Source organism: Gordonia rubripertincta, from assembly GCF_038024875.1.
Classification (GTDB): domain Bacteria; phylum Actinomycetota; class Actinomycetes; order Mycobacteriales; family Mycobacteriaceae; genus Gordonia; species Gordonia rubripertincta.
This window is the reverse complement of the sequence record NZ_CP136136.1, coordinates 3,507,275-3,622,617: the sequence shown is the minus strand read 5'-3', so window position 1 is coordinate 3,622,617 and position 115,343 is coordinate 3,507,275. Positions and strand designations below refer to the sequence as shown.

The following is a 115,343-nucleotide window of genomic DNA, read 5'->3' as shown; positions in this document are numbered from 1 at the left end:
GGAGGACCAGGTGCGATTGGTGGTCGAGGTCTTCCGGATGCTTGCCGATCCGACCCGTATCCAACTGTTATGGGCGCTGGCCGACACCGAGATGTCGGTCAGCGAACTCGCAGAAGTGGTCGGCAAGCCCGGGCCTTCGGTGTCACAGCACCTCGCCAAGCTCCGGATGGCGCGGCTCGTCCGGACCCGACGCGCCGGGACCACCATCCACTACTCCCTCGAGAACGAGCACGTCCGACGGCTCGTCACCGATGCGGTCTTCAACGCCGAGCACGCCGGGCCGGGTGTGCCGACGCACCATCGTGGCGACGCCGCTCTGCGCGCCGTCGATCAGGACACCGAGCGGGAGGCCTGAGCGATGACGCATCTTCGCCGTGAACACGATTCACACGATCACTCGCATGACCATGCCCACGGCCATTCGCACGACCACGGCCACTCGCACGACCACGGCCACTCGCACCGCCGCGGACTCGCCGGAGTCGTACGCGAGATCTTCGCACCGCATTCACACGACGCGGCCGACAGTCTCGACTCCGCGCTCGAGTCGTCGCGAGCGGGCATCCGGGCCGTGAAGATCAGCCTGGTCGTCCTGGCCGTCACCGCGGTGGCGCAGGCCGGGATCGTCGCCGTGTCGGGCTCGATAGCACTGGCCGCCGACACGATCCACAACTTCTCGGATGCCCTCACCGCGGTTCCGCTCTGGGTCGCCTTCGCAATGGGCACCCGGCGTGCCACTCGCCGCTACACCTACGGGTTCGGGCGCGTCGAAGATCTGGCCGGATTGTTCGTCATCGCGATGATCGCGTTGTCCGCGATCATCGCCGGGTACGAAGCCGTGGGAAGGCTTCTGGATCCCCGCCCCATCGAGCACGTCGGGTGGGTGGCGCTGGCCGGGCTCGTCGGCTTCATCGGCAACGAGTGGGTGGCGCTGTACCGCATTCGGGTCGGCAGACGAATCGGGTCGGCCGCCCTCGTCGCCGACGGACTCCACGCGCGCACAGACGGTTTCACATCCCTCGCGGTGTTGCTCAGCGCAGCCGGCGCGGCTGCCGGGATCCCACTCGCTGATCCGATCATCGGCCTGGTGATCACGGTGGCCATCCTCGCGGTCCTGCGCACCGCGGTCCGCGACATCTTCCGTCGCCTTCTCGACGGCGTGGACCCGTCGCTCGTCGAGATCGCCGAGCAGACCCTCGCCGAGCATCCGGGAGTGCTCGCCGTCCGCAGTATCCGCATGCGCTGGATCGGCCACCGCCTTCATGCCGACGCCGAACTCGACGTCGATCCGAATCTACGGCTGACCGAGGCGCACTCCATCGCGCACGACGCCGAACACGAACTGACCCACGCCGTTCCGAAACTCGCCGGCGCTCTGATCCATGCTTATCCCGCACACGACGATCATGAGACCGCGGTCAGTACTCACCCTTGATGACGAAGTACGACCCGCGGATGGTGCCGGCAAGTTTCGACTTCTGGCGCGCGAACTTGAACTTCGATTCGAGTTCCGCGGGTACGTCCATGCCGTCGGACAGCTTGAAGCCGACGGCGCGTTTGCCGGCCGGATCGATGCTGTACATGACGTTGACCGCGAGTCCCGACTCGTAGAACACGTATGACATGTGCAAGCCGTCGACCTCGAAGTCACTGACCTCGAGTGGACGGGAACCGATCGTGATGTCGCGTTCCTCGGCCAGGATGCGAGTGACCCGCTCGAGCACCGCGGGCGCCTCGTCAGCCGCCACGACAGTGAAGTCGTGCGCGTACTTCGTCTTGTAGTAACGGGATTCGTTGGCACGCAGACCGGCGAGAGCGCCGACCACCGGCGAGGACTCTAGGCCCTGCGTGGAGACGTTCTTGAAATCGACGACGTGTCCCATGCCCACTCCCGCTTCGCTGTCGCACACCTGGTGGCTACAACACTAGAGCCCCCGACGGGCGTCGGGGGCTCTGGTGCCTGCGGGCTGCAGAAGGCTCACTCCAGGATGAAGACCGGGATCTCTCGGTCGGTCTTGGTCTGATACTCGGCGTAGGGCGGGTACGCGGCGACCGCGAGCTCCCACCAGTGTGCGCGCTCGTCGCCGCTGATCTCACGCGCAGTCAGTTCCTTGACCTCGGTGCCGTCCTGCACGGTCACCGCAGGGTTGGCCTTGACGTTGAAGTACCAGGCCGGGTGCTCGGGGGCGCCACCTTTGGAGGCGACCATCGCGTACTTGCCGTTCTCCTCCACCCGCATCAGCGGGACGTAGCGCTTCTTGCCGGACTTCGCACCGGTGGTGGTGAACAGGACGATCGGGCGGTCCATGACCTGGACACCCTCGGTGGTGCCCTGTTCCAGGATCTTCTCGGTCTGCTCGCGGACCCAGCCTTCAGGACTCAATTCAGCGTTGGCACTCATGGGCTCGACAACGCCGCAGAGTCTGCGCTTGTTCCCGCGAGCACGGCCCCGGATACCGCCATGAATGTTGGGGTGGCCGGTTACCGTGGGTCGCACGCTCGCGAAGGGCAGACTCATGACCTCACCTCGGGTAGACCGCGACCCCACGTCGACGGCCACCGTCTCGACTCCGGTCGGCCCGATCACTATCACCGGCAACGGACGAGCGATCGTTCGTGTCGCCTGGCGGGAGATACCCGGGCCAGCAGATGGGGCACCGACGGAACCACTCCTCGTCGAGGCGGTCGGTCAGCTTCACGCCTACTTCGACGGCTCGTTGACCACGTTCGATCTCCCGATCGATCTCTCCCGAGTTTCCGGAGCGGCCTGTGCGGTCCTGAACGCCCTCCACCATGACGTCCCGTATGGCGCAACCGTCACCTACGGGCAGCTCGCCACGATGAGTGGCGCCGGCATCCCGGCACGCAGCGTCGGCTCGATCATGGGCGTCAACCCGGCTCCCCTGCTGATCCCGTGCCATCGCGTCGTCGCAGGCGACGGCCTGGGCGGATTCTCCGGCGGGCGTCCCGGGGAGGGTCTGGCGACCAAACGGTGGCTTCTCGAGTTCGAAGGTGCGCTCCCTCCGACGTTGTTCTGATCCGGACGCCGCCCTCTCTCGATGAGCCCTTGACTTCGGCACCACCCCCGAGGTGGGGAGTTTCCGCCCGGAGTGCGGCGACGGGGAGGTTCAGGCGATGAGCTCCCCGGTGCCGATCGTCGGAACCGCAGCGAGCAGTTCACGCGTGTAGGGATGCTCCGGGCTACCGAAAACGCGATCGGCCTCGCCGTATTCGACGACCTCTCCCCCACGCATCACCAGGATGTCGTCGGCGACGTGGTGGATGACGCCGAGATCGTGCGAGATGAAGACCAGCGAGACGCCGGTTTCCACCTGCAACATCGCGAGCAGGTCGAGGATACGGGCCTGGATCGAGACGTCGAGTGCCGACACCGGCTCGTCGCACACGATCACCGACGGTTCCGGCGCCAGTGCACGGGCGATGGCGACTCGCTGTCGCTGCCCGCCGGACAGGTGCAGCGGGTGACGCCGGCGGAACGCATCCGAGAGTCCGACGCTGTCGAGCAACTCGGAGATGCGGTCGTCGAGCGCTGTGCCGCGCAGGTTGCGCGACCGCAGGCTGTCGCGCAGGATGCGTTCGACGTTCCACCGGGGATCGAACGAGCTGAGCGGATCCTGGTAGATCACGGAGATCTGGTGACGGTTCGCGCGTCGTTCGGCATCGGACAGCGCACTCCACGGGCGCCCGTTCAGTTCGACGGTGCCCGAGTCCGGGTCGGTGAGCCCGAGGACCATGCGGGCGGTTGTCGTCTTACCCGACCCCGATTCGCCGACGATGCCGAGCGTCTTGCCGGGCGGGACGTCGAAACTGACGCCGCGCACTGCCGGCCGTGCCGTCTTGTCCTTGCCGTCGAACGACTTCCGGAGATCCCGGACACGTAGCGCCCGCGGCGCCTCGGCACTCGACGGCAGCAGGGTTTCCGGGAGCGTCTCACCGCTCGTCAGGAGCGTGCCCTTGGAGGTGCGCGACGGCACCGATGCCAGGAGGCTCTTCGTGTAGTCATGGGCGGGCTTGCGCAGCACGTCGTCGGTGGAGCCGTACTCGACGATCTCCCCGTGCCGCATCACCGCGACGCGATCGGCGAGACGCGCGACGACCGCGAGGTCGTGGGAGATGAGGATGACGCCGTTGCCCCGGGCCTTGGCCTCGCCGAGGACGTCGAGGATCTGGGCCTGCACGGTGGCGTCGAGGGCGGTGGTCGGTTCGTCCGCGATGAGCAGTCTCGGGTCCTGCGCGAGAGCCGATGCGATCAGCGCGCGCTGACGGAGACCACCGGAGAGCTCGTGTGGTCGCTGCGCCGCGCGGACACCGGGTTCGGGAACGCCGACCAGCGTCAGTAGTTCGACGACCTTCTCCTCGCGTTCGGCGCGTCGGCGCGGTGATCGATTCCAGAAGAGACCGCCGCCACGGGAGTCCGAATGGGCGGTCAGGGCCTCCCCGATCTCGCTGCCGACGGTGCGCAGCTGATCCAGCGACACCAGGGCGTCCTGGAGGACGAATCCGATGTCCCGGCCGCGCAGACGGCGCCAGTCCCGGCCCTTGTACCCGAGCAGCGACCGACCGTCGACAGCGATTGTCTCGGCGCTGATCCGGGCCCCCTCACCGGTGAGCCCGATGAGCGTGCGCGCGGTGACCGATTTACCCGACCCGGATTCGCCGACGATCGCGAGGCATTCCCCAGCGTTCACCGAGAACGAGACGCCCTTCACCACCTCGCGGCCGCCGAAGGACACGTGCAGATCACGGATCTCGGCGAGCGGGGTCGTCGAATCGTCGGTGTCGGCGACGCTTCGGTCCTCGCGGGGAGTCGCGACTACGGTCATCGGGTGGTTCCTTCCAGACGGGCGCCGAGGTGGCGTCCCACGGTGGTGAATGCCAGGGCGGTGATCACGATGACGAGGCCTGGGAAGATCTCGAGCCACCAGGCCACGGTTATATAGGTGCGTCCGGCGTCGAGCAGGGCTCCCCACTCGGGTGACGGGGGCGCAACGCCGAGACCGAGATAGGCCAACCCCGAGGCCCAGATGATCGCCTGACCGACACCCAATGTCGCGGTGACGATCATCGGCCGTAGCGCGTTGGGAGCTATGTGCTGCACAAGGATTCGCGTCCGCGAGTGCCCGAGCGCCGTCGCCGCCTCGATGTAGGCGGCATTCCGGACGGTCAGGACCTGGCCGCGGATGATGCGGGCATAACCCGGGGCGATACCGATCCCGATCGCGAAGATCAGCGTGTACGGGCCGGGGCCGAACACCGATGTCAGCAGGAGTCCGAGCAGGATCGTCGGGAAGGCGAACAGGACGTCGATCCAGCGATTGGCCAGAGCCTGCGCGACCCGCCCCGACAGGCCGGCCGTGATTCCCAGCACCACGGCGAGCACCAGTGCCACCGCCACCGCGCCGAGACCGATCGCGAGGGACTGCTTCGTGCCGAAGATGATGCGACTCAGCAGGTCTCGACCCGACAGGTCGGTACCGAACGGATGCGCCCACGTCGGCGGTGACAGCGTCGCATCGAGATCGATGGCGAGCGGGTCGTACGGAGCGATCAGCCCCGGCACGACCGCTGCCAGGAGCAGCAGGACGAGGAAGCCGAGCGCGGCGATCAAGGTGGGTGGAAGCGCCCACGGCCGGCGCGACGGCTCCGGGAGCGCGGTGACCGTGCTTCGTGAGGTCTTGATCGACGAGGTCTTGTGGGATGACGTCGAGTCAGACGACGCCGTGTCGGGTGCCGTCCCGGCGGACGGTTTCTGGATGGTCACGGGACCTCGATCCGGGGGTCGATGACGGTGTAGAGGAAGTCGACCAGCAGGTTGGCGACGGTGTAGATCGCGGCGACGAGCACGACGATGCCGCTGACCAGTGGGACGTCGCGCGAGCTGGCGGCTGCGACGAGGGTCTGTCCGATACCAGCGCGGGCGAACACGGTCTCGGCGATGACCGCACCCGAGAGCAGCGCACCCATGGCCCAACCGGAAACGGTGACAGCGGGAATGACCGAGTGTCGCAGGACATGTCGAGCACGAACCGCCAGGTCGCCGAGACCACGGCTCCGCGCGGTAAGAACGAACGGCTGGTCAAGTGCCCGGGCGAACTCGTCGCGAGCGATGCTGCCCAGGAATCCGGCCAGCGGTATCGCCAGCGTGAGCACCGGCAGGACCAGTCCGCGCGACGAGTCACCACTCTCGACCGGGAACCAGGCGAGATTGATCGCGAAAACCACCAGCAGGATCGACCCCAGCCAGTACTGCGGCAGTCCGGCGCTCACGGTCTCGAGCAGGGCACCGAACGCTCCGCCCGGGCCGCGGCGGCCGGCAGTCAGCGTCGTGGTCACCAGGACCAGCAACCAGGCCACGATCAGGGCGCTGATGGTCAGCACGAGTGTGGGACCCAGCTGCGCGGCGATCACCTCGGTGACGGGTTCACTCAGCTGGTACGACGTCCCGAGGTCACCGCGCAGCAGACCCTGTAGGTAGTGCAGGTACTGCTGCCAGATCGAGTCGGTGAACCCGAACTGCTCGTTGACCGGCCCCAATTCGTCGGGGGTGCGCTCGCGACTCTCCCCGGACGACAGGTTCAGCAGCAGCGTCGCGCGGTCACCGGGTGCGAGCACCTGCAGGAGAAACGTGATCGTCGCAGCCGCCCACAGCACGAACACGGCCGAGCCGAGTTTGCCCAGCCACCGCAGCCACACCGCAGAACCCCCACGGCGTCGACTCCGGGCCGGATCGGTCGCCGACTCCGGGTCGATGATCCTCGTCTTGTCGACCTGAATGGTCATCGAACAAACCTCGCATCCGCGAACACCGGTTCACCTTGGGACTTCTCGACCCACACGTCGTGCAGCTTGGGGTTGGCCGCAATCGAGGTCGTCTGTGTGTACAGGCCGATCGACAGCGCCTGGTCGCCGATCAGCTTCTGGGCCTTGCTGTAGAACTCGCGCTGCTCCGCCGGGTCCGCCGAACTGTTGGCCTTCTCGATGAAGCCCTGCAGGATCGGGTCGTTGTAGTAGGCCGTGTTGTGCGGGTTGGGCGAATCCTCGAGACGCTGACGCCAGTTGATGTGGAGCAGCCCCGGGGTCGGACTCGTCCAATACCCGACGTAGGCGTCGTAGGTGGGTGCCTTTGCGTAGTTGCCGCCGAAGTACTCGCTCTGCGTCGCCGGGACGAGTTCGATGTCGAACCCGACGTCGCGCGCCTGGTAGGCGATGTTCTGCAGGATCGCCGCCCCCTCGGGTCCGACGATGGCGTCGGCCGCGTAGACGACACGTGCGATGAGACGTCGACCGTCCTTGGTGCGTATGCCGTCGGAGTCGCGCGCGGCCCAACCGGCCTGGTCGAGCAGCGCGTTCGCCTTGGCCGGATCACGGACGTAGGCGCCTGCGGCCGGGTCATAGTCGGGGGTGCTCTGGCTCAGCGCGCCGTTCGAGTTGAACGGCACGACACCGAGAAACGCGGTCTCCACGGCCTTTTCACGATCTGCCGAGTAGGCGAACGCCTGACGCACGCGGACGTCGTCGAACGGTGCGTGATCGACGTTGAGCGTGATCGCGTTTGGACGTCCCGGCGTCACATACTGCTTGGTCTGGAACCGCGTTGTCGCGTCGGCCCAGTTGATGGCCGGGACGTTGTAGATGAGATCGGACGATCCGCTGGTCAGCGAACCGTACCGCAGCACCGGGTCCTTGAGGAACTTCCAGATCACCTTGTCGACGTAGGCCGGCCCCTGGTGCTTCGCGTTGGCGGGCGCCGAGTTGTAGTCCGGGTTCCGCACAAAGGTGATGCTCCGGTTACGATCCCAGCGCTCGATGATGAACGGACCGGACCCGACGGGTTTCGAGCAGTTCTCCTTCTTCCCGCGCGCGAGAGCGGTCGGCGACTGAATCCCGAAGTACCCCTGGGTGAGAACCGTCAGCAGCGGACTGTACGGCCGCTTCAGATGCAGCGCGTAGGTATTGCGATCGAGAACCTCGCCGCCGGCGTAGTACTGTCCGATGTAGGCCATGACCGTTCCGTTGGGAGCGTCCGGATCGAGGTACTTGTCGAAGTTGGTCTTCACCGCGGCTGCGTCGAGATCGGTTCCATCGCTGAACTTCACATCGGGCTTGAGGCGGAAGGTGTAGGTCTTGCGGTCGGGAGAGATCTCCCACCTGGTCGCCAGCCACGGCACCGGTGTCCCGTTGTCGTCGAGCGAGACGAGGTTGTCGAGGTACTGCCGTGCGAGATAGGCGTTCTGGACCCAGCCGCCGTGGATGCACGGCGGTTCCTGCTCATGCCCGTATTCGATGACGCCGCCGTCGACGTAGTCACCGGCCGCCGCGGGCACGCCCGTCGACGTTCCGTCTCCGGTGGCCGGGCGCCCCCCGCACGCCGACAGCAGCGCAGCGGCCGACAGGCCGACTGCCAGTAGGGCTCGGGTCCGTCTGGACCGGACAGATCTGAACACGCCAGGTACTCCTCGATATCGAGAGTCGTGATTCGACAGTGATGGAAAGCAGAAGAACAAGCTCGGACCACGGGGGTCGGCGGGTCGGCGCCGATGTCGCGGCACGCTGAATCAGCAGTGATGACCCGCGGTCAGCTCGTACGGTAGCGATCGACGCCGTCGACGTCAGTCATTGGATTCACCCTGAGCACAAGGACGCACCGATCGAGGGGCGAAAGTACCGTCGTCCGGGTGTCAGAGCCAAAACCCTTGCGTTTCGCCGCATTTGTGATGAACACGACGTCCCACATCCTGCACGGGGCGTGGCGTGCCCCCGATGCGCGACAGACGGACTTCAACTCCCTCCAGCACTGGATCGACCTCGCAAAGACGTTGGAAGAGGCCAGATTCGATTTCATCTTCTTCGCTGACGTCGTCGGACTCTACGACGATTACCAGGGCGACTGGAAGAAGTTCGTCGACACCGGCCTGCAGATCCCGAGCAACGATCCGCTGGTTCTCGCCTCCGCGCTCGCATCACACACCGAGAACCTGGGCATCGCCATCACCAGTTCGATCCTGCAGGAACACCCCTTCGATTTCGCCCGCAAGATCTCCACGCTCGATCACGCCTCCAACGGACGCATCGCGTGGAACATCGTCACCAGCCTTTCCCAGAACGCCTGGCGCAACTTCGGATACGACGGCATCACCGCGCACGACGACCGCTACGCGTGGGCCGAGGAGTACGTCGATGTCGTCTACAAGCTCTGGGAGGGCAGTTGGGATGACGGTGCCCTCATCCAGGACAAGGTCCGTGGCATCCACGCCGATTTCGACAAGGTCCACAAGATCCATCACGTCGGCGACCGTTACCGCGTCGAGGGACCGCATCTGGTCGCACCGTCGCCGCAACGCACACCGGTGCTGTTCCAGGCCGGCTCGTCGCCCACGGGCCGTCGGTTCGCCGCACGGAATGCCGAGGCGCAGTTCATCGTGTCGCCCACACCGCAGGCGGCCAAGGGCCTCGTCGAAGACACCCGTCGTCTGGCCGCCGGGGCAGGTCGCGATCCGCAGGACATCCAATTCTTCCAGGGTCTTTCGTTCGTCATCGGGAGCACCGAGGAGGAGGCACGGCGGAAGGCAGCCGAGCTCGATGAGTACATCGACCCGAGCACGATCATCGCCCACTCGGCGGGTGGTCTCGGGTTCGATCTCGGGTTTTACGACCTCGACACCCCGATCGGCGAGATAAGGACCGAGGGCACGCAGAGCACGCTGCTGTGGCTGCGCGAGGCCGTGCCCGACCGTGAGCCGACCGTTCGCGACCTGGCCGAACTGCGCAGTCGCAGCGGACGCGTCGTCGGCACCCCGGAGCAGATCGCCGATCGCCTGGCGGAATGGCGAGACGCCGGTGTCGGCGGCATCAACGTCATCAACGCGACGATCCCGAACAGCTACATCGAGTTCGCGGAGCACGTCCTCCCGGTGCTGCGCGAACGCGGGCTGGCTCAACACGAGTACGCGCCGGGCACGAGCCGGCGCAAACTGACCGGTCGGGACACCCTTCCGGACACGCATCCCGCCGCGGCCTACCGTGGCGCGTTCGCCGGGAAGGTCGAGGTGCCTGCATGAGCGTCCTGACCCGCGTCATCTCCGATCGTTCGACGATCCTGTCCGAGATCGCGGCCGACGCCGCCGCGCGCGAACTGACCGGTATCGACCCGCATGCTCAGGTGCGACTCCTGAGTGAATCCGGTTACACCGCCCTGACTCTCGACGAAGTGTCCGGCCCCGGCGCCGGGGCTCCCGAGCTGTTCGAGTTCCTCATCGATCTCGCCCGTGCCGATCCGATCGTCGCCCACATCCTGCGCGCGCACTTCTGGTTCGTCGAGCAGATCCGCCGATTCCCCGACGGCCCCGTACGCGACCGCTGGGCCGCAGAGATCGCGGCGGGAAAGGTGTTCGGCAACGCGACCAGTGAACGCACCGGGAACGCGGGTTCGCTCTCGTTCCGGACCGAACTGCGTGCCGTCGACGGCGGGTGGTTGCTGACCGGGGCCAAGTTCTACAGCACCGGCACCGCATTCTCGGACTACGTGTCGGTCACCGCGACGGTACGCGGCGGCGAGTTCGACGGTCAGGTCGCTCGGGTCGTCCTGCCCGTCGACCGCGACGGTGTCACCATCGTCGACGACTGGGACGGGATCGGCCAGAATCGCACCGGTACCGGCACCACCACCCTGGACAACGTCCGAGTGGCGGCCGACGACGTCCTCGCCTTCACCAACCCGTCCTCGACCACCGCGGTCGCCAACGACGGACCGTTCCTTCAGCTCTACCTACAGGCACTGATCACCGGAATCCTGTTGTCGGTCAGCGACGATGCGACCGCACTTCTGCGGTCACGCACGCGAACCTTCGACCACGCCCCCGCCGGGTCACCGCGCCACGACCCCGTGCTACTCGGCACAGTCGGCGAGATCGACGCGGCCGCCCACGTCGCGCGGGCGGCAGTCCTGGACGCCGCACGGACCATCGAGGAGGCGTTCGCGCCGGCACGCAGCGGCGTGATCGAGCCGGACCTGTTCGTCAAGGCTTCCATCGCAGCAGCACGGGTCAAGGTCCACGTCGACCGCGTCGGACTGCGTGCCGCCGCCGACCTGTTCGACGTCGGCGGCGCGTCGTCGGCCAGTCGGGCCAAGAACCTGGACCGGCACTGGCGCAACATCCGTACGGTCACGCTCCACAACCCGACCTCGTACAAGGCGATCGCCCTCGGCGACCTCCTGGTCAACGACACTCCCCTGCCGGCGAACGGGTACTTCTGACCCCTCGCTGGGGTGCTACGAAAATATGAGTCACACCCCCCAGCTCCCTCAAGTGTGAAGAGCGAAAGCGACGAACCACGAAGGGCCTGGCGACATTCCGTCGTCAGGCCCTTCGTGCTGTAATCCATCCCTTCCGGATTCGGCTGTCGATCCGGTTGCGATCTGCGTCGGCGGCCGTGACAGAACACAACCTGATCGGACCCCGGTCGCGTCTCGAAACTTATGAGACCCTGTTTTGCGACAGTGTGTCGCAAAACAGGGTCAGGCTGGCGTATTTCGCGAGCGGATCTCGAATTCTCGGCGTGTCTCAGAATCTATATCGAGACTTTTGAGATAGAGTTCAGCTCGTGACGGATGAAGCGAGAGGTGGCGCACCGGGGATGTCCCTCGGATACGCGCGCGAGACCCCGGGAGCGCACGCTCTCGGGCCACAGATCGATGCACTGACCGAGGCGGGTGTGGATCCGGGTCGGATCTACACCGACGCCGCCGACCGGGCGCAGCCCGCAGACCGTCGGGCGGGGATGGTTGCCCTACTGGACTATGCGCGAGCCGGCGACACCACGGTGGTGGTGGGCATCGACCGACTGGGCCGTAACATCCGCGAGGTCATGGCCATCACACGTGAACTCGCAAAACGACGCATCGGTCTCCGCTCGTTACGCGAGGGCATCGACACCGATGATCCGACCGGCGCGATGGTCGTCGGCGTCCTGGCATCACTGGCCGAGCTCGACGACCCCTCCCCCGCACTCACCTCGGCGAGGCCGCTGACGACGACGCACCGGCGATCGCCGTCGACGGTCGGCCGACCCCGCGTCCTCGACGACGAGCAGGTCCTCCGCGCCGAGCAGATGCGAGCCGCAGGCGAATCCGTGCCACGCATCGCCCAGACGCTGGGGGTCAGCCGTGCGACGCTCTACCGCACACTCGCCGAAAGGCGCACGGTCCGTTGACGAATCACGAGAACGAACTCCCCGAACTCGACATCGTCACCGAGTACGGCGTCGTCACCCGACTGCCCACCTCCTTCCCGATCTACGACGCCGACCTCGACGAGCACCTCGATCCCGATCTGTTCCAGAAGGGCTTCGAGGATGCGGAGGCCGCGCTGTGCGCCCTCCCGGCACCGTGGGCACGTCAGCTCGCGTCGTCGACCCTCGACTGCCCGCCGGACCCGGACGACGAGGAACCCAGCTACACCCGCGGCTACCGCGCGGCCCTGTACGGGCACCTGCGGCACGCCGGCAAGTGACCATCGACAACACGGAGGACGCCATGGGCACGGGTTCGCACGGCGAGGTGCAGCAGGACGACGGACGGTTCCGGGTCACCCGGTGGACGATCGAGCCGGGTGGCGCCATCCCCATGCATCGACACGAACACGACTACGTCGTCGTGCCGCTCGTCGACGACACGATGTTTGCCGTCGCACCGGACGGTTCGGAGATCGCCGCCGAACTCCGGATCGGCGAGAGCTACACCCGGCGCGCCGGTGTCGAACACCGCGTGGAGCACCGGGGTTCGACGAACACCATCGTCTTCATCGAGGTCGAGCGGCTCTGACCGCTCTCGGCGACAAGTCCGGCACACTCCGCGCGGCACTGCGAGTCGGTCCCCGGCCCGTCGACGCCGTATTCTTCTGGCGTGGTTCAGCTGACAGTGGGAAGCCATCGCGACGACGCGACGTCCGACGTCGTCCTCTCCGCACACAAGTTCAACCGGCACACCTTCTGGTGCGGCCAGAGCGGTTCGGGAAAGACCTATGCACTCGGGGTGGTGCTGGAGCAGTTGCTGCTGAACACCCGACTGCCGCTGCTCATCCTGGACCCGAATGCCGACTTCACCCGGCTTCCGGAGACGCGGGACACCACCGACCCCGAACTCGCCGCGGCCATCGCCGCATCCGACATCCAGGTGCTGCATTCGACCCGACGTGATCTCCCGCAGTTGCGGGCACGGTTCACCGATCTGCCGCTGACCGCGAAGGCCGCCGTCCTGCAGCTGGATCCGATCGCCGACGCCGACGAGTACAACGTCCTGCTGCACGCCGACGCCGTGCTCAGCGGCGGCGGTGCCGACACACCCGATCAGAGCACCTACATCTCCGCGCTGCGCGCCTCCGACGATCCCGGCCACCAGCGGTTGGCCAAGCGGATCGAGAATCTCCAGGTCCTGGACTGGGACCTGTGGGCGCGGGGCGAGGTCGCGGCCACCGACATCATCGACGGACGCCCGCAGGCCACCGTGCTCGATCTGGGCGGATTCGCCCACCCGGCAGAACCCAAGGTGGCGGCGCTCGCCGTGCTCGAACACCTGTGGGCGCATCGCGAAGAGCGGCGGCCCGTTCTCATCGTGATCGACGAGGCCCACAACATCTGCCCACCCGTCGCCACCAGCGCGGTCGAGCAGGCCCTCATCGACCGCGTCGTGCAGATCGCCGCCGAGGGACGCAAGTTCGGACTCTGGCTCCTCCTGTCGACGCAACGGCCGACGAAGATCCACCCCAACGTGTTGTCCCAGTGCGACAACCTGTGCCTGATGCGGATGAACGCGCCGCGCGATCTGGCCGAACTCGCCGACACCTTCGGGTTCGTCGGCGAACACATGCTGGCGGAGTCGCCCGACTTCCGGCAGGGCGAGGCTCTCTTCGCGGGCGGGTTCATCACCACACCCACGTTCACCCGGATGGGTGCTCGGATCACCGAAGAGGGCGGCGCCGACGTCGGAGTGCCGCTGCTCGCCTGAGGCGTCCACAAGCCGACACGCCCCGAGCCGTGCGGATTCGGAGCCGGATCCCGGGTTGTGCCACCACCGTCGGCCCCGGTCGTCGGCCAGAAGGAACCGCCATTGAACAAGTCCGATAAAACGGACGTCCGACCATCCGATCGGATGACGGTGACGGTACGGTCGTTGGCGAATCGTGATCTCGCGGTGATGCTTACGCCCTCGTGGTGCGCATGGTCGGTGCGACCATGGACCGAGTCGGGGGTTGCGGTTCGCGAGGGCGGACCGGGCGCAGTGTCAGATCGGGCCCGCGTCGCGTATCAGCGGTTCAAGTCGGCGGGCCGCACTCCCCTTCGGACAGTGCAAGGTGGTCGAGCGGTGAACGAATCGACGGGCAACAACGGGCAGACGGTGACCGAGGGCAACCTCGGCGAACGAGAACTCGCGGACCTCCGTGCGGAACTGGACACGATCGACAATCGGCTGCTCGACGATGTCCGTGCCCGGATCGAGGTCTGCACGCGCATCGCGTACCTCAAGGAGCGCCACGCCATTCCGGTGATGCAACCGCGTCGCGTCGGCGCGGTGCACGATCACGCTCACCGTTACGCCCTGGATCACGGACTCTCCCCGCAGTTCCTGCACGATCTCTACGACCTGCTCATCTCGGAGACCTGCCGGGTGGAGGACCGCATCGTGGAGACCGCAGAACTGCGGACGCACGGCGCTCCGGTCGAGCACGCGGGGCGCGATCGCGTCCCGGCCCGGCGGACGGCCGCGGACGGCGCTACCGACACCAGCGTGGGCTGAGGTGGGCGCGGTGCGGACACTGCTGATCGACAACTACGACTCGTTCACCTACAACCTCCACGCTCTGTTGACGGAGGTGAACGGCGAAGAGCCGGTGGTCGTCGCCAATGATGCGCCATGGTCGTCGGTGAATCTGGCGGCATTCGACAACGTGGTGGTCTCCCCCGGTCCGGGGCGTCCCGACTGCGCCCGCGACTTCGGGATCAGCGGGCGGGCCCTCACCGACAGCGGACTTCCCGTGCTCGGAGTGTGCCTGGGGCACCAAGGGTTGTGTCACCTGTTCGGAAGTCCGGTGGTCTCGGCGCCGGAGCCTCGGCACGGACGGATCAGCGCGGTCCACCACGACGGTCAGGGCCTGTTCGCTGGCCTTCCGTCTCCGTTTCGGGCGGTGAGGTATCACTCGCTGGCGGTGCGGGAGGTCCCGGCCGAACTGGAGGCCCAGGCGTGGTCGGACGACGGCGTTCTGATGGCGGTGCGACATCGGGGACTCCCGTTGTGGGGGGTGCAGTTCCATCCGGAGTCGATCTGCACGGAGTACGGGCGGGAGTTGCTGGCGAATTTCGCCGCGGCCACACCGGTGCGAGCGCGGCGACCGCGACCTCCGGTGTCGAGAACCACCGCCGAGGAGCAGCCGGCACCGATGAAGCCGGCACACGACTTCCGGGTGCGGTCGGAGCGGGTGGACCGGGTCGTCGACCCGTCTGCGGTGTACGAGCGCTTGTTCGCCGACGGACCGAACAGCTTCTGGCTCGACGGGTCGGCGGCCAACGAGGCGGGAAGCCGGTTCTCTGTGATGGGTGACTGCTCGGGCCCACGCGCCGAGTACGTGACCTACCGGGTCCCGGAAATGACGGTGCGAGTGGACCATTCGGACGGTACCGGGGAAGAGATTCGCAGCACCTTCTTCGAGTATCTCGACGCCCGGTTGCGGGAGCGGTCGGTGGCGCCCCGGCCGGACTTGCCGTTCGGGTTCTGCCTCGGTTACGTCGGTTATCTCGGCTACGAACTCAAGGCGGACACCGGCGGCCAGTTGGCGCACGCTTCGGAACAGGCCGATGCGGCACTGGTGTTCGCGGACCGGGCCGTCGTGATCGATCACGAACGCGGGTTCGCCTACCTCCTCGCCCTCGAACCGGTGAACGGCGCGGCGGCCGGCACCATCGACCTGGAGACGGCGCGGTGGTTGCACGAGACGGCGTCGGCCATCCGGGAGCTGCGGGACCACGACTCCGACCCGGTCGTGACCGCTCCCCCGCTGGTCCAGGAATCGCACGAGGTGCCGATCCTGTTCCGGCACGACCACCCGACCTACCTGAGGCTCATCGAACAGTGCTTGGCAGAGATCCGGTCCGGGGAGTCCTACGAGGTGTGTCTGACGAATTCGGCGACCGTGCACCGCAGCCTCGACCCGGTGTCCGGCTACTCCTGCCTCCGCGAGATCAGCCCGATGCCCTACAGCGCGCTCCTGCAGTTCTCTGGGTTGTCAGTGCTCAGCGCGTCCCCCGAACGGTTCCTGAAGGTGGGTGCCGATCGCACGGTGGAGTCGAAGCCGATCAAGGGCACCCGGCCGCGGTCGGCGGATCCCGTGCAGGACGAAGGATTTCAGCACGACCTGCGCCACAGCGAGAAGGACCGGTCCGAGAACCTGATGATCGTGGATCTCGTCCGCAACGACTTGTCGCGGGTTTGCGAACCCGGTTCCGTGCACGTGCCCTCGCTGTTCGACGTCGAAACCTATTCGCCGGTACACCAATTGGTGTCGACGGTGCGCGGGACGCTGCGTGAGGGAGTGTCCGCGGTGGACTGTGTGCGGGCGGCGTTCCCGGGCGGGTCGATGACCGGGGCGCCGAAGATCCGCACGATGGAGATCATCGACAAACTCGAGGCCGGTCCGCGGGGGGTGTATTCGGGTGCGATCGGCTACTTCTCGCTGACCGGAACCGCCGACCTGTCGATCGTGATCCGCACCATGGTGGCCACTGAATCCGAGGTGACCTTCGGGGTCGGGGGTGCGATCGTCGCGCTGTCGGACCCGGAAGACGAGTTCGAGGAGACGATGGTGAAGGCACTGTCGATGCGACGCTGCCTGTCCGTCGCCGACGAGAGTGGACCGTGACCTCATCACCTGGTCCCGGTGCCCGGTCGGTGGTCGTGGCCGGTGGTGCGGGGGCGGTCGGCGCGATGCTCGCAGACCTGTGGCGCGGTGACGGGGACACCGTGCACGTTCTCGACGCCCGCGCCGGCGACGACATCCGATTCCCCGAGCGGGAGGCGGAGGTACGACTCCGGGAGGCCGACGTCGTCGTACTCGCGGTCCCGGAGGATGTGGCGCTCGAGGCCATGAAGTCGGTGAGCCCACTGCTGAGACCGACGGCGCTGCTGGTGGAGACGCTCTCGGTGAAGTCCCGGTTCTCCTCCGCCGTTGCCGAACTCGCCGGTGACGGCGACCGCGGCGGCCCGATTGCCGGGATCAACCCGATGTTCGCTCCGTCCCTCGGCCTTTCGGGCCGTACGGTTGCGGCCGTCGTTCATCGGGACGGCGCGGGCGCGGATCGCCTTCTCGATGACCTCGCGCGGTGGGGCGCACGGGTGAAGATCACGACCGCGGACCGGCACGACCATGTCTGTGCGGCGGTACAGACCCTCACCCATGCGACGGTCCTGGCGTTCGGGCACGCGCTCGCCGACCTCGGGGTCGACGCCGACGAGGCCGCCGCGATGGCCACCCCGCCGTTCATGACGATGTCGGCGCTACTGGCACGGATCACCGGCGGCACACCCGAGGTGTATCGGGACGTGCAGGCGTCGAACCCGTCCGCACCAGCCGCACGAGAAGCGTTGGCGCGCGCCGTGTCCCGGGTCTCCGCCGCGTCCGCAGGCGACACCGAGGATTTCGTCGAACTGCTCACCGAGGCGGGCGGCCCGTTGGGCGGTTACGCAGACGAGTACGCGCGACTGTGTGCGCGGATGTTCGGGGGGTTGTAGTCATGACCGGCCACCTGCCCGAGCACGACACGTCCGACCCGGTGGAGTCGGCGGTCATCGCGGGTCTGGTACGGAGCTGGCCGCGGCGGGCGACGGTCCGGCGCACCGAACCCGAACTCGACATCCCCACCATGGACGACCTCTACGACGACGCCCGCGACGACTATCCCGAGGTGCTGCTCCCGTTCGCGGGGCATCCGACCTGGGAGCGACTCGACGAGGACGTTCGGACCCGCGTCCGGGCATGGGCGTGGATCGCCTACAACAAGAACGTCGTCGACATCGAACAGGATGTCGTGACACCCGGTTTCGGGCTGCTGTTCCGGGACGTGTTCGGCACCGGCTTCTCCGACGCCGACCGCGCAGCGGTGGTGCAGTCGATGGTCGACGAGGAGTACCACACCCTGATGCACCTGAACGCGTCCGCGCTGACTCGGCGTCGCCGCGGCTGGGCACTGTCGGACTCGACATTGCCGGAGTCGTCGACCGCACGCCGGCACCGAGAGTCGTTCGCGCAAGCAGAGTCCCCGCGAGCAGCGGCGCTGACGACCCTGGCATACGCAACGGTCGCCGAGACCTCCATCGCCGACTACCTGAGCCTGATCGCCGGCGACCGGACGATTCAACCGGTGCACCAGGCCACCATCGCGCTCCACCGCCGCGACGAGCGGGCACACGCCTCGGTGGCCACCGAGATGATCGCTCTGGTCCATGACAAGCTGGACCCCGACGACCGGAACATCTTGGCGCGGGCACTACGTGACGGTGTCGACGCGTTCACCGCCACCGACGGCGCCGTCTGGTCGGCGATCCTGGCCGCGGAGCAGGTCCCGGGCGCAGAGCAGATGATGCGTGACGTCGCCGAGGACCCCGAACGTCGGCGATTCCTCCAGGATTGCAGCGCGATCGACGGGTTGCTCGTCCGGTTCGGTGAGCTCGAGCATCGCTGAGGCCGGAGGCACAAACAACAATGGCCAGCACAACTGTGCTGGCCATACTGTCGGGCTGACAGGATTTGAACCTGCGACCACTTGACCCCCAGTCAAGTGCGCTACCAAACTGCGCCACAGCCCGTTGTCTCTGGACCTCTCGGTCTTTCGACTGCCCACCGGAGCGGGCGGATTAAAGACTAGCCGACGAGTGCTGTTCTGTACCAATCGCCTGGTCAGAGGGGGTGTCCCCGGACTCGTCGGCTGCCGACGGTCAGTTGGTCGAGGAACGCTTCTTGAACCAGATCCAGCCGCCGGTGACGATCAGCGCTCCGACGAGCACCAGTAACCAACAAAGCCACCCTTTTTCGGTAAACGCTCCAGCCGACGAGGGGGCGGGTTTATCGAAATGGGGTGGGTTTGTGGAGACGGTCAGCGCTTGCGGCGCTGCTCCCGCTTGTCGCGGACACGCACGTTGATGCGCACCGGCGAACCGTCGAAGTTGAACTCCTCGCGCAGACGACGCTCCAGGAAGCGGCGGTAACCGGCCTCGAGGAACCCCGTGGTGAACAGCACGAACGTCGGCGGACGCACCGACGCCTGGGTCGCGAACATCACGCGCGGCTGACGACCACCACGCAGGGGCGGCGGGTTGGCCGCGATGACGTCCTTGAGCCAGCTGTTCAGCGGGCCGGTCGAGATGCGCTTGTCCCACGCCTCGAGCGCGCTCTCCATCGCGGGCACCAGTTTCTGCACCGAACGACCGGTCGACGCCGAGATGTTCACCCGACGCGCCCACGGCACGCGGGCGAGCTCCCGGTCGATCTCCTTGTCGAGCTGATAGCGGCGATCCTCGTCGACCAGGTCCCACTTGTTGAAGGCGATGACCAGGGCGCGGCCGCTCTCGATGATGAGCGAGAGCACGCGCAGATCCTGCTCGGTGATCGGCTGCGAGGCATCGATCAGCAGGATCGCCACCTCGGCGGCGTCGAGGGCCGCCCGCGTGCGCAGCGAGGCGTAGTACTCGTGGCCACTCGCGGTGCGCACCTTGCGGCGCAGACCGGCGGTGTCGACGAAGTTCCAGACCTTGCCGCCCAGTTCGACGATCTCGTCGACGGGGTCGACGGTGGTACCGGCGACGTTGTCGACCACCGAACGCTCGGTGCCGGCCAGCTTGTTCAGCAGCGAGCTCTTGCCCACGTTCGGCTTGCCGACGAGTGCCACACGACGCGGACCACCCCAGAACCGGCGCCTCACGCGGGGTGGCGGGCAGCTTCTGCAGGATGACGTCGAGCAGGTCACCGGCACCGCGGCCGTGCGCCGCCGACACCGGGTGTGGCTCACCGAGTCCCAGCGACCACAGGGCGGCGGTGTCGGCCTCCATCCGCTCGCTGTCGACCTTGTTGGCGCACAGGATCACCGGCGTCTTGGACCGGCGCAGAACGCGTGCCACGGCCTCGTCGGTAGCGGTGGCACCGACCGTTGCGTCGACGACCACGACGATCGCATCCGCGGTCCGCATCGCGAGTTCGGCCTGCGCCGCGACGGCCTGCTGCAAGCCCTTCGCATCGGGCTCCCAGCCGCCGGTGTCGACGACCGTGAAGCTGCGTCCGGACCAGCTCGCGGAATAGGACACGCGGTCACGCGTGACGCCCGGGATGTCCTCGACCACGGCCTCGCGCCGGCCGAGGATGCGGTTGACGAGAGTGGACTTGCCCACGTTGGGACGTCCGACGATTGCCAGCACCGGCATGTGCTCGACCTCGGCGGCGCCGTCCGCGCCCTCGATGTCAGCCAGTTGCCAGTCGGATTCGTCCGACCAGATGCCGTCTCCGGGCAATGCAGCCAGGTCGGTCTCGAAGTTGTCGCTCACCGTTCTGATACTCCGATCCGGGTCTCGACGAGGCCGCTCAGTTCGTCGAGCACCCCCATGAGGGTCTTGTCACTGGTGTCGACGACGATGGCGTCATCGGCGGCACGCAACGGCGACACCGCGCGCGTCGAATCCAGATGATCACGACGGTTGACGCTGTCGAGGACCGCTGCGTAATCGCTGTCGCGTCCCGCGGCCAGATTCTGCTTGTGCCTCCGGTCGGCCCGTGCCTCTGGCGTCGCGGTCAGGAAGATCTTGACGTCGGCCGCCGGGAACACCACGGTCCCGATGTCGCGACCCTCGACCACCACGAAGCGTCCCTGCGCGTTCTGTCGCTGCAGCGCAACGAGTTTGGTGCGCACCTCGGGAACCGCGGACACCGCCGACACCGCACTGGTGACGTGATCGGTCCGGATCGGGCCGGACACGTCGCGGCCGTCCAGCAGCACCGTCGACGACCCGTCGCCGTTGGGGATCAACTCGATGTCGATCGCGTCGACGACCCGGGCGATACCGGCCGGATCATCGAGCGCCACACCGGCGTCGAGAACGGCCAGGGTCACCGCGCGGTACATGGCACCGGTGTCGAGGTAACTGGCCCCGACTTTCTCGGCCAGCAGCTTCGACACCGACGACTTGCCCGTACCGGCCGGCCCGTCGATCGCGACGACGCGCGTCGTGCCAGCGGTCACAGTCCGACCGCCTTGTACAGGCCGCCGACCTCGTCGTTGCCGAGGACACGCAGGCTGCCCGGCCGCTGCTCCCCCAGCGCGACCGTACCCACATGGGTACGAACGAGTTTCGTGACCGGGAAGCCGACCTCGTCCATCATGCGGCGCACGATGCGGTTACGTCCCTCGTGCAGGGTGATGCGCACCAGCGACTGTCCCTCGTGGACCTCGATGACGGTGAACTTGTCGACCTTGACCGGGCCGTCCTCGAGTTCGATGCCCTCGCGAAGGTGACGGGCGATGCCGCGCGGCACCTCACCCTTCAGGGTCGCGAGGTAGGTCTTGGGCACCTCGAACGACGGGTGCATCAGCCGGTGGGCCAGCTCCCCGTCGTTGGTCAGGAGCAGCAGGCCCTCGGTGTCGGCGTCGAGCCGGCCGACGTGGAACAGGCGCTGTCCGGCCATCACGCGTTCGGCGACCACGTCACCGACGCACGGGCGTCCCTGGTCGTCGGCCATGGTCGACTGCCAGCCCTTGGGCTTGTTGAAGGCGAGGTACTGCTTGGTCTCGTCCATGATCACGCGCGCGTCGTCGACGTGGATGATCGCGGTGTCGGGGTTGATGCGCAGACCCTGCTCGGTGACGACCTTGCCGTCGACCTTCACGCGCCCGGCGGCGATCATCTCCTCGGCGCCGCGGCGTGACGCCACACCTGCCTGGGCGAGGACCTTCTGGAGCCGGACACCGTCTGCGACGAATTCGGGCCCGTTGCCGCTCACCTGCTCCGGAGCCACCTGGTGGCGCGCGGGCCGGGCGTTGTTGAGCCGGATCTTCCCGACGTCGGCATTGGGTTTCGACGACCCCTTGCGGTGCGTCTTCTTCGTTCGCGGTTGCTGTGCGGGGGCGCCCTTACGGCGTTTTCCCGGTGAGCCATCTCGGCCAGCGGAAGCCATTCTTCTCAATCCTGTGTTCGTCAGATCTGTGCGGATCTAGTCATCGTTCAGGTCACCGTCGGTGACCAGTACCTTCGAGTCTGACGCCTGAGGCGACAGTTTGGCGAATCGGGGATCCGACAGCAGCTCGTCGTCGAGGTCGTCGATGAGGTCGACATCGGGTAGCAGGGGCGCCAGATCGGGTAGCTCCGACAGCGATGCGAGTCCGAGTCGTTCGAGGAACAACTCGGTGGTCGCGTAGGTCGTGGCGTTGGTCTGCGGGTCCTGGCCGACCTCGTTGATCAGGCCACGGGCGACCAGCGTTCGGATCACGCCGTCGACGTTCACCCCACGGATCGCGCTGACCCGGGCGCGGGTCACCGGCTGCCGGTAGGCGATCACCGCCAGCGTCTCCAGCGCCGCACGCGTCAGCTTCGACCGTGCCCCGTCCAACAACAGGCGCTCCACGTAGGGTGCGTAGTCCGCGCGGGTGTAGAACCGCCAGCCGTCGCCGGCGAAGCGGAGGTCGATACCGCTGCGAGCAGCGGTGAGCTCGGACGACATAGCGTTGAGCAGGTCGCGCACCCGGGACCGGTCCTGGTCGACGGCGTTGGCCAGTTCTTCCGTCGTCACCGGGGTGTCGACGACGAGCAGCACGGCCTCCAGCGCCGCCCGCAGGGTCGCGTCGTCGAGAACCTCGGCCTCGTCCGCCACGGCCTCGTCGTTCACGTCGTCGGCGTCGTCGATCGGTCCGTCCGTCATCCGTAATCCTCTGCCTTGTCGATGCGCAGGTCGTCGATCGCGCGTTCACCGGTCCACATCACCGCGAGATCGCCGAGAGCCTCGGGTTGTTCGAAGGTGATGGCGGCCTCGCGGTAGAGCTCCAGCAACCCGAGGAAGCTGCCGACGATCTCGAGGCCGGTCTCACAGTCGGCGGTGAGCACGCGGAACGGAACCCATTCGCCGGTCGACGCGCTGAGCAGAGCCGCCATCCGACGCGCCTGCCCGGGCACCGACACCGACTGCACGTCGTGGAGGTGGTCGAGTCCGACGGTCGGCACCGGCCGTGGGGTCAACGCTGTCGCGGCGACCTGGACGAACCCGTCGGCATCGACGCCGAGCGTGACCTCTGGCAGCAGGTCCTCGAACCGCTGCTCCAGCGAGACCGCGCGCGGATAGCGTTGCAGTGCAGCGGCTTCCAGCTCGCCGAACAGCTGCGCCACCTGCTTGTACGCGCGGTACTGCAGCAGCCGTGCGAACAGCAGGTCGCGGGCTTCGAGGAGTGCGAGGTCCTCGGGGTCGTCGACCTCGCCCGACGGCAGCAACCGTGCCGCCTTCAAGTCGAGCAGGGTGGCTGCGACGACGAGGAACTCGGTGGTCTGATCGAGCCCCATCTCGGGACCCATTTCGCGCGTGTAGGCGATGAAGTCGTCGGTCACCTCGTGCAGTGCGACCTCGGTGACGTCGAGCCGGTGCTGGGAGATCAGGTTCAGCAGCAGGTCGAACGGGCCCTCGAAGTTGCGGAGTTTGACACGGAAGCCGGATTCGGCCGCCTCGTCGCTGTCCTCCGGGTTGTCACCGCCTCGCTCAGACGCCTCGACCGGCGCGGGCACCTCGGGTCCGTCCGCCTCAGGTCCGTCCACATCGGATGCAGACAGATCGGACACGGCCGGGTCGGTGTCGACGGTCATGCGCCCTTGAGATTGCGCGCGATCACCTCACGCGCCAGCGCCCGGTAGGCCTTCGCACCGGCCGAGCGGGGTGCCCAGGACGTGATCGGTTCACCGGCGACGCTGGTCTCCGGGAACCGGACGGTACGGGAGATGACGGTGTCGTAGACGGCGTCACCGAACACCTCGACCACACGGGCCATCACCTCGCGGGAGTGCAGCGTGCGGGCGTCGAACATGGTCACGAGGATGCCACCGAGGTCCAGGCGCGGGTTGAGACGGTCGCGCACCTTGTTGATCGTGTCGGTCAGCAGCGCGAGGCCGCGCAGCGAGAAGTATTCGCACTCCATCGGGATGAGCACGGTGTCCGCACAGGCGAGAGCGTTGACGGTGAGCAGACCCAGCGACGGCTGACAGTCGATGAGCACCACGTCGTAGCGGTCCAGGACCGGGTGCAGCGCACGGCCCAGGGACTGTTCGCGACCCACCTCGGTGACGAGCTGGATCTCCGCGGCCGAGAGGTCGATGTTGCTGGGCAGCAGGTCGAGTCCGTCCACACGGGTACGCATCAGGACCTCGTCGGTGGCGACCTGCGGCGGGACGAGGAGGTTGTAGACCGTCTGCTCGAGCTCGTGGTGCGGCACACCCCAGACCCGCGGACAACGCACCCTGCGGGTCGAGGTCGACGAGCAGGACCCGACGGCCGCACTCGGCGAGCGCGGCACCGAGGTTGATGGTCGAGGTGGTCTTGCCGACCCCGCCCTTCTGATTGCAGACAGCGATGACCGTCGCCGGACCGTGACGATCGAGGGGGCGCGGTTCGGGAACCTCGCGATAGGGCCGTCCGGTGGGGCCGATCTCGTCGGCCGCATGATGGTCGACCTCGTCGGCGTCATGTCCCGGCGACACCTGGATGCTGTACTGGTCCCCCGCGGAGGTCACGACCGCGTCCCCGAACACTCGAGGCGGGTGCCAGACCGCGGTGCGCTCGGAGTGGTCACGTGCCCGCCGCTCCCTTCACTCTTCGGTGTCCGATGCGTGTCGGCCGGGCGGCGGATGCCGGTCCCTGGTCGACGACTCGTATCAGCCTAGGACATCGCGGACGTTCTCCCGCGGTCGGCGCGCGGTCAGCGGGCACGCGGATGTGCGACGGCATAGACCTCTCGCATCGTGTTCACCGTCACGAGTGTGTAGACCTGCGTGGTGGTCACCGAAGCGTGTCCGAGGAGTTCCTGGACGACGCGGACGTCGGCTCCGCCGTCGAGCAGATGCGTCGCGAAGCTGTGCCGCAGGGTGTGCGGGGACACGGCCTTGTCCAGCCCGGCCCGTTCCGCGGCGGTGACCAGCACCTGCCACGCCGACTGCCGCGAGAGTCGCCCGCCTCGAGCATTGAGGAACAGCGCCGGGGTAGCCCGCGACACCAGCGCGGGACGACCCCGGACCAGGTAGGCGTCGATGGCGTCGATCGCCGGCCCACCGAGCGGGACGAGACGTTCCTTGCCACCCTTGCCCCGCAGACGCACCGCCCGGGTGTCGAGGTCGAGGTCGTCGATGTCGAGTGAGGTCGCCTCGGAGATGCGGGCCCCACAGCTGTAGAGGAATTCCAGCAGGGCACGGTCGCGCAGGGCACGGGGATGGTCGTCGGCACCGGCGGCCTCCAGGATCGCCAGCACCTCCTCCACCGGCAACGACTTCGGCAGACGCCGCGCCGGGCGAGGCGGACGGACCGCATGCGCGACGTCCGTCGCGACGATCCCCTCCTCGACCGCGAACTTGTGGAAACGCCTGGTGGCTACCAGGGTTCGTGCGATCGAGCTGTCGGCGAGCGGCGTGAACCCGGCGTCCGGGTCGCCGCGTCGAAGATCGACGAGGAACTCGCGGACGTCCTCCTCGGTGACGGCGTCGATCGACTCGATGTCGCGCGACTCGAGATACCGCCGGTACCGCTCGAGATCCCGGCGATACGAGGACACCGTGTTGGCCGCCGCACCCCGCTCGACGGTGAGATGGTCGAGGAAGCGCGAGATGTCGGCGGCGATCGTCACCGGCGACCCACGACTGACGAGCTCACGAGCGCCGGCGATCGCGTAGCGCGGTCGGTTCGTCGGTCCACCGCGCGTCGACGTCCCGCAACACGATGCCCGTCCGGTCCGCCGCCGAGGCGGCCAGGATGCCCGCGACGCTCGTGGCGTTCACGATCTCCCCGGCCAGCACCATCGCGACCGCATCGTCGAGGGACACCCACTCCACCGTCATGTCGGCTTCCTCGTCGACGCGCTCGGCCTCGTCGAGATGATGGAGGTCCTCGGCGAGGTACAGCCGGAGTGCTTCGTCGGAGAACCCCGGGGACGACGCCAGGTCGACCAGGACGTGCCAGGTGTCGGCCGCCAGGTCGGCCTCCTCGGCCAGTTCGCGCTGCGCCGCCGTCAGCGGCGCCTCACCGTCCTGATCGAGCAGACCGGCGGGCAACTCCAGGAGGCGACGGCCGATCGGATGCCGGTACTGACGCACCATGGCGATCCGGCCGTTCCCGTCGCGGGCGAGGATCGCCACCGCACCGAAGTGCTCGACGACCTCCCGCTCCGCGACGCGCCCGCCGGGCATCGCCACCTCGTCGACGCGCAGCGTGATGATCGCCCCGTCGTAGACGGTGCGACTGCTCCTGACGTCGAACTCGTGGCCGCCCAACCCGGTCAGCCCTCGGCGCCGGTCTGGTCGATCCCGGCGACCGGTTCGACGGTGACGTCGTTGACCGCTGCGACGGTGTCGGCCGGCGCGTCGTTCGACTCGTAGTCGTCACCGAGATCCACCGGAAGCCGTTCGGCCGCCTTGTATTTCAGTGCGGCCTCGATGAACGAGCGGAACAGCGGATGCGGGCGCGTCGGCCGGCTCTTGAGCTCCGGGTGGGCCTGGGTGGCGACGAAGAACGGATGCACCGTTTTCGGGTACTCGACGAACTCGACGAGGTGACCGTCGGGCGAGGTGCCCGAGAACACCAGACCCGAATCGGCGATCTTGTCGCGGTAGGCGTTGTTGACCTCGAAGCGGTGCCGGTGACGCTCGGACACCTCACGGGAGCCGTACGACTCAGCCACGACCGAACCCGCCTTCAGGACTGCGTCGTACGCGCCGAGGCGCATCGTGCCACCCAGGTCCGCCTCGCCGGCGACCGCGTCGGCCTGGTCGGCCATGGTCGAGATGACCGGATGCGGGGTGTCGGGATCGAACTCCGTCGAGCTGGCCTCGTCGAGACCCACCGAGCGGGCGGCCTCGATGACCACGCACTGCAGGCCCAGGCACAGACCGAGCAGCGGGATGCCCCGGCGTCGGGCGTACGAGATGGCGCCGACCTTGCCCTCGATACCGCGGATGCCGAAGCCGCCGGGGATCAGGATCGCGTCGACGTCGCCGAGGGCGGCCTGCGCACCCGCCGGGGTGTCGCAGTCATCCGACGGCACCCACTTGATCTCGGTACGCGCCTTCCAGGCGAAACCGCCGGCCCGGATGGCCTCGGTGACCGACAGGTAGGCGTCGGGCAGGTCGACGTACTTGCCGACCAGGGCGACGCGCACCGTCTCGCGCGGCTCGTGGACGCGGTGGAGCAGCTCGCCCCAGACCGTCCAGTCGACGTCGCGGAACGGCAGTCCGAGCTTGCGGACCACATAGGCGTCGAGGTGCTCGTTGTGCAGCACCTTGGGGATGTCGTAGATCGACGGGGCGTCGGGGGTGGAGATCACGCCGTCGAGCTCGACGTCGCACATCAGCGCGATCTTCTTCTTGAGCCCCTCGGGCACGTCGCGGTCGCAGCGCAGGATCAGCGCGTCGGGCTGGATACCGACGTTGCGCAGCGCGGCGACCGAGTGCTGGGTCGGCTTGGTCTTCAACTCACCAGACGGCGCGAGGTACGGGACTAGCGAGACATGAAGGAAGAAGACGTTGTCGCGGCCCACCTCGTGGCGCACCTGGCGCGCGGCCTCGATGAACGGCAGCGACTCGATGTCGCCGACCGTGCCACCGATCTCGGTGATGACGACGTCCGGGACCTCGCCGTCGGCGTCGGGCTCACCCATGGCCAGCACGCGGGCCTTGAGCTCGTCGGTGATGTGCGGGATCACCTGCACGGTCTCACCGAGGTACTCGCCGCGTCGCTCCTTCGCGATGACCGTCGAATACACCTGTCCCGTGGTCACATTCGCCGACTGCGAGAGGTTGCGGTCCAGGAAGCGCTCGTAATGTCCGACGTCGAGGTCGGTCTCGGCGCCGTCCTCGGTCACGAAGACCTCTCCGTGCTGGAACGGATTCATCGTGCCGGGATCGACGTTCAGATAGGGATCGAGCTTCTGCATCGTGACCCGGAGGCCCCGCGAAGTGAGAAGTTGACCCAGGCTCGAAGCCGTGAGGCCCTTACCCAGTGAAGAAGCGACGCCACCAGTGACGAAGATGTGCTTGGTGTCGTGAACGTGTCGCAAAGGTCGCAAAAGCGTGTCTCCCGTCGGCCGAATCGGGGCGGATGCCCTGATTACCTACGGGACTCCAGGGTAACACCACTGGGCCGCTACGCCGTACCGCCACACCGGGACGCGGCGTGGCGGTACTCACTCCGATGAAGGAATCGGCTCGATGCGCGAAGGCCCCGACGGTGTCAGGCGGCCGGCTTGCCGTCGGCCCCGACGGTCACCGCGGTGGCCCCGGCGCCGGTTCCGTAGGACCCGGTCGCCCCCTTGCCCTCGGCGGCGAGCGCCAGGACGGTGGTGATCAGACCGGTTGGCTGGTCGACGTTGTCGACGGTGGACACGGCGTTGGCCAGCGACGGATCGGCACGGACCACGGCGATCGGTGAGCCACCGTTCGCCGATCCGGTCCGACCGACGAGCACCCCGCCCACGCCACGGACAGACGCCGCAGCGGCCAGGCGTGCCACGAGCGCACCCTGGGCGCCCGAATCAGGGTTGAACTCGTCGCCGGTCACCACAACCAGCAGATCGGCGGGCGTGACGGCGTTGTCCGCGTAGTCGATGAACCCGCCGTCGCGAAGGGCGGCGAGCCCGGTCCGACGGTCCGCGGACGACGCGGGGCGGGTCGACTTCCCGGAGAGCACCAGCGTTCCGAGCAGATCACCGGCCCGGCTGCCCGTGTCGGTCAGCTCGGCGCGCAGGATCGCTCCCGGCGGGATCGTCTGGTCGACGATGGTGCGCAGCTGCTCGGCGTCCTGGTCACCGAGGAGAGACTCGGTCAACGCGATCTGACCGGCGAAGCGTGCGCCGGCGCCCGAGATGTTCTCCTTCACCGCGTCGACGTCGGCCTCGGCCGCGTTCGGTGCGGTCACCACGAGAACCGACTGGCCGCGGAGGGTGTTGGCGATGAGCCGCGGCCCGATCGCCAGGTCGAAACTGTTGGCCGCGTTCAGTTTCGCGTTCAGGTCGTCGCGCTGCTCCTCGAGATCACCGATGCGGTCCCGGCTGGTGCCGGTCATCGAGTTCACGCGATCGCCGACGAACCCCGAGCCGAGGAACAGTCCGAGCGCCAATGCCAGGAATACCGCGACCAGTGAGATCGCATGCTGTCGTAGCGAAATCATCGCCTATCGGTTCCAGACCTCTCGTGCCCAGTCGAACAAGGCATTCCACTGCGTGACGATCCAATCGGTGACGTCGGTGCCGGTGTTCGACAGCAGCAGCGCCGCGATCACCGCGACCAGTGCGGCCAGGACGACACAGGCGATCGCAGCACCGGAGACACGGCTGCGATACAGCGTCGCAACGGCTTTCGCGTCGACGAGCTTCTGACCGACCTTGAGCCGGGTCAAGAACATCGACGGGTTGCTCTCGCGACGCGAACGGTCGAAGAAGTCGTCGAGAGTGCCGGGGTAGCCGACGGTGACGATCAGGTCGGCACCGTGATAGTCGGTCAACAGCAGGGCGAGGTCCTCCGCGGAGCCGGCTGCGGGGAAGGTGGTCGCACCGATACCGAGATCCTGGATGCGCTCGAGTCCCGCCGCATGACCGTCGGTGTCGGCCGGAAGGACCAGCTGCGCACCGGATTTCAGCGTCGGGGTCTTGATGTTCTCCGGATCGCCGACGATGATCGCGGGCTTGTAGCCGGCCTTCGTCAGGGTGTCCGCACCGGTACCGACGCCGACCATCACCGGCTGGTACTCCTTGATGAACGGCTTGAGCGCGCGCAGATCCGCGGCACGGTCGGCGCCTTCGCCGACGATGATGACGTGTCGGCCGGCCAGGTCGACGTCGATGTCCGGCACGCCGACACCGTCGATCAACAGCGGGGACTCGCTGCGGATGAACTCGATCGTGTTGCCCGAGAAGGCTTCCAGGTGATCGACGAGGCCTGCCTTGGCGCCGATCATGATGTCGGCGATGTCGCGCTCGTCGAGTTCGGTGCCCAGTGCCAGGCGACGTTCACCGACAAACAGGCGGTCGTCGTGGACGCGTACCTTGGCGCCGTCCTTGACGCGCTTGAAGATCTCCGGGCCCACATCGTCGAGCAGCACGATGCCCGAGGCGACGAGCACCTCCGGACCGAGATTCGGGTAGCGGCCGGTGATCGAGCGCGAGGCGTTGACCACCGCGACGACGTTGGCCTCGACGAGGGCGTCGGCGGTGACGCGGTCGAGGTCGACCTCGTCGAGGATGGCGATGTCACCCGGGCCGACCCGACTGAGCAGCCGCTTGGTGTTCTTGTCGATCCTGGCGATACCGGTCACGCCAGGCAGTTCTTCGGTGTTACGCGCGAGCAGTGCAGGCATCTTCATGCCCGCAATGATTGACCGAACACACGACGGAGCCCGGGAGGCGCGCCGTAACACGAGAAACTTTTGTCACACAAGCAACACGGGCACCAGCCCGTCCGAGGTCAGTGCGCGGCCCGTTCGGCCTCCGCGGTGGCCAGAAGTTCCTCGGCGTGGGCACGTCCGGTGTCGGACTCCCCCAGGCCGGCGAGCATGCGTGCGAGTTCGGCGACACGCTCGTCACGGTCGAGGGTCCGCACACTGCTGGTGACCAGCGCACCCTTCTTGGACTTGCCGATCACGAGGTGGTTGTCGGCAAAGGCCGCGACCTGCGGCAGATGCGTGACCACGATGACCTGATGGGCTCGGGCCAGCCGCGAGAGACGCTTGCCGATCTCCACCGCCGCACGACCGCCGACGCCGGCGTCGACCTCGTCGAACACCATGACCGAACCGGAGGTCGGAGCGGCGAGGACAACCTCCAGCGCGAGCATCACACGCGACAGTTCGCCGCCCGACGCCGACTTCGCGATCGGGAGCGGCGTGGCCCCGGGATGCGCGACAAGCGCGAACTCGACCTTGTCGGCTCCGTCGGCCCCGGCATGGGCGCGGGTCCCGGCGACCGTGATCGCGAGCCGGTCCTCGGGCGAGGCGGGTTCGGGGCTGACGGAGACCGCCAGAGCCGAGTCGCCCATGGCGAGGCCCTTCAGCTCCTTGGACACCTTGTCCGCCATCGACGACGCCGCCTTGACGCGCAGCGAGTGCAGTTTGGCCGCAGCGGCCTCGACCTTCTCCAGCGCCGTGGCGGCCGCGGACTCGAGCTCCTCGATGGATGCCCGCGGGTCCTCGATCTCGGCGAGTCGGGCCTGCGCCTTGTGCCGCCAGTCGATGACGCCGTCGACGTCGGGCGCGTACTTGCGCACGAGGGACTTGAGTTCGGCCTGGCGGGCCAGGAGTTTGTCGAGTTCGTCGGCATCCGCCGGGAGACTCGAGGTGAACGCGGTCAGTTCGGCACCGACGTCGGTGATGACGGTGAGCGCCTCGGAGACGCGTGGGACCAGTCCTCGCAGGGTGTCGTCGGCGGCGCCCTCGAGGAGTGTGCGGACGGAGCCCAATCCCTCGATGACCGATGATCCCGAGTCGCCGGCGACGATGTGGTGTGCCTGATCGGCGGCCCCGCGGATGGACTCGAGGTCGGACAGACGCCGGATCGTGGCGGTCAGATCCTCGTCCTCGCCCGGGAGCGGATCGACCGCGGCAATCTCGTCGATGCCGAAGCGGAGCCGGTCGGCTTCCTGTGCGAGCTCGCGGTAGTTGGCGCGACGGGCATCGAGCTCATCGAGGATGTCGACCCACGCGGTCCGCGCCTTGCGGTAGGCCTCAAGCGCAGATGATGCCTTCGATCCGCCGAACGTGTCGAGAGCTGCACGCTGATGCTCCGGACGAAGCAGACGCAACTGATCGTTCTGTCCGTGGATGGCCAGGACCGCGGTGGTGAGCTGACCCATCACGCCGACGGGGACCGAACGGCCACCGAGATGAGCGCGGGAGCGCCCGTCGGCGCTCACCGAGCGCACCGCGATCACGGTGTCGTCGTCGTCGAGTTCGGCTCCGGTGGAGTCGAGGATGTCGGCGACCACCGGATCCTTCTGCACGCCCTCGGCGTTCGCCAGCCGGAAACGACCCTCGACGATCGCCTTGGCGCTACCCGTCCGGACGCGGGTCGCGTCAGCACGAGCACCCGACAGCAGGTGCAGGCTGGTGACGATCATCGTCTTGCCCGCGCCGGTCTCGCCGGTCAGCACCGTGAAGCCCGGATGGAAGCGCGCCTGCGCCTCCTCGATGACACCGAGTCCGGTGATCGACAGTTCTTCGAGCACCCCTATGCCTGCCTCCCTCGCCATCCCGTGACCGGGAGGGCGAACTTGGTGACGAGCCGGTCGGCGAACGGATCGGAGTCGATCCGGATCCAGTTCACCGAACGATCGCTGCGTACGACCTCGACGCGGGCGCCGGCCGGCACGTCGAGTGCTCGACGGCCGTCACACAGCGCCACCGCCGAGCGTCCGTTCTTGTCGACTTCCACCGCGATGCGCGACCGCGGGCTCGTCACCATGGGCCGCGCGAACAGCGCGTGTGCGTTGTTGGGCACCACGAGGATCGCCTCGAGGTCGGGCCACATCACCGGGCCGCCCGCCGAGAAGGCGTAGGCCGTCGACCCGGTCGGGGTCGCGACCAGCACGCCGTCGGCGCCGAATGCCGACACCGGCCGCCCGTCGACCTCGGTGACGAGTTCGAGTACACCGTTCTTGCTGGTGTTGAGGATCGCGACCTCGTTGAGCGCCCAACTGCTCGCCGTAGGCGGGTCGGGGTCGGCCGGGTCCACGATGTCGATCTCGAGGGTCATCCGCGGTTCGATGCGGTAGTCGCGGGCGATGAGCTGGTTCATCACCTCGTCGACCTTGTGCGCCTCCGACTCGGCGAGGAAGCCGATGTGCCCGAGGTTGATGCCCAGGACGGGCACCCCCGCCGGGCACGCCAACTCGGCGGCACGGAGGAAGGTGCCGTCACCACCGAGGACGATCACGAGCTCACATCCCTCGGCCGATGCGGACTCGGCGGTGGTCACCTCGACGACGGCGCCCAGGGACCGGAGGTAGTCGGGATCGACGGGCACGTTCCCGGGTCGCGACTGCTGGTCGTCGCGGTTGCGGTAGATGACGTCGTGGTCGGGGGCGTCCCGGTCGAGGGTGTCGTGGTCGACGACCCGGAGGGCGACACCGGCGGCACCGCAGTGGCGGGCGATGGCCTCGATCGTCTCGAGGACGTTCTCGCGTCCGGTGTGGGCGACCACCAAGAACTCGCGGGCACCGGCGGACTCGGCTACCGAATCGTCGGTCACTGGTGGTTCCCTCCCAGAGAAGTGTGGTCGGACGTGTGTCGTCGAGCAGAAACGTTTGAGCGGGCCCCGGCCGATCCGCCGATCAGCTCGGACCCTCCGCGACCGCACGCTCGACCATGGAGCGGAGCTCGTCGGACGAGGCCGACGGGTCGACCCTATCGCTCTCCCCCGACTCCTCGCCCGCCCGGCCACCGGGCTCCTTGCGCAGCCAGAGGAAGAACTCGACGTTGCCCGACGGGCCCGGCAGCGGACTGGCCACCACACCACGGGTCTCGAGCCCGAGAGCGGCCGCCTCGGTCGCCACGGCAAGCACGGCCTCGGCACGCAGTGCGGGATCGCGCACGACGCCACCCGAGCCGACGCGGTCCTTCCCCACCTCGAACTGCGGCTTGACCATGGGCAGCAGATCGGCACCCGGCACCGCACAACGAGCGAACGCAGGTAGGACGAGTCCCAGCGAGATGAACGACAGGTCGGCGACCACGACGTCCACCGGACCGCCGATCGCCTCCGGTTCGAGATGCCGGACGTTGGTGCGGTCGTGGACGTGCACGCGGTCGTCGTTCTGCAGGCGCCAGATGAGTTGTCCGTAACCGACGTCCACGGCGACGACCTCTCGGACGTCGCGACGCAGCAGAACATCGGTGAAGCCGCCGGTCGAGGCACCCGCGTCGAGGCACCGGCGACCTGCCAGGGTCAGACCCTGGGGTTCAAACGCTTCGAGAGCCCCGAGGAGCTTGTGGGCGCCGCGCGACGCCCAGTCGTCCTTCGGCGCCTCCACCACGACGATCGGGGTGTCCCGGGTGACGCCGGTCGCAGCCTTGGCCGCCACCGTTCCGTTGACCTTCACGACGCCGGCATCGACGAGTTCGCGCGCCTGCTCCCGCGAGCGGGCCAGGCCACGCCGGACGAGTTCCGCATCGAGTCGTGCTCTGGTTGCCATCGTCAGTGCCGCGTCGGGGGTCGGATCATCGGCGGTCCACCGCGTCGAGCGCCGCGGTGAGGGCGTCGTGAGCCTGCTCGAGGAGGTTTGCCTGGCGCTCGAGCGCAGCGAGCGAGAAGGTGTCTCCGACGGACTCCCGCAGCTCGTCGACCTGCGCCAGGAGCTCCGAGACCGTGGCCTCGACGTCGGGTAGGTCGAGCTCGGTGTCCGCACCCGACGACGCCGCGTCGTGCAGCGCTGCCATCGGGTCGTACTGGCGACGCGGCATGGCGCCCGGACCGGGTCGGGGCGCCATGCTGTTCGGTGTCGGACCGCTGCTCGGGTCCGAACGCCTGCTCTCGTCACTCGGGAAAGTCATCGTGGACCACGCTAGCCGACGAGGGTGACACCCAGCGACGCCAGCTTGTCCCGCGTCGGGCCCTCGGCACGGAACCGCAGTTCTTCCGGATCGGCGGTGCCCGCATCGACCGCGGCCCAGGTGGCAGCTGCCAGAGCGGGGACGAGAGCGATCTCGTCACCCGAGCCGGAGATAGTCACGGTGGATGCGTCCACGGTCACGGTCCAGCCCGGCTGGTCGCTCACGCGGACCGCGTCGACGTCGTCGAACACGCCGGCCAGATCGTCGATGACGTAGGTGGGCCGCTGCTTCGGCGGTGCGGCCAGCAGGTCGGTGACCGTGCTGACGCCGGTGAGGACCAGCGCACTCTCGATCCCGACGGCATGTGCGCCCTCGATGTCGGTGTCGAGACGGTCGCCCACGACGAGCGGCAAACTCGACGCGGCACGGGCGATGGCGTCCGCCATCAGCGGGGCGGCAGGCTTGCCCGCGACGAGGGGCTCCTTGCCGGTGGCGCTGCGCAGTGCGGCGACCATCGAGCCGTTGCCGACCAGTAGACCGCGCTCGGACGGCAGGGTGGCGTCGACGTTGGTCGCCACCCAGAGGGCACCGGCCCGGATCGCCAGTGCGGCCTCGGACAGCTGCGCCCAGCCGGTCTCGGTCGAGTGGCCCTGGATTACGGCTGCGGGACGGTCGTCGGCGCTGCGCGTCACCCCGATGCCTACCTCACGGACCTCCTGTGCCAGGCCGTCGGTGCCGATGACCAGCGCCCGCGAACCCGGAGGGAGATGCTCGGACAGCAGCCGCGCCCCCGACTGCGCACTGGTGACGACGAGATCGTCCGTGGCGTCGAAGCCGAGCTCACGAAGGTGTGCGGCGACCTCGGCCGGACGACGACTCGCGTTGTTCGTCACGAAGAAACGAGGGATGTCGAGCCGGTCGAGGGTGTCGACCGCATTCGGCAGCGCCTGATGGCCCGCGAAGACGGTCCCGTCGAGGTCCAGCAGCAGCGCGTCGTACCGGTCGACGAGGGCTTGCGACCCCGCGCTGTCCTCGTCGACGTAGCTCGACGCCGCCGAGAGGTCGGCGGTCCCTTCCAGGTTGTCGATCGTGTCGGTGTCGGCGGGTTCCGATGCCGTAGCGGGCTCTGGAGTGACCGGTTCAGGTGCGGTAACCGGCTCAGGCGTCACCGGCTCAGGTGCAGCGACCGGTTCCGGTTCGGCAACCGGCTCGGGTGCCGCTGTCGGCTCCGGAGTCGCGATCGACTCGGCCGGCGCGGGCTCTGCGCGCACGGGCTCTGCAGTCGCCGGCTCAGCAGTCGCTGGTTCAGGGCTCGCCTGTCCGGTGGCCGACACCGCGCTGTCAGCCAGAACATCGACGCCGTCGACCCCGGGCTCGTCGTCTCCCCCCGGTGCGTCGTCGTTCGCGAGCTCGGTCAGGCGGAACTCGGCGTCGGTGACATCGTCGATGTCGGCGGCGGCCGCGTTCATGAACCAGGTGATGGCCTCGTCGCGGCGACCGGACGCGTACAGCGCCGATGCGTAGGCGTAGAAGAGGCGTGCCGGCCCGGTTCCCACCTGACCCGGTTTGAGGTTCTCGGCCTGCAGCGTGACGACCGCTTTCTCCGGCTCACCGAGGTCGATGCGTGCACCGGCTTCGACGATCCGCATCTCGGTGGCTTCCTCACCGGTGAGCGCACGGCCCTCGTCGCCACGGGCGATCTCGACAGCACGTTCCGGACGTCCGAGACCACGCTCGCAGTCGGCGATGAGCGGCAGCAGAGCGTTGTTCCCGGTGATACGACGGGCAGCACGGAGCTCGGTGGCGGACTCCTGCCATTCGCCGGCGTTGTACGCGGCGATACCGGTGGTCTCTCGGACGACGCCCACACGTGACGCACGGCCTCGTGCGGCGCGAGCATGTTCGAGCGCGACGGCCGGCTCTTCGAGGAGCAGGCGCGCAACCATGACCAGGTGTTTGGCCACGATCTCGGCATTCGCCTTGTCGAGGGTCAGGAGGTCACGTCGAACTTCCGGATCGAGATCCGACGCGTTGACGTCATCGGGCAGCGGCGGGCCCTGCTGCCGGCGACCACCGTCGCCGCGCTCGCGGCCCGGACGGTCGGGGCGACGGCCCCGACTCGAATCACCACGGCTGGAGTTGCCCTGCACGCGGGAACCCCGCTGACCTCGGGGGCCGCCCTGCCCCCGTGACTCCTGCTGATCTCGCGTATCACGTTCACCGCGTCCGTCACGACGCGGACGATCACGATCACTCATAGCTGCCAATCTATGCCCTTGAACCTTGATGGGAAGCATCGCCGGCCACGTCGATACGACGTGCGCGAACAAGAAAAGCCCCGTATCCGACGAAAGAAATCATCGAATACGGGGCCCTTCTGAAATTGTGTTCGGCGGTGTCCTACTCTCCCACACTGATTAAGGTGCAGTACCATTGGCGCTGGAGGGCTTAGCTTCCGGGTTCGGAATGGGGCCGGGCGTTTCCCCTCCGCTATGGCCGCCGTAACTCTATGAAACAACCAACAAACCGGTTATTTGTTTGTTTGTGTGTTGTCTCAGAAGATGCATAGTGGATGCGAACACACCAAAAAGAGTGTTTTGGTGATGTTGTGGGTGTTGTTGGTAAGTCCTCGGCCGATTAGTACCAGTCACCTGAACACATTGCTGTGCGTACAGTTCTGGCCTATCAACCCCATGGTCTGTAGGGGGCCTTAACCCCGCAAGGGGGTGAGAAACCTCATCTTGGAACAGGCTTCCCGCTTAGATGCTTTCAGCGGTTATCCCTTCCGAACGTAGCTAACCAGCGGTGCCCCTGGCGGGACAACTGGCACACCAGAGGTTCGTCCGTCCCGGTCCTCTCGTACTAGGGACAGGTTTCCTCAAGTTTCTTACGCGCGCGGCGGATAGAGACCGAACTGTCTCACGACGTTCTAAACCCAGCTCGCGTGCCGCTTTAATGGGCGAACAGCCCAACCCTTGGGACCTACTCCAGCCCCAGGATGCGACGAGCCGACATCGAGGTGCCAAACCATCCCGTCGATATGGACTCTTGGGGAAGATCAGCCTGTTATCCCCGGGGTACCTTTTATCCGTTGAGCGACACCGCTTCCACTTGCCGGTGCCGGATCACTAGTCCCGACTTTCGTCCCTGCTCGACATGTACGTCTCACAGTCAAGCTCCCTTGTGCACTTACACTCAACACCTGATTGCCAACCAGGCTGAGGGAACCTTTGGGCGCCTCCGTTACTTTTTGGGAGGCAACCGCCCCAGTTAAACTACCCACCAGGCACTGTCCCTGAACCCGATCAGGGTCCGAGGTTAGAAGTCCAATACGATCAGAGTGGTATTTCAACAACGACTCCATGAACACTGGCGTGCCCACTTCACAGTCTCCCACCTATCCTACACAAACCGAACCGAACACCAATACCAAGCTATAGTGAAGGTCCCGGGGTCTTTTCGTCCTGCCGCGCGTAACGAGCATCTTTACTCGTACTGCAATTTCGCCGAGTCTGTGGTTGAGACAGCAGAGAAGTCGTTACGCCATTCGTGCAGGTCGGAACTTACCCGACAAGGAATTTCGCTACCTTAGGATGGTTATAGTTACCACCGCCGTTTACTGGGGCTTAAATTCTCAGCTTCACCACCGAAGTGATTAACCGGTCCTCTTAACCTTCCAGCACCGGGCAGGCGTCAGTCCGTATACATCGTCTTACGACTTCGCACGGACCTGTGTTTTTAGTAAACAGTCGCTTCTCTCTGGTCTCTGCGACCCACACCAGCTCAAGGAGTAAATCCCGTCACCAGGATGGGTCCCCCTTCTCCCGAAGTTACGGGGGCATTTTGCCGAGTTCCTTAACCACAGTTCTCTCGATCGCCTTAGTATTCTCTACCTGACCACCTGTGTTGGTTTGGGGTACGGGCCGTGTACCAACTCACTAGAGGCTTTTCTCGGCAGCATAGGATCATGGAATTCACCGCAACGGCTACGCATCACCTCTCAGGCTGCATGTGTTCCGGATTTGCCTAGAACACGCCCTACAGGCTTACACCAGTACAACCACTGACTGGCCCCACTACCTTCCTGCGTCACCCCATCGCTTGCCTACTACCAGCCAAGGTCCCATGCATCACCCCACCCGGCACCCGAAGGTGCTCCTGGGGGATCTGGATGGTTAGTACAACTGATTCAGCATGGGCGCGGATACACGGGTACGGGAATATCAACCCGTTGTCCATCGACTACGCCTGTCGGCCTCGCCTTAGGTCCCGACTCACCCTGGGCGGATTAGCCTGGCCCAGGAACCCTTGGTCATTCGGCGGAAGAGTTTCTCACTCTTCTTTCGCTACTCATGCCTGCATTCTCACTCCCACACCCTCCACCACTAGATCACTCTGTGGCTTCCACGGATGCAGGACGCTCCCCTACCCACCCACACACCTGGTTGACACTCCGTAGAACATCAACGGGCTAACGTGTGAGTGCCGCGGCTTCGGCGGTGTACTTGAGCCCCGCTACATTGTCGGCGCAGGATCACTTGACCAGTGAGCTATTACGCACTCTTTCAAGGGTGGCTGCTTCTAAGCCAACCTCCTGGTTGTCTTCGCGACCCCACATCCTTTTCCACTTAGTACACGCTTAGGGGCCTTAGCCGGCGATCTGGGCTGTTTCCCTCTCGACTACGAACCTTATCGCCCGCAGTCTCACTGCCACACTCTCACTTACCGGCATTCGGAGTTTGGCTGACGTCAGTAACCCTGTGGGGCCCATCGGCCATCCAGTAGCTCTACCTCCGGTAAGAAACATGTGACGCTGCACCTAAATGCATTTCGGGGAGAACCAGCTATCACGGAGTTTGATTGGCCTTTCACCCCTACCCACAGCTCATCCCCTCCATTTTCAACTGAAGTGGGTTCGGGCCTCCACGACGTCTTACCGTCGCTTCACCCTGGCCATGGGTAGATCACTCCGCTTCGGGTCTAGACCCGGCGACTCTTTCGCCCTATTCAGACTCGCTTTCGCTACGGCTACCCCACACGGGTTAACCTCGCCACCGAGCACTAACTCGCAGGCTCATTCTTCAAAAGGCACGCCATCACCCACCCCGAAGGCGCAGGCTCTGACGGATTGTAAGCGTCCGGTTTCAGGTACTATTTCACTCCCCTCCCGGGGTACTTTTCACCTTTCCCTCACGGTACTTGTCCGCTATCGGTCACCAGGAAGTATTCAGGCTTACCGGGTGGTCCCGGCAGATTCACAGCAGATTCCACGAGCCCGCTGCTACTTGGGCACCCATCACGCAAGACCATGTGTTTTCAGCTACCGGACTCTCACCGTCTACGGCAGACCATTCCAGGCCACTTCACCTAACACACGATTTTCTCACTCACGCTTCCACAGGTAGATGGAAGAAGATGAACCCCACAACACCACACACACAACCCCTACCCGGTATCACATGCGCATGGTTTAGCCTCATCCGCTTTCGCTCGCCACTACTCACGGAATCACTTTTGTTTTCTCTTCCTATGGGTACTGAGATGTTTCACTTCCCCACGTTCCCTCCACACCCCCTATACATTCAGAGGTGGGTAACACGACATCACTCGTGCTGGGTTTCCCCATTCGGACACCCTCGGATCACAGCTCGTTTGACAACTCCCCGAGGACTATCGCGGCCTACCACGTCCTTCATCGGCTCCTGGTACCAAGGCATCCACCGAACGCCCTTACACACTTACAACAACACCTACAAACCACCCCCACCCCACACAACCCAAAAAGCTGCGCTTCCAGCGGGGATCGAATGTAGACATCACAAAAACATTTTCTGCTAAATCACAGACCAACATAAACGTTGATTTGAAATAAAGATGCTCGCATCCACTATGCACTTCTCAAACAACACACACCATGAGATCGTTGGCATCTCCGCACCCCATCACAGGACACCTCAACAACACCGCCAACCACACAGCTAGGTCAGAGCAAACACACACACCCGAAGGCATGCCGCGTGTTCTCTCAGAACCCCGATAGTGTGACGTGAACCCGCCGGCCTCACAGCCAAACGGTAACCCGACCTCGACATCATCTGACATCGCGATCATGTGGGTTTGTCTGATGTTTCACCCTCGAACACACACACGCAGTCTCCACAGTTGAGAGACATGAACGTGTGATGTTGTGTGCTCCTTAGAAAGGAGGTGATCCAGCCGCACCTTCCGGTACGGCTACCTTGTTACGACTTCGTCCCAATCGCCGATCCCACCTTCGACAGCTCCCTCCACAAGGGTTAGGCCACCGGCTTCGGGTGTTACCGACTTTCATGACGTGACGGGCGGTGTGTACAAGGCCCGGGAACGTATTCACCGCAGCGTTGCTGATCTGCGATTACTAGCGACTCCGACTTCATGGGGTCGAGTTGCAGACCCCAATCCGAACTGAGACTGGCTTTAAGGGATTCGCTCCACCTCACGGTATCGCAGCCCTCTGTACCAGCCATTGTAGCATGTGTGAAGCCCTGGACATAAGGGGCATGATGACTTGACGTCATCCCCACCTTCCTCCGAGTTGACCCCGGCAGTCTCCTGCAAGTCCCCGGCATAACCCGCTGGCAATACAGGACAAGGGTTGCGCTCGTTGCGGGACTTAACCCAACATCTCACGACACGAGCTGACGACAGCCATGCACCACCTGTACACCAACCACAAGGGAACATGTATCTCTACATGCGTCTGGTGTATGTCAAACCCAGGTAAGGTTCTTCGCGTTGCATCGAATTAATCCACATGCTCCGCCGCTTGTGCGGGCCCCCGTCAATTCCTTTGAGTTTTAGCCTTGCGGCCGTACTCCCCAGGCGGGGTACTTAATGCGTTAGCTACGGCACGGAACTCGTGAAATGAGCCCCACACCTAGTACCCACCGTTTACGGCGTGGACTACCAGGGTATCTAATCCTGTTCGCTACCCACGCTTTCGCTCCTCAGCGTCAGTTACTACCCAGAGACCCGCCTTCGCCACCGGTGTTCCTCCTGATATCTGCGCATTTCACCGCTACACCAGGAATTCCAGTCTCCCCTGTAGTACTCAAGTCTGCCCGTATCGCCTGCACGCCTACAATTGAGTTGCAGAATTTCACAGACGACGCGACAAACCGCCTACGAGCTCTTTACGCCCAGTAATTCCGGACAACGCTCGCACCCTACGTATTACCGCGGCTGCTGGCACGTAGTTGGCCGGTGCTTCTTCTCCAGGTACCGTCACTCACGCTTCGTCCCTGGTGAAAGAGGTTTACAACCCGAAGGCCGTCATCCCTCACGCGGCGTCGCTGCATCAGGCTTGCGCCCATTGTGCAATATTCCCCACTGCTGCCTCCCGTAGGAGTCTGGGCCGTGTCTCAGTCCCAGTGTGGCCGATCACCCTCTCAGGTCGGCTACCCGTCGTCGCCTTGGTAGGCCATTACCCCACCAACAAGCTGATAGGCCGCGGGCCCATCCTGAACCGCAAAAGCTTTCCACCAAACACCATGCGATGTAAGGTCATATCCGGTATTAGACCCAGTTTCCCAGGCTTATCCCAGAGTCCAGGGCAGATCACCCACGTGTTACTCACCCGTTCGCCACTCGAGTACCCAGCAAGCTGGGCCTTTCCGTTCGACTTGCATGTGTTAAGCACGCCGCCAGCGTTCGTCCTGAGCCAGGATCAAACTCTCCATGAAAAAATAGTGAAACAAAACCAGCACCCACAAGCGCCAGCGTTTCAACACAATCAGGAAAGCAAACCTGACCAATCCAAAACTAGCAAATGTGACACCCAGACGGGGCCGAGCGCCACACAAAAAAACAAACATCCACATCAATAAAGATGCTCGATGCCAAAAAATGGCATCAGACAATTCATCATCACACTATCGAGTTCTCAAAGAACACACACCCACCGGACGTCCTCATGATGAGTTCGGCTCCGATGAGCTCTCCCAGAGCACGAGATTTACTCGCGATCTTGTTCTTGGGAGTGGCCCCGCACAGGCGGCCCGAGCGAATGGCCCGGGCACTTTTGCTTCCCCGGGGCTTGCGGCTCCGGGGGCGTTGCTCTCTGCGGTGCGTCGATTAAGTTACACAGCTGCGAACAACGCGTCAAATCCCCTGGTCAGAGGCTCAACTTCGCGCCGGCAAAACTCTTCTTTCCTCGTCGCACGACCAACCAACGGCCATGGAGCAGGTCAGCGTCCGCCGGCTGCCACTCCGGATCGGTGATCTTGGTGTTGTTCACGTAGGCGCCGCCTTCGGACACCGCACGACGCGCGGCCTTGTTGCTGTCGGACAGCTTGGTGTCGACGAGTAACGCGATGATGGTGGGCCGCTCCTCCGAGTACTCGGCGATGACCGTCTCCCCTACGGCTGCGGACAGGGTGGCCTCGTCGAGTTCGTCGAGCTCGGCGCGTCCGAACAGTGCCTGGCTGGCGAGCTCGACGGCGCGCGTGTTCTCTTCCCCGTGGATCAGGGTGGTCATCTCGGCGGCGAGCTTCTTCTGAGCGAGACGCAGGTGCGGCTTCTCTTCCGTCGCCTGCTCGAGCTCGGCGATCTCTTCACGTCCGAGGAAGGTGAACCAGCGCAGGTAACGGATGACGTCCGCGTCGGCGGTGTTCACGAAGTACTGGTACCAGGCATAAGGGCTGGTGAGCTCGGGGTCGAGCCAAAGACTGCCGCCACCGGTGGACTTGCCGAACTTCTTGCCGTCCGACGAGGTGACGAGTGGCACGGTCAGGGCATGCAGCGACAACCCGTCGAGACGACGTCCCAGGTCGACACCGCCGATGATGTTCCCCCACTGATCCGAGCCACCGATCTGCAGCTGGCAGCCGTACCGGCGGTTGAGCTCGACGAAGTCGTTGGACTGCAGGAGCAGGTAGCTGAACTCGGCGTAGCTGATGCCGTCACCCTCGAGACGCCGCTTCACGGTGTCCCGAGCGAGCATGACGTTGACCGAGAAGTGCTTACCGAGGTCGCGGAGGAACTCGATGGCGGAGAGCTGTCCGGTCCAGTCGAGGTTGTTGACGACGAGTGCACCGGTCGGGGATTCGTCGATGTCGACGAAGCGGCGCAGCTGCGCGTCGATCCGGTCGGCCCATTCGGCGACCGTGTCGGGAGCGTTCATGGTGCGCTCGCCCACCTCACGGGGATCACCGATGAGCCCGGTGGCGCCACCTGCGAGAACGATCGGGCGATGGCCGGCCAGCTGGAAACGCTTGAGCGTCAGCAGCGGCACGAGGTGGCCGGCGTGGAGGCTCGCCGCCGTCGGATCGAAGCCCGCGTACAACGTGATGGGCCCGTCCGCCAGGGCCTCGCGCAGAGCGTCGAGGTCGGTGGACTGCGCGATCAGACCTCGCCAGCCGAGTTCGTCCAGGATGTCAACGGGAGCGTTCCCGGTCCGGACGGTTCCCTCGGTCGAGTTGGCGGTTCCCTCAGTCTCAGCACTCACCCCTCGATCTTGTCATCCATCGAGATCGGGGCTCGGACGAGGTGACGCCTGCGGGCGCCGGACGCTGCGTAGGGCTACTGGCCGGAGATCAGGCGCTCGTGCTCGGCGTCGTCGACCTTGCGTGCCTCGTCGATGAGCATCACGGGAATCCCGTCGGCATCGATACGGTACGCGACGTGGAGTCGCGGGTTGTAGAGCTCGTCGCCGGCGTCGATCAGCGGGCCATGGTCCTGCGGGCAGGCCAGCCGCTCGCGCACGATCGGGTCGATGGCCTCAGCGCGTGTCGTCACGCCGCTCAGCCTAGGGCATCGTCGACCGACGACCCGCTCCAGTCCAGCTTGTCGGCGATCGTCTTGGTGTATCGCCGGTAGCGACCCTCCTCGTCGCGATACCAGGTCCGCGGTCCGGGCTTGGGCAGCCCTTCGGCCGCGAAAACGGTGCTCAACGGGCGGTAGGACGCGGAGTGCGGGATCTCGTCGACCACGCGGATGAGGTGCGGCCGGATCTCGGCGGGGAACTCCCCGAGTGCGATACGCAGCTGGGTGACGGTGAGCGACTCGGGCTTGGCATCCGGGCACAGGGTCAGTGCGGCGACCAGCAGCTGGTGTCCCGGCTCCCCCACTCCGTAGGCGACGACCCGATCGACGCCCTGCATCCGTGACAGCGCGTGCGTGATCGGCGGGATGAACGCGGGTCCGGCCTCGGTTCGGACCACGCGATCAGTGGCACCGAGGAAGTACAGGTCGCCGTCGGCATCGCGGACGAACAGGTGCCCCGACACCTCCCATCGGTCACGGCTGGTGAAGACATCACGCAGCACCGTGCCGTTGGTGTCGAACTTGTGCCGGGCCTTGGCCAGCAGCAAACCGGGTTCGCCCACCTCGGCACGCCGGACGAATCCGGAATCGTCGATCAGGAGACGATCGTTCGCGATGTCGTAGGCCGCGACCTCGACCGGGTTGGTCTCCGGCAGCGGCCGCCCGACGGAGGACAGTTTGTCGCCGGAGACGTTCGCCAGGATCGCCGAGCCGTCGGCGGTCGCGAAGAACTCGAGGATCCGGGCCCGGGGGAAGCTGGCGCACACGTCTTCCCAAAGACCCGCCGACATCCCGGAACCCATGAACAGCCGGATCGGGTTGTGCTGGTTGATACGGAAGCGGGGATCACGGACGACGTCGCCCAGCATCGACCAGGTGTAGGACACCACGGTGACGCCGTAGCGCTGCACCTCGGTCGCGAAGGTCTCCGGGTCGATGCCGTTGGACAGGGCGATCCGGGACCGGCCGACCACCGTCGCGCCGAGGGTCGTCAGCAGGCCGGAAGCGTGATGCAGAGGGGGCAGGCAGTACACGGTGTCACGGTCGGAGAGCGCCGCCGCCGAGGCCGCACCGAACGCCGACATGGCGAAGCGGTGATTGGTCACCGGCCACGGGACGAGCTTTCCCCGTGCACGACTGAACAGGATGAACGCGAGATCTCCCGCGAGACCGGGATCGGGCCGGTACCAGGTCGGCAGGTCGACCTCGTCGGGGTCGATCTGTTCCATGTCGATGATCGTCCGGCCGTCGACACCGTCGATGGCACGGGAGTCGCCGCTGCCACCGCCGAGCACGAGCACCCGGTCCGACGCCGCGCCGGCGAGGTCCAGGTTGGTCGGGTCGGTCACGATGACCGAGCTGTCGGCCAGGCGCATCATCTCCCGCACGTCGGCGTCTGCGGCCAGCAGCACCGAGACGGCGCCGAGACGCGCCAGTGCCGCGACCACGACCAGGGCGCTCGGGCGGGTGTCCATCAGGACGCCGATGTGCTGCCCCGGTCGCACGCCGCAGTAGATGAGGCCGGCGACGACGTTGTTGATGCGGGCGTCGACCTGCGCGTGGGTGAGCACGCGGTTCTCGAAGAGAAAGAGTTCGTTGTCGCCGTGCTTCTTGGTGTTCTCGGCCATCAGCTTGGACAGCGAGATCCGGGTGCCGCTCTGGATCTGGCCCAGTCGCAGGAGGCGGGGCACCGTGCGCACCGACTCCGACGCGACGGCTCGCGATGTCCGCTGGACCGAGTTGACCAGCGTGAGCAGTTCCCGGGAGGCCGCGGTGCCGGCGTCGGCGACCGACCCCACGCCGTGGGTGATGCGCGAGGACAGGCTGACACCGCCGCCGTGCCCCGGCTCCACCAGCGACATCTCGCTGATGAGTTCAGGGCGGGTACCGTTGTCCGACAACCAGTTCACCCAGTCGGCCGTGGTGGGCCAGGTGTGCTGACCCGCCGTGGAACCGACCACGAGACCGAAATGCCCGACCGGCAGGGTGGACTCGTAGACCTCGGCGTCGGGTGCGGCGCGCACGATCCCGCGGACCGCGGCGGGCTGACCGATGTCGTCGGCATCGCCGACGAACGCCAGTACCGGGCAGGTGATCTCGGTGAGCGACACGAGGTCGCCGTTGATGACGAAGCCACCGGACACCATGCGGTTGTGGGCGACGAACTGGCGCAGCAGTTCGGCGATCGCGGGACCGGACCAGGCGACCCAGCCGTCGGCCTCGAGGAACCGTCGCTGATCCTCGCGCGGGAGCAGCGCCTCGCGGTCGTGGAGACGGCGGAGGAAGTCGATGCGGCTGCGCACGGTCTTGACCGGGTCGAGTAGCTGGAAGCCGGTGCGCGCCATCCAATCCCGAACCCAGAGGTTGCGCACGAAGGACCGCTCGGCAAGGAACTCGGCGGCCGGCGCCACCAGGCCGGCAGGCAATCCGAGGGGCAGGGCCGCCAGGACGTCGACCGGGCTGCCGAAGGTGATGACGCTGGCGATCCCCTTCGACCGCCGGTACGCCGCGGTCTGGTAGGCGAACATGCCGCCCTGGGAGTAACCGGCGAGGTGGATGTCGCGGCCGGTGGCCTCGACGATCAGGTCGATCGCGCGGCTGATGGCCACCACGTGGTCGGCGAGATTACGCTCCATCCCGCCCTCTTCGGTGTCCGGGGACCCGAAGTCGATCACCCAGGGGGTGATGCCGTTGCGGTGGAGGATCGACACCGCGCCGTTGTGTTCGGTCACGTCATAGACGTTCGCGGACACCATCATCGGCGGCACGAGCACGATGTTCGGGCCGGTGGACGGCTCGTTGGGGAAGTACCGCCGCAGCCGGAACATCTTGTGCGTCTCGACGATCGCGAAGGGGGCCGGTTCGGTCCCGGTCTCGAGACCGCCGAAGCGGAGCACCTCGAGTCCGTTCTGAGCAGTCGCCACCACTCGGCTGACCACACCGCCCAGATCCGGGAGTCGGTCCAAACCCACCATCGCGTCGATTCCTCCCCGTTGTCAGCGAGACGTCCACCACCGACACATCGGTGACAGACGTCACTCTACCCACTCAGCAGTGGTTCTACTCTCGTCCTCCCGGGCCGGCGTCCCAGCGTGTCCGCAGGTCGGCCGACTGCGCCGACACCACGTCTATCTGACGTCGTACCTGATCGGGCGCGGTGCCGCCATGTGCGTTGCGTGATTCGACCGAACCGCGCACCGTCAGCACCTCGCGCACCGCGGGGGTGAGCGACGGGTTGATGCCGGTCAGCGTCTCGTCGTCGAGCTCGTCGAGACCGATGCCCCGCGATTCGGCCTCGCGGACACAGGCTCCGGCGACCTCGTGGGCGACGCGGAAGGGCACTCCCTGCCGGACCATCCACTCGGCGATGTCGGTGGCGAGGGTGAAGCCGGCCGGAGCCAGCTCCTCCATGCGGTCGGTGTGGAACTCGAGCGTGGCGACCAGACCGGTGACGGCCGGGAGCAACATCTCGAGCTGGGCCACCGCGTCGAAGACGGGTTCCTTGTCCTCCTGGAGGTCCCGGTTGTACGCCAAGGGCTGCGCCTTGAGCGTCGCGAGCAGACCGGTCAGGTCGCCGATCAGCCGGCCGGCCTTGCCGCGCATCAGCTCGGCGACGTCCGGGTTCTTCTTCTGCGGCATGATCGAGCTGCCCGTCGACCAGGCGTCGGCCAGTGTCACATAGCCGAATTCCGGTGTGCTCCAGATGATCACCTCTTCGGACAACCGAGAGAGGTCGACCGCGATCATGGCGAACACGAACGCCGCCTCGGCCGCGAAGTCGCGGGACGAGGTGGCGTCGATGGAGTTCTCGGCCGGCGCGTCGAACCCGAGGTCGGCCGCGATGGCGGCCGGATCGAGTCCCAGCGACGAACCGGCGAGGGCGCCGGAACCGTACGGCGAGACCGCGGTCCGACGGTCGGCGTCGGCGAGGCGGTCGATGTCGCGGAGCAACGGCTGGGCATGTGCGAGCAGGTGGTGGCCGAGCAACACCGGCTGGGCCGCCTGCAGGTGCGTCTTCCCGGGCATGATCGCGTCGGGATGCGCGGCCGCCTGAGCGGTCAGCGCGTCGACGACGTCGAGCACTCCGAGGGCGACGCGTCGCATGGCGGCGCGCAGCCACATCCGGAACAGCGTGGCGACCTGGTCGTTGCGCGACCGGCCGGCACGCAGCCGCCCGCCGAGCTCGGGGCCGACCCGCTCGATGAGTCCGCGCTCGAGCGCACCGTGGACGTCCTCGTCGGACTCCGCGGGACCGAACGTCCCGTCGGCGACGTCGGCGGCCAGGCGGTCGAGGCCGTCCAGCATGCCGGTCAGGTCGTCATCGGTGAGCAGGCCCGCCTTGTTGAGCACGCGGGCGTGGGCTTTCGATGCCTGGATGTCGAACGGCGCCAGGGCCCAGTCGAAGTGGGTCGACTTGCTCAGGGCGGCCATCGCCGCGGCCGGACCGCCGGCGAAACGGCCGCCCCAGAGCGAGCCCTCGTTGGTCGTCCCGCCGGTCTGCTCGCCACTCACAGATTCAGGTCCCGCTTGGCCGAGATCTTGGAGGACAGGCCGTGCAGCTCGACGAAGCCGCGGGCTGCCGACTGGTCGAAGCTGTCGCCCTCGTCGTAGGTGGCGAGGTTGAAGTCGTAGAGCGACTCGGCGCTCCGACGTCCGGTGGCGGCGATGTTGCCGCCGTGCAGGACAAGGCGGATCTCGCCGGAGACGTGCTGCTGGGTCGAGTCCACGAAGGCGTCGAGCGAACGCTTCAGCGGCGAGAACCAGAGACCGTCGTAGACCAGCTCGGCCCACTTGCGATCGGTGCCGCGCTTGTAGCGGCCGAGTTCGCGCTCGATGGTGACGTGCTCGAGCTCCTCGTGGGCGCGGATCAGCACCATGGCGCCCGGGGCCTCGTAGACCTCGCGGCTCTTGATGCCGACGAGGCGGTCCTCGACGACGTCGAGGCGTCCGACACCCTGCGCACCGGCGCGACGGTTCAGCTCCTCGATCGCCTGCAGCACCGAGACCGGCCGGCCGTCGATGCTGACCGGGCGACCCTTGTCGAAACCGATGATGACCTCGTCGGGGCTGTTCCAGTTGACGGTCGGGTCCTCGGTGTAGCTGTAGACGTCCTTGGTCGGCGCGTTCCACAGGTCCTCGAGGAAGCCGGTTTCGACGGCGCGGCCCCACACGTTCTGGTCGATGGAGAACGGCGACTTCTTGGTCACGTTGATCGGGATGTCGTTCTCTTCGGCGAAGGCGATGGCCTTCTCACGGGTCCACGCGTAGTCGCGGACGGGGGCGAGAACCTCGAGATCGGGTGCGAGGGTGGCGAAGCCGACCTCGAAGCGAACCTGGTCGTTGCCCTTGCCGGTGCAACCGTGGGCGACGACGGTGCCGCCGTGATCGCGAGCGGCGGTCACGAGGTGCTTGGCGATCAGCGGACGCGACAGCGCCGAGACCAGCGGGTAGCGGTCCATGTAGAGGGCGTTCGAGGTGATCGCCGGGAGGCAGTACTCGTCGGCGAATTCGTCACGGGCGTCGACGACGACGGCTTCGACCGCGCCGCAGTCGAGGGCGCGCTGGCGGATGACGTCCATGTCCTCGCCGCCCTGCCCGAGGTCGAGAGCCACGGCGACGACCTCCTTGCCGGTCTCCTTCTGGATCCAGCTGATCGCGACCGAGGTGTCCAGGCCGCCCGAGTATGCGAGTACGACACGTTCTGCCATGAGGTGAAGCTCCTGTTCTAAGCGATGACCCGAGTCCATCATCGGCCCCGGGGTTCCGACCACACCGTCCGGGTCTCGGTTGGCGGTGCGTGCGGTTGCGGTTCTCGTTCTGTCCGGCCGTCGGCGGGCGCGGCCGGTGGTTCTGCAGCGGGTCGGGGGCTACACGAGGCCCTCGATCCGTCGGGCGAGTTCGGCCCCGTCGAGCGGCTCGCGGGCGACGACGAAGATCGTGTCGTCACCGGCGATCGTGCCGACCACATCGGGTAGTCGGGCACGGTCGAGGGCGGCCGCCAGGTAGTGCGCGGCACCCGGCGGCGTACGCAGTACGGCGAGGTTGCCACTGCTGTCGGTGGAGACGAGCAGCTCCGACACGAGGCGGGAGAGACGATCGGTGCCGCCGGACACGCCGCGCACCGGCGAACCGTCCTCCGGCACCACGTAAACACCCGCACCGCCGTCGGCGGCCCGCAGCTTCACGGCCCCGAGTTCGTCGAGGTCGCGCGACAGCGTTGCCTGCGTGGCTTCGATCCCTTGCTGGGCCAGCAACCGCTGCAGCTCCGACTGGCTGCGCACCTGGTGGGTCGACAGGATGTCGATGATCCGCGCATGCCGCCCCGCGCGGGTCGCGGCGAGGCGGTTCTCCGTGGGTTCGGCTCCGGCGGTCACAACTCGTCCTGACTCTCTGGTGTCATCTCACTGGTGCTCCAGCAGCCAGATCAGCAGGGCCTTCTGCGCGTGCAGACGGTTCTCGGCCTCGTCGAAGACGACGCTGCGCGGACCGTCGATGACCGAGGCGGTGATCTCGTCGCCGCGGTGCGCCGGCAGGCAGTGCAGCACGATCGCAGCGTCGTCGGCGTGGGCGAGCAGTTCGTCGTTGATCTGATACGGCCGGAACGGAGCCGTGCGGTCCTTGCCGTCCTCCTCCTGGCCCATCGACACCCAGGTGTCGGTGACCAGGACGTCGGCACCGGTGACCGCTTCGACGGGATCGGTCACGAGCCGCACCGATCCGCCGGTCTCGGCGGCACGGCGCTCGGTGTCGGCGATGATCGCGGGGTCGGGCTGGAAACCCTCGGGAGCGCTGATCGTCACGTGCATCCCGGCGGTGACGCCGCCCAGTCCGAGCGAGTGGGCCATGTTGTTGGCGCCGTCGCCCAGATAGGTCATCCTCAGACCCGTGGGCGACCCCTTCTGCTCGATGATCGTCTGCAGGTCCGCGAGCACCTGACACGGGTGGAACTCGTCGGACAGGGCGTTGACGACCGGGACGGTCGCGCTCGACGCCAGGGCCTCGAGACGGTCCTGACCGAAGGTGCGCCACACGACGGCGTCGACGAAGCGCGACAGCACGCGTCCGGTGTCCTCGAGGGTCTCCTCACGGCCGAGCTGGGTGGTGCGACCGTCCACGACCACCGCGTGACCGCCGAGCTGGGCGATACCCACCTCGAACGAGAAGCGCGTGCGGGTCGAGTTCTTGTCGAAGATCACCCCGACCCCGCGGGGGCCTTCGAGCGGGCGAAAGGCGAATGGCTGCGTCTTGACCAGAGCGGCAAGTGCGAGCACCTCGGCCTGTTCGGCGGGGGTCAGGTCGTCGTCGCGCAGGAAGTGCCGCGTCATTACTTGTCTCCCTTGTCGTTCTGAGCAGCGGTGTCGAGCAGTCCCGGCAGGGCGTCGACGAAGGTCTGTGCCTGTTCCTCGGTGATGATCAGCGGCGGTGCGAGCCGCAACACGTCGGGAGCCGGTGCGTTGATGAGGAATCCGGCGTCGCGGGCCGCGGCCTCGACGCGTCCGGAAAGCGCCTCGGTCAGTTCGACGCCGAGCAGCAGACCGGCGCCTCGGACACCGGCGATCAGCGGGTGGTGGAGGTCCTCGATTCCGGTGGCGATCGTCTTGCCTACGGCGGCAACGTGATCGGTGAGTCCCTCGGACTCGATGACCCCGAGCACGGCGAGTGCGGCGGCCGCGGCGACCGGATTGCCGCCGAAAGTGGTGCCGTGCTGACCGGGTTCGAACAGCTCGGCGGCCGGGCCGGTGGCGATGCACGCTCCGATCGGCAGTCCGCCGCCGAGTCCCTTGGCGAGCGTCATCACGTCGGGCACCACACCCACCTGCTGGTGGGCGAAGAAGGCACCGGTCCGCGCGACGCCGGTCTGCACCTCGTCGAGGATCAGCAGTGCACCGCGCTCGCTGGTGATACGGCGGGCGGCGGCCAGATAGTCGGCGGGCGGAACGATCACCCCGGCCTCGCCGAGGATCGGTTCGAGGATGACCGCGGCGGTCTGGTCGGTCACGGCGGCGTCGAGCGCCTCGGTGTCGCCGTACGGCACGAACCGCACACCCGGGGGCATCGGCTCGAAGGGTGCACGCTTCGACGGCTGTCCGGTCATGGCGAGCGCACCCATGGTGCGGCCGTGGAAGGCCTTCTCCGCGGCCACGATCTCCGGCCGTCCGGTCCGGCGCGCGAGCTTGAAGGCGGCCTCGTTGGCCTCGGTGCCGGAGTTGCAGAAGAACGCGCGGCCCGGGTGGCCGAAGCGATCGAGCAGCTTCTCCGCCAGTTCGACGACGGGCGGCGAGATGTAGAGGTTCGACACGTGTCCGAGCGTCTGCAGCTGGGTCGTGACGGCCTCGACGATCGCGGGATGCGCGTGGCCGAGGGAGTTCACCGCGATACCGCCGAGCAGGTCGAGGTATCGCTTGCCGTCGGCGTCGGTGACGTACGGTCCCGAACCACCGACCAGGGCAATCGGCGGGGTGCCGTAGTTCTTCATCAGGGACTGGCCCCAACGCTGTTGCAGCGGCGCGGTCACTGGTCCTCCTCACGCGGGTCGACGACGGTGGTGCCGGTGGAGCTCTCGGTCAGCAGTTGGGCGAGCACGGAATGGGCGACGCGGCCGTCGATCACATGGGCGCGTTCGACTCCCCCGGTCACCGCACGCAGGCAGGCCTCCATCTTCGGGACCATGCCGGAGTCCAGCGACGGCAGCAGTTCGGCCAGGGCGTCGGTGTCGATCTGGGACACCAGCGACCCGCGGTCGGGCCAATCGGTGTACAGCCCTTCGACATCGGTGAGCATGACCAGCCGCGACGCGCCGAGCGCCTCGGCGAGCGCGCCGGCCGCGGTGTCGGCGTTGATGTTGTGGACGACGCCGTCGCGGTCCGGGGCGATGGTCGAGACCACCGGGATGCGTCCCGGCGCGACGAGATCGAGCACCGCGGACGTGTTCACCGAGGAGATGTCGCCGACGAGTCCGATGTCGGTGGCGACGCCGTCGACGAGAACCGTCCGCCGGGTCGCGGTGAACAGGTGGGCGTCCTCGCCGGTGATGCCGACGGCGTAGGGGCCGTGCGCGTTGATGAGACCGACCAGCTCACGACCGACCTGACCGAAGAGAACCATCCGGGCGACGTCCATCACCTCGGGGGTGGTGACCCGGAAGCCTCCCTTGAATTCTCCTTGCAGGCCCAGCTTCTTCAGCATCGCCGAGATCTGCGGGCCGCCGCCGTGGACGACGACGGGGTGCATGCCGCAGGCACGGAGGAACACCATATCCGCGGCGAACGCCTTCTTCAGTTCCTCGTCGACCATGGCGTTGCCGCCGTACTTGACGACGATCGTGGCGCCGGCGAGTTCCTGGAGTGCGGGAAGCGCTTCGGCGAGGACCTTCGCCTTCGCGAGGCCCGCGGCCGGGTCGATCCGGGGTGCACCGGATTCCGGTGTGGTGGCACTCATGACGAGTACGCCGAATTCTCTTCGACATAGGCGTGCGAGAGGTCCGTGGTCCGGACGGACGCCGAGGCGTCGCCGAGCTTCAGGTCGACGAGCACGTCGATGTCGGCACCGGAGAGGTCCACGTCGCGCGCCCCGTCGACGCCGCAACCGTTCTCGCACACGGGGGATCCGTTGAACGACACGGCGATCACGTCCGGGTCGATCCGGACCGGCGACGCACCGACCGTGGCCAGCACCCGGCCCCAGTTGGGGTCGGAGCCGAACAGTGCGGTCTTCACCAGCGAGTCGCGGGCCACGAACCGAGCGACGACCACGGCATCGTCTTCGGTCTGTGCCCCGGTGACGGTGATGGTGACCCGCTTGGTGACGCCCTCGGCGTCGGCCTGCATCTGGGCGGCCAGGTCGTCACAGACCGCGAACACGGCCTCGTCGAGATCGGCCTGGTCGACCGGGATCTGGCTGGCACCCGAACTCAGCAGCAGCACGGTGTCGTTGGTGGACATGGAGCCGTCGATGTCGAGCCGGTCGAATGTCCGCGTGGTCGCGCGACGCAGTGCGGTGTCGAGCTGTTCGGTGGTGGCCGCGGCGTCGGTGGTGAGCACCACGAGCATCGTCGCGAGCGAGGGCGCCATCATCCCGGCGCCCTTGCCCATGCCGCCGACGTTCCATCCCTGGGGATGGTGCAGCGCAGCCTGTTTCGGCACGGTGTCGGTGGTCATGATGGCGTGTGCCGCGTCGGTACCGCCGGTGAGTCCGCCGCCCATCTCCTGGACGATCTCGGTGACGCCGGCGAGGACCTTGTCCATCGGCAGTCGGTCGCCGATGAGGCCGGTCGAGCAGACGGCCACCTCGACGGCGCCGGTGCTGGTCCCCCAGTTGCTCAACGCCTCCGCGACGGCCTCGGCCGTCTTGTGGGTGTCCTGGAAGCCGCCGGGCCCGGTGCACGCGTTGGCGCCGCCCGAGTTGAGGATCACCGCGCGCAGCTTGCCCGTGGTGAGAACCTGCTGCGACCACAGCACGGGTGCGGCCTTGACCTGGTTGCTGGTGAAGACGCCGGCGGCCGAGTAATCCGGGCCCTCGTTGAACACGAGGGCGAGGTCGGGGTTACCGGACACCTTGATGCCGGCCGCGATTCCCGCGGCACGGAAACCCAGCGGCGCGGTGACGCCCTGTTCGCGGACGAGCCGCGGGGTGTCGCCGGGGGCGCCGCCCTCGATGCGGTCCGGATCTGGTTGTGCGTCCCGGATTCCGGTTCCTTTGCCCCCGGTCATGGTGCGACTCCCACAGTGCTCAGTCCCTCGTTCTCGGTCCAGCCAAGCGCCAGGTTCATCGACTGGACCGCGGCGCCGCCGGTCCCCTTGGTCAGGTTGTCCACGGCGCCGACGACCACGAGGGTCTGGGCGCGCTCGTCGACCGTCACACCGAGCTGGACGGCGTTGGAACCGATGACCGAACCGGTGGCCGGCAGGCGACCTTCCGGCAGGACGTGAATGAATTCCTCGTCGGCATAGGCCTTTTCGTAGACCGCGCGCACCTCGTCGCCGGTCGCGGTGGTCCGTGCGGTGCACGTCGCGAGGATGCCCCGGGCCATCGGCGCCAGGATCGGGGTGAACGAGACGGTGACGGGCTGCTGCGCCGCCTCCGACAACGCCTGCGAGATCTCCGGGGTGTGCCGGTGGACGCCGCCGACGCCATACGCCCGGGCCGACCCGATGACCTCGGACGCGAGCAGGTCGACCTTCGGCGAACGACCGGCCCCCGACGCACCGCTGACCGCGACGACGGTCACGTGCGGCTCGGCCAGCCCCGCGGCGATCGCCGGGAGCAACGACAGGATCGACACCGTCGGGTAGCAACCCGGCACGGCGATCCGGCTGGCATCCCTGAGGACCTCGCGATTGCCGGGCAGCTCGGGCAGGCCGTACGGCCAGGTGCCTGCATGATCGCCGCCGTAGTACGAGGTCCAGTCCCCTGCGTCGCGCAGCCGGAAGTCGGCGCCGCAGTCGATGATCAGCGTGGTCGGCGGCAGGGCATCGGCGATGACCGCCGATGCACCGTGCGGCAGGCCGAGGAAGACCACGTCGTGGCCACTCAGGATCTCCGGAGTGGTCTCTTCGAGAACCCGGTCTGCCAGTGGCAACAGGTGTGGATGGTGGGATCCGAGCGTGGTGCCGGCGTTGCCGCCGGCAGTCAGCGCACCGATCTCGAGCTCACCGCATCGCAGCCGGGGATGCCCGCACAGCAGACGGAGGATCTCGCCGCCCGCGTAGCCGCTCGCGCCGGCCACTGCCACTTTGATCGTCATGCAATCATTATGCACCGGCGTGCAAATCAATACATCGACGGGGTGGTGTCGGTGGTCGTCCACTTCACGGTGTCAGCGGAGGCGGGCACCAACCCGTTCGGCGGCGGCGTCGACCGCCGCCATCTTCGCCGCGTTGGCCTCGTCCTCGGTCAGCGTGCGATCGCTTGCGCGGAAGCGCAGCGAGAACGTCAGCGACTTGTTGCCCTCGCCGACCTGCGCACCGGTGAAGACGTCGAACAAGGCGATGTCCTCGAGCAGCTCACCCGCGCCGTCGCGCAGCGCCGACCGGACCTCGGCGGCCGGCACCTCGGCGGCGACCACCACGTTGACGTCCTGCAGCACGGCCGGGAACACCGACACCGCCGGAGCGGGCAGCACCTCGCGGAGCGGCAGAGCGTCGATGTCGATCTCGACCGCGCACGCACGCTTGGGCAGGTGGGCGCGTTCGAGCACCGCCGGATGAAGCTCGCCTGCGTAGCCGACCGTGCGTCCGTCGACGGTCAGTCGGGCGCAGCGGCCCGGATGCCACGGCCGGTGATCGGCGGCGGAGAGTTCGACCTCCACGCCCGCGGCACGCGCGATGGTGCGCGCCGCCTCGAAGGCGTCGAGGTAGTCGGCGGCACGTCCCGGACCCCACGGCCCCGCGGGGTCGCGGAGACCGGTCAGGACGACGCCGACGTGCAGCGGCTGATGCGGCAGTGAGGCGTCGAGCGCCGCGATGTCCTCGTCGGTGGGTCGCTGCGTCACGTCGAGTGCGGGGACGGGCGCGACATGGTCACCGGCGATGACGACCTGGCCGATCGTGAACAGCGACAGGTCACGCTGGCCACGGGCGATGTTGCGCGCGGCCATCTCGAGCAGGCCCGGCAGCAGCGTCGTGTTGAGCTCGGGCCGGTCCGACTCGAGCGGGTTGAGGACCTTGACGGTGCGCCGGCGCTCGTCGTCGGCGGGCAGGTCCCAGAGGTCGAAGACCCCGGACGGCATGAACGGGTACGGGAGGACCTCGACGTATCCGTCGAGGGCGAGGGTGCGGCCGACGCTGCGCCGACGACGCTGTTCCGGAGTGAGGCCGGTGCCGCCGGGTGCGCGCGGCACGACGGCCGGGATGTCCTCGAGGCCTTCGAGACGCAGCACCTCTTCGACCAGGTCGGCGCGCTGCTTGAGGTCGGGACGCCACGACGGCGGGACGACGTCGAGGGTGTCGGTGCCGGTGACCACGCAGCCCACCTCGACGAGACGCGCTGCGGTGGTGCCGGCCGGGTAGCCGATGCCGGCGACGCGGTCGGGCTCGTCCGCGGCGATGGAGATCGCCGACGGGAGCGGGGTCGCGACGCGCGCCTCGGACAGCGGCGACGAGATGGTGCCACCGGCGATGTCGACGATGAGCTGGGCGGCGCGATCGGAGGCGACCGCGGTGATCTCCGGGTCGACGATGCGCTCGAAGCGCTTGCTGGCCTCGGAGGTCAGCTTGTGTCGCTTGCCGGTGCGGAAGACGCGGACGGGGTCGAAGGTCGCCGACTCGAGCAGCACCGTGGTGGTCTCATCGCCCACCTCGGTGGCGCCGCCGCCCATGACGCCGGCGAGGGCGATCGGACCGGTCTCGTCGGCGATGACGACGTCCTCCGGATCGAGCACGCGGTCGACCTCGTCGAGGGTCCGCAGCTTCTCCCCCGGCTTCGCCGAGCGCACGGTGACGGTGCCGGTGATGCGGTCGGCGTCGAAGGCGTGCAGCGGCTGGCCGAGCTCGATCATCACATAGTTGGTGACATCGACGATCGCGGAGATCGGCCGGATACCCGCGACCATGAGTCGCTTCTGCATCCACCACGGCGAGATCGCCTTCGGGTCGACGCCGGTGATCACGCGCGCGGTGTAGCGGGTGGCGCCGGAGCCGTCCTCGATGGCGACGGGCCACGGGGTTCCCTCGGTGGTGACGTCGGCTTCGACGACGCCCGGATCCACGAAGGGCACCTCGAAGCTGCTCGCCAGCTCGCGGCCGAGACCGCGGATCGAGAAGGCGTAACCGCGGTCGGGGGTGACGTTGACGTCGATGGCGGCGTCGTCGAGTCCGAGGACTTCGCGGGCGTCGGCGCCGGGCTCGGCGGTCCCGGGGGCCAGCACCAGGATTCCGCTGTGGTCGTTGCCGATGCCGAGCTCGGAGACCGAGCAGATCATGCCGTCGGAGACGCGGCCGTAGGTCTTGCGCGAGGCGATCTCGAACGGACCGGGCAGCACGGCACCGGGCAGCGCGGCGACGATCAGGTCACCCTCGGCGAAGTTGCGGGCGCCGCAGACGATCCCGCGCGGCTCCGCCTCCCCCACCTCGACGGTGCAGAAGCGGATCGGCTTCTTGAACTCGGTGAGCTCCTCGATTGTCTTCACGCGACCGATCACCAGCGGGCCGGTGATCTCCGGGAACTTCTCGATGTCCTCGATCTCGAACCCGACGCGGACGAACCCCGCGTCGATCTCCTCGGTGGTCGCCGACCACTTCGGGTCGCCCGAGCGCAGGACCTCGGTGTACCAGGACTGTGGTGCACGCACTGTGTATCAACTACTTTCGTCGCGTCGTGGAAGTCTGAGGATGCTCGCCGAGCCGGTCAGGCGGCCGGACCGAACGGGAGGGTGAACCGGATGTCGCCCTCGACCATGTCGCGCATGTCGGAGATGTCGTTGCGGAACTGCAGGGTGCGCTCGAGGCCCATACCGAAGGCGAAGCCGGAGTAGACGTCCGGGTCGATCCCGCTGGCGCGCAGCACGTTCGGGTTGACCATGCCGCAGCCGCCCCACTCGACCCAGCCGGGTCCGCCCTTCTTGGCGGGGAACCAGACGTCGACCTCGGCCGACGGCTCGGTGAACGGGAAGTACGACGCGCGCATCCGGGTGGTGGTCTCCGGCCCGAACAGCGCCCGCGCGAAGGTCTCGAGGGTGCCGCGCAGGTTCGCCAGGGTGAGACCCTTGTCGACGGCGAGTCCCTCGATCTGGTGGAACACCGGCGTGTGGGTGGCGTCGAGCTCGTCGGTGCGGAAGGTACGACCGGGGCAGGCCACGTAGATCGGCAGGTCGCGGTTGAGCATCGAACGAACCTGAACCGGCGAGGTGTGGGTGCGCAGCACCTGACGCGAACCCTCGGGCGCGATGTAGAAGGTGTCCTGCATCGACCGAGCCGGGTGGTCCGGCAGGAAGTTGAGGGCGTCGAAGTTGTGGTGCTCGGTCTCGACCTCCGGTCCCTCGGCGATCTCCCAACCCATGGCGACGAAGACGTCGGCCACCTGCTCGGCGATGACAGTGATGGGATGGCGGGCGCCGACCGGGCGCCGACCGCTGGGCAGCGTCACGTCGACCGATTCCGCGACGAGAACCGCCGCGTCACGCTCGGCTTCGAGGGTCGCGGTCCGCAGTTCCAGCGCCGCGGTCACCCGACCCCGAACCTGGTTCACGAGCTTGCCGGCTTCCGAACGCTGGTCCTTCGGCAGACTGCCGAGGGCGCGACGGGCCAGTGCGATCGGCGAGCGGTCGCCGAGGTGCGCGGACTTCGCCGCAGACAGCTGCTCGAGATCGGCCGCCGCCTCGAAGGCCTCGACGGCCGACGCTGCCGCCGCCTCGAGGTCGTCGGGTCCGGGGAATACCGTTTCGTCGGCGGAAGTGGCCACGGTCGGCGAGCTCCTCATGCGTGGTTCGGTGGGTGGACGGCCTCGTCGTCACGCGGAGGGTTGATCGGGCGCGGGAGAACCGGCTCGAGGCAACCGTCAACGGCGGCGATGACTCCCATCGAGGGTAGTCGACCGCCGCGAGGCGCTGACCTGCAGGGAGGCGTCGTCTCCGGGAACCCGCGTCCGCTCCGCGCCGCGCGCGGGCCGAAGGGCGAGGACACGAGCCGTCACCGCACATCCGAGCATGACGATCAGCCACGTACGGCCGTCGCCGAGGAGCCCGTACCGCGACACCATCAGGACCGCGACACCGAGGCACGCCAGCACGGCCATCAGGGCCAGATCCCGAGCGCGTCCGGCACGGCGGGTGACGGCATCGTCCCACCACGGCAGCGGCCGGTTCTCCAGCGGTGACAGCATCGCGACGACGGGCGCCATGACCGTGAGGAGCAGCATCGTCTGGGCGCCGACGACGACCGGGAACGACGCAGAGTGCACGTCGGCGCGATCCAGGCCCGTGACCGCGCCCAGGAGGATGACGGCGGCGAGGACCGGGAGGTGCCAGAGGTACAGCGTCATCGCGCCGCGGTTGCCGAGGACGACCCACCACCAGATCCGCGGACGGTCGGCGATCGTCGCCAACACCCGGCGCACCGCGATGGCACCCGCGCACAGCACGATCGCGTGACCCGCGAGAAGCAGACTGGGCGGGCTCATGTTCGACAGCTGTTGCCCCGGCACCGTGACCAGCGAGATCTCATACGGCCCCCACTGCACGAGCGCGACATCGAGGATCAGGGCACCGATCGACACGGCCGCGGCGGTTCCCGGACGCAGAATGCTCCGGGCGTAGGAGACACCGAGAACGGCCGGGACCGTCCAGACGGTGAGGAAGTTCAGGTAGCCGAGCCACGACGGACCGTCGGCGAGTCGGACGGCGTCGATGAGTGCCGTACCCCCCCAGCACGTTCCGAGTGCGATCGCCGTATGGAGCTGTGTGCGGATCCGCTGCAGCAGTGGGACGACGGCCAGCACGAGCAGGTACGCACCGAGGAACCAGAGCAACTGCACCCCGAGGCGTGCGACGACGTCGGCCGCGGCGTCGAGGCCGGCGATCGTCAGTCCGGCCAGCACGACGAGCACGACACCCAGGTACCAGCCGAGCGGACGCAGAAGACGCTGGGTGCGCGTGAACAGCCAGTGTCCGGCGGACGGGGTATCGCCGCAATCCCGCGACATCCAGCCATGCGTCGACGCTGCAGCACCGGCGAAGAAGAACAGCGGCAGCACCTGGAGCAGCCAGGTGGCCGGCTGGAGAATCGGCACATCACCGAGGGTGTTCCCGAGGTGGATCGCGCCATCGGCGGTGTCGACGGTCAGCATGATCGAGTGGCCGGCGACCACCACCAGCAACGAGCAGATGCGGATGAGGTCGATGACCCGGTCCCGGTTTCCGGTGAGCGCCGCCAGTTCGAGCGGCGTCGGCAGACTTCCGGACTTCCCGGTCGGCCTGCGAGGTGACTTCGTCAGCATGCATCGAGTGTCGCCACCTGTGCGCCGCCGGGCCTGAGCAGAATTACTCGGTCGGGGTCGGCAATCCCCGCCGTGCTTGCCGAGAACCGCCCCCCGAATCGACCCTCGGACCCACCCTTCAGAGGCGGGCCGGCGACGCAGTCGGGCGGTCCCTGGAGGGCAGCTCCCAAGGGTGTTTTCCAGGTGGTCGGCGGCCTGGGCACAACCGCAACGGTCCCGGCACCACGCGTGCCGGGACCGTTGTCGGAAGAGCTACTTGCCGAAGCCGGCGCGCTTCAACGCGTCGGCCATCGCACCGCTCGGCGCGGGCCGGCGGTCGTTGCGGTTGTTGCCGCCGCCGCGGTTGCCCGGGTTGCCGCGACCCCCCTGGCCGCCCTGTCCACCGCGCTGGTCAGTGCGGCGCTGACCGCCACCCCGATTCCCGCCGTTGTCGCTGCGCGGCGCACGGGCGCCGCCCTTGCCACCGGAGTTACCGGCCCCCGGCTCGTCGTCGAGGCGCAGGGACAGTCCGATCCGCTTGCGTTCGACGTCGACGTCCATGACCTTCACCTTGACGATGTCGCCGGACTTCACGACCTCGTGCGGGTCTGAGACGAAACGGTGGGCCATGGCCGATACGTGAACCAGGCCGTCCTGGTGGACGCCCACGTCGACGAAGGCACCGAACGCCGCCACGTTGGTGACCTGACCTTCCAGCACCATGCCGGGCGTCAGGTCGGAGACCTTCTCGATGCCTGCGGCGAAGGTCGCGGTTTTGAACTCCGGGCGCGGGTCGCGACCCGGCTTGTCGAGCTCGGCGATGATGTCGATGACGGTCGGACGACCGAAGGTCTCGTCGACGAAGTCGTCGGGACGCAGCTTGGTGAGGGTCGCGGTGTCACCGATCAGCGAACGGACGTCGGTGCCGACCTTGTCGAGAATCCGGGTGACGACCGGGTAGGCCTCGGGGTGCACGCTGGACGCGTCGAGCGGGTTGTCGCCGTCGGTGATCCGGAGGAAGCCGGCGCACTGCTCGAACGCCTTGGGCCCAAGGCGCGGCACATCGGTGATCTGCTTGCGACTGCGGAACGCGCCGTTCGAGTCCCGATGCGCGACAATCGATTCCGCGAGTCCGGCGGTGATACCCGAGACGCGGGACAGCAGCGGCACCGATGCGGTGTTCACGTCCACGCCCACCGCGTTCACCGCATCCTCGACCACGGCGCCCAGCGAACGGGCGAGCAGCGTCTCGGAGACGTCGTGCTGGTACTGGCCGACGCCGATCGACTTGGGATCGATCTTCACCAGCTCGGCGAGCGGGTCCTGCAGGCGGCGGGCGATCGAGACCGCACCGCGAATCGACACGTCGAGGTCGGGCAGTTCCTTCGAGGCGTACGCCGACGCCGAGTACACCGACGCGCCCGCCTCCGACACGACGACACTGGTCGGCGGCTTCTTGCCGGAGTCCTTGATGGCCGCGATCAGCTCGCCGGCCAGTGCGTCGGTCTCCCGGGACGCGGTGCCGTTGCCGATCGCGATCAGGTCGACGCCGTGCTTCTGGACGAGCGCACCGAGCACCGCGAGGGCGCCGGCCTTGTCGCGACGCGGCTCATGCGGGTAGATGGTCGCGGTGTCGACGACCTTGCCGGTCTCGTTGACCACGGCGACCTTCACGCCGGTCCGCAGACCGGGGTCGAGTCCCATCGTGGTGCGGGCACCGGCCGGCGCGGCCAGGAGGAGGTCCTTGAGGTTGGTCGCGAAGACCGCCACCGCGTCGGCCTCGGCCGCCTGGCGCAACCGCATCCGGACGTCGAGCGAGAGTCCGACGAACAGCTTGGTGCGCCACGCCCAACGGACGGTGTCGGCGAGCCAACGGTCGGCGGGACGGCCCTGATCGGAAATCCCGAACCGGGCGGCGATGCGCTGCTCGTAGGGACCGGGCCCGGCCGGACGATCGGCCGCGTCGGGGTCGGCGTCGAGAGTGACCGAGAGGATTTCCTCGCGCTCGCCGCGCAGCACGGCGAGCACCCGGTGCGACGGGATCGAGGTGAAGGGTTCGGAGAACTCGAAGTAGTCGGCGAACTTGGCGCCGGCCGACTCCTTGCCCTCGCGGACCGCGGTCCGCAGCACGCCGGTCTGCCACATCAGTTCACGCAGTTCACCGACCAGGTCGGCGTCCTCGGCGAACCGTTCGACGGCGATCGCGCGGGCACCGTCGAGCTGCTCGGCGGTGAAGGTCGACGGATCGGTGGTCGGGTCCGACAGCAGCGCGTCGGCCACCGGCTCGTGCCCCGCCTCGCGAGCGATCTGGGCCTTCGTGCGGCGCTTGGGCTTGTAGGGCAGGTAGATGTCCTCGAGACGTGCCTTGGTGTCGGCCGCGAGGATTCGTGCGTCGAGTTCGGCGTCGAGCTTGCCCTGTGCGGCAATCGACTCGCGGACCGACTGACGCCGGGCCTCGAGGTCGCGCAGGTAACCGAGACGCTCGTCGAGGGTGCGCAGCTGGGTGTCGTCGAGACCGCCGGTGACCTCTTTGCGGTACCGGGCGACGAACGGGACCGTCGACCCGCCGTCGAGCAGTTCGATCGCGGCCCGGACCTGTCCGACGCCGACGCCGAGTTCGGTGGCGATCGCCGACGCGATGCGGGCGTTCACGACCGCGGGGTCGGGGGCGGGCACCGTCTGCGGGGTCGCGACCTCCGATGGGGCGGGAACTGCGGGAGTGGACTCGGGCTGGGGCGCGGACGCGGGTGACACGATCGCCGACCCTACCGGTCCCCTCGGACAGCTGTCAGCCGCGACCCACCGCATTGTGCACACGCGCACTCTCGTACAGACAGATCGCTGCCGCGGCGGCGACGTTGAGGCTCTCCGCGCGCCCGCGGATGGGGATCGAGACCCGATGGTCGGCGGCCGCCTGGACGTCGGCGGGCAAGCCGTGGGCCTCGTTGCCGAAGAGCCAGCCGACCCGGCCGGACAGCACCTCGGCGGCGTGATCGAGGTTCACCTCGCCATCGGCGGCGGTCGCGAGCAGCGAGATGCCGGCGCCGGAGATGGCGTCGAGACCCTCGGTCAGGGCGCGCTGTCTCACCACCGGCACGGTGAACACGCTTCCGGCGCTTGCGCGGACGCATTTGCCGTTGTGGGGATCGACGGCGTCACCGAGCAACACCACGGCGTCGGCGCCCATCGCATCGGCGCATCGGATGAGGGTGCCGGCGTTGCCGGGTTCCCGCGGCTCGACGGCGACCGCGAGCAGCCGCGGCTCGTCGGCGAGGACGGTCTCGAGCGGCACGTCGAGGAGCGGGCAGACGGCGAAGATCCCGGGCGGGGTCGAGGTCTCCGCGAGCTTCGACGCCGCACGGGCCGAGATCTCGAGAACCGGGACACCCACCGACTCGGCGGCATCGGTGATCTCCCGATGCCGGAGCCGGTCCTCGTCGGCGACCAGCACGACCTCGGCGCGGTCGACCGCGAGGGCCGAGGACACCGAGTTGGCCCCCTCGGCGAGGAAACGCCCCTGCTCGCGCCGCTCGGCAGCACGATGGAGCTTTGCATACGACACGACCCGCGAGGATCGCTCGGACAGGATCTCCGTCATCGGATCATCCCTCGGCGACTCGCGGGTCGTGTGTGGTGTGGCGCAATCAGGCAGCCGGGGCGTTGACATCGGCCGGCAGGGCCTTGCGGGCGACCTCGACCAGGCCGGTGAAGGCCTCGGGATCGGTCACCGCGATGTCGGCCAGCACCTTGCGGTCAACCTCGACACCAGCGGCCTTCAGGCCCTGGATGAAGCGGTTGTAGGTGATGTCGTTGGCGCGGGCCGCAGCGTTGATACGCGCGATCCACAGCTTCCGGAACTCACCCTTGCGGGCGCGACGGTCCCGGTAGGCGTAGGTCATCGAGTGGAGCTGCTGCTCCTTGGCCTTGCGGTAGAGGCGCGACCGCTGTCCGCGGTAGCCCTTCGAGGCCTCGAGGGTGGACCGACGCTTCTTCTGGGCGTTCACTGCCCTTTTCACGCGTGCCATGTGTTAAATCCTTTTGCTTGTCAGAGGTCAGGGTTCGCGCGCGTCAGATGTTCAGCAGGCGCTTGATGCGAGGGGTGTCGTTCTCGCTGACGACGGTGGTGCCGTCGAGACGACGGGTGCGCTTGGAGGGCTTGTGCTCCAGCAGGTGGCGGCGGTTGGCCTTCTGACGGACGATCTTGCCGCTGCCGGTCACCTTGAATCGCTTCGCGGTGCCCTTGTGGGTCTTGCTCTTAGGCATGTCTTTCCTTCTGTCGGGCGAACTCGGGCAGCCGAACCTGACCAGGTCCGGCTGGAATCCGGGTTCACGTCTCGTGATCTCGACCGGGACGGGGCATGCACCCGCGTCCGGCCGAACGGCTCAGCTCTCGTCCGGCGCGTTCTTCGGGCCGCCGGAACGTTCGCGGCTCTCTTGCGCCTTCTGGCGGGTCTTCGCGCCCTTGTGCGGGGCGAGGACCATCGTCATGTTGCGACCGTCCTGCTTGGCCGAGGTCTCGACGAAGCCGTAATCGGCGACATCGTTGCCCAGGCGCTGCAACAGGCGGTAGCCGAGCTCAGGACGGGACTGCTCGCGGCCGCGGAACATGATGGTCACCTTCACCTTCGACCCCGCCTCGAGGAACCGGACAACGTGACCCTTCTTGGTCTCGTAGTCGTGGTCGTCGATCTTGGGGCGGAGCTTCTGCTCCTTGATGACGGTCATCTGCTGATTGCGACGCGATTCGCGCTGCTTCTGGGCCGCTTCGTACTTGAACTTGCCGTAGTCCATGATCTTGCAGACCGGCGGACGGGCGTCGGGAGCCACCTCGACGAGGTCGAGGTCGGCTTCGTAAGCCAAGCGAAGCGCATCTTCAACACGCACGATGCCCACCTGCTCCGAGTTGGGTCCGACGAGTCGGACCTCCGGGACGCGGATGCGCTCGTTGATGCGGGTCTCAGTGCTGATGGGGCCTCCTAGTTCAATCCTGCAGTGGTAACCGTCGCGTCGTGGCGAGGGTCGTGTGCAGGAGAACGAGCGCAAACCTCAGCAAACGAGCCCCGGGACAGTGTCCACGGGGCTCCGATACCGACCGATTCTTCGTACTGCGCCTGGAGGGGCACAGCGCGGCCGATCTTCCCAATCACATCACGAGGATGCGATCTGCGACGATCGGCGTGAACCGGACCGTGCGACTGCGGGGAACTCGTCAGGCGAGAACTCGCGTCGAACGGTGGGAGCGGAACTCCACTTACGACCCCGGCGCATACCAGGGCGGTCGTGCTATGGGAGTCTAACAGCCATGGCCGAGAACCCCAATTCGTCACAAGCACCGACACCCCAGGGGGGTGCGACGGGCAGTGGCGCCGACACCGATGATGCGGCACGCACCGACCTCGACAACGTCCGTGACCTGGGAGATATTCCGGCCATCGAGGTCATCACCCGGTCGATCGTGATGCTCATGAGTGCCGCCGCCGAGAAGTTGGGCCTGGCCGAGGGCACCCCGGAGGACCGGATCGACCTGCCCGAGGCGCGTACCCTCATCACCGCCTTGGCCGGCCTCGTCGATGCGTCGAAGGCCGACCTCGGCATCCACGCCGCACCGATCCGCGACGGGCTCAAGGGTCTGCAGCTCGCCTTCCGTGAGGCCAGTGCCTACCCGGACGAGCCCGGCGAAGGACCCGGTGAGAAGTACACCGGCCCGGTCCGCGCACCGAAGAAGTAGTCGGGCGAGCCAACGCCGCCCTACCCTGGTTCCATGACGAATCCCGGAGAATCCGACCCGACGAGCACGCCGTCGGCAGGCACCTCGTCTGACGACGTCATCGACGCGGAGATCGTGCACACCGGTCCGGTGCCGGGAACCCTCCCCGATCCCGACTACACCGACAGCGGTGTCCCGACCTTCGACTTCGTCCGCGACAAGATCGAGAACCGGGTCACCACCGCCATCGGGTCCCAGGAACTCGCCGAGGCGAGCGCCGAGGGGCAGAGCGTCGACGAGATGATGCGCAAGCGCGACGAGGCCGCGAAGAAGCGGCTCGAGGAGATCCGCAAGTCGATGGGCCAGTAGCCCACCACCCCGACAAAATCGCCACCTCCGAGCAGCGGCGCGAGCTGAAACCAGCACTGCTGCAACGGAAGTGGCGATTCTCCTGTGACTGTCAGCCGGCCGAGGCGACCGTCTCGTCGACCTCGAGGATCTCGGCGAGGAACTTGCCGGTGTGGCTGCCCGGGGCGACCGCGATGTCCTCGGGGGTGCCCTCGGCGACGACCGTGCCGCCGCCGCTGCCGCCCTCGGGGCCCATGTCGATGACCCAGTCGGCCGTCTTGATGACGTCGAGGTTGTGCTCGATGGTGATGACCGTGTTGCCCTTGTCGACGAGGCCGTTGATGACCGCGAGGAGCTTCTTGATGTCCTCGAAGTGCAGGCCGGTGGTCGGCTCGTCGAGGATGTAGACGGTGCGCCCCATCGAGCGCTTCTGCAGCTCGGCGGCCAGCTTCACACGCTGCGCCTCACCACCCGAGAGGGTCGGCGCCGGCTGCCCGAGGCGGACATATCCGAGGCCGACGTCGTTGAGGGTCTTGAGGTAGCGATGGATCGAGGTGACCGGCTCGAAGAAATCGGCGGCCTCCTCGATCGGCATGTCGAGGACCTCGGCGATGGTCTTGCCCTTGTAATGGACCTCGAGCGTCTCCCGGTTGTAGCGGGCACCGTGGCACACCTCGCACGGGACGTAGACGTCCGGCAGGAAGTTCATCTCGATCTTGATCGTGCCCTCACCGGTGCAGGCCTCACAGCGGCCGCCCTTGACGTTGAACGAGAACCGGCCCGGCTGGTAGCCGCGCACCTTGGCCTCGGTGGTCGCCGCGAACAGGGTGCGGATCTTGTCGAAGACGCCGGTGTAGGTCGCCGGGTTGGAGCGCGGGGTGCGCCCGATCGGCGATTGGTCGACCTGGACGAGCTTGTCGAGGTTGTCGAGTCCCTTGATCCGCGTGTGGCGGCCGGGCACCTGACGTGCGCCGTTGAGCTTGTTGGCGAGGACCGTCGCGAGGATGTCGTTGACCAGCGTCGACTTGCCGGAGCCGGAGACTCCGGTCACCGCGGTCATCACGCCGAGCGGGAACGACACCTCGATCCCGCGGAGATTGTGCTCACGGGCACCCACGACGGTCAGCTGGCGTTTGCGGTCGATGGGCCGGCGGATCTCCGGGATGGGTAGCGAGTCCCGGCCGGACAGGTATGCACCGGTCAGCGACTTGCGGTTCTTCAACAGGTCCTTGTAGCTGCCGCTGTGCACGACGTGACCGCCGTGCTCACCGGCTCGCGGACCGATGTCGACGATCCAGTCGGCGGACCGGATGGTGTCCTCGTCGTGCTCGACGACGATCAGCGTGTTGCCCAGGTCGCGGAGCCGGGTGAGGGTCTCGATCAGTCGGCGGTTGTCGCGCTGGTGCAGACCGATCGACGGCTCGTCGAGGACGTAGAGGACGCCCGCGAGACCGGAGCCGATCTGCGTCGCGAGACGGATGCGCTGGGCCTCACCACCAGACAGTGATCCGGCCGCTCGCGACAGCGACAGGTACTCCAGGCCGACGTCGAGCAGGAAGCGGATTCGTGCCTGGACTTCCTTCAGGACACGTCCGGCGATCGCGGCCTGACGCTCGTCGAGGTGGAGGTTGTCGAGGAAGTTCGCGCAGTCGGCGACCGAGAGCGCACAGACCTCGGCAATCGACTTCGGACCGTACTCGGGATGGTCGAGGGTGACCGCGAGGATCTCCGGACGCAGGCGCGCACCCTGGCAGGCGGGGCACGGCACGTCGCGCATGTATCCCTCGTAGCGTTCCTTCATCTGCTCGGACTCGGTCTGGTCCATCCGCCGGGCGAGGAAGGACATGACGCCCTCGAACTCGGTGTAGTACGAGCGGGTACGTCCGTAGCGGTTCCGGAACTTCACGTGCACCTGGTGGTCGCTGCCGTTGAGCAGCGCTCGACGCGCCTTGACCGGCAGCTTCTTCCACGGGGTGTTGATGTCGAAGCCCATCTGGTCGGCCAGACCCGACATCAGGCGCAGGAAGTAGTCGGCGTTGTGGCCGGTCGACCAGGGTGCGATCGCACCCTCGGCGAGGCTCATCTCCGGGTCGGGCACGACGAGTTCCTCGTCGACCTCCTTGCGGATGCCGAGGCCGTCGCATTCAGGACAGGCACCGTAGGGCGAGTTGAACGAGAACGAGCGCGGCTCGAGGTCGTCGATCGCGATCGGGTGGGCGTTGGGGCACGCCATCTTCTCGGAGAACCGGCGCTCGCGGTCCGGGTCGTCCTCTTCGAGGTCGACGAAGTCGAGCACGATGATGCCGTCGGCGAGACGCAGACCGGTCTCGACCGAATCGGTGAGACGCTGCTTGGCGCTCGCCTTCACGACGAGGCGGTCGACGACGACCTCGATGTCGTGCTTCTCCTGCTTCTTCAGCTTCGGCGGATCGGTCAACTGGTGGACGACACCGTCGATCCGGGCGCGCGAGAAGCCCTGGGTCTGAAGTTCCGCGAAGAGGTCGACGAACTCGCCCTTGCGGGTACGGACCACCGGCGCGAGAACCTGGAAGCGGGTGCCCTCCTCCATGGCGAGCACCTGGTCGACGATCTGCTGCGGCGTCTGCTTGGCAATCGCCTCGCCACAGATCGGACAGTGCGCCTTGCCCGCGCGGGCGTAGAGCAGACGAAGGTAGTCGTAGACCTCGGTGATGGTGCCGACCGTCGACCGCGGGTTGCGGTTGGTCGACTTCTGGTCGATGGACACCGCCGGCGACAGACCTTCGATGAAGTCGACGTCGGGCTTGTCCATCTGACCGAGGAACTGCCGGGCGTAGGCCGAGAGCGACTCGACGTAACGTCGCTGGCCCTCGGCGAAGATCGTGTCGAAGGCGAGAGACGACTTGCCCGACCCCGACAACCCGGTGAACACGATGAGGCTGTCCCGAGGGAGGTCGACATTGATGCCCCGCAGATTGTGTTCGCGGGCACCTCGGACGATCAGACGATCAACCACTGCAGTCCTAACATTCTCTTCAAGTCAGAGTCTTCTCAAACTCCCCGGGGCGCACCGGTGGCGCATGGGCACCGTAACGACAGGCACCGACAATTCTGTTCCGTGAGCGTCGGCCGGATGGGATTCGAGGCCCGAGCGCCGGACGATCGGTCTCGCCATCCGCGCATACACCATCGGACCGATAGTCCACGATACCCGCGCCCCGACCACGCCCGACCGTCGCGAGCGTCACACACCGGCCGAGCGGTGTCATAGCCTTGTCGCATGACCTCAGCGACACCGATCAGCGACTCCTACACCGGCGATCTCTCGGAGTCGAAGACCCCGCAGCGACGCACCCTCGACTCGGCCACCATCGTCAAGCTGTCCGTCGGATCGATGGACAACAACGTGTACGTGGTGACCTCGAAGGCCACCGGCGACCAGCTGATCATCGACGCCGCCAACGACGCGGACACCATCATCTCCACCCTTGCCGCCATCGGCGGGAAGCCCGCACTGATCTTCACGACGCACCAGCATTTCGACCACGTGCAGGCACTCGCCGCCGTCGCCGAGCAGACCGGCGTTCCCACCGCCGCCGGCCGGTTCGACGCCCCCGAGTTGCCGGTCACCCCGGATCGTCTCGTCGATGACGGCGACGTGATCGAAGTCGGCGACCTCCGGTTCGAGGCGATCCACCTCGTCGGGCACACCCCGGGTTCCATCGCGCTCGCCCTGACCGACGGCGACACCGTCCACCTGTTCACCGGCGATTGCCTGTTCCCCGGCGGTATCGGCAAGACCTGGAAGTCCGAGGACTTCGACACCCTCATCAAGGACGTCTCCACCAAGGTGTTCGACCGCTTCGGCGACTCGACCGTGGTCTACCCCGGACACGGCAAGGACACCACCCTCGGTGCCGAGCGTCCGTCGCTGCAGGAGTGGCGCGAACGCGGCTGGTGACAACCCGCACACCCACCCCTTTTCCGTAAACGCTCCCCCTCGCGCCGGGGCGGGTTTACGGAAAAGGGGTGGGTGTACCTCAGGTTTGGGCGTGGGCCTCTCCGGATACCTGACACCCGAAACGCTCTACCGATCGCGACCTCGGCACTCCCGATGTTCCCGAACGGATCACGAAGAGTCGATTCACCTGCATGTATCCAGAGGGCGGGTAGCGTTGATCAGGCCAGAAATACGCTGTACCCCGACGGATCTCGAACCGCACTCGATCGAAGAAGGTTGTGACCGATGATTCTCCGCCGTATCGCCCGCCCGCTCCTCGCGTCAGCGTTCGTCGCCAGTGGCGTCGACGCCATCCGGAGCCCGAAACCGATCGCGCAGTCCGCGGCGCCGCTCGTCGACAAGGCGCGCACCGCCCTGCCACCGGAGGTCGCGGACAAGGTCCCGGAGAACACCGAGACGCTGGTCCAGATCAACGCCGCGGCGCAGATCGGCGGCGGCATCCTGCTGGCGACCGGCAAGTTCCCGCGTCTCGCCTCGGTGGTCCTGGCCGGAACCCTCATCCCGACGACGGCCGCCGGCACTGACTTCTGGAACGAGGCCGACCCGATCCGTAAGGAAGCCCAGCGCGACGCGTTCATCAAGAACGTCGGCCTGCTCGGCGGCGTGCTGCTCGCCGCGGTGGACACCGAGGGCAAGCCGTCCCTCGCGTGGCGCGGCAAGCAGAAGGCAAGTGCCGTCGCCGCGGCGCTCCCGATCGGCGCGGCTGCCGGCCACTCCACCTGGGACACCCTCGTCGAGCGCGGCCATGAGGGCGCCGAGATCGTCGGCGAGCGGTCGGCCGAAGCCGGCGACCTGCTGAGCAAGGGCGCACACGTGCTGTCCGAGCGTTCCGCGGAATGGACGGCCGAGGCCGCCGCCAAGTTCCGCGAGCACGCTCCCGAACTGGCCGAGTCCGCGCAGAAGCGGTCGCTCGAGATCGCGGAGCGGGCCGCCGACACCGCGGCCGAGGTCGCCGACCGTCTGCGCGATCGTGCACCTGTGCTCGCCGACGCCGCTTTGGTCCGTTCGTCGACCCTGGCCGACGCCGCACTCGATCGGTCGTCGGAACTGGCCGAGACCGCCCGCAAGCGCGGACCGAAGTTGGCCAAGCAGGCGCAGAAGCGCGCGAAGAAGGCCAAGAAGCAGGCCGCCAAGAATGCTCCGAAGTTCGCCGACGTCGCCCGCGACCGTTCGGCGGAGTTCGCCGACATCGCCCGGGATCGCTCGGCCGAGTTCGCCGAACTCGCGCGCGCCCGGTCGGCCGAGCTCGCCGAGTCCGCCCGTCATCTCGCGGCCGCCGCCGAGGAAACCGCGGCGCACACCGCGGACGAGGGCCGCAAGCGTTGGCGCAAGGCGCGCAGCTGAACGTCCTGTCCGGTAGCCGGATGCGAGTACGACGCTGAGCACCGCCGATCACCACACGGACGCGGCACACCCACCAGAGAACTATCCCTGGGTGTCCGCGTCCGTTGTGGTCGAGCAGGACCCGCGGCTTGCTCCCCCACCCGGTACGCGTCTGGTGGTGGCGGTGGGCTCGAACGCAGCGCCGAGCGTGTTGCGCCGCAAGCTCGGCCACCTCGACCCCACCGGCGGCCTGCACCTGGAGCGGGTGCGGGTCGCCAACATCACAGTCGGTCATTCCGCTCACGTCGCGGCTCGTGGGTATGTTCCCGCGGCACCCGTTCGCACAGGTCACGGGGCATTCGACGCGGTGGCCGCCTGGCTCTCACCCCCGCAGACCGAGGCGCTGGACCTCACCGAACCCAACTACGATCGACGGACAGTGAACACGCACGACCATTCCCTCATTCTCGGTGACCCCCGACTGCCCGCCGGCGGTCCCGCCGCTCCGGACGAGTTCGACATCTACGTCTCGCGTCACGGAGTCCTCGCCGACCCCGCGACCGGAAGGACGCTGACGTTCGGCAGCCAGGAACGTGTCCTCGGCTGGCTGCAGCGTCAGCTGGGCGACCCCGATCTGCACGGCCCGGCGGCCGAGGTCTGCTGTCGTCTGGCGACCGCAGATCACGCGACACGGATGACGGGACGGATCAGAGACGCCGGGTTGGCACGGTCGGCGTGGCCCGTCGACGCGCGAGGAGTTGTGGCGTGACCGCACTGTCCCCCGACACCGACCCTCGGATCAGCGAGGAACAGGATCACCTCGACCGGGTGTACGGCCGTCTCGACCGGATGCGGCAGACCACGCAGCGCCGCCTGTCCTCGACCCTGAGCGAGCGCGGCGGAACCCCGCAGGCGCTCTCGGAGCGCGAGTCGTACGAGCGGATGTACAACGAGGACCTCGCGAAATTCGATGCCGCCGAACACAATCTGTACTTCGGTCGCCTCGATCTCGACGACGGCGAGATCCGGCGGATCGGCCGTATCGGCGTCCTCGACGACGGCCTGGGCGACGACGGTACACACGACCACTCCGCGACCGACGCGACGCTGCTGCTCGACTGGCGCGCACCCCTGGCCCGTCCCTTCTATCTGGCGACCCCGGCGGCGCCCGATGACGTCGCCCGCCGTCGCCACATCCGGACCCGCAGCCGCAAGGTCCGTGGGGTCAGTGACGAATCGCTGACCGCAGGCGACGCTCTCCTCGACGACTTCGGTCACGGCGACGTCGTCAACGAATCCGCCCTCGTCGCCGCGCTGAATGCTGCGCGTACCGGCGAGATGACCGACATCGTCGAGACCATCCAGCGGGAGCAGGACCTCATCATCCGGTCGACGCACCGCGGTGTGACGGTCATCCAGGGCGGTCCGGGAACCGGCAAGACGGCCGTCGCGCTGCACCGCGCCGCCTACCTGCTCTACACCCATCGCGAGATCCTCTCGCGCAGCGGCATTCTCATCATCGGACCGAACGACGACTTCCTCAGCTACATCGGCCAGGTCCTGCCGTCACTCGGCGAGTCCGGCGTACTGCTCTCGACGATCGGCGACCTGTTCCCCGGCGTCCGGGCCCGCAGCGCCGATCCGCGTGTCACCACCGGCGTCAAGGGCGGCCTCCGGATGGTCGACGTCCTCAAACGAGCGGTGCGGGCCAAGCAGTCCTTGCCGTCCCGGCCGGAGCCGGTGGATTTCGACAGCTACCGGGTCGAGATCGACTCCGAACTGATCAAAGCCGCACGAGCCAAGGCCCGTTCGACACGTCGCGCGCACAACCAGTCGCAGAACGCCTTTCTCAAGGCCGGCCTCGCCGAACTCGCCCGACGTCACGCCTCGACCATCGGTTCGAGCTTGCTCGACGGCTCGCAGTTGCTCAGCCCCGCCGACATCGCCGACATCCGCGACGACATGAGCCAGGACCCCGACATCCGTGCGGCGCTGCTGAAGTTCTGGCCCACGCTGACGCCGCAGGACATGCTGCGCGAGTTGCTCACCGACGAACGCGCGATCCGCAAGGCCACCCCAGGATGGTCCGACGCCGACCGCGCGGCGCTGCTGCGGGAACCGCGCACCTTCTCGACCACCGGGGAGGACTTCTCCCCCGCCGACGTGCCGCTCCTCGACGAGTTGGCCGAACTCATCGGCTACGGCACCGACGACGCCGAACGCGCCGAACGTGCACGCTGGCGGCGTCAGCTCGCCGAGGCGCAGGATGCTCTCGACATCCTGACGGGTTCGGCCCCACAGGATCTCGAGGACGAGCTCGATCCCGAGATCCTGATGGCCTACGACCTGATCGACGCCGAACAACTGGCGTCGCGTCAGACCGAGACCCGGCGCGCCACCACTGCCGAACGCGCCTACGGCGACCGCACCTGGACCTTCGGTCATGTGATCGTCGACGAGGCGCAGGAGCTCTCCCCGATGGCGTGGCGAATGGTGATGCGCCGCATCCCCAACCGGTGGATGACCATCATCGGTGACACCGCCCAGACCTCCGACGAGGCGGGCACGCGGTCGTGGGGTGAGGTGCTCGAGCCATACGTCGCCAAGCGCTGGCAGTTCAAGGAACTGTCGGTGAACTACCGCACGCCCAGCGAGATCATGACCTACGCCGCCCGCGTCCTCGACGAGATCGGCAATGGGGAGACCGCGCCGACGTCATTGCGCAGCAACGGTATCGAGCCGGTGGCGATCGCCGTGGACGACGCCGGTGACGCGGAGAGCGTCGCAGCCGGCGTGCTCCGCGCCGTCGATCTCGCCGAACCGGAGGGACTCACGGCCGTCGTCGTCCCCGACCCGCTGGTCGATGTGGTGGCGACCGCCCTGGACACGGACGCGTTCGACGCGAAGGGGGTGGAGGCCCCGAAGGTCTACACGGTCCGGACCTGCAAGGGACTCGAGTTCGACACCACGATCGTGGTCGAACCGGCCGCTATCATCGCCCAGTCACCGCGGGGTCTCAGCGACCTGTACGTCGCGCTGACCCGCGCCACTCAGCGACTCGTCGTTGTTCACGACGAGCCGTTGCCCGAGGTGCTCGCGGATCTACCGTCCGTCACCGACGCCGCGACTCCGCGTCGCTGAGCGCTGCGTCGATCCGCGGTCCGAACTCCGACAGCGCCTCGCTGCCGACGATGCCCAGATGGTCTGTGTCGATGTCGATCCGGGTGATGCCGCCGCCCAGGTACGGCTCCCAGCGACTCGGGCCCGCGTCCGCCGATTCCTCGGTGTCACTGTCGGCGGCGACTATGAGCATGGTGTCGCCGTCGTACGGTCGTGGCCGGTGCGAGATCGTGCGCTCGGCAGAACTTGTCATGCGCTCGAGCATCCGGTCGAACGAATCCGCGTCGAGCAGTCCGAGTCCGGTGACCTTGTCCCGGATCGCGGTCGCGATCGTTTCCGGCGCAACCGATCCCGAATTTCCGGAGCCGACGAGCTCGTCGACGTCGATGACCTCGCGCCACCCACCGAGCAACTCCGAGGCCACTTCGCGGGCGTCGATGTCCACCGACATCTCCCCTTCGTCGGTCCAACTCGTCGCCAACTCGACGTCGTCGGCCGGATAGCTGTCGAGCAGACCCAGGAATCCGACGTCCGCGCCGCGCAATCTCAGTTCGACGGCCATCTCCTGCGCGATCAGGCCGCCGATCGACCAACCCAGCAGGTGGTACGGCCCCTCGGGGGCGATGCGCCGGATCTCGTCGACGTAGCGCACGGCGAGATCGTGCACCGTGGCGTCGGGGAGATCACCGGCCACCACGTACGGGTCCTGCAGTCCGTACACCGGCCGGTCATCGAGATGCGGTGCGAGGCCGCCGAACAACCACGCCAACCCGTCGGCGGGATGCACGCAGAACACCGGGTTCCGTGAACCCTCCCGGCGCAGCGGTACGACGACGCCGCCGTTCGTCGGGTCGGACGCATCCGCTCCCACGGGTTCCGGCTCGAGGTGCGCAGCCAGCCGCGCACCGAGGTCTCGAGGTGTCGGGCCGGCGAACACCCAGGCGACCTCGACGGGGATGCCCGTGCGGCGACGGAGCTCGGCGACGAGGCGGACCGCGGACAGTGACGTCCCACCGACGTCGAAGAAACTCTGGGCCGCGCTCGTGACCTCGACGCCGGTGACCGCGGACATGCACTCGGCGACGAGCTCCTCCCACGCCCCGGCCGGCGCCACCGGCCGCTCCGCAACGTGCGCATCGTGAGCGGACTCCCCGATCATCGTCGACATCCGCGCGCGGTCGGGGCGGCCGTCGTCTCGCACCGGGATCTCGTCGACGATCGTCAGAACCGTCGGAACACAGTGCGGTGCCAAGATTTCGACGGTAGATCGACGAAGATCGTCGGCGGTGATGTCGTCGGTGTTGACGCCTTCCGGGTCGACGCTCACCCACCCATGGATCTCGACACCGTCGTCATTCCGGACAGCGACGACGCCGCTCGCTCGTACACCGTCGAGTTCGGCGAGGGCCGTCTCGACCACATCGAGATCGACGCGCAGCCCGCCGACCCTGACCTGACGGTCGAGCCCGCCGAGAACCTCGATCCGCGGTTTCCCACCTTCGTCGAGCCACCGTGCGAGCAACCCGGTCGAGGAATCGGCGGTACGCAGTTCGCCGCGGACCCGAGACGGCAGCAGACGCCCGGCGGAGTCGACGACGACACCCGGTGCGGACGACGCGTCCAGTCGGCGATGATCGTCCTCGCTCAGCAGGTCGATCCCGGCCAGAACCGTCGCGGTCGGCGTGTCGGCGGTGATCGCATCGATCATGCGGCGGAACACGTCGCGGAACACCGCGACCGTCTCCGGGTCGAAGAGTGCTGCCGCGTAGTCGATCTCACCGACGATGACCATTCCGTCGGGGGTGCTGGTCTCGGCGAGTCCGAGGGTCAGGTCCACCTTGGCCGACGGAGGTCCGGGGTCGACGGGCTGTACCCGGAGCCCGTTCGCGACCTCCGACGGCACCGCCGCCTGGTCGGTGGGTCCGGCAGAGGTGTCGGCCAGGTAGTTGATCATGACCTGGACCAGCGGGGCGTGCGCGGTGGACCGGACGGGCGTGAGGCGTTCGACGAGCGTCTCGAACGGGATGTCCGCGTGGGCGAATGCCGCCGCGTCGGTCTCACGGACCCGTGCGAGAAGATCGGCGACGGTGTCGTCGGCTCCGAGCCTCGTGCGCAGGACGACGGTGTTGATGAACATGCCGATCATGCGCGTGGTCGCAGCCTGCCCGCGACCCGAGACCGCGGCACCGATACTCACGTCGTCGACATCGGCGAGTCTGGCGAGCGCCGCGGCGAATGCGGCGTGGCACACCATGAACGGCGTCAGCCCATGCGCCCGGGCGGTGCGGGCGACCGCGGCACTGCGTTCGGGCCCGAGGTCGATCGGCAAACGTCCGCCTCGGTGGTCGATCACCGGCGGCCGCGGACGGTCCGTCGGAAGGTCGAGTGCGGCGGGGATGCCGTCGAGCGCCGTCGACCAGTAGTCGAACTGGGCCGCCATCAGCGAGGTCGGGTCGTCGAGATCGCCGAGAGTCTCGCGCTGCCAGATCGTGTGGTCGACGTAACCCACCGGAAGTGGGTCCGGCGCGGGCAGATCCGCCCCCGCCGCTCGCATCTGGTACGCAACCAGCAGTTCCTCGGACAGGATCTGCAGGGATGCGGCGTCACCGGCGATGTGGTGGATCACCACGACGACGCGGTATCCGTCGTCGGTGGGCGAGATCGCCACCCGCACCGGAAGGTCGACGGTGACGTCGAATCCCTCCGCGCAGACGGCCATCGCGGCGTCGGGGTCGGTTGTCTCATCCCAGCGCAGGCGGCTCGCCGCACCGCTCGTGTCGAGGACGAGCTGCACCGGCGTCCCGTCGTCCGCCATCGGGAAAACGGTGCGCAGCGGCTCGTGCCGGGCGACGACGTCGAGCAAGGCCTCGCGCAGCGCAGCGAGGTCCGGGTCACCGAGGACGTCGAACGCTACCGGCATGTTGTACACCGGCGACGTGACGTCGAACTGGTTGATGAACCAGATCCGTTGCTGCGCATACGACAACGGAATCCGCGCCGGGCGCCGGCGACGACTCAACGGCTGCGCCGACAGTCGCCGCCGGGTCAGCGAACGGGCGAGCTCTCGTACGGTCGGTGCGCGGAAGATGTCGCGGATGTCGATGTCCACCCCGAGACGTTCAGCAACGCCGGCCACGACACGCATCGCGGCCAGCGAGTGCCCGCCGAGGTCGAAGAACGGCACCGTCACCGAGACCTCGTCGAGTGCCAGGACGTCGGCGAAGACCGCCGCCAGGGCTCGCTCGATCCCGTCGGCCGGCGGGACGAACTCGGCCGACACCGCGGTCGGCGCGGGCAGGGCACGACGATCGAGCTTGCCGGTGGAGGTCAGCGGGACGTCGTCGAGGATCACCCACTGCGTCGGTCGCATGTATTGCGGCAGTGTCTCGGCCACGCGCTCGCGCACTGCATCGAGATCGACGTCGCCGGCGAGGTATCCGACCAGGACCTCGCCCGTCGGTCCGCTGCGGACGGTCGCCGCGGCGTGGGTGATGCCGTCGATCCGCGCGAGGATCGACTCGATCTCCGCCAGCTCGATGCGTTGTCCGCGAAGTTTCACCTGGAAGTCGGCGCGGCCGAGGTACTCGAGCGCGCCTTCCGCATTCCATCGGACCAGGTCACCGGTCCGGTACAGTCGGGCACCCGGGCGGCCGGTGGGGTCGGCGACGAAGCGTTCGGCGGTGAGATCCGGTCGGGACGCGTATCCGCGGGCCAGCTGCCCGCCGCCGACATAGAGTTCGCCGACGACGCCGACCGGCGCGGGTTGCAGCCGGTCGTCGAGGACCCAGGTCGTGGTGTTCGCGATCGGCCGTCCGATCGGCACGGTCGCCTCGTCGGTGCCGAGGCGGTAGACGGTGACCTCGACCGCGGCCTCGGTGGGCCCGTACAGGTTGTCCATGTCCGTATCCGGGACGAGCGCGCGCATCGCATGCGCGGTGGCCGCGGGCAGCGCCTCGCCGGAGGCGTTGACGCGCCGCAACGTCGCCAGGGCCGCGCGCCGCTCGGGGTCGTCGCCCACGTATTCGGCGAATGCCGCCATCATCGACGGCACGAAGTGGATCGACGTGACCCGCCGACGTCGGACCTCGTCGAGGACGTAGGCCGGATCGATGTGCCGGCCGTCCTCGGCGATCACCAGTCTGGCACCGGCCATCAGTGGTGCGAACAGTTCCGGCACCGACACGTCGAAGGTGGCCGGGGTCTTCAGCATCACGACGTCGTCGGCGCCCAGGGGTTCCCGGATGTGCATCCAGGCGAGTCGGTTCAGGACTGCTCGGTGACTCACCGTGACGCCCTTGGGGGTTCCCGTCGACCCCGACGTGAACAGTGTGTACAGCGCGTTCTCCGGATCGACCACCCGACGGAATGCGGTGCGGGACACTGCCGCGACGTGGCCGTCGGCAACCGGGGGATCCGCGTCGACCACCAGTACGTCCGGCGTGACACCGACGAGGATCTCGGGCCGGGGCTCGGCGGCCAGGATCACCGAGATCGACGCCGCGTCGGTCATCGCCGTGAGTCGTTCCGCCGGTGTTGCCGGGTCGATGACCACGTAGGCGCCGCCGGCAGCGACCACGGCGTGGATCGCCAGGACGAGCTCGACCGAACGCGGGATGCACACGCCCACCGCGACATCCGGTCCCACGCCCTGGTCCGTCAGCCGCTGCGCCAGATCGGACACCCGGGCGGTGAACTCCGCGTACGTCAGCGTTCGGTCCCCCGCCACCAGAGCGATCGCGTCGGGTGCGCGGCGGGCCGCCGCGTCGACCGCCTCGGAGACCGTCGACCAGGGCACCGACAGGTCCGGGCCGGAGGCCAGTTCGGCGATCCGGGCGCGCTCGGCGTCGTCGGACAGGTCGATCTCGCCCACCGGCCGACGGTCGATCTCCGGGCCGGCGAGCGCGTCGAGCACACGGATCAGCCGCGTGATCATCACCTCGATGGTGGACACGTCGAACAGATCGGCCGCGTAGACGATCTCGACCGGCCACGCCCCCTCCGGATCCACGCTGACCGCGACAGTCATGTCGAGCTGAGTGGTCCTGGTGGACACCGCGAGAGGTTCCAGACGGAGTCCACCGGGGGCCTCGGCCGCGTCGGAGGTCTCCGCAGTCCCCGCGGCATGCAGCACCGACAGCATCACCTGGCTCAGCGGGGCGAAGGCCTCGGATCGCGCCGGCGCCAGCCGGTCCACGAGGTAGTCGAACGGGACATCCGCGCGGGCGAGCGCGTTGACGTCGTCGATGCGGACGCGGTCGAGGAAGTCCCGGACGTCGAGGGCCGGGTCGACCTCGCTGCGCAGGACCAGGGTGTTGACGAACATGCCGACGAGGTCATCGAGATGAGCATGGCCACGACCGGCAACCGGGGTGCTGATCGCGATGTCGCGGCTTGCCGACAGGCGCGCCAGGAGAATCGCGAGGGCCGCGTGGACCGTCATGAAGTCGGTGATCCCGCGATCCCGTGCCGAGGCGGAGATCCGGGCGGCCAGGTCGGCCGGGATCTCCGCGGTGACGCGCCCGCCACGCTGCGAGGCGACCGGCGGCCGCGGGCGATCCGTCGGCAGCGGGAGGAGGTCGGGCAGGTCCGACAGCCGGTTGACCCAGTACCCGACCTGCTTACCGAGGACCGAATCCGGGGCGTCGACATCGCCGAGGGTCTGTCGTTGCCACAGAGCGTGATCGGCGAACTGGACCGGTAGCTCGGTGAACGCCGGTGGCCGTCCCTCGACGCGGGCGAGGTACGCCGTCCACAGGTCGGACAACAGCGGTCGCATCGACTCGCCGTCGGCCGCGATGTGGTGCAGAAGCACGACGAGAACGTGGTCACCACCGTCTGTGGCGTCGCCTCCCACGTCCAGAAGTCGTACGCGCACGGGGATCTCGGTGGCGAGGTCGAACCCGAGCGGCCCGAGCAGCACGGGCAGGTCGTCGGCGGTGAGCGAATCGGCGGTCAGCATATCGGTTTCCCACCGCAGTGCTGCCCGGGCTTCGTCGATGTCCAGGACGCGCTGGAAAGGCTCACCCGCGTCGGCCGGGAAGGTCGTGCGCAGGATCTCGTGCCGCGCGAGCACATCGACGACGGACTCGCGCAGCGCCGACCGATCGAGCGGACCACGCAACCGGACGGCCAGCGGGATGGTGTAGGCGGCCGACCCCGGTTCGAACCGGTTGAGGAACCAGATGCGTTGCTGCGCATAGGACAACGGAATCCGCACCGGGCGCTCGACGACGCGGACCAGCGGCGCGTGGGGCGGCGCCGAGTCGTAGGCGGTCTCGATCCGGCGCGCGAGCCCGCGCACGGTCGTCGACTCGAAGACGTCACGGACACCCAGGCGGACGCCGAACCGGTCCCCGGCACGCGCGCTCAGTCGGGTCGCCGACAGCGAGTTCCCGCCGATGGCGAAGAAATCCGCGGTGACCGAGACCTTCTCGAGGCCGAGGATGTCGGCGACGATCGCGGCGAGGATCCGTTCGGTGTGCCCCGACGGCGGTGTGTGGGTGCCGGACGTGTCGACGGTGTCGATCTCCGGCAACTGCCGGCGGTCTATCTTGCCGACCGGATTGCGCGGGAGGTGCTCGAGGACAGCGAGATTGGCGGGAACCATGTACGGCGGCAGCTGCGCAGCGAGGTGATCGCGCAGGTCGGCGGTGTCGAGGTCGGCGCCCGGGGCGAGAGGTTCGACGTAGCCCGCGAGCTCGGTGACGGGGTCACCCACGCCGATGACGACCGCGTTGCGCACGGCCGGGTGAGCGGTCAAGGTCGCCTCGATCTCGCCGAGTTCCAGACGCTGTCCGCGCAGTTTCACCTGGAAGTCGCTGCGCCCCACGTAGGTCAGGTCGCCGGTGCGCGACCGGCGGACAAGGTCGCCGGTGCGGTACATGCGGCTGCCCGGCGGTCCGAACGGTGCGGGCACGAAACGCTCGGCGGTGAGGGCCGGAAGGTTGTGGTAACCGCGGGCGAGCTCGCCGCCGGCGAGATACAGCTCTCCGACGACATCAGCCGGCACCGGATGGAGTCGGCCGTCGAGGACGTGGGCGGTGGCGCCGGGCACGGGACATCCCAGCCGGACCGGTTCGTCGAGGTCGATCGCCGGTGAGGTGACGCTGATGATCGTCGTCTCGGTGGGCCCGTAGCCGTTGTGGAAAGCGGTGTGCGCGGCCCACCGGTTCTTCTCGGCGTCGGGGACCGCTTCGCCGCCGACGAGCACGTTGGTGAAGGGCAACGACGCGGGGTCCGGTAGCGAGGCGGCCACCGAGGTCACCAGGAACGCGTGCGTGGTGCGATGCGTCGTGATGAAGTCCGCCAGTTCGCGGCCACCGTAGATCTCCGGCGGGACGACGACGAGCGTGGCCCCGCTGCCGTAGGCACCGAGGATCTCGAGGATCGCGGCGTCGAAGGCGGGTGAGCTGATTCCCAGCCATCGGGCCTGCGGTCCCGAGCCGTGACGGTCGCGCAGCACCGCGGCCACTCCGGTGAGGCCACGATGGGTGACGAGGACACCCTTGGGCAGCCCGGTCGAACCGGACGTGAAGATCATGTACGCGCCGTCGTCGGGGTGTACCGCGCGTCGCATCCCGGGGGCCGGCCGGTGATCTCGGGATCGGAGTTCGGCGGCGCGGTCGGCGTCGAGACGCATCCAGCACAGATCCTCGCCGAGGTTCTGCACCGAGCCGTCGGTGAGCCCCACCCTGGCGCGCGCGGCACCCACCACGCGGGCGATGCGATCCGCGGGATGCCGGGGATCGACCGGGCAGTACACCGCGCCGGTCCTGGCAACCGCCCACAGTGCGAGTTGTGCCCGTGCCGACCGTCCGAAGGCGCACACGACGACGTCGTCCGGGCCGACGCCCAGCCCGATGAGTTCGGCGGCGAGATGGGAACTCGCGTTGTCCAACTCGTCATACGTCCAGGCGCCGAGGTCGTCGATGACGGCGGGGTGGTCGCCCCGCGACCGGACGGCGGCGGCGAGCAGTTCGGGAAGGACCACGACGGCCGGGTCCGGGTCACCGGAGACCAGCGGCTCCGTCTCGTCGTCGGCGGCGAGCAGATCGAGATCGCCGACCGGCGTGGTGGCGTCGGCGACCGCCCCGGCCAGCAGGCCGACGAACCGGTCGGCCAGGCGCCGGGCGTCGGCGTCGTCGTAGAGATCGGTGGCGTAGGTGAGGGTGCCCCGCCACGGCGCTCCCGCCGCCCCACCGGTGCGGACCGCCACCGTGAGGTCGAACTTGGCGGAATCGTCGACGACGGTCACCGGGCTGATGGCGAGGCCGGCGAGTTGGGGTGGTCAGATCCGCGGGCAGTGGTGAGGTGTCTGCGGTGTCGGTGGTGGTGAGCAGCACCTGCACGAGCGGTGCGTAGGACGCTGCTCGGGTGATCCCGAGCGCGTCGAGCACCTCGTCGAAGGGGACGTCGGCGTGGGCGAGGGCGTCGAGGTCGCCGTCGCGGATCTCGTCGAGGAGGACGGCGAAACCGTCGTCGGCCGCGACCCGGCTGCGCAGGGCGACGGTGTTGACGAACATGCCGATCAGGTCGTCGGTCTCACCGTCGCGGCCGGCGGTGGCGGTGCCGATGACGACGTCTCCGCTACCGGAGAGGCGGCTCAGAAGTGCGGCGAGAGCTGCGTGGAGCACCATGAACGTGGTCGTCCCGGCGGCACGGGCGAGGTCGGTGGCAGCCAGTGCGGTCCGGCCGGGAATCGTGAAGTCGACCGTGGCGCCGCGGGTCTCGCGGGTGGCGGGTCGCGGATGGGTGGTCGGGAGTTCGAGCAGCGCAGGGGCCCCGGCGAGGCGGTCCGCCCACCACCGGCGTCGGGTGGCCGCGGTGGTGTCACCCTGCCGGAGTTCCAGGACATGGTCGGCGTACTGGCGATGCAAGGGGGCCCAGTCCGGTGTGCGACCGTCGCGTCGTGCGACGTAGGCGGTGAGCAGATCGCGGGCCAGGACCGGTCCCGACGCCCCGTCCGCGGCGATGTGGTGAACCGCGATGACGAGCAGCGCACCGCTTGCGGGATCGCCGTGCAGACGTGCCCGCAGCGGCAGGTCGCGGGTGAGGTCGTACGGTGCCGCGGCGACGGCCATCGCCTCGGTATCGGAATCGACCACCCGCCAGTCGAACTCGGCCTCGTCGACGATGACCTGACGCGGTCTGCCGTCCGGCCCGAGCGGGTAGATGGTCCGCAGGATCTCGTGGCGCGCGATCACGTCACCGAGCGCGCCCCGCACGTCGTCGACGTCGACCTGTCCGCGCAGACGGAATCCGAACGGGATGACGTACGACGCGACGTCGGGTTCGAACTGGTTGAGGAACCACATGCGTCGTTGTGCACTGGACAGCGGCAGGACGTCGGGACGCGGTAACGGTCCCGACGACCTCTCGCCCACCTCGACGCCGAGCGCCGCGGCATCGAGGCCGGATCGCTCGATGACGGCGGCGAGGCCGCGAACGGTCGGTTCGTCGAAGACGTCTCGCACGGTCACCGGCACGCCGAGTGCCCGTCCCAGGCGTGACGCGAGACGGGTTGCCGCCAGCGAGTTCCCGCCGGCGTCGAAGAAGCCGGCGTCGGCCGAGACCTCGTCAACCCCGAGCACATCGGCGAAAATGCCGGCGACGGCGATCTCGGCGGGTGTCGACGGGGCGACGTGATCATCGGCCGCGTACATCGGAAGCGGGAGTGCCTTGCGATCGATCTTGCCGGCGGTGTTCGACGGCATCTCGTCGAGGATCACCCACGACGTGGGACGCATGTAAGCGGGCAGTTTCTCGGCGACGGACCGGACGGTGTCGAGGTCGACGTCCGATCCGGTCAGATGGGCGATGAGCTGCTCGCCGGCGGCCAGTTCCATCACGGACGCCACGACCTGGGTCACCCCCGGTGCGGTCTGCAGGACCGACTCGATCTCCCCCAACTCGATCCGCTGACCACGCAGCTTCACCTGAAAATCACTACGCCCCAGATACTCCAACTCACCAACACCAGACCACCGGACCCGATCACCCGTCCGATACAACCGCGAACCCGCCCCACCAAACGGATCCGCCACAAACCGCTCCGCGGTCAACCCCGACCGCGACGCATACCCCCGAGCCACCTGCACCCCACCCCAGATACAACTCACCCACCACACCCACCGGCACCGGCCGCAACCGCGAATCCAACACCCACACCGACACATTCGGCACCGCACGACCAATCGGCACCACCACCTCACCACCCGAGACCACATACGACGTCACATCCACCGCAGCCTCAGTCGGCCCATACAAATTCACCACCCGCACACCCGGCACCAACCCCCGCAACCCCTCCACACCCGCCACACCCAACGCCTCACCCGAACAAAACACCTGCCGCAACGACCCCAACCCCACCCCACCCGAACCAACCGGACCAGAACCACCCAACGCATCCACGAACACCGACAACATCGACGGCACAAAATGACACACCGACACACCAAACCGCTCCACCACCGACGCCACATACCACGGATCCCGATGCCCACCCGGCTCCGCCACCACCACCGAAGCACCAACCATCAACGGCCAGAACAACTCCCACACCGACACATCAAACGACACCGGCGTCTTCCACAACACCACATCATCACCAGACACCCCGAACAACGACTGCATCCACCCCAACCGATTCACCACCGCCCCATGCGACACCGTCACACCCTTCGGCCGACCCGTCGACCCAGACGTGAACAACGTGTACACACCCACCAACGACGACAACACCCCCACCTCATCCACCACCACCCCCAACTCCACACCACCATCAACACCCGAAACACCCGACCCCACACCACAATCCACCACCACACACTCCACACCAGAAGGCACCACCACCTCCTCGGACACCCGCGTCAACACCACACCCACACCCGCCGTCGACAACATGTAACCCACCCGCTCAACCGGCGCATCCACCTCCACCGGCACATACCGCCCACCCACAACCACCACCGCATGCACCGCCACCAACAACTCCAACGACCGCGACATCACCACCCCAACAGCCGAATCCACCCCCACACCCCAACCCCAACAACCGCCGCGCAACCCCCGCCACCAACCCACCGAACTCCCCATACGACACCACCCGATCCCCACACCACACCGCCACCTGCGACCCCGACAACCCCACCCGCTCAGCCACCACCGAACCCACCGAACGACCACCCCACCCCAACTCCACCACCGCACCCCGCGACCAGTCCGCGATGGCGGCACGCTCGGTCGCGTCCGCGAGGTCGATGTCGCCGACCACCACGGTGTCATCGGCGAGACCGGTGGTGAGGACGTCGACGATCCGCTCACCGATACGGCGGACAGTGCGGTCCTCGAACAGGTCGGTGGCATAGACGATCCGCCCGGACAGGGCGGCGAGCTCGCCCGCCTCGTCGCGTGCGGCCGTCATGCCGATCATGAGGTCGAACCGTGCGGCGGGAACCCCCGCCTCGACGGGCGTCACCGTCAGGCCGGGCACCGAGATGTCGCCGACCGCGGACTGTTCGAGCGTCAGCATCACCTGCGCGAGGGGTGCGAACGCCTCGCTGCGGGTCGGGGCCAGTACGTCGACGAGGTGCTCGAAAGGCACGTCGGCCGCCGCGAACGCGTCGAGGTCGGTGTCGCGGACCAGCCCGATCACCTCGCCGAATGTGGCGCCCGGGTCGACCGGTGTGCGCAGGACGACGGTGTTGACGAACATGCCGACCAGGGCATCGAGTTCGGCGCGACCACGACCGGCGACCGGCGTGGCGAGTGCGATGTCGGAGGAGCCCGCCAGGCGGGACAGCACGACCGCCACCGCGGCGTGCAGCACCATGAACGCGGTGACCCCATGCCGGCGTGCGAAGCCGTCGATCGACGACGCCAGACCCTCGGGCACCTCGAACTCCACGACGGCACCGCGATGCGATGCCACCGGCGGCCGCGGACGATCGGTCGGCAATTCGAGAACATCGGGCAGGTCGGCGAGCTCGTCCGTCCACCACCGGGCGCGCCGGCCGAGCTCGGAGTCCGGGTCGTCCACCGACCCGAGGACGCGCTGCTGCCACAGCGCGACGTCCACGTACTGGACGTCCAGCGCGGGACGTTCTGGTGCACGCCCCGCGGTACGCGCGGCATAGGCGTGCAACAGGTCGTCGACGAGCGGTCGCAGCGACTCACCGTCCGCCGCGATGTGGTGGAGGACGACCACCAGGAGGTGGTCGTCGGACTCGGTGACCATCCCGGCGCGAATGGGTAGATCGCGGGTGACGTCGAACCCGGCCGAGGTGAGGGCCGCGACGTCGTCGTCGCGCCACCAATGGTCCACGGTGACCTCGTCGGCGGACGAGATGTCCTGCCATGGGCGACCATCGAGGTCCTGCGGGTACCGGGTGCGCAGCACCTCGTGCCGGGTGATCACGTCGGCCAGGGCGGCGCGCAGGGCCACGGTGTCGAGACGTCCGCGCAGCCGCATCGCGAACGGGATGTTGTAGGCGGGTGAGGCCGGATCGAACTGGTTGATGAACCACATCCGCTGCTGCGCCGCCGACAGGGGCGGGCGCGACGGACGCGGGAGCGACCCCAGGTCCGGGAGCTCATCGCCGGTCCGCGCACCGGACGCCGAGACAGCGGCGACCGATTCGCCACCGAGACGCTCATCGATCCATCCGGCCATGGCACGGACGGACGGCGCGTCGAACAGTTCACGAACGGTGAACGGCAGTGAGAAGGTATGCGAGAGCCGGGCGGCGACACGAGTGGCGGACAACGAGTGCCCGCCGACCTCGAAGAAGCTGTCGGCGACCGACACCTGCTCGACGGAGTGGTCGAGGACATCGGCGACGATCCCGGCGACCAGGCGTTCGGTGTCCGATGCCGGGGCCACGATCTCGCGCGGCCCGAACTCCGGCTTGGGAAGGGCTTTCCGGTTGATCTTCCCGGATGTTCCGAGCGGCATGTCGTCGAGCACGACCACGGTGTCCGGCACCATGTACGGCGCGAGGCGACTCGCAGCATGTGCACGTACCTGGGTCACGTCGGCATCGCCGGAGACGTAGGCGACGAGGCGGTCGTCGCGCACCAGAACCGCGGCGGCGACGACACCGGGCGCGGTCTGCAGGACCGACTCGATCTCCCCCAACTCGATCCGCTGACCACGCAGCTTCACCTGAAAATCACTACGCCCCAGATACTCCAACTCACCAACACCAGACCACCGGACCCGATCACCCGTCCGATACAACCGCGAACCCGCCCCACCAAACGGATCCGCCACAAACCGCTCCGCGGTCAACCCCGACCGCGACGCATACCCCCGAGCCACCTGCACCCCACCCCAGATACAACTCACCCACCACACCCACCGGCACCGGCCGCAACCGCGAATCCAACACCCACACCGACACATTCGGCACCGCACGACCAATCGGCACCACCACCTCACCACCCGAGACCACATACGACGTCACATCCACCGCAGCCTCAGTCGGCCCATACAAATTCACCACCCGCACACCCGGCACCAACCCCCGCAACCCCTCCACACCCGCCACACCCAACGCCTCACCCGAACAAAACACCTGCCGCAACGACCCCAACCCCACCCCACCCGAACCAACCGGACCAGAACCACCCCAACGCATCCACGAACACCGACAACATCGACGGCACAAAATGACACACCGACACACCAAACCGCTCCACCACCGACGCCACATACCACGGATCCCGATGCCCACCCGGCTCCGCCACCACCACCGAAGCACCAACCATCAACGGCCAGAACAACTCCCACACCGACACATCAAACGACACCGGCGTCTTCCACAACACCACATCATCACCAGACACCCCGAACAACGACTGCATCCACCCCAACCGATTCACCACCGCCCCATGCGACACCGTCACACCCTTCGGCCGACCCGTCGACCCAGACGTGAACAACGTGTACACACCCACCAACGACGACAACACCCCCACCTCATCCACCACCACCCCCAACTCCACACCACCATCAACACCCGAAACACCCGACCCCACACCACAATCCACCACCACACACTCCACACCAGAAGGCACCACCACCTCCTCGGACACCCGCGTCAACACCACACCCACACCCGCCGTCGACAACATGTAACCCACCCGCTCAACCGGCGCATCCACCTCCACCGGCACATACCGCCCACCCACAACCACCACCGCATGCACCGCCACCAACAACTCCAACGACCGCGACATCACCACCCCAACAGCCGAATCCACCCCCACACCCCAACCCCAACAACCGCCGCGCAACCCCCGCCACCAACCCACCGAACTCCCCATACGACACCACCCGATCCCCACACCACACCGCCACCTGCGACCCCGACAACCCCACCCGCTCAGCCACCACCGAACCCACCGAACGACCACCCCACCCCAACTCCACCACCGCACCCCGCGACCACGCCTCGACCGCGCCGCGCATCTCCGCGGGCATCGGGTCGAGCGCGGCGACGGGCGTGGCGGGGTCGTCGGCGAGCGATTGAAGGAGCTCGACCAGCGATGAGGCGATCGCCTCGACGATCTCGGCGTCGACGGCGGTCAGATCGGCCTTCACCGTGAGGGACAGTGCGTCGGCGTCCGGGGCCGCGATGAGGGCCAGCGGATAGTGGGTCGCGTCCGAGGTGGTCACGTCGCGGATCTCGAGCCCGGATGTGCGCGATCCCTCCAGGACGGTGCCCGTGTCGACGGGATAGGACTCGTAGACGACCAGGGTGTCGAAGAGCGCGGGATGTCCGGTGGCCCGAGTGATCTCGCCCAGACCCAGGAACTGGTGGTCCACGAGTCCGGCGCGGGACTCGTGGAGTGTGGCCACGAGGTCGGCGACCGTCCGGTCCGGGTCGACGTCCGCGACCACGGGCACCGTGTTGATGAAGAGACCGATCATGGCGTCGGCGCCGTCGAGGTCCGCCGGTCGGCCCGACACCGTCTCGCCGAAGACGACGCGTTGTTCACCGGTCAGACGTGACAGCAGGATCGACCAGGCCGCGTGGAGCGCGGTACTCATGGTGCTTCCGAGTTGCCGGACGCGTTCCTCCAACCGTGTGCGGCCGACGGCGTCGAGACGGGCGGCGATCTCGTACGGGCGACGTTCCTCCTGGCGAGCGCGGGCGGCGTGGAGGGGTGCGACCAGGGTGGGCGTGACGTCGGTGAGAACGTCCTGCCAGGCCGCGAGCGCTGCTGCGCGATCCCGGCGGTCGAGCCACTCGAGGTAGGACTCCATGTCGGTGGCCGGCGTGACCGGGGGACGGCCGAGGTGTGCGGCGAGAAGGTCGGCGACGAGGATCGGCCCCGACCACCCGTCGAGGATGATGTGGTGCGCGGTGATCACGACGGTGTGCGCGGGACCGTCGACGGTGCCGTGCGAGACGGCGGTGAACCTGATCAACGGCGGCGTATCGAGGTGGAACGGCCTGGTGCGATCCTCCTCGGCGAGTTCGGCGATGCGTTCCGCCGCATCCGCGACGTCGGCTCCGGTCAGGTCGATGCCCCGGAAGTCGGGGTCGATCGCCACCGGGTGATCCGCCGGCGGGATCACCACGACGGGCCGACCGGACCCCGTCCTGGTGAACGCGGACCGCAGGACCCGTTGCCGGGCCAGGAGTGCACGGATCGCCGGGAGCAGCGCGGTCGGGGCGTGGTCGCCGGCGAACTCGATGATCGACTGTGTGACATAGGGATCTGTCGGACGCGCCATGCCGTCGGGTTCGGCGGTACCGGCGAGACGTTCGGCCTCGTAGATCAACCCCTGCTGCAGCGGGGTCGGCGGCCAGATCGCCGGGGCGGAGTGGGAACGCTCGGCCGAGTACCGGCCGACCAGATCGTCGATCTCCGTCTGCGCGAGTCCCCCGCCGATGACGTCGGTCTCGCTGGGCCCCGGATCCCCCACCGATTCGACGTATGCGGCCAGCGAGGACAGGGCCCCATCCCATCGGGAGACGACGTCGTCGAGGATGTCGCGACCGAGCACCGCTGCGGGCGCGGAGAGATCGAGCCTCAACGAACGCCCCCGCGGGGACGGCACCGTTCCCATGGTTGCGGTGAGCGCGGCGAGAGCCGTCATCTCGCCGGTCGCCGACGGCGGGAGCACCGGCGCGTCACCGACCGGGAGGAACTCCGTCGCCGCCGTGTCGGCGTCGTCGTCCGAACGGGCCAGGCTCCCCAGGTAGTTGACGGTCACCGGCGGCAGCGGTCGGTCGCGCAGGGGTGAGTCCGGCCGCGACCACCGCAGCGCGCCGAAGGCGATGCCGTTGTCCGGCATACGTTTCTGCCGGTCCTTGAGAGTTTTGAGGATCGTCGCCAGGTCGTGCCCGGGTGATGTCCCGGACCTGGGGATGTCGACGCCGACCGGCACGAAGGAGGTGAACCAGCCGACGGTCTCGCTGAGGTCGGCGCCCGGGGCGACGGACTCCTCACGCCCGTGGTTCTCCAGGAGCATCGACACCGTGCGGGCGTCGTACCCGAGTCGGCCCGCGGCCGCGCCGGTGGCGAGGGCATAGGCGAGGGCCGCGGCGAGCACGGTGTCGGCGCGGGCGCCGAACGCATCGGCGACCCGACCCAACACGGACTCGGTGCGATCGGCATCGACGACGAGGGTCGTGGAGACGGTGGTCCGCAACCGATCTCGGACCGGGTCCAGAACGGACGCAGTCCGCGGCGGCAACTGATCGGCCCACCAGCCGAGCTCGTGCTCGCGGTCACCGAGTTCGGACAACACCTGTGCCCACCGGCGGAACGACGTCCCGCGCACGGTGACGTGCGGCTCGTCGCCGCTGCGGTACTGCCACCAGGCACGGGCCAGGCCGGACACGATCGTCGGCCACGACACCGCGTCGACGCCGAGGTGATGGATCGCGATCACCAACCGGCCGACGGTGTCCCGTCCGTCGGCGACCCGCACTCCCACGGCCGCGACGAGCTGTCCGCGTGCAGGTGAGAGGGTGCCAAGAGCGCGTCGATGTGCCTCCCGCACCGCGTCGTCGAGAGACGCTCCAACAGAACCGGTCACCGGCCGCGAGTGGTGGAGGATCTCGACCACGATGTCGTCTGCGCTACCCGCCCCGGCGATGACGACGGGCTCGCCGTCCTCGCCGATCTGCAACGACGCGGTGAGCATCGGGTGCGCCGCCACGACCGCGGCGATCACGGCGCGCAGGGAGTGTTCATCGATGTCGGCCGGAAGCGTCAGCACCGTGCTCTGGGAGAAGTCGGCGATGTCGTCGAGCCCACCGGCGAGGTCGAGCATCCACGCCACGCCCGGCGTCGGCGCGACCGGTCCGACGCCGCCGCCGGGCAACTCGTCGAGAACTGCAAGGGGTTCGTGCCGGGACAGCTGCGCGAGGTCACGGATCGTGGCGGCACCGAAGACGTCACGCGGGGTGAGGTCGAAACCCGCGGCCCGGAGCATCGACGTCAGTCGGATGGACGCGATCGAGTCGCCGCCGAGGGCGAAGAACGAACTGGACATCGGGACCTGTTCGACGCCGAGGACTGCGGCGACGATTCCCGCGACCACGCGTTCGGTGTCCGTAGCCGGCTCCGCGTCCGATTCGGTGTGCACCAGCATGTCGAACTGCGGTGCGGGAAGGGCCTTCCGGTCGAGCTTGCCGGCGCTGCTGAGCGGCGCCTCGGGCAGGGTCACCCACAGGGTGGGGCGCATGTACGCGGGCAGCGCGCCCGCCACCGCCTCCCGCGCACGGCCGAGACTGTCCGCACTCTCGGGTCCGATCAGGTAGCCGACGAGGTGCTCCGCGCCGCCCGGGGCCCGCGTGAGGGTCACCGCAGCCTGCCGTACTCCGGAAACGGTCGCGAGCACCGACTCGATCTCACCCAGCTCGATCCGCTGGCCGCGGAGTTTGACCTGGAAGTCGCTGCGACCGAGATACTCCAACTCCCCGGAACGGTTGCGCCGGACGAGGTCTCCGGTGCGGTAGAGCCTGTGCCCCTGGCCGAACGGGTCGGCGACGAAACGGTCCGAGGTCAGATCCGCGCGCGCGGCGTATCCGCGGGCCAGCTGAACACCGCCCAGGTACAACTCGCCGGCGACGCCGGCCGGTACGGGACGCAACCGCGCATCGAGGACGAGGCTCTGCGTGTTCCAGATCGGCCGGCCCATCGGGACCACTTCGTGGTGATCACCGAGCGTGGCGGCGGTGACCTCGACGGCCGCTTCCGTGGGACCGAAGAGGTTGTGAACCCGCACCCGGGGCAGGACGGCTCGCACCTCGGCCAGAGTGGCCGGCGGAAGCGCCTCGCCCGAGCAATAGAGGTGTCGCAGACTCGGCAGCAGCCCGGCCGCGGTCTCATCGAGGGCCTCGACGAACACCGTCAGAAGCGACGGAACGAAATGCACGGTGGAAACCTGCTCGTCGTCTATCAGCCGGGCGATGGCGTGCGGGTCGAGGTGCGCGTCGTCGGGTGCGATGACCATCCGCGCGCCGGTCATCGGCGGCGTGAAGAGCTCCGGCACCGACACGTCGAAAGTCGCCGGTGTCTTCAACAGGATCGCATCGTCCGGACCGACACCGAATTCCTCGATACCCCAGCGCAATCGGTTCATCACGGCCCGGTGGGTCACGGTCACGCCCTTGGGCCGCCCCGTGGACCCCGACGTGAACAGGGTGTAGGCGGCGTGATCGGCCAGGAGCGGCGACCGTCGTTCGGCGTCGGTGACCGGGGTGGTGTCGAGATCCACCGGATTCGTGGAATCGACGACGATCACCCGGTCCAGGATCCCGCCGATCGCGGTGTCGTCCGCTGTGCCGGCGCCCGCGCCGTGGGCGACGAGACCGATGTCGGCTCCTGCGGTGTCGATCATGTAGCGCACCCGGTCCACCGGCGCATCTGTGGCCACCGGGACGTATTGGCCGCCTGCCGCGAGAACTGCGTGGATCGCGACGACCAGTTCGACCGATCGGGGGATGCACACGACGACACTGTCTTCCGGTCCGACGCCCGCGGCGATCAGTTCGCGGCCCACCACCGCCACGCGAGCTGCGAACTCCCGGTGCGTGATCGACCGACCGGCGGATCGCAAGGCGACCGCGTCCGGCGAGATCCGGGACCCGGCGACGACCGCATCGACCAGTGTCTCCGGCGGCAGCGTGACGGCGCGGCCGAGCGCGAGACCGTACTGGGTCTGTTCCTGCACCTCGGTGAGGAGCGGGATGTCCGCGACCGGCACGTCGAGGTCATCGGCCAGAACGGTGAGGGTGGACTCCAGCGCGGATGCGATCATCTCCGCGGTGTCCTGGTCGAACAGGGCGGTGGCGTAGGCGATCGACCCGGCGAGCGTACCGTCGGCGCTCTCCCGGGTGCCGATGGTGAGGTCGAATTTCGCGGTGGTGTCGTCGATCTCGACGAACTCGGCAGACAGGTCCCCCATGGTCAGACCGGCCGTGACCGGTTCGGCACCGGCGGTGTGCACGAGCATCACCTGTGCCAGCGGCTCGACGTTCTCCGTGCGCGGCGGATCGACGGCGTCCACGACCCGCTCGAACGGCACTTCGGCATGATCGAAGGCAGTCACGTCCACAAGCTTGACCCGGTCGAGGAGGGCCCCTCCGGTGAGCTGCGGGTTCACGTCGACGCGCAAGACCACGGTGTTGACGAACATTCCGATCAGTTCGTCGAGCACGCGGTGCCCACGTCCCGCGACCGGTGTCGCGACGGCGATCTCGACGGTCGACGTCAGCCGCGCGAGTACGGCGGCCACCGCGGTGTGCAGGACCATGAACAGCGTCGCGCGCCGTTCGGAGGCGCGGCGTCGAAGGCCGGCGACCACCGGCGCCGGCAACGACCAACGGACGGTCGCCGCTCTGGTGTCGGCTACGAGGGTGCGGGGCCGGTCCACGGGTAACGGCAGCACATCAGGCAGCCCCCGCAGCTGCTGCGTCCAGTAGGACAACTGGCGTGACATCTCCGAGTCCGGGTCGGCGGGATCCCCCAGCCGATGACGTTGCCACACCGCGTAATCCGCGTACTGCAGGGTCAGCGGAGTCCACTGCGGTGCCCGGCCCGTGCGTCGTGCGTCGTAGGCCTCGACGACCTCGCGGGCGAGGATGGGCGCCGACTCGCCGTCGGCGGCGATGTGGTGGAGCGCGATCACGAGCACGTGGTCGGTGTCCGAAGAGCTGAGGATCCGGGCTCGCAGAGGCAGTTCGCGGGTCATGTCGAACGGCTGGGAAATCGTGGCGGTGATCTCCTCGGCCACCAGGCTTTCCGGCGCGGTCCCGGAGATGACGGTGTGACCGACCGGGACCAGGCCGGGGTGAGACTTGCGTACCACCTGGACGGGTTCGGCTGCGTCCGCTGAATCGGGACCGGTGGGATAGATCGTTCGGAGCACCTCGTGGCGTTCGGCCACGTCGTTGAGCGCCTCGTGCATCGCGTCCACGTCGAGATCGCCATGCAGTCGCACGACGATGGGGATCACGTACGCGGCAGAGCCCGGGTCGAACTGGTTGAGGAACCACATCCGCCGCTGGGCGTAGGACAACGGGACCGGCTCGGGTCGCGGAACCACACCGGGCACGGGCCCGGTGGTGCGACCGTCGAACCCACCGGTGTCGAGCAGCGACGCGAGGGCCTCGACGGTCGGGGCGTCGAAGATCACCCGCACCCCGATCTCGACACCGAACTCCGCGCCGAGCCGGGCGACCACCCGAGTCGCGGACAGTGACGTGCCGCCGAGCTCGAAGAACGAGTCGAGCGCCGAGACGCCCGGCCCGTCGTCTGCACCGTCCATGCCGAGGACCTTGGCGAAGACCGCCGCGACCGCGCGTTCGGTGTCGGTGCGCGGTTCGAGGTGGGGGCCGCGGGAGAACCCGGGCGCGGGCAACGCTGCGCGGTCGAGTTTGCCAGTGGCGGCGAGGGGGATCTCGTCGAGCGGGACGATCGCGGCCGGCACCATGTGGGCAGGCAGATGGCGGGCCGCGTATGTGGTGAGAGCCGGCACGTCGACGACCGCACCGTCACTGCCGTGCACCCAGGACACCAGCACGGTCTCGCCCGAGGTCGGATGCGCGACACCGGCGGTGACCGAGAAGTCGACCGCGGCAGAGCTTTCCAGGACGGCGTCGATCTCACCGGTCTCGATCCGGAATCCGCGGATCTTCACCTGGAAGTCGCTGCGACCGAGGAAGTCGAGTTCCCATCGGCCGTTCCGGCGGCGTCGGCGGATGAGGTCACCGGTCCGGTACATCCGCTCGCCCGGCAGCCCGAACGGTGCGGCGACGAATCGTTCTGCGGTCAGGGCGGTCTGGTTCAGGTAACCGGCGGCCAGCGCCGGACCGACGAGATACAACTCGCCCGCGACGCCGGGCGGGACCGGATGGAGTCGCGCGTCGAGAACCAGTACACCGACTCCCGCGATGGGTCCGCCGATCGTGACAGGCAGTCCAGGACGCATCGCGGCGGAGGCGGTCGACCAGATCGTCGCCTCGGTGGGTCCGTAGAGGTTGTACATCGCACGCCCGTCCGACCAGGCGCGGACGAGCTCGGGTGAGCAGGTGTCGCCGGCGACGCACACCACCCGGAGGTCGGGGAACGTCTCGTCGGCAGGCACCGTGGCCAGCGCACTCGGGGTGATCGTCATGTGCGAGACGGACTCGTCGGCGATGACCGACGCCAGTTCCCGGCCGCCGGTGACACCCGACGGCACCACGACCATCGTCGACGCCTCGGCCACCGCGACAAGGGTCTCGAACACGGAGGCGTCGAATCCCGGTGCCGCGAAACGCAGTACCCGTGACCCCGGGCTCAGTTCGAATCGGGACCGGGCGTCGGCGACCAGATCCGCGAGCCCGCGATGCGTGACCGCCACGCCCTTGGGTCGCCCGGTCGAGCCCGAGGTGAAGATGACATACGCGGTGTCATCGATGCCGACGTCGGGCAGCGGATCGCCGAGCGCCGGTTGCGGAGCCCACCGGGTGGGGTCTGCAAGGTCGAGAAGGTCGCCGACGAGGAGCCACGTCGTGCCGTCGTCGAGCTCGGCCCGTGCGTCCGCGGTGCCGAGGGCACCGGGCGCCGAAGTCGTGACGCCGAGCGTCGCGGCCAGCGTTCCGGTCATGTACCGGATTCGTTCGCCGGGCTGCGACGGGTCGATGAGTCCGACCGCGGCGCCCGTCCGGGCGATGGCCCAGAAGGCCACCGTGCCGGACAACGATCGTGGTACGGCCAGCGCGACGACCGTGCCCGGGCGAGCGCCTCGCGTCCACAGTTCCGCGGCGAGCAGTCGTGTGGCGGAGCCGAGTTCGGCGTAGGTCAGGGAATGCTCGCCGTCGGTGACCGCGACACCGTGAGGATTCCGGGCCAGCGCGGCGTCGAGCAATGCCGGCAGCGTGAGCGTCGACTCGGCCAGGGCCGGCGACCTCACGAGCGCCGGGGCGTCGTCGTCGGGCTCCCCGGTCGGGAGGTCACCGATCGGGGTCTGCGGGGAGTCGACGACCGCCTGCGCGATGGACAGCAGACGACGCGCCAGACCGGCGACGGTGTCGGCGTCGAACAGCGCCGTCGCGTAGGTGAACACGACCGGAGTGTCCTCGTCGCCGGGCCGACCGGGCGGATCGACGACGGTCACCTGCAGGTCCACCTTGGCGCTGGTGACCGGGGCCTCGAGCTCGGAGACGACCAGCCCGGGAAGTTCGACGACCGGCCGGTCGGTGTTCTGGAAGGCGAGCGCCACCTGGAACAGCGGCGGATGTGCGGTGCTGCGAGCGGTTGTCACCTCCTCCACGACCGTCTCGAAGGGCAGGTCGGCGTGATCGAGTGCGGCGATGTCGGTCTCGCGACAGGCCGCCAGGACCGTGGCGAAGTCCGCATCGCGGCGCAAGGGTGTCCGCAGCGCGAGTGTGTTCACGAACATCCCGATGAGGCCGTCGAGGCGACGGTCGCCGCGACCCTCCACCGGTGTGCCGATCACCAGGTCGGTACTGCTTCCCGACCGCAGGAGGGTGACCGCGAGAAGCGCGTGTACGCACATGAACATGGTCGCGTCGTGCCGGTCGGCGAGTTCACGGAGGCGTGACCAGGTCGTCGCGTCGATCGCGGCGGACAGTTCCGCGCCGCGCTCGTCGCGCAGGGCCGCCCGTGGGCGGTCCAGCGGTAGATCGGTGAGTTCCGGAGCGTCGTCGAGTTGTGTTCTCCAGTAATCGAGTTGGCGGGCTGCGAGCGACCCGGGGTCGGTGAGATCGCCGAGGACGTCGTGATGCCACACCGCGTAGTCGGCGTAATGGACCGGCAGCGGTGACCATTCGGGCGCATGACCGGACTGCCGCGCCTGATAGGCCTCGACGAAGTCGGCGACCAGGGGCGCCATCGACCCGCCGTCGCCGATGATGTGATGGACGACCAGGACGAGCACCCACTCGTCGTCGGCGACCCGGATGAGACGTGCGCGGACCGGCGCTTCCCGCTCGAGGTCGAAACCGCGCGTGACGATGTCGGCGACGGTCGCGATCACCCCGTCCGATCCGGACCCACGCATGTCGACCGGCGGGTCCACCCGGGCATCGTGCCGGGCGGTGTCGGGATCGTCGATGATCTGCTGCGGGACACCGTCGGCGGCGACGAACCGCGTACGCAGCGTCTCGTGGCGGACTATCAGGTCACCGAGCGCCGCGGCCACGGAAGCGGGGTCCAGGCGTGTGCCGGGCAGGTCGGCGGCGGACCGGTCGCGCAGGCGCAGGACGGCCGGGATCAGGTAGACCGGTCCGCCCGGGTTCATCGTCTCCAGGAACCAGATTCGACGCTGGGCCGGAGACAGCGGAAGCGGGCCGGTCCGCGCAACAGGACGCAAGGGCGGCCGCGCAGAGTCCTGCTCGTCGCCCTCGGCGAGGCGCTGGTCGATCACCGTGGCGAGTCCGCGGACCGAGGGGGTCGTGAACAGGTCGCGCGCCGCCACGGTGGTGCCGAAGTCCTCGGCGGCGCGCGCCGCGACGCGGGTCGCCGTGAGCGAATTGCCGCCGAGGTCGAACAACGATGCGGTGACGCCGATCCCGGTCTCACCGAGGATCTCCGCGACGAGGGCGGCGAGCCGTTCCTCGGTGGGTGTGGCGGGCGGCTCGTCGGTTGCCGTGTCGTCGGTGGCGTCCGGTTCGGGCAGGAGTGCGCGGTCGAGTTTGCCGTTGACCGTGAGCGGCAACGCGTCGAGCCACACGAACAGGGTCGGCACCATGTACTCCGGCAGCGCGGCTGCGAGGCGGGCCCGGACGGTCGACTCGTCCGGCGCCTTGTCGGCCGTCGGAACGAGGTAACCGACGAGATGCTCGGTGTCCCCGCGCATCCGGATGTCGGCGCCGGCCGCGTCGATGCCGTCGACCGCGGACATCGCCGACTCCACCTCGCCGAGCTCGATGCGGAAACCGCGCAGCTTCACCTGGCCGTCACGACGGCCGACGAACTCGATCGATCCGTTGCGGGCGACACCGATGTCACCGGTCCGGTACATCCGACTGCCCGGTGGGCCGAACGGGTCGGCGACGTAGCGTGTCGCCGTCAGACCATGGCGCCGCAGGAAGCCCCGGGTCACCTGGAGCCCGGAGACGTACAGTTCGCCGGGCACTCCGTCGGGCAGCGGCGCGAGCCGGCCGTCGAGGACGTGGACCCGGGAGCCCAGCAGTGGCGCCCCGATGTCGGAAGCCGTTGCGGCGTCGACGAAATCGCGGGTCAGTTCACGACGGGTCATGTAGACGGTCGTCTCGGTGGGCCCGTACATGTTGTTGAGCTGCGGACCCGGGACGTCGGCTCCCGGCTTGGTCGGCGAACCGTCGGCGGCGCGGTCGGCCTGCCACTTGCGCACGTGCTCGTAGTCGAGGAGTTCCCCCGAGAAGTGGAGTCGCCGAACTGATTCCGGGAGCGCGGACCCGTGGGGCGGCCGTACCGCGGCGGCGAACTGGTAGAAGGACGAGGGGGTGAAGTTGACGATCGTCACGCCTTCGCGGTCGAACACCTCGACCACGTCGTCCGGGGCACGGGTGGTGGCGTGATCGAGGACGACGAGGCGTCCCCCGGCGAGCAGTGCCGCCCAGATCTCCCCCACCGACACGTCGAAGGCGTACGAGTGGAACATCGACCACACGTCGTCTGGTGTGCTCTCGACCAGCGCGTCGAGCGCGACGACCAGGGAGATGACGTTGTCGTGGGTGACCACGACACCCTTGGGCACTCCCGTCGAACCCGAGGTGTACATGACGTAGGCGCTCGAATGAGCCCCGACGCGGTCGGGAAGACCTGCCGCCGGGAGCGGTTCGGCCCAGGCAACCAGGTCGTCGGGTGTCGAGATGCGAGCGGGCATCTCCGCCCACGCGGCCGCCGTGTCGGGGTCGGCGAGGACGAGCACCGGCGCGGCGTCGTCGACGATGGTCTGCAACCGCGCGAGGGGATGCGTCCGGTCGAGCGGAAGGTACGCCGCACCGGTTTTGAGCACCGCGAGCAGTGCGACGACGAGATCGGCCGACCTCGGCATCGCCACGCCCACCAGGGTTTCCGGCGCTGCGCCGGCGGCGACGAGCGCGCGGGCCAGCCGTTCCGTCCGGTCGTCGAGGTCGCGATAGGTGATCGACGCGCCGTCGAGATCGGTGAGGGCCACGGCGTCGGGACGCCGGTGTGCCGACACCCGGAACAACCCCGGAAGGGACTCGACGTCGCCCGTGCCGAGCACATCGTCGATCCGGCCCTCGAGATCGGTGAGAACCTCACCGGCCGTCGCCGCCAGTTGTGCCGGGGTGCTCCCCGTCCGTGGCAGCAGCGCGGTGACCGTCGCGCGTACCGCCGGGGTCGGATCGACGCCGCGGGCGGCCAGGGTGGTCGCCGCGACCGTCACGCGCCGGTGCAACTCGCGGAAGGTCACCGGTCCGCTCGCCCCGACCATCGCCTCGGCATCGGCGGCGTGGGTCGCGGCGAAGGTGAGCCTGCGCAGCGCCGTCGGCTGTGTGGACCCTACGGACGTGCGCGCCCCGACGCTGCGCGAAATCGAGGTGTCCGACGTCACGCGGGTCCCACCCGATTCCGCCGGGTTCCACCGGTCATCGCGTCGGCGCCTCCGGACAGCGCGGTCGTCGCCGCGGTGCGGATGCACGCGAACACCTCGTCGATGGTCCGGTCGGCGTCGGCGAGGAGCGTGGTGACCGCGACCGTCAATGCCTCGGACGGGTCCTCGTCCGGCACGGAGAACGCCATGGCCACCGAGGTGGCCTCGAGGTCGGCGAACGTCACCGAGGGGGCACCGGGGATGCCGATCACCGCATCGGGTGCCGTCGCGGCGACGGTGGACACGAGTTCGTGCAGCGGTTGGTCCGCGTCGACCACCTGCGCCGACTGCCCGTCGGCCCAGACCGACAGGTCGCCCACCGGCGTCCCCGGACGGGCCGCGATGTCGATGAGCAGGTTCTGGTACCGCTCGGCGATCCGCTGGGCGCCGGCCCGGTCGAACAGGTCGGTGTCATAGGCGATATGGCCGCCGAGCGCACCGCCACGGTCCACTCCGTCCAGGTCGTCGGGGTAGATCATGATCTCGAGATCGACCTTGGCCGCGAGCGACGCCGCTGGTCGCAGCCGGACGGACAGACCGTCGAGGCTCATCGCCGGGATGTCGAGGTTCTGGTACGAGAGCATGACCGAGAACAGCGGGTTGTGCCGGCCGCGGCGGGCCGGTCCCTTCCCGGCGCGGCTGAGCTGGTCGACGATCTGGTCGAAGGCGACGTCGGCGTGGGCGAGGTCGGTGACGTCCTCGGTCCGGACGCGCCGCAACAGTTCGTCGAACGGTTCGTCGAGACGCAGGCGGGTACGCAGGGGCACCGTGGTCGCGAGCATGCCGACCATGTCGGCGAGGGCGGGATCGTCGCGGCCCGCGAACGGCGTCCCGATGACGATGTCCTCGCTGCCGGAGAGCCGAGCGATCAGCACGGCGAGAGCTGCGTGCATCACCACGAACTGCGTCGTGTTGTTCACGCGTGCGAGGTGCTTGAGGACCGTCGCGGTCTCCGGCGGGACGCTCACGTCGACCACGTCGCCGCGATGCCGGGGTTCGACGGGTCGTGGCCGGTCCGTCGGGATCACGGCGGGTTCGCGGACCGTCCCGAGACGCTGCTCCCAGTACCCCAGTTGGGCCTGCTCCTCGGTGATCCCGCCGGACACCTCGGACGCCAGACGCTCGGCGTGCCAGATCGCGTAGTCGGCGTACTGCACCCGCACCGGGTTCACGACTGCCGTCCACGGACCCGCCTGCCCATCGATCCGGGCACGGTAGGCGGTGGTGAGGTCGCGCGCCAGCGGTCGCAACGAACCGCCGTCGGCGTTGATGTGGTGCACCACGAAGACGAGGAGGTGGCGGTCGGAGGCGAGCCGCAGGATCGCGGCGCGGACCGCGTTGGGGCCGGTCAGGTCGAAGCCCGGTTCGACGACGGCGGCGATCTCCTCCTCGATGCGGTCGGGGGTGGTGTCGACGAGCGCCACCCGGAAGCTGCGCAGGGCGTCGACGGCCGGGATGATGACCTGCACCGGACGTCCCTCATGCAGTGGGTAGCGCGTCCGGAGAGATTCGTGGCGGGCGATGACGTCGCCGAGCGCCCCGGTCAGGGCCGCGATGTCGAGCGGGCCGTCGAGCTCGAGGGTGAGCCCCACGTTGTAGGCCGACGACGTCGGATCGATCTGGTTGAGCGACCACAGTCCGCGTTGGACGCCGGTGAGGTCGACCATGTGCGGCCGCTCCCGGGGTGTCAGAACCCGACCCACACCGGTGGATTCGACTGTGCTCAGTGCGGCGACGAAACTCGCCACCGTCGGGTTCTCGAACAGCAGGGCCAGCGGGACCCGCCGGTCGATGTGCTGCTCCACCCGGTAGGTCACCTTGGTCGCCGACAGCGAACTGCCACCCAGCTCGAAAAAGCCGTCGTGCACGCTGACCGTCTGGAGTCCGAGCACGTCGGCGAAGATCTGTGCCACGGCTGCCTCGAGACGGCTTCGGGGAGCGACGTACTCGCGTGCGGGCGAGATCTCGACGGCGGGCAGCGCGCGCCGGTCGACCTTGCCGGTGCGGGTCACCGGGAACTCGTCGAGCACCTGAACGGTGTGCGGAACGAGGTGCGCCGGCAGATGGGCGACCGCGTGGTCAACGATCTGTTCGGGGGCCGGACTGCGCCCCGGTACGCCTGTCACGTAGGAGACCAGGACCGTGTCGCCTGCCGGGGTCGGCATCCCCACACTGACCGAGTGCTCGACGTCGGGGTGGGTGACCAGAACGGCGTCGACCTCCCCCGGTTCGACCCGCATGCCGCGGATCTTGATCTGGAAGTCGTTGCGACCGTGGTAGATCAGCTCACCGCCGGCTGTCCACGAGACGAGATCGCCGGTGCGGTACATCCGGGTGCCGCACCCGAACGGGTCGGCTACGAACCGGCCCGCGGTCAATCCCGCGCGCCCGTGGTACCCGCGCCCGAGCGCACGCCCCGCGAGATAGAGCTCGCCGACGACGCCGGGCGGCACCGGACGCAGTACTGCGTCGAGAACCCGTGCCCCGATGCCGGAGATCGGCCGGCCGATGGTCACCGGCGCCGTCGCGCGCAGCGGCGCGGAGAGCGTCACCCAGATCGTGGTCTCGGTGGGACCGTACAGGTTGAGCAGCGGCCGGCCGTCGGCATCCCACCGCTCGACGAGTTCCGGCGGGCAGTCCTCCCCCGCCACCATCATCGTCTCGACGCCGGGGATCTCGGCCGGATCGATCGTTGCGAGCGCCGTCGGAGTGGCACAGGCGTGCGTGACCCGGTGCCGGGTGATGACGTCGGCGAGTTCGGCACCGGCGAACACCTCGGGCGGGCTGATCACCAGCTCCGCGCCCGCACAGATCGCGAGGATGATCTCCCACACCGCGACGTCGAAACCAGGTGCGGCGAGCTGCAGTACGCGGGACGCCCGCGTCACTCCGAGTCGGGCCTGCTGCTCGGCGACCATCTCCGCGAGGCCCGCGTGCGTGACCGCCGCCGCCTTCGGCCGCCCGGTCGATCCGGACGTGAAGAGCAGGTATGCGAGATCGTCGACACGCAGGCTTCGGGTCCGGTCCGCATCGGTGACCGGATGGTCGCGGCGGCCCGCGATGTTCAGCTCCACCTCGAGGTCGTCCAGCAGCCACTCCTCGACACCCAGGTCGCGCTGCTGCGGAGCGGCGTCCGGGTCGGCGGCACGGTCGGCGACCACCACCGAGTCGACGGTGATCACCAGTGCGGCGCCGCTGTCGGCGAGCATCGCGACTCTGCGTCGTACCGGCAACCGCGCGTCGACGATCACGAAGGCGGCGCCACTCATCGCCACCCCGAGCATGGTGAGCACCATCCGGGGGGATCGTGGAATACTCACGGCGACAACGTCTCCCGGACCGATTCCGCGGTCGGCGAGGAGGCGGGCCAGCTGATGGGTCGCGGTCGCCACCTCTGCCCAGGTGAGTCGTCCGGTACCTGCCCCGACGTCGCCCGTCAGGGCGACGGCCGAAGGATCGGCCGAGGCGAGTCCCCGTGCGATGAGCCCGGCGAGGGTCGTCTCCGGCTGCGCGCCACGAAGCGGTGCGGCGAGAGCCCGGAGTGCGTCGGGCTCGAGCAGGTCGATCGTGGCGAGGGCCCGGTCGGGCGCGGAAACCATCTGGGTGAGGACCCGACGCAGGCGGCTCGACATGTCCCGGATCGTGGCCGCGTCGAACAGGTCGGTGGCATAGGCGAATTCGACCTCGTAGTCATCCGCGCGCTCGGTTACCGAGACGGTGACGTCGTACTTCGCCGCCGGCACCCGCGCATCGAGCAGTTCCGCCGATCCCGTCCAGTGCGACAGCTCGGTCAACTGGTCGGGCTGCACGCTCAAAGCGACCTGGAACAGCGGTGAATGGGACGCCGACCGTTGCGGTGCGATGGCGTCGACGACGCGTTCGAAGGGTACGTCGGCGTGGCTCATGGCCCGTGCGCAACGACGATGTGCCGCGGTCACGAGGTCCCGCACGGTGTCGTCCGGGCGCAGTGAGGTGCGCAGGACGACGGTGTTGACGAACATGCCGACCAGTTCGGCGACCGCCGGGTCGTCGCGTCCGGCGACCGCGGTACCGATGCTGACATCGTCCACGGCGGCGAGCCTGCCGAGGGTCAGCGCCAGGGCCGACTGGAAGACGGCGAACGGCGTGACGGCGAGGGTCGTCGCCAGGCGGCGGAGTTCGGCCGACAGCTCGGCGTCCAGCGTGACGTCGAGATGATCTCCCGCGCTGGACATCACCCGCGGGCGCGGGCGGTCGGTGGGCAGTTGGAGCAGGTCGGGCGCGCCCTGGAGTTCGGTGCGCCAGAACTCGAGTCCGTCCATCAGCGCCGGTGACGGCCGTTCCGGGGTACCCAGGATCTCGGCGCGTTCGACGGCGACATCGGCGTACTGCATCGGCAACGGGGCGAACACCGGGAGTTCCCCGGCGCGCCTGCTCTCGTAGGCCGTCATCAGATCGCGGAGCAGCGGCCGCAACGAATGCCCGTCGGCCGCGATGTGGTGGAGGACGAGCACCACGACGTCGCCGCGGGGGTCCCCGGTGAGAAGGCGGAAGCGGAACGGGATCTCCTCGGCCAGGTCGAATCCCACCTCGGTGACCGCGGCGATCGCCGCGTCGAGACCCCGTTCGCCGACGTCGATCGGTTCGGAGTCGAACACGGCACCCGCGGTCGCGGTGTCGAGGATGCGCTGTTCCGGTTCGCCGTCGACCGCCGGGAACACGGTACGCAGGATCTCGTGCCGGTCGAGGACGTCGAGCGCGGCACGATGGAGCACCTCCGGGTCCACCGCATGCGTGAGCCGGAGCGCACCGGACATGTTGTAGGTCGACTCGGTCGGAGACATGCGGTTGATGAACCACAGCCGGATCTGCGCCTGAGACAACGGAATCCGCGCCGGGCGCGGCAGGATGCGACGCTCCGGGGCGGCCGGCTCTGTGTCGGTGACGACGGCGCGGGAGGCGAGGTCGGCGAGGTCGTCGCTGTCGAAGACGTCGGTCAGGGCGATCGTCAGGCCATGCCCGATGCGGGCCCGGGACACCATCCGCGCCGCGAGGAGGGGAGTCGGCGCCGAGGGCGAAGAGGTTGTCGGACAGGCTGACACGTTCCCGGCCCAGGGCCTGGGCGACCAGTGAGACGATCGCCTTCTCCGCCGGTGTCCGCGCCTCACGGAACTCCGTGGTCGTGTCGGTGAGGTCCGGGGCGGGCAGCGCCGACTGGTCGAGCTTGCCGGAGCGGTTCGTCGGGAAGGCCTCGAGAAACACCACGGCGAGCGGCACCATGTGGCCGGGCAGCCGCCGTCGACAGAAGGCGCGCACGGCGTCCGCGTCGGGGACACCGGAGGTTCCGCGGGCGTAGGCCACGAGTACGGGCGCCGGTCCGAGATCTCGCCGAGCCACGACGACCACCGCGTCGACGCCGGGCATCGAGGCGATCACCGCCTCGACCTCGCCGAGCTCCACGCGTTGCCCGCGGATCTTCACCTGATGGTCGCTGCGACCCAGGTACTCGAGTTCCCCGTTCTGCGTCCACCGCACCTGGTCACCGGTCCGGTACATCCGGGCGCCGGGCTCACCCAGCGGATCGGCCACGAAGTGGGAGGCGGTCTGCGCCATCGCCCCGAGGTAGCCGTTGGCCAGCTGTGGGCCGACGAGGCACAGTTCGCCGGCCACGCCGACCGGGACCGGCCGCAGGCGGCGATCCAGAACCCGCACGACGGTGCCCGCCACGGGTCGTCCGATGGGCACGACGGTGTCGTCGGAGGTCACCCGATGGGACGTGACGTCGATGGCCGCCTCGGTGGGTCCGTAGAGATTGACCAGATCGGCCGTCGAGGTCTGGCGCAGACGACGAGCAAGCTGCGCCGACAGCGCCTCCCCGGAGGTGAAGACCCAGCGGACCCGGTCGGGCAGCGACCTCGGCGCGCTCGACCCGTTCTCAGTCTGACCCACGACGTCGAGATAGGCGTCGAGCATGGACGGAACAAAGTGCAGCACGGTGACCGCGCCCTCGTCGATGAGGTTCCGCAGGTAGGTGGGGTCCCGGTGGCCGTCCGGTTCGGCGATGACCATCCGCGCACCGGTCTGCAAGGGCCACAACAGCTCCCACACCGACACGTCGAAGGTCGCCGGCGTCTTGTAGAGCACCGCGTCGTCGGGGCCGATCGGGTGGTCTCGCTGCATCCACGCGAGGCGGTGCTCGATCGCGGCGTGGTCGACCTCGACGCCCTTGGGAACGCCGGTCGAGCCGGACGTGAAGATCACGTACGCGGGCTGATGCGGCAACGGCCGCGCGTGAAGCGGTGGCGCATCGGTTTCCGGACCCGCCCCGGCCTCGACCGCGTCGATCCCATGGTTGACGAGGAATGCGGCGTCGACGGTCAGGGTCGGGCGGACGATCGCGGCGATCGCGTGCCGTCGTTCCTCCGGCTCGGCCGGATCGACGGGTACGTACACCGCCCCGAGGCCGATGGCCGCGTAGATGGCGCACACCTGTTCCAGCGAGCGATCGAGGGCGACGATCACGCGGTCCCCCGCGACGACCCCCTCGTCCGCGAGGACCCGCGCGAAGTCGTCGACCGCCAGCGACATCTCGCGGTAGGTGAGGTGCGAGTCCCCGAAGACGAGCGCGGTCGAATCAGGCGCCGCGGCGACCTGTCGTGCGAAGGGGGCCAGAATGTGCTCGGCGGCGACGCCGACCGCCCGGCCGCCGTCGCCGAGCCGGTCGACCGCCGCCGGTTCACCGGGGAGCAACAGGTCCAGCGCCGCCACCGCACGATCCGGGGCGTCGACGAACTGCTCGAGGACGTGCAGCAGCCGTGCACGGTGGGTGTCCAACTCGTCGGCGTCGTACAGCGCGGGGTTGGCGTGGAGACCCACCTCGAGCGGCGCCTCGGGACCTGCGGCGAAGACGTTCATCACCAGGTCCTCGACCATGCCCGCGGACAGCATGTGATAGCTGACGTGCGCCCCGTCGATCTCGATCGGCTTGTCGAAGAGCAGGAGGTTGACGAGCGGACCGAAGGACGTCCCGGTGGCGTCGCCGAAGCCGGCTGCGGCGCGGATGTCCTCGGAGCGGTATCGCTGGTGGCGAAGAACCGCGGTGATCTCGGAGGTGACCGCGGCGACGACATCCGCGCAGGTCACCGCGCCCACACCGTCGACACGCAACGGCAGCATGTTGGAGACCATGCCCATCGAGTGTTTGATCCGAGCGGTGGTGCGAGCCGTGACCGGCAGGCTGAGCACGATGTCGTCGGCAGCCGACATCCGGGCGAGGAAGGCGGCGAAGGCCGCGGTGAGAACCGCGGCGACGGAGGCGTCGAGCTCTCTGGCGCGGTGCCGCAGACGGCTGTCGAGGTCGGCGTCGAGCATCCCTGCCGCCACCACGGTCTCGTTGCGGATGCCGGTGGTGGCCGGATGGGTGGCCAGTGACACCCGTTCGGGCAGTCCGGCGGCGCGTTCCGCCCAGAACGCACGGTCCTTCTCGTGACGTGTGCTCTGGCGGTAGGCGGCATCGTCGGCGATCACCTCGGCGAGGGTCGCGCGCCGTGGCGGGACCCGGGCCTCGGCCGCGACCGCGGCGTTGTAACGCGCCACCGCTTCGTGCAGGCAGACGAGTGCGCCGTAGCCGTCGAAGGCGATGTGATGGCCGCGCATGTACCAATAGGTGCGGTTGTCTGCCACGCGGATGAAGGCCGCGAAGCCGACCGGATCGTTCAGCAGGTCGACCGGACGTTCGTGATCCGCGCGCATCCACTCGTCGGCCGCGGCGAGCGGATCGGGGCGGTCGCGCAGATCCAGCTCGACCACGTCGAAGGGCAGCGACTCGTCGATGTACTGCATCGGCGTGCCGTCGACCTCGGCTATCCGGGTGTAGGCGGTCTGGAGTTCCCGCGAACCCTCGATGACGCCGCGACGGAACAGCTCTCGGTCGAATGGGCGCCCGTCGTCGACGATGTCGAGGTAGTGCGCGATGGTGATCGAGTGGTCGTCGTCGAGGTTCTCGGCGAACCACATGGCACGTTGAGCCGCGGTGAGATCCAGCAGGTCTACCCCCCTCGCCGTGCTGCGCCCTCCCCGGCGCCCCTCCCCGTACCCAACTTGTGGGCTCCCCTCCCCGAGGGGTGATTCTTCATCCATTCCCCGTCCGAACCGATCGTCGGCGATGTGGTCGTTCGACGACGCCGCTGACCCGTCCCCCGAGGCGTTCACCGAACAGCCACGAATCATACGCTTTACATCTCTATTGAGATCGAAAGTGATACAGCACATCTCACGTCTGAGGTGCGCGTCACACCAGACACCGAACTGGCGTGACAGATGTGACCTCTCCCGTCACTTACGACACGACGAAGAACTTCGGTCACACAGAGGACGTTGAGTTGCAGTTTGGATTCGGTCGTTCGACCGACATCTACCCGATGGAAGGAATCCCGTCGCGCGGCAGGTTCACGGCGGGGCAAGATTGGGGGCATGACGAGCGTGCAACTGGTCGAGGTCGGCCCCCGCGACGGGCTCCAGAACGAACACACCATCCTGTCGATCGACGAGAAGGTCGAGTTGATCGCGCGCAGTGTCGACGCCGGCGTCCGACGCGTCGAAGCGGTGAGTTTCGTCAACCCGAAGCGTGTTCCACAGATGGCCGGCGCCGAGGAGGTCATGGGGCAGGTTCCGCGCGTCGACGGCGTCTCCTACATCGGCCTGGTCCTCAACCGCCGCGGTCTCGACCGTGCGCTCACCGCCGCCGTCGACGAGGTCAACGCGGTGGTCGTCGCGACCGAGGAGTTCAGCCGGCGGAATCAGGGCTGCAGCGTCGACGAGGGCATCGCCGCAGCGATCGACGTCGTACGCGATGCTCGCGAGGCGGGACTACGGACGACGGTGACCATCGCGGTGTCGTTCGGCTGCCCGTTCTCCGGCGAGGTCGCTCCCGAGTGGGTCGGCGAGATCATCGCGCGCCTGACCGAGGGTGCGGCGCCGGACGAGATCGCCCTGGCCGACACCATCGGCGTCGGCGTCCCGGCTCAGGTGCGCACACTCGCCGATCTGGCGGCCGCACACGCACCGGGTATCCCTCAGCGATGGCATTTCCACAACACCCGCAACACCGGTTACGCCAATGCCCTGACCGCCCTGGACTCCGGCGCCAGCGCTCTGGACGCGTCCATCGGCGGTTTCGGCGGTTGTCCGTTCGCCCCGGCCGCGACGGGCAACATCGCGTCGGAGGACCTGCTCTATGCGCTCGACCGGTCGAACGTCACGACCGGCGTCAACATGTACGGCCTGATCGAGGCCGCGGAATGGCTGGGCAGGTCCTTGGAAAAGAGCGTCCCCGCTCTCCTCGGGCGCGCCGGAGGTTTTCCGGACGCCCGCTGAGTCGGGGACGCTCGTTGCGTTCTTGCGCGTCGGTTGACTAGCCCGTGGTGTGCACGATCAGCACGTCGCACGCCGACTTGCGTGCCACGTCAGCCGGAACCGATCCGAGCAGGCGCCCGGCGATCGAGTTCAGGCCGCGGTTACCGACGACGAGGAGGTCTGCCTTGACGTCACTCACGAGTTGGAGCAGCGCGTCGACCGGCGCGCCCTTGACGGGGCGCTGGACGACGGTGGCGGCTCCGGCCTTGGACGCGCGTTCCTTGGCGGTCCGGAGGATCTCCTCGGTCGGCGTCGAGCCGGTGACCTGGTAGGCCTCGTCCTTCAGGATGTCGGCGGCCTCCCCTGCGCCACGCTCGTTGGGGAAGTATGCGCACGCGATCACCAACTGTGCGCGTTCGCCCGCGAGTGCCCCCGCACGTTCCACCGCCTTCATCGACGACTCCGAGCCGTCGGTCCCGACGACGATGGTCTCGTATGCGCTCATCCCAACCTCCGACATGAATTCGCCTCGCTGCCCATCAGCGAGGCGTCACCTACATCCCCCCATACTGCAGGGTTCTTTCACCGGGACATTAGTTTGCCACGGCGTGTCTGTCCGCCGATCGTGGTGATCGGCACATGGTCGCGATGTTGTGTCTTCAACGGGACCGCAGGTCACAGCCCTATTTGATGCCCGCCGCGTCCATTCCTCTAAGCTCCTTCTTCAAGTCGGCGATCTCGTCGCGCAGCCGCCCCGCCAACTCGAACTGCAGGTCTCGTGCCGCGCTCATCATCTGATCGGTCAGCTGCGACACGAGATCTGCGAGCTCGGCGCGCGGCATGGCCGAGACGTCACGCTTCTCGATCACGCCCGCACTGCCGGCCTTCGACACCTCACCCTGCGCCCGGCGGCCGCGGCTCGCGTTGCGACCCGATCCGCCCACCGCGACAGCCTCGTCCTCGGCCTCGCGGTACACCTGGTCGAGGATGTCGGCGATCTTCTTGCGCAACGGCTTCGGGTCAATGCCGTGTTCCTTGTTGTAGGCGACCTGCTTCTCGCGGCGGCGTTCCGTCTCCTCGATGGCGTTGGCCATCGAGTCGGTGATCTTGTCCGCGTACATGTGCACCTCACCCGACACGTTGCGGGCCGCACGGCCGATCGTCTGGATCAGCGACGTGGTGCTGCGCAAGAACCCTTCCTTGTCCGCGTCGAGGATCGCGACCAGTGAGACCTCCGGGAGGTCGAGACCCTCGCGGAGGAGGTTGATGCCGACGAGGACGTCGTAGTCACCCGACCGGAGTTGGCGCAGCAACTCGACACGACGCAGGGTGTCGACCTCGGAATGCAGGTATCGCACCCGGATTCCGAGTTCCAGCAGGTAGTCGGTGAGATCCTCGGCCATCTTCTTGGTGAGGGTCGTGACGAGGACGCGTTCGTCACGTTCGGTGCGCTGCCGGATCTCGTGGACCAGGTCGTCGATCTGCCCCTTGGTCGGTTTGACCACGACCTGCGGGTCGACCAGCCCGGTCGGGCGGATCACCTGCTCGACGAACTCGCCGTTCGACTGGCCGAGTTCGTACGGTCCCGGCGTCGCCGACAGGTACACGGTCTGACCGATGCGGTCGACGAACTCGTCCCAGGTCAGCGGGCGATTGTCCACCGCAGACGGGAGCCGGAACCCGAACTCGACGAGGTTGCGCTTGCGGGACATGTCGCCCTCGTACATGCCGCCGATCTGCGGCACGGTCACGTGCGACTCGTCGATGACCAGGAGGAAGTCCTCCGGGAAGTAGTCGATCAGCGTCGCCGGTGCACTTCCGGCCGAACGACCGTCGATGTGGCGCGAGTAGTTCTCGATGCCCGAACAGAATCCGACCTGGCGCATCATCTCGAGGTCGTAGGTGGTACGCATCCGCAGGCGCTGGGCCTCGAGGAGCTTGCCCTTGCCCTCGAGCTCGGCAAGGCGTTCCTCGAGCTCTTTCTCGATCGACGCCATCGCGCGCTCCATCCGCTCCGGACCCGCCACGTAGTGGGTGGCCGGGAAGATGCGCAGCGAGTCGACCTGACGGACGACGTCGCCGGTGAGCGGATGCAGGTAGTAGAGCGATTCGACCTCGTCGCCGAAGAATTCGATGCGTACCGCGAGTTCCTCGTAGGACGGGATGATCTCGACGGTGTCGCCGCGGACGCGGAAGCTGCCGCGGGTGAACGCGGTGTCGTTGCGGGTGTACTGCACGTCGACGAGCAGCCGCAGCAGGGCGTCGCGGTCGATCTCCTGTCCCACCTCGAGTTCGACCGAGCGATCGAGGTACGACTGCGGCGTACCGAGACCGTAGATGCAGGACACCGACGCCACCACCACGACGTCGCGACGTGAGAGCAGACTCGACGTCGCCGAGTGGCGGAGTCGTTCGACGTCGTCGTTGATCGACGAGTCCTTCTCGATGTAGGTATCGGTCTGCGCGATGTACGCCTCGGGTTGGTAGTAGTCGTAGTACGAGACGAAGTATTCGACGGCGTTGTTGGGCAACATCTCGCGGAGTTCGTTCGCCAGCTGCGCGGCGAGCGTCTTGTTGGGAGCCATCACCAGCGTGGGGCGCTGCACCTGCTCGATGAGCCAGGCGGTCGTCGCCGACTTACCGGTACCGGTGGCACCGAGGAGCACGATGTCCTTCTCCCCCGCCTGGATCCGTGCGGTCAGATCCTTGATCGCGGCGGGCTGGTCACCGGCGGGCTCGTACTCGCTGACCACCTCGAAGCGGGCTTCGGTGCGCTCGATCTCGCCGATCGGACGGAACTCGGAGTGCGCGAGCACCGGGCGTTCTGCTGCAAAAGCCATAGTGCCAGGGTAAACGCGGACTACGACACGAGTGTTCCCGCGCGCCCGGCACCGGTGCTTTCACGCGCATCCTGCCGGGCACATGCGACCACGGCTTGGCCACCGACAGCCAGCCCTGGAACGCGATGAGCGACGCCATCACCACGGTGGCGAGCACCAACCCCACCGGAGCGGCCGGCACGTGGGCCGCGACGACCCCGGGAGTCGTCGTCCCGCGAGAGAAGAGTTCATCGTTCGACCATGCGCGGACGACCTCGGTCCGCACATCGGGAACATCTCCCATGTTCACCCTGAGACCGGGCGTCGGCCGAACTACATTCGGGGGATGACGAGCAACAGCGGCCCCGCGACGGCCGCGCCGGCCGTACCCCACTCGATGCACCCGCCGAAGCGGGAGGTCTTCGACGTGCCCGCCATGACGAACACCGACAACAAGGGGTTCGTCCGCGAGGTCGAGGAGTACCGCGTCACCGACTATGGCCTCTACATGTCGCGCCCCGCGCCGGGCCACCCGAGATTCGACCACCTCGAGTCGTGGCTTCTTCCCTCATTGGGGTTGCGCGCCAACATCTTCCACTACCAGGGCGGGTATCGGGCGGATCAGCGTCTCTACCTCGACGTCGGCCGGTTCTCCGGCCCCGACGAGCACGGCCGCTGGTACGCCGAGGACTGGTACCTCGACCTCGTCGACGTTCCGGGAGCACCGTTGGAACTGATCGACGTCGACGAGGTCTTCGAAGCTCACCGCTGCGGACTGCTCGACAACGGCCAGTGCGTGGAGGCCGTCGCGATCGCGACCCGCGCGCTCGTCGGGGCGGCCGCGCACGGCAATGACGTACAGGCCTGGCTCGACGATGCGGTCGGCGGCGTGGTGTTCTTCCGGGATCATCGCCTCGATCACGCACGGTGATTCGGCAGGACGGACGACGGACTCGAGCGCCTCAGGCGGTGGTGACCCGAACGGTTGCGGGCCGACCCGGATCGCAGGAGCCGTGAACGCCGGGACCGGCGGGCGCGAACCCGCCGTCCGCGAGGAGCTCGACGAGTTCTGCCGACGCGGCATCGT

71 protein-coding genes, 1 tRNA gene, 3 rRNA genes and 3 pseudogenes (2 of these 78 running past the window's edge) are annotated in these 115,343 nt (G+C 68.0%); 21 read left to right on the top strand and 57 right to left on the bottom strand.

All coding sequences use genetic code 11. The annotated features are described in order from the left end of the window. A protein-coding gene (locus tag RVF83_RS16350) for an ArsR/SmtB family transcription factor (protein WP_005199421.1) crosses the window boundary here: on the top strand, positions 1-355 show its 3' portion. It extends 44 nt beyond the left edge of the window; only the last 355 of its 399 coding nucleotides appear in the window; its start codon lies off the left edge, out of view; its stop codon occupies positions 353-355. 3 nt (positions 356-358) lie between these two features. Then, positions 359-1,435 (top strand): cation diffusion facilitator family transporter, encoded by a 1,077-nt coding sequence (locus RVF83_RS16345; RefSeq protein WP_005199422.1) that lies wholly within the window; start codon positions 359-361, stop codon positions 1,433-1,435. Here RVF83_RS16345 and RVF83_RS16340 read toward each other — a convergent pair. Both RVF83_RS16340 and RVF83_RS16335 read right to left on the bottom strand, forming a co-directional pair. Beyond that, positions 1,419-1,883, bottom strand: coding sequence for a hypothetical protein (locus tag RVF83_RS16340; protein ID WP_039880692.1), 465 nt, complete (start codon positions 1,881-1,883; stop codon positions 1,419-1,421). The two genes, RVF83_RS16345 and RVF83_RS16340, sit on opposite strands and share 17 nt — an antisense overlap. Before the next feature lie 95 nt (positions 1,884-1,978). Then, positions 1,979-2,401 carry a nitroreductase family deazaflavin-dependent oxidoreductase gene (locus tag RVF83_RS16335; RefSeq protein WP_005199424.1) on the bottom strand — a complete coding sequence of 141 codons (423 nt, stop codon included), beginning with the start codon at positions 2,399-2,401 and terminating at the stop codon, positions 1,979-1,981. 115 nt (positions 2,402-2,516) lie between these two features. Between RVF83_RS16335 and RVF83_RS16330 the strand changes: the two genes are divergently transcribed. Further along, positions 2,517-3,038: a methylated-DNA--[protein]-cysteine S-methyltransferase gene (locus RVF83_RS16330; RefSeq protein ID WP_039880693.1), complete on the top strand. Its 522-nt coding sequence runs from the start codon at positions 2,517-2,519 to the stop codon at positions 3,036-3,038. Between the two features lie 90 nt (positions 3,039-3,128). Here the strand turns inward: RVF83_RS16330 and RVF83_RS16325 are convergent, their stop codons facing one another. From RVF83_RS16325 to RVF83_RS16310, 4 genes are read right to left on the bottom strand one after another with little or no spacing between them, the layout of a single operon-like run. Next, positions 3,129-4,844, bottom strand: coding sequence for a dipeptide ABC transporter ATP-binding protein (locus RVF83_RS16325; RefSeq protein WP_005199426.1), 1,716 nt, complete (start codon positions 4,842-4,844; stop codon positions 3,129-3,131). Further along, positions 4,841-5,782, bottom strand: coding sequence for an ABC transporter permease (locus RVF83_RS16320; RefSeq protein ID WP_005199427.1), 942 nt, complete (start codon positions 5,780-5,782; stop codon positions 4,841-4,843). The genes RVF83_RS16325 and RVF83_RS16320 overlap by 4 nt, the downstream gene beginning before the upstream one ends. Next, positions 5,779-6,801, bottom strand: a complete 1,023-nt coding sequence (locus RVF83_RS16315; RefSeq protein WP_005199428.1) for an ABC transporter permease — start codon at positions 6,799-6,801, stop codon at positions 5,779-5,781. The genes RVF83_RS16320 and RVF83_RS16315 overlap by 4 nt, the downstream gene beginning before the upstream one ends. Continuing rightward, a complete protein-coding gene (locus RVF83_RS16310) occupies positions 6,798-8,465 on the bottom strand; it encodes an ABC transporter substrate-binding protein (protein ID WP_005199429.1) in 1,668 nt (555 codons plus the stop codon). The genes RVF83_RS16315 and RVF83_RS16310 overlap by 4 nt, the downstream gene beginning before the upstream one ends. A 231-nt stretch (positions 8,466-8,696) precedes the next feature. On the opposite strand from RVF83_RS16310, the gene RVF83_RS16305 reads away from it, so the two are divergent. From RVF83_RS16305 to RVF83_RS16260, 10 genes are all read left to right on the top strand, one after another. Further along, positions 8,697-10,079 (top strand): LLM class flavin-dependent oxidoreductase, encoded by a 1,383-nt coding sequence (locus RVF83_RS16305; RefSeq protein ID WP_005199430.1) that lies wholly within the window; start codon positions 8,697-8,699, stop codon positions 10,077-10,079. After that, positions 10,076-11,275: a monooxygenase gene (locus RVF83_RS16300; protein WP_005199431.1), complete on the top strand. Its 1,200-nt coding sequence runs from the start codon at positions 10,076-10,078 to the stop codon at positions 11,273-11,275. The genes RVF83_RS16305 and RVF83_RS16300 overlap by 4 nt, the downstream gene beginning before the upstream one ends. Before the next feature lie 380 nt (positions 11,276-11,655). Beyond that, on the top strand, positions 11,656-12,231 hold the full coding sequence (locus tag RVF83_RS16295; RefSeq protein WP_005199432.1) for a recombinase family protein: 576 nt from the start codon (positions 11,656-11,658) through the stop codon (positions 12,229-12,231). Then, complete coding sequence (locus tag RVF83_RS16290) at positions 12,228-12,530, top strand: hypothetical protein (protein WP_005199433.1); 303 nt, start codon at positions 12,228-12,230, stop codon at positions 12,528-12,530. The genes RVF83_RS16295 and RVF83_RS16290 overlap by 4 nt, the downstream gene beginning before the upstream one ends. Before the next feature lie 23 nt (positions 12,531-12,553). Next, a complete protein-coding gene (locus RVF83_RS16285) occupies positions 12,554-12,841 on the top strand; it encodes a hypothetical protein (protein WP_005199434.1) in 288 nt (95 codons plus the stop codon). Positions 12,842-12,922: 81 nt separating this feature from the next. Further along, positions 12,923-14,023 carry an ATP-binding protein gene (locus RVF83_RS16280; RefSeq protein ID WP_039880695.1) on the top strand — a complete coding sequence of 367 codons (1,101 nt, stop codon included), beginning with the start codon at positions 12,923-12,925 and terminating at the stop codon, positions 14,021-14,023. Positions 14,024-14,380: 357 nt separating this feature from the next. Further along, complete coding sequence (locus RVF83_RS16275; protein WP_005199436.1) at positions 14,381-14,812, top strand: chorismate mutase family protein; 432 nt, start codon at positions 14,381-14,383, stop codon at positions 14,810-14,812. 1 nt (position 14,813) lies between these two features. Continuing rightward, complete coding sequence (gene pabB, locus RVF83_RS16270) at positions 14,814-16,928, top strand: aminodeoxychorismate synthase component I (RefSeq protein WP_039880697.1); 2,115 nt, start codon at positions 14,814-14,816, stop codon at positions 16,926-16,928. Then, positions 16,925-17,797, top strand: a complete 873-nt coding sequence (locus RVF83_RS16265; RefSeq protein WP_005199438.1) for a prephenate dehydrogenase/arogenate dehydrogenase family protein — start codon at positions 16,925-16,927, stop codon at positions 17,795-17,797. Before pabB ends, RVF83_RS16265 begins: the two co-directional genes overlap by 4 nt. Positions 17,798-17,799: 2 nt before the next feature. Then, positions 17,800-18,747, top strand: a complete 948-nt coding sequence (locus RVF83_RS16260) for a diiron oxygenase (RefSeq protein WP_005199439.1) — start codon at positions 17,800-17,802, stop codon at positions 18,745-18,747. 50 nt (positions 18,748-18,797) lie between these two features. Here RVF83_RS16260 and RVF83_RS16255 read toward each other — a convergent pair. From RVF83_RS16255 to infC, 39 genes and pseudogenes are all read right to left on the bottom strand, one after another. Then, a tRNA-Pro gene (locus RVF83_RS16255) sits at positions 18,798-18,871 on the bottom strand. A 287-nt stretch (positions 18,872-19,158) separates the two neighbouring features. Then, a pseudogene (gene der / locus RVF83_RS16250) lies at positions 19,159-20,599 on the bottom strand (ribosome biogenesis GTPase Der). Further along, the gene (cmk, locus tag RVF83_RS16245) at positions 20,596-21,291 is read right to left on the bottom strand and encodes a (d)CMP kinase (protein WP_005199441.1); all 696 of its coding nucleotides are present in this window, start codon (positions 21,289-21,291) and stop codon (positions 20,596-20,598) included. Before cmk ends, der begins: the two are co-directional and overlap by 4 nt. Continuing rightward, positions 21,288-22,223 (bottom strand): pseudouridine synthase, encoded by a 936-nt coding sequence (locus tag RVF83_RS16240; protein WP_005199442.1) that lies wholly within the window; start codon positions 22,221-22,223, stop codon positions 21,288-21,290. Before RVF83_RS16240 ends, cmk begins: the two co-directional genes overlap by 4 nt. A 36-nt stretch (positions 22,224-22,259) precedes the next feature. After that, on the bottom strand, positions 22,260-22,964 hold the full coding sequence (gene scpB / locus RVF83_RS16235; RefSeq protein WP_005199443.1) for an SMC-Scp complex subunit ScpB: 705 nt from the start codon (positions 22,962-22,964) through the stop codon (positions 22,260-22,262). Beyond that, the gene (locus RVF83_RS16230; RefSeq protein WP_005199444.1) at positions 22,961-23,893 is read right to left on the bottom strand and encodes a segregation and condensation protein A; all 933 of its coding nucleotides are present in this window, start codon (positions 23,891-23,893) and stop codon (positions 22,961-22,963) included. The genes scpB and RVF83_RS16230 overlap by 4 nt, the downstream gene beginning before the upstream one ends. Beyond that, positions 23,890-24,873 (bottom strand): annotated as a pseudogene (locus RVF83_RS16225) (ParA family protein). Before RVF83_RS16225 ends, RVF83_RS16230 begins: the two are co-directional and overlap by 4 nt. Positions 24,874-24,999: 126 nt before the next feature. Next, positions 25,000-25,917, bottom strand: coding sequence for a site-specific tyrosine recombinase XerD (gene xerD, locus RVF83_RS16220; protein WP_005199446.1), 918 nt, complete (start codon positions 25,915-25,917; stop codon positions 25,000-25,002). Between the two features lie 22 nt (positions 25,918-25,939). Then, positions 25,940-26,560, bottom strand: a complete 621-nt coding sequence (locus tag RVF83_RS16215) for an NUDIX domain-containing protein (RefSeq protein WP_005199447.1) — start codon at positions 26,558-26,560, stop codon at positions 25,940-25,942. A 5-nt stretch (positions 26,561-26,565) separates the two neighbouring features. Next, positions 26,566-28,350 (bottom strand): CTP synthase, encoded by a 1,785-nt coding sequence (locus tag RVF83_RS16210; protein ID WP_083877549.1) that lies wholly within the window; start codon positions 28,348-28,350, stop codon positions 26,566-26,568. A 164-nt stretch (positions 28,351-28,514) separates the two neighbouring features. Then, on the bottom strand, positions 28,515-29,450 hold the full coding sequence (locus tag RVF83_RS16205) for a copper transporter (RefSeq protein WP_005199449.1): 936 nt from the start codon (positions 29,448-29,450) through the stop codon (positions 28,515-28,517). A gap of 3 nt (positions 29,451-29,453) precedes the next feature. After that, positions 29,454-30,641 carry a putative cytokinetic ring protein SteA gene (gene steA / locus RVF83_RS16200; RefSeq protein ID WP_005199450.1) on the bottom strand — a complete coding sequence of 396 codons (1,188 nt, stop codon included), beginning with the start codon at positions 30,639-30,641 and terminating at the stop codon, positions 29,454-29,456. Positions 30,642-30,742: 101 nt separating this feature from the next. Beyond that, entirely contained in the window at positions 30,743-32,497 is a 1,755-nt protein-coding gene (gene recN / locus RVF83_RS16195; protein ID WP_005199451.1) for a DNA repair protein RecN, read from the bottom strand. Positions 32,498-32,499: 2 nt separating this feature from the next. Further along, entirely contained in the window at positions 32,500-33,519 is a 1,020-nt protein-coding gene (locus RVF83_RS16190) for an NAD kinase (RefSeq protein ID WP_005199452.1), read from the bottom strand. Positions 33,520-33,601: 82 nt separating this feature from the next. Further along, a complete protein-coding gene (locus RVF83_RS16185; protein WP_039880699.1) occupies positions 33,602-34,462 on the bottom strand; it encodes a TlyA family RNA methyltransferase in 861 nt (286 codons plus the stop codon). A 25-nt stretch (positions 34,463-34,487) separates the two neighbouring features. Next, positions 34,488-34,820: a hypothetical protein gene (locus RVF83_RS16180; protein WP_005199454.1), complete on the bottom strand. Its 333-nt coding sequence runs from the start codon at positions 34,818-34,820 to the stop codon at positions 34,488-34,490. An 11-nt stretch (positions 34,821-34,831) separates the two neighbouring features. Continuing rightward, complete coding sequence (locus RVF83_RS16175; protein ID WP_157226849.1) at positions 34,832-37,078, bottom strand: HAD-IIA family hydrolase; 2,247 nt, start codon at positions 37,076-37,078, stop codon at positions 34,832-34,834. A gap of 129 nt (positions 37,079-37,207) precedes the next feature. Continuing rightward, a 5S ribosomal RNA gene (rrf, locus tag RVF83_RS16170) occupies positions 37,208-37,324 on the bottom strand. Positions 37,325-37,437: 113 nt separating this feature from the next. Next, positions 37,438-40,564: ribosomal RNA gene (locus tag RVF83_RS16165) — 23S ribosomal RNA — on the bottom strand. 456 nt (positions 40,565-41,020) lie between these two features. Further along, positions 41,021-42,541: ribosomal RNA gene (locus RVF83_RS16160) — 16S ribosomal RNA — on the bottom strand. The 16S, 23S and 5S rRNA genes sit together here, the layout of an rRNA operon. A gap of 431 nt (positions 42,542-42,972) precedes the next feature. Next, positions 42,973-44,304, bottom strand: coding sequence for a tyrosine--tRNA ligase (gene tyrS, locus RVF83_RS16155; RefSeq protein WP_005200195.1), 1,332 nt, complete (start codon positions 44,302-44,304; stop codon positions 42,973-42,975). Between the two features lie 74 nt (positions 44,305-44,378). Then, on the bottom strand, positions 44,379-44,594 hold the full coding sequence (locus RVF83_RS16150) for a Trm112 family protein (protein WP_005200196.1): 216 nt from the start codon (positions 44,592-44,594) through the stop codon (positions 44,379-44,381). Positions 44,595-44,599: 5 nt separating this feature from the next. Continuing rightward, entirely contained in the window at positions 44,600-47,596 is a 2,997-nt protein-coding gene (locus tag RVF83_RS16145) for an AMP-binding protein (RefSeq protein ID WP_005200197.1), read from the bottom strand. Positions 47,597-47,681: 85 nt separating this feature from the next. Next, on the bottom strand, positions 47,682-49,133 hold the full coding sequence (gene argH, locus RVF83_RS16140) for an argininosuccinate lyase (protein ID WP_005200198.1): 1,452 nt from the start codon (positions 49,131-49,133) through the stop codon (positions 47,682-47,684). Continuing rightward, complete coding sequence (locus RVF83_RS16135; protein ID WP_005200199.1) at positions 49,130-50,329, bottom strand: argininosuccinate synthase; 1,200 nt, start codon at positions 50,327-50,329, stop codon at positions 49,130-49,132. Before RVF83_RS16135 ends, argH begins: the two co-directional genes overlap by 4 nt. A 159-nt stretch (positions 50,330-50,488) precedes the next feature. Continuing rightward, positions 50,489-50,995, bottom strand: coding sequence for an arginine repressor (locus RVF83_RS16130; protein ID WP_005200200.1), 507 nt, complete (start codon positions 50,993-50,995; stop codon positions 50,489-50,491). A gap of 27 nt (positions 50,996-51,022) precedes the next feature. Continuing rightward, on the bottom strand, positions 51,023-51,946 hold the full coding sequence (gene argF / locus RVF83_RS16125; protein WP_005200201.1) for an ornithine carbamoyltransferase: 924 nt from the start codon (positions 51,944-51,946) through the stop codon (positions 51,023-51,025). Then, positions 51,946-53,136 carry an acetylornithine transaminase gene (locus RVF83_RS16120; protein ID WP_005200202.1) on the bottom strand — a complete coding sequence of 397 codons (1,191 nt, stop codon included), beginning with the start codon at positions 53,134-53,136 and terminating at the stop codon, positions 51,946-51,948. Before RVF83_RS16120 ends, argF begins: the two co-directional genes overlap by 1 nt. Continuing rightward, positions 53,133-54,059, bottom strand: a complete 927-nt coding sequence (argB, locus tag RVF83_RS16115) for an acetylglutamate kinase (protein ID WP_005200203.1) — start codon at positions 54,057-54,059, stop codon at positions 53,133-53,135. Before argB ends, RVF83_RS16120 begins: the two co-directional genes overlap by 4 nt. After that, entirely contained in the window at positions 54,056-55,330 is a 1,275-nt protein-coding gene (gene argJ / locus RVF83_RS16110; protein WP_005200204.1) for a bifunctional glutamate N-acetyltransferase/amino-acid acetyltransferase ArgJ, read from the bottom strand. Before argJ ends, argB begins: the two co-directional genes overlap by 4 nt. Further along, positions 55,327-56,364, bottom strand: a complete 1,038-nt coding sequence (argC, locus tag RVF83_RS16105) for an N-acetyl-gamma-glutamyl-phosphate reductase (RefSeq protein WP_005200205.1) — start codon at positions 56,362-56,364, stop codon at positions 55,327-55,329. The genes argJ and argC overlap by 4 nt, the downstream gene beginning before the upstream one ends. Positions 56,365-56,436: 72 nt before the next feature. Next, positions 56,437-58,908: a phenylalanine--tRNA ligase subunit beta gene (gene pheT / locus RVF83_RS16100; protein ID WP_005200206.1), complete on the bottom strand. Its 2,472-nt coding sequence runs from the start codon at positions 58,906-58,908 to the stop codon at positions 56,437-56,439. A gap of 56 nt (positions 58,909-58,964) precedes the next feature. Beyond that, on the bottom strand, positions 58,965-60,017 hold the full coding sequence (gene pheS, locus RVF83_RS16095) for a phenylalanine--tRNA ligase subunit alpha (RefSeq protein ID WP_005200207.1): 1,053 nt from the start codon (positions 60,015-60,017) through the stop codon (positions 58,965-58,967). 96 nt (positions 60,018-60,113) lie between these two features. Beyond that, positions 60,114-61,550, bottom strand: coding sequence for an acyltransferase family protein (locus tag RVF83_RS16090; RefSeq protein WP_005200208.1), 1,437 nt, complete (start codon positions 61,548-61,550; stop codon positions 60,114-60,116). Positions 61,551-61,802: 252 nt separating this feature from the next. Then, positions 61,803-64,283 (bottom strand): Tex family protein, encoded by a 2,481-nt coding sequence (locus tag RVF83_RS16085; protein ID WP_005200209.1) that lies wholly within the window; start codon positions 64,281-64,283, stop codon positions 61,803-61,805. A gap of 34 nt (positions 64,284-64,317) precedes the next feature. Beyond that, the gene (locus RVF83_RS16080; RefSeq protein ID WP_005200210.1) at positions 64,318-65,127 is read right to left on the bottom strand and encodes a TrmH family RNA methyltransferase; all 810 of its coding nucleotides are present in this window, start codon (positions 65,125-65,127) and stop codon (positions 64,318-64,320) included. Between the two features lie 46 nt (positions 65,128-65,173). Further along, positions 65,174-65,554, bottom strand: coding sequence for a 50S ribosomal protein L20 (rplT, locus tag RVF83_RS16075; RefSeq protein WP_005178731.1), 381 nt, complete (start codon positions 65,552-65,554; stop codon positions 65,174-65,176). Positions 65,555-65,597: 43 nt separating this feature from the next. Continuing rightward, positions 65,598-65,792, bottom strand: a complete 195-nt coding sequence (gene rpmI / locus RVF83_RS16070; protein WP_005200211.1) for a 50S ribosomal protein L35 — start codon at positions 65,790-65,792, stop codon at positions 65,598-65,600. Positions 65,793-65,912: 120 nt separating this feature from the next. Next, positions 65,913-66,515, bottom strand: a complete 603-nt coding sequence (infC, locus tag RVF83_RS16065; RefSeq protein WP_081712428.1) for a translation initiation factor IF-3 — start codon at positions 66,513-66,515, stop codon at positions 65,913-65,915. 316 nt (positions 66,516-66,831) lie between these two features. Here infC and RVF83_RS16060 point away from each other — a divergent pair, with 316 nt between their 5' ends. Together RVF83_RS16060 and RVF83_RS16055 are read left to right on the top strand one after the other, a co-directional pair. Continuing rightward, on the top strand, positions 66,832-67,257 hold the full coding sequence (locus RVF83_RS16060) for a DUF1844 domain-containing protein (protein ID WP_005200213.1): 426 nt from the start codon (positions 66,832-66,834) through the stop codon (positions 67,255-67,257). Between the two features lie 33 nt (positions 67,258-67,290). Then, complete coding sequence (locus RVF83_RS16055) at positions 67,291-67,605, top strand: hypothetical protein (protein WP_005200214.1); 315 nt, start codon at positions 67,291-67,293, stop codon at positions 67,603-67,605. 91 nt (positions 67,606-67,696) lie between these two features. Here the strand turns inward: RVF83_RS16055 and uvrA are convergent, their stop codons facing one another. Further along, on the bottom strand, positions 67,697-70,579 hold the full coding sequence (gene uvrA / locus RVF83_RS16050; RefSeq protein ID WP_005200215.1) for an excinuclease ABC subunit UvrA: 2,883 nt from the start codon (positions 70,577-70,579) through the stop codon (positions 67,697-67,699). 264 nt (positions 70,580-70,843) lie between these two features. Between uvrA and RVF83_RS16045 the strand changes: the two genes are divergently transcribed. The 4 genes from RVF83_RS16045 to RVF83_RS16030 all read left to right on the top strand — a co-directional run bounded on the left by RVF83_RS16045 (position 70,844) and on the right by RVF83_RS16030 (position 76,048). After that, positions 70,844-71,524 carry an MBL fold metallo-hydrolase gene (locus tag RVF83_RS16045; RefSeq protein ID WP_005200216.1) on the top strand — a complete coding sequence of 227 codons (681 nt, stop codon included), beginning with the start codon at positions 70,844-70,846 and terminating at the stop codon, positions 71,522-71,524. Positions 71,525-71,809: 285 nt separating this feature from the next. Further along, on the top strand, positions 71,810-72,928 hold the full coding sequence (locus RVF83_RS16040; RefSeq protein ID WP_005200217.1) for a DoxX family protein: 1,119 nt from the start codon (positions 71,810-71,812) through the stop codon (positions 72,926-72,928). Positions 72,929-73,019: 91 nt separating this feature from the next. Then, positions 73,020-73,676, top strand: a complete 657-nt coding sequence (locus RVF83_RS16035; RefSeq protein ID WP_005200218.1) for a hypothetical protein — start codon at positions 73,020-73,022, stop codon at positions 73,674-73,676. Beyond that, positions 73,673-76,048: a HelD family protein gene (locus tag RVF83_RS16030; protein ID WP_005200219.1), complete on the top strand. Its 2,376-nt coding sequence runs from the start codon at positions 73,673-73,675 to the stop codon at positions 76,046-76,048. The genes RVF83_RS16035 and RVF83_RS16030 overlap by 4 nt, the downstream gene beginning before the upstream one ends. Here RVF83_RS16030 and RVF83_RS16025 read toward each other — a convergent pair. From RVF83_RS16025 to RVF83_RS15995, 8 genes and pseudogenes are all read right to left on the bottom strand, one after another. Next, positions 76,020-84,017: an amino acid adenylation domain-containing protein gene (locus RVF83_RS16025; RefSeq protein ID WP_341262032.1), complete on the bottom strand. Its 7,998-nt coding sequence runs from the start codon at positions 84,015-84,017 to the stop codon at positions 76,020-76,022. The two genes, RVF83_RS16030 and RVF83_RS16025, sit on opposite strands and share 29 nt — an antisense overlap. 16 nt (positions 84,018-84,033) lie before the next feature. Beyond that, positions 84,034-85,962, bottom strand: a complete 1,929-nt coding sequence (locus RVF83_RS16020) for a condensation domain-containing protein (RefSeq protein WP_341261956.1) — start codon at positions 85,960-85,962, stop codon at positions 84,034-84,036. A gap of 58 nt (positions 85,963-86,020) precedes the next feature. Continuing rightward, a complete protein-coding gene (locus RVF83_RS16015; RefSeq protein WP_341261955.1) occupies positions 86,021-87,013 on the bottom strand; it encodes an AMP-binding protein in 993 nt (330 codons plus the stop codon). Further along, positions 86,946-89,192 carry a condensation domain-containing protein gene (locus RVF83_RS16010; protein ID WP_341261954.1) on the bottom strand — a complete coding sequence of 749 codons (2,247 nt, stop codon included), beginning with the start codon at positions 89,190-89,192 and terminating at the stop codon, positions 86,946-86,948. Before RVF83_RS16010 ends, RVF83_RS16015 begins: the two co-directional genes overlap by 68 nt. Positions 89,193-89,250: 58 nt before the next feature. Next, complete coding sequence (locus RVF83_RS23750; protein WP_423132995.1) at positions 89,251-89,667, bottom strand: AMP-binding protein; 417 nt, start codon at positions 89,665-89,667, stop codon at positions 89,251-89,253. Beyond that, a complete protein-coding gene (locus RVF83_RS16005) occupies positions 89,588-90,244 on the bottom strand; it encodes an AMP-binding protein (protein WP_341261953.1) in 657 nt (218 codons plus the stop codon). Before RVF83_RS16005 ends, RVF83_RS23750 begins: the two co-directional genes overlap by 80 nt. Beyond that, positions 90,177-102,065, bottom strand: coding sequence for an amino acid adenylation domain-containing protein (locus RVF83_RS16000; RefSeq protein ID WP_341261952.1), 11,889 nt, complete (start codon positions 102,063-102,065; stop codon positions 90,177-90,179). The genes RVF83_RS16005 and RVF83_RS16000 overlap by 68 nt, the downstream gene beginning before the upstream one ends. After that, a pseudogene (locus tag RVF83_RS15995) lies at positions 102,062-110,222 on the bottom strand (amino acid adenylation domain-containing protein). Before RVF83_RS15995 ends, RVF83_RS16000 begins: the two are co-directional and overlap by 4 nt. Before the next feature lie 333 nt (positions 110,223-110,555). Between RVF83_RS15995 and RVF83_RS15990 the strand changes: the two are divergent. After that, positions 110,556-111,458: a hydroxymethylglutaryl-CoA lyase gene (locus RVF83_RS15990; RefSeq protein WP_005193846.1), complete on the top strand. Its 903-nt coding sequence runs from the start codon at positions 110,556-110,558 to the stop codon at positions 111,456-111,458. A gap of 37 nt (positions 111,459-111,495) precedes the next feature. Here RVF83_RS15990 and RVF83_RS15985 read toward each other — a convergent pair whose 3' ends face one another. Next, on the bottom strand, positions 111,496-111,942 hold the full coding sequence (locus RVF83_RS15985; RefSeq protein WP_168432678.1) for a universal stress protein: 447 nt from the start codon (positions 111,940-111,942) through the stop codon (positions 111,496-111,498). Between the two features lie 178 nt (positions 111,943-112,120). After that, positions 112,121-114,277 (bottom strand): excinuclease ABC subunit UvrB, encoded by a 2,157-nt coding sequence (gene uvrB / locus RVF83_RS15980; protein ID WP_005201068.1) that lies wholly within the window; start codon positions 114,275-114,277, stop codon positions 112,121-112,123. Positions 114,278-114,602: 325 nt separating this feature from the next. Between uvrB and RVF83_RS15975 the strand changes: the two genes are divergently transcribed. Further along, entirely contained in the window at positions 114,603-115,187 is a 585-nt protein-coding gene (locus RVF83_RS15975) for a DUF402 domain-containing protein (protein WP_005201069.1), read from the top strand. A 31-nt stretch (positions 115,188-115,218) separates the two neighbouring features. On the opposite strand, the gene coaE is transcribed toward RVF83_RS15975, so the two are convergent. Continuing rightward, positions 115,219-115,343: the final stretch of a dephospho-CoA kinase gene (gene coaE, locus RVF83_RS15970; RefSeq protein WP_039881261.1), read on the bottom strand. It continues 772 nt past the right edge of the window; 125 of the gene's 897 nt are visible here — the last part of the coding sequence; the start codon falls outside the window, past its right edge; it ends in the stop codon at positions 115,219-115,221.

What these genes read in the sequence shown, in the direction of transcription:
- RVF83_RS16230 (WP_005199444.1), bottom strand. Translation starts at nt 23,893, where the DNA reads ATGACCGTCGACACCGACCCGGCCGTGTCCGATCTGTCTGCATCCGAT.
- RVF83_RS16335 (WP_005199424.1), bottom strand. Translation starts at nt 2,401, where the DNA reads ATGAGTGCCAACGCTGAATTGAGTCCTGAAGGCTGGGTCCGCGAGCAG.
- RVF83_RS16055 (WP_005200214.1), top strand. Translation starts at nt 67,291, where the DNA reads ATGACGAATCCCGGAGAATCCGACCCGACGAGCACGCCGTCGGCAGGC.
- RVF83_RS16080 (WP_005200210.1), bottom strand. Translation starts at nt 65,127, where the DNA reads ATGACGGAGATCCTGTCCGAGCGATCCTCGCGGGTCGTGTCGTATGCA.
- uvrB (WP_005201068.1), bottom strand. Translation starts at nt 114,277, where the DNA reads ATGGCTTTTGCAGCAGAACGCCCGGTGCTCGCGCACTCCGAGTTCCGT.
- RVF83_RS16175 (WP_157226849.1), bottom strand. Translation starts at nt 37,078, where the DNA reads ATGAGTGATCGTGATCGTCCGCGTCGTGACGGACGCGGTGAACGTGAT.
- rpmI (WP_005200211.1), bottom strand. Translation starts at nt 65,792, where the DNA reads ATGCCTAAGAGCAAGACCCACAAGGGCACCGCGAAGCGATTCAAGGTG.
- RVF83_RS15985 (WP_168432678.1), bottom strand. Translation starts at nt 111,942, where the DNA reads ATGAGCGCATACGAGACCATCGTCGTCGGGACCGACGGCTCGGAGTCG.
- rplT (WP_005178731.1), bottom strand. Translation starts at nt 65,554, where the DNA reads ATGGCACGCGTGAAAAGGGCAGTGAACGCCCAGAAGAAGCGTCGGTCC.
- RVF83_RS15990 (WP_005193846.1), top strand. Translation starts at nt 110,556, where the DNA reads ATGACGAGCGTGCAACTGGTCGAGGTCGGCCCCCGCGACGGGCTCCAG.
- RVF83_RS16185 (WP_039880699.1), bottom strand. Translation starts at nt 34,462, where the DNA reads ATGGCAACCAGAGCACGACTCGATGCGGAACTCGTCCGGCGTGGCCTG.
- RVF83_RS16325 (WP_005199426.1), bottom strand. Translation starts at nt 4,844, where the DNA reads ATGACCGTAGTCGCGACTCCCCGCGAGGACCGAAGCGTCGCCGACACC.
- RVF83_RS16345 (WP_005199422.1), top strand. Translation starts at nt 359, where the DNA reads ATGACGCATCTTCGCCGTGAACACGATTCACACGATCACTCGCATGAC.
- argB (WP_005200203.1), bottom strand. Translation starts at nt 54,059, where the DNA reads ATGAGTGCCACCACACCGGAATCCGGTGCACCCCGGATCGACCCGGCC.
- RVF83_RS16040 (WP_005200217.1), top strand. Translation starts at nt 71,810, where the DNA reads ATGATTCTCCGCCGTATCGCCCGCCCGCTCCTCGCGTCAGCGTTCGTC.
- argF (WP_005200201.1), bottom strand. Translation starts at nt 51,946, where the DNA reads ATGACGCGGCACTTCCTGCGCGACGACGACCTGACCCCCGCCGAACAG.
- RVF83_RS16285 (WP_005199434.1), top strand. Translation starts at nt 12,554, where the DNA reads ATGGGCACGGGTTCGCACGGCGAGGTGCAGCAGGACGACGGACGGTTC.
- RVF83_RS15975 (WP_005201069.1), top strand. Translation starts at nt 114,603, where the DNA reads ATGACGAGCAACAGCGGCCCCGCGACGGCCGCGCCGGCCGTACCCCAC.
- argJ (WP_005200204.1), bottom strand. Translation starts at nt 55,330, where the DNA reads ATGACCGGGGGCAAAGGAACCGGAATCCGGGACGCACAACCAGATCCG.
- RVF83_RS16240 (WP_005199442.1), bottom strand. Translation starts at nt 22,223, where the DNA reads ATGGCTTCCGCTGGCCGAGATGGCTCACCGGGAAAACGCCGTAAGGGC.
- RVF83_RS16090 (WP_005200208.1), bottom strand. Translation starts at nt 61,550, where the DNA reads ATGCTGACGAAGTCACCTCGCAGGCCGACCGGGAAGTCCGGAAGTCTG.
- RVF83_RS16260 (WP_005199439.1), top strand. Translation starts at nt 17,800, where the DNA reads ATGACCGGCCACCTGCCCGAGCACGACACGTCCGACCCGGTGGAGTCG.
- RVF83_RS16330 (WP_039880693.1), top strand. Translation starts at nt 2,517, where the DNA reads ATGACCTCACCTCGGGTAGACCGCGACCCCACGTCGACGGCCACCGTC.
- RVF83_RS16300 (WP_005199431.1), top strand. Translation starts at nt 10,076, where the DNA reads ATGAGCGTCCTGACCCGCGTCATCTCCGATCGTTCGACGATCCTGTCC.
- argC (WP_005200205.1), bottom strand. Translation starts at nt 56,364, where the DNA reads ATGACGATCAAAGTGGCAGTGGCCGGCGCGAGCGGCTACGCGGGCGGC.
- RVF83_RS16340 (WP_039880692.1), bottom strand. Translation starts at nt 1,883, where the DNA reads ATGGGACACGTCGTCGATTTCAAGAACGTCTCCACGCAGGGCCTAGAG.
- scpB (WP_005199443.1), bottom strand. Translation starts at nt 22,964, where the DNA reads ATGACGGACGGACCGATCGACGACGCCGACGACGTGAACGACGAGGCC.
- RVF83_RS16295 (WP_005199432.1), top strand. Translation starts at nt 11,656, where the DNA reads ATGTCCCTCGGATACGCGCGCGAGACCCCGGGAGCGCACGCTCTCGGG.
- RVF83_RS23750 (WP_423132995.1), bottom strand. Translation starts at nt 89,667, where the DNA reads ATGCGTTGGGGTGGTTCTGGTCCGGTTGGTTCGGGTGGGGTGGGGTTG.
- RVF83_RS16315 (WP_005199428.1), bottom strand. Translation starts at nt 6,801, where the DNA reads ATGACCATTCAGGTCGACAAGACGAGGATCATCGACCCGGAGTCGGCG.
- RVF83_RS16205 (WP_005199449.1), bottom strand. Translation starts at nt 29,450, where the DNA reads ATGATTTCGCTACGACAGCATGCGATCTCACTGGTCGCGGTATTCCTG.
- RVF83_RS16180 (WP_005199454.1), bottom strand. Translation starts at nt 34,820, where the DNA reads ATGACTTTCCCGAGTGACGAGAGCAGGCGTTCGGACCCGAGCAGCGGT.
- RVF83_RS16060 (WP_005200213.1), top strand. Translation starts at nt 66,832, where the DNA reads ATGGCCGAGAACCCCAATTCGTCACAAGCACCGACACCCCAGGGGGGT.
- RVF83_RS16145 (WP_005200197.1), bottom strand. Translation starts at nt 47,596, where the DNA reads ATGGTGGGTTTGGACCGACTCCCGGATCTGGGCGGTGTGGTCAGCCGA.
- steA (WP_005199450.1), bottom strand. Translation starts at nt 30,641, where the DNA reads ATGAAGATGCCTGCACTGCTCGCGCGTAACACCGAAGAACTGCCTGGC.
- RVF83_RS16045 (WP_005200216.1), top strand. Translation starts at nt 70,844, where the DNA reads ATGACCTCAGCGACACCGATCAGCGACTCCTACACCGGCGATCTCTCG.
- RVF83_RS16135 (WP_005200199.1), bottom strand. Translation starts at nt 50,329, where the DNA reads ATGGCAGAACGTGTCGTACTCGCATACTCGGGCGGCCTGGACACCTCG.